Consider the following 112,907-nt stretch of genomic DNA (forward strand, 5'->3'; position numbering starts at 1 on the left):
CGGGCTGCTGCTGCGGGCCCCGGGCCGGCTGGCCGGGCTGCTGCTGCGGGCCACGCGGCGGCTGGCCGGGCTGTTGCTGCGGGCCACGCGGCGGCTGGCCACCCTGCGGCGGGCGGCCGTACTGCTGGCCGCCACCGCCGCCGCCGGCGCCGTAGACCGGGCCGCTGCGGTTGGGGTTTCCGCCGCCGGGGCCGTAGCCGGGCGGGGCCGGGCCGGAGCGGGCACCGCCGTAGACGCCGTTACGTTGCGGGACGCCGCCGACGCCGATCAACTCGGTCTCGGGGTCGCCGGGCTCCGGCGAATCGTCGCCGGCCCAGGCGGGCTGCGAAGCCACCCGCTTGCGGTGCCCGCGGATGCCGAAGATGCCGACCGCGACCAGGATCAGGCCGAGCACGCCGATGCCGCCGACCGCGTACGTGATCTGGTCGATGGTCAGGTCCGAATACCAGGCGTTGCCGGACCCGCCGGCGCCACCGCTCGACGCCTTCTTGATCGTCGCCACCGTGGTGGCCGGCGTGTATTTCAGGATGCTGTTGGCCGCCTCGGTGTCACCGCTCATGTCGGAGACGGTGTAGAAGAGGCTGCCGTCGGCGCTGTAGGTGATCGCCTCGCCGAGCGTCTCGTTCGGCAGGCCGGTGGTGCGCGGCTTGCCCTTCAGCAGCGCGGAAAGCACGTCGCCGCCGGTGACGTCCCACTCCAGGGCGTCGGTGTAGGTGCGGAGCACGACCTTCGAGCCGTCCGGCGAGATCGCACCGCCGTCGATGGTCTTGTTACCGATCCGGCCGTACGGGTTGGCCGCGGTCTCGGTCGCGTTGACCTTGAGCTCGCCGACCTTCTTCAGCGGGACGCCGACCTCGTTGTTGGTCTTCAGCGCCGCCGACGGCTGGTAGATCGAGGCCGCCTTACCGATCTCCTTGGTGATGATCAGCGGGATGTTGTCGCCGGTCAGCAGCAGCGCCTCGGCGTCGTGATTGTCACCGTCGGGATAGGACACCCGGTGGATCGCCGGCTTCTTCGACCCGTCGACCGGCATCGTCCACAGCGTGAGACTGGGGCGCCGGCTGTCCTTGTCGTAGTCGTTGTCGCCGATGTCGGCGATCCACAGCGTCTTCTTGTCCGACGAGAGGATCAGGTCTTCCGGGTCGCGCGGGCCCTTGCCGCTGTACGACTGCTCATCGACGACCTTGCACTTGGTGTCGAGGAAGAAGATCTTCTGATGGGTCGCAATGTTCGTGCTGTCGTTGATCACGATGAAGCCGGTGCTGGTGGCCACCATGCCGGACAGCTCGTCCAGCCTCGGGTCGGTGATCTTGCAGACCGACTTTCCCGCGGTCGCCTTCACGCTGACCGTGGGATCGGGATCATCCGCAAACGCACTGGACGGACCGACCATCACCAGCCCAATGGCTGCAACAGCCGGAAACACGAGACGCCGCATCCGATCAGTGTCGCATGCGGCGTCCCGTACCGGTGTTACGCGTGGATCAACCCAGGTCAGGGGTATCCACTCTCAGTTGCGGAACGACTCCAGCTCGGCAGCGAGGTGCTCGCTGACCCGGATCTGTAGCTCGGTGCCCTCATCCGTATAGCGGGTGTTGAGTACCTGACCGGTCCGATGAATCCGGGCGACCAGGTCACCCCGGTCATACGGAAGGAGGACCCGCAGGTCCACCGCCGGGCGTGGCAACCGCTCGGCGATCGCCACGTGCAACTCGGCGATGCCGGCCCCGCTGCGCGCCGACACGAAGATCGCGTCCGGCCAGGTGCGCTTGAGCCGGAGAACGGTCTCCTCGTCGGCGGCGTCCATCTTGTTGATGACCAGCAGCTCGGGGATCCGGTCGGCACCGACCTCGCCGAGCACCTCGCGGACGGCGCTGACCTGACCCTCGGGGTCGGGATGCGCGCCGTCGACCACGTGCACGACCAGATCGGATTCGGCCACCTCCTCCAGCGTCGAGCGGAACGCCTCGACGATCTGGTGCGGCAGATGCCGGACGAACCCCACGGTGTCGGACAGGGTGAACACCCGCCCGTCCTCGGCCGCGGTGCGCCGGGTGGTCGGGTCGAGCGTGGCGAACAGGGCATTTTCCACCAGCACCCCGGCCTGGGTCAGCCGGTTGAGCAGGCTGGACTTGCCGGCGTTGGTGTAGCCGGCGATCGCCACGGCGGGGACGCCACTCGCCTGGCGGCGGGACCGCTTGGTCTGGCGTACGGTCCGCATGCCCTTGATCTCGCGCTTGAGGCGCGAGATGCGGGTGTTGATCCGGCGCCGGTCGGTCTCGAGCTTGGTCTCACCGGGACCACGCGTGCCGACGCCGCCGCCTCCGGAACCGCCGGCGCCACCGCCCTGCCGGGACAGCGACTCACCCCAGCCGCGCAGTCGCGGCAGAAGGTATTGCAGCTGGGCCAGCTCGACCTGCGCCTTGCCCTCTTTGCTCTTCGCGTGCTGGGCGAAGATGTCGAGGATCAGCGCGGTCCGGTCGACGACCTTGACCTTGACCTGTGACTCCAGCTTGCGGAGCTGGGACGGGGACAGCTCGCCGTCGCAGATGACCGTGTCGGCGCCGGTGGACAGAACCACGTCCCGCAGCTCGTCGACCTTGCCCCGGCCGATGAAGGTGGCCGCGTCGGGCCGGCTTCGCCGCTGGATCAGGCCTTCGAGCACCTGCGAACCGGCCGTCTCGGCCAGCGCGGCGAGCTCGGTCAGTGAATTGTCGGCGTCCTCGACGCTGCCCTCGGTCCAGACGCCGACCAGCACGACCCGCTCGAGGCGGAGCTGCCTGTACTCGACCTCGGTGACATCGGTGAGCTCGGTGGACAGGCCGGCGACCCGGCGCAGCGAATGGCGCTCCTCAAGCTCGAGATCGCCCGTGGTCGGGTCGAGCTCGTCAAGGACGGGTGCCTGGTAGATGTCTCGCAAAAGTGACCTCCTCCGCCCGATCGTGGCACGTCGCCGCAGCGGGCGCATCTACATAAGCGGGCCAGCCGTTGACTGACGGTGTTCGGACCAGTAGTAACCACCGGATTGGAAACCACTATTCCGGACGCGCAAGAATGCGATGAAGCACTTGCCGACGTCGGAGGACACACCGTGGTGACCACCCGCCTGCCCAGCGCAGGTTTCTCGATCACGATTCGCATCGCCGTAACCGCGGACGCCTCGTCCATCGGACGGCTCACCACCTGCGTCGGCGAGGCCGGCGCGATCGTGACGGCCCTGGACGTCGTCGACTCCGATCCCACCCGGGTGCTGGTCGACCTGACCTGCGACACCGCCGACTCCAGCCACGCCGACCAGGTGGTGAAGCAGCTGGAGGAGCAGGATGGGGTGGATGTCCGGAAAGTGTCGGACCGTACCTTCCTGCTCCACCTGGGCGGCAAGATCGAGGTGAACTCGAAGGTCGCGCTGCGCAACCGCGACGAGCTGTCCCGGGCGTACACCCCGGGCGTGGCGCGGGTCTGCATGGCGATCGCCGAGAACCCGGCCGACGCCCGCCGCCTGACCATCAAGCGCAACACGGTGGCCGTGGTCAGCGACGGCTCGGCCGTGCTCGGCCTCGGCAACATCGGCCCGGCCGCGGCCATGCCGGTGATGGAGGGCAAGGCCGCCCTGTTCAAGCGCTTCGGCGGGGTCGACGCCTGGCCGGTGGTGCTCGACACCCAGGACACCGACGAGATCGTGCGGATCGTGAAGGCGATCGCGCCGGCCTACGGCGGCATCAACCTGGAGGACATCGCGGCGCCGCGCTGCTTCGAGATCGAGGCGCGGCTGCGCGAGCAGCTGGACATCCCGGTCTTCCACGACGACCAGCACGGCACCGCGATCTGCGTGCTGGCCGCGCTGACCAACGCGCTGCGGGTGGTCGGCAAGCGGCTGGAGGACGTGCGGGTGGTGGTCTCCGGGTCCGGCGCGGCCGGCACCGCGATCATGAAGCTGCTGCTGCGCCAGGGCGTCGGCGACATCATCGCCTCCGACCGCAAGGGCGCCCTCTACCGCGGCATGCCCGACCTGACGCCCACCTGGCAGTGGCTGGCCGACAACACCAACAAGGACAACTTCTCCGGCGATCTGGCCGGCGCGATCGTGGGCGCCGACGTCTTCATCGGGGTCAGCGCGCCCAACCTGCTGACCGGCGCCGACATCGCGAAGATGGCCGACAAGTCGATCGTCTTCGCGCTGGCCAACCCCGACCCCGAGGTCGACCCGCGGGAGGCCCGTCAGCACGCGGCGGTGGTGGCGACCGGTCGTTCCGACCAGCCCAACCAGATCAACAACGTGCTGGCCTTCCCCGGCGTCTTCCGCGGCATGCTCGACGCGGCCGCCGAGGAGTTCACCGAGGAGATGGCGCTGGCCGCGGCCCGGGCGATCGCCGACGTGGTGGGCGACGACAAGCTCAACCCGACGGTCATCGTGCCGAGCGTCTTCGACCCGAAGGTCACGCCGGCGGTGGCGGCGGCGATCCGAGCGGTCGTCCGCGGCGGTCACGCGCCGCACAACGCCGCCGCCATCCCGAGTGCGGAATTGGACGAAGCCCCAGAAGAAACCTTTTAACCCACAAACCCTATGAATACGGGGTTTGACCAACGAGAACCGCATCCAGGGACGGCCCAGGCGGTGGGCTGAGGCCGTCCCCGGCTTCCGGCCCGGCCCCGGTGGTCAGGCTGGGCCTGCGGCCCAGCCGGTCAGCTCGCCCAAGCGGTCGGTGATCAGGCCGGCGGCTCCGGCGGCGGCCAGGGCGGGCCACTGGGCGATGTCGTTGGCGGTCCACGGCATCACCTCGATGCCGTGAGCGGCCAGCTCGGCGACCCGCTCCGGGGCGGCCAGCACGTCGGCGACCGGCGGGTTGCAGCAGACCACGCCCAGCTCGCGGGCCAGCTCGACGGCGTCGGCCGGGAAACTCATCCGGAGCAGGCCGCGGCGGACGTCCGGGGCGGCCGACCGGACGAGGCCGACCACCTCCGGGTCGAAGCTCTGCACGAGCGTGCGGGCCGGCAGACCGCGCTCGGCGACCAGCTCGACGATCGCCTTGACCTGGTCGAGGGTGGCCGGCGGCTTGATCTCCAGCAGGAGCGCCGGGCCGGGCTCGGCGAGCAGGTCGAGCGTCTCGGCCAGGGTCGGCACCCGCACTCCGGTGTAGGCCGGCGAGAACCAGGCGCCGGCGTCGAGCGCGCGAACGTCGGCAGCGGCCGCGTCCCAGACGTGCCCGGTGCCGGACGTCGTGCGGTCGAGGGTGCGGTCGTGGATGACCACCGGCACCCCGTCGGCGGTGGTGCGCACGTCGAACTCGACGTGGGTCGCGCCGGCCCGGACCGCCGCCGCGAACGCGGGCAGCGTGTTCTCCGGCGCCACGGCCGAATAGCCGCGGTGGGCCACCCGGTGCATCAGGCGAGGGTCTCGCCGTCGGCGACCAGCACCGCCGGGCCGGCCAGCCACCAGCGGTCCTCGGCGTCGTGGGTCACGGTCAACCGGCCGCCGGGCAGGTCGACGGCGACCACCCCGGTGTCCAGGCCGGCCTCGCGCAGCGCCACCGCGCCGACCGCGAGCGCGCCCGAGCCGCAGGACAGCGTCTCGCCGGAGCCGCGCTCGTGGACGCGCATCGCCACGTGCAGGTCGGCGCCGTCGACCGGCGGGCCGGGCACCACGAACTCGACGTTCACCCCGGCGGTGAACAGGCCGCGGTCGAAGCCGGGCTCGACGGTGAGATCCAGCGACGGCAGTTCGACGCCGTCGTGCAGGACGCAGACCAGGTGCGGGTTGCCGCAGTCGACGGCCATGCCCGGGAACGTCAGGGCGCCGACCGTCGCGGTGCCGGCCGCGTACACCCGAGGGCTTCGCATGTGCACCCGGATGGAGTCGCCCTCGAGGACCGCGACCACCACACCGGATCGCGTCGCGATCGGCAGGCCCGCCGGGCCGGGCTCGGCGAGACCGCGGGTGACCAGGTAGCGGGTGAAGACCCGGACGCCGTTGCCGCACATCTCGGCGATCGTCCCGTCGGCGTTGCGGTAATCCATGAACCACTCGGCGTCGGCGGCCCAGGCCGCAGCGTCCGGATCCTTGGCGGCGCGCACCACCCGCAGCACGCCGTCGCCGCCGATCCCGAACCGCCGGTCGCACAGCGCGGCGACCTGCGCCGGGGTCAGCGTGCGAGCGCCGTCCGGGTCGGCGATGATGACGAAGTCGTTGCCGGTTCCGTGGCCCTTGGTAAACAGCACGGGGCAATCATCGCGCAAGCGCCAGCGCGTCCGCCACGAGGTTGTCCGCGGCCCCGTCCAGCCAGTGGATCGCCGGGTCGCGCTTGAACCAGGACCGCTGCCGGCGCACGAACCGCCGGGTGCCCTGGACCGTGTCCGCCTTCGCCTGCTCGGCCGGCACCTCGCCGTCGAGCTGGGCGAGCGCCTGCTGGTAGCCGAGCGCCTTGGACGCGGTCCGCCCGTCCCGCAGCCCCAGCGGAATCAACGCGCGCACCTCGTCGAGCAGGCCGGCCGCCCACATCAGGTCCACCCGCAGGGCGATCCGCTCGTCCAGCTCGCCGGTCTCCCGGTCGACGCCGATCTGCAGCGACTCGTAGTGCGGGGTGGGCTGCGGCAGGCTGGCGGTGAACGGCCGGCCGGTCAGCTCGATCACCTCGAGGGCCCGGACGATCCGCCGCCCGTTCGAGGGAAGGATCTTCTCCGCGGCCGGCGGATCCCACTCCCGGAGCCGCTCGAACAGCGGCTGCGGGCCGGCCAGCGCGAGCTCCTCCTCCAGCCGGGACCGGATCGCCGGGTCGGTGCCGGGGAACTCGAACTCCTCCAGGACCGCCCGCACATACAGCCCCGAGCCGCCGACCAGCAGCGGAACCCGGCCGCGGGCCAGGATGTCGTCGATCGCCCGGCGGGCCAGCGCCTGATACTCGGCGACCGCGGCCGGCACCGTCACGTCCCAGATGTCGAGCAGATGGTGCGGCACGCCGTCCCGCTCGGCCACGGTCAATTTGGCCGTGCCCAGGTCCATCCCCCGATAGAGCTGCATCGAGTCGGCGTTCACCACCTCACCACCCAGCGCGTGGGCGAGAGCAATGCTCAGGGCGGATTTTCCCGCGGCGGTCGGTCCCACGACGGTGATCACGCGCGGAACCACTCTTGACGGCACGGAGCAACGGTAGGACAAGGTTTGGCCACGGTCATCGGCGGGCGCTTCCCCACAACCGGGTTGGACCTGTGACAATGCGCGAGAAAGAATGCCGATGAGAAGCTTTGGCGTTCAACTGCGCTATGGCGGCGGTTGCCCCCAATTCACCGGGGGCGGACACCGGGAGACTGAGGACGGGTTATGAACGACTGGACGGCCTTCGGGCGCGTGGATGCCGACGGCACCGTGTACGTGAAGACCGCGGAGGGCGACCGCGTGGTCGGCTCCTGGCAGGCGGGCACGCCCGAGGAGGGCCTGGCCCACTTCGCCCGGCGCTTCGCCGACCTGGTCACCGAGGTCGACCTGGTCGAAGCCCGCCTCAAGTCCGGCGCGGCCGACGCGTCACATTCACTCGCCAGCGTGAAACGCCTGCGCACCGAGCTGGCCGAGGCGCACGTGGTGGGCGACATCGACGGGCTCACCGCCCGGCTCGAGCGCCTGGCCGGCGTCGCCGACGAGAAGGCCGGCGAGGCGCGGGCCGCCCGCGAGGTCGCCCGCACCGAGGCCCTGGCCCGCAAGACCACCCTGGTCGAGGAGGCGGAGGCGATCGCCGCCGACGCCACCGGCTGGAAGACGGCGGGCGACCGCCTCAAGGAAATCCTCGACGAGTGGAAGACGATCCGCGGCGTCGACAAGAAGACCGACGGCGAGCTGTGGAAGCGTTTCGCCGCCGCCCGGGACGGCTTCACCCGCCGCCGCGGCGCCCACTTCGCCACCCTCGACGGCCAGCGCAAGCAGGCTCAGGGCGCGAAGGAGGACCTGGTCAAGGAGGCCGAGGGCCTGGCCGAGTCGACCGAGTGGTCGACCGCCGCCAACCGGCTCAAGGAGCTCATGACCGAGTGGAAGGCCGCGCCGCGCGCCGCCAAGGAGGCCGAGCAGCGCCTCTGGGAGCGATTCCGGGCCGCGCAGGACGCCTTCTTCACCCGCCGCAGCGAGGTCTTCTCCGCCCGCGACGCGGAGTACAAGGGCAACCTCGACAAGAAGCAGGCCATCCTCACCGAGATCGAGGCCGTCGACGTCGACGCCGACCCGCGCGCCGCGCAGAACAAGCTGCGCGACGCCCAGGCCGCATGGCACGACGCCGGCCGGGTGCCGCGCGAGGCCTCGGCCTCGCTGGACCGTCGCTGGCGGGCCGCCGAGGAGCGGATCCGGGTCGCGATGGACTCGGCGTGGCGCAAGACCACCCCGCAGGACAACCCGCTGCTGCAGCAGATGCGCGAGCAGGTCGCCGAGGCCGAGCAGCGTCTCGCCCGGGCCCAGGCGGCCGGCGACAACCGCCGCATCAAGGAGGCCGAGCAGGCGCTGTCCTCCAAGAAGCAGTTCCTCGCCCTCGCCGAAGCGGCCGGCTGACCCCAGCTTCAGGTGGCCAAGTCGGCCAGCTCGGCCGGTGACGCGTTGCCGCCGGTGCACACGACCGCGATGGTGCGGCCCGCGAAGCGGTCCGGGTCGGTCAGGACGGCCGCGAGAGCGGCCGCGCCCGCACCCTCGGCCAGGGTGTGCGCGTCACGGGCCAGCACCCGCTGCGCCGCGGCGATCTGGTCGTCGGTCACCAGCCGGAAGTCGGCGAGATCCCGCAGGTGGTGCTGCGGCAGGGCGAACGCCCGGCCGGTCGCCAAGCCCTCGACGCGGGTGCGATTGGGGCGGGTCACCAGGGTTTTTTCGCGCCATGCGTCATGCGCGGCCGGGGACGCCGCCGACTGGACGCCGATGACTGCGCACCCGGGCGCCAGCACGGCCGCCACCACGGTGGCGGCCGCCGCGCCGGAGCCGCTGCCGATCGGCACCACGATCGCGTCCAGATCCGGCCGGGCCTCCAGGATCTCCTGGTAGACGGTGCCGACACCGGCCAGCAACTCCGGGGTGTCGCCCGGGCTGACCAGGCGGGCGCCGGTCTGCTCGGCCAGCTTCACCGCGTGCGCCTCGGCGGCGGCCAGATCGTCGCCGGTCAGCACCACCTCCGCGCCCCACGCCTCGATCGCGGCGACCTTGCCCGGGTTGGCGGCCGCCGGCATCACGACCGTGCAGGGTGCGCCGAAGACGCGGCTCGCGTAGGCCATCGACTGGGCGTGGTTGCCGGTCGAATAGGTGACCGTGCCGCGCTGCGGATCGGGCAGCGACGCCAGCAGGGTGAGACCGCCGCGCACCTTGAACGCACCGACCGGCTGGGTGTTCTCGTGCTTGACCAGGACCGTCGCGCCGGCCCGCCGGTCCAGCACCGGGTAGGACCACATCGGGGTGGGCGGCAGGTAGCGACGGACGACCTCGCGGGCCGCTTCGACGGCGGCGTAGCTGAACTCCATCCGTCGATCATTGGCCCATGCCGGCCATCGGTCCAACGCCCATTCCCGCGGCGGCGGCCGGCTCGGCCACGGCGTACCCATCAATTGATCTTGGGGTTTCGAAGGCCGGGGGCCGGGTGGCTATGCCGTCACCAGGCTGAGGGCGCCGATCGTCTTGGACTTCTTGGCCCGGTACATGGCCAGGTCGGCGCGGGTCAGCAGGTCGTCGGTGCTGTCCCCGGGCAGGGCGTGCGCGACACCCACGCTGACCCCGATCCGGACCTGCTCGCCCGCCGCCACCAGCTCGCGGGCGGCCAGGGCGCGGATGCGCTCGGACATCGCCTCGACCGCACCCGGGCCGCGGCAGATGACCACGAACTCGTCGCCGCCGAACCGGCTCACCAGGTCGCTCCCGCGCAGCCCGGCCCGCAGGTGCTCGGCCACCGCGATCAGCAGGTCGTCGCCGGCCGCGTGCCCGAGCCGATCGTTGACCGGCTTGAAGCCGTCCAGGTCGCAGAAGAGCACCGCCAGATCGAGGTCGCCGGTGCGCAGCTCCTGATCGATGCGGTCGACGCAGGCCGCCCGGTTCGGCAGGCCGGTCAACGGGTCCGAGGTGGCCAGCCGGTGCAGCGCCTGCTCGGCCTGGCGGCGGGCCGCCGACAGCCGGGCGATCCGCACCATGACCAGCGGGATCAGGCCAGCCGAGGAGAGCGCGATCAGCACGCCGTCGGTGGGCAGACCGATGATCGCCCGGCCGCCGCCGACCAGCGGAGCGAGGGCCAGCATGAAGCCGAGGAAGGTCAGCCGGCCGGTGCTCAGGTCGTCGACCGGCTTCGGGCCGCGGGTGGTCACCTCGGACACCGCCGGATGCAGCGCGGCGCAGCCCAGCGCGGCGTAGGCGGCCAGGTAGACCATGTTGGTCCAGTCGGCGCGCAGGCCGTTCGGGTCCAGCGCGATCGCGCCGGAGACGCTGCCCACCAGGCTGATCGCGATGCCCAGGGTGAGCAGGCGGACCGGCGCCAGCCGGCGGTCGGCGACCGCGGTGATCCGGATCATCGCGCCTAGCGACCCGGCCATCATGAACACGTTCAGGAACGTGCCGATCTGCTGGCTTGCCGGAATGTCGTGGGCGGTCATCGCGGGCAGCATGACGGTGTCCCAGAGCAGGCCGGAGAGCGCCACCGCGGTGATCACCGAGTCGATGATGCCGCCGGTGTCGCCCCGGCCGCGCTGCACGATCACCACCAGCGCCGCGGCCAGCGTGCCCACCCCGCCGAGGGTCATGAACACGTCCGCGAAGCTGCCGTCACCGCTGGTCCGGCCGCCCCAGGTGACCAGCCACAGCCAGATCAGATTGCCGACGGTGTAGGAGACCATTCCGGCCAGCAGCGCCCACCAGGCCTGCCGGGCACCTCGCGGCGCTCGGCGCAGCGCCGCCACCAGGGGCGGCAGGACGCTGAGGGTCACCAACAGGAACGGCCAGCCCCGCAGGTCGTAGGGCCACACCAGGTAGGTCGCCACGATGGCACCGGTGAGGGCGGCGTAGCCGCGCAGGAGAGGCACGGGCCGGCCAATCGGCCGCCCTGCACCCGAACTGAGACTTACGCGGCGACCCGCTTCGACCGCTTGGCCTGGTACATCGCCAGTTCGGCGCGGGTCAGCAGGTCGTCAGTGGTGTCGCCGGGCTTATCTCACAGGGCCCGTCTCACAGGGCCCGTCTCACAGGGCCCGTCTCACAGGGCCCGTCTCACAGGGCCCGTCTCACAGGGCACAGCCGCCGGTGGTCGCCGGCAGCGGGGCCGGGACACCGATCGTGGGCAGGCCCAGCGAGACGCCCTTGAGCTTCGGGGTGCGGCCGGCCTCGAACGCGTCGCCGGCCCGGGTCCGCCGGTACGACAACGGCTCGCCGTCGGCGTTGAGGTGGTGCGGCGCCGCGTAGGTGATCACCGTCTCGACGATGTCGCCCGGGCGGGGCGCGAGATCGCCGGTGGCGAAGTGGACCAGCCGCCCGTCGCGGGCCCGGCCGCTCATCCGGCCGGTGCGCTCGTCCTTGCGGCCCTCGCCGACCGCGACCAGCACCTCGACCTTCGTGCCGACCAGCTTTTTGTTCTCCGCCCAGGTGATCTCTTCGAGGAGGGCGATGAGCCGGTTGTAGCGGTCCTGGACGACCGCCTTCGGCACCTGCTCCTCCATCGTCGCGGCCGGGGTGCCGGGACGCTTCGAATATTGAAAAGTGAAAGCACTGGAGAACCGGGCCCGGCGGACCACCTCGAGGGTCTGCTCGAAGTCCTCCTCGGTCTCGCCGGGGAAGCCGACGATGATGTCGGTGGTGATCGCGGCGTCCGGCATCGCGGCCCGGACCTTCTCGATGATGCCCAGGTATTTCTCCTGGCGGTAGCTGCGGCGCATGGCCTTGAGCATCCGGTCGGAGCCGGACTGCAGCGGCATGTGCAGCGAGTGGCAGACGTTCGGCGTCTCGGCCATCGCGGCGATCACGTCGTCGGTGAAGTCCTTCGGGTGCGGGCTGGTGAAGCGGACCCGCTCCAGGCCCTCGACCTCGCCGGTGGCGCGCAGCAGCTTGCCGAAGGCGAGCCGGTCGCCGAACTCGGCGCCGTAGGAATTGACGTTCTGCCCGAGCAGGGTGACCTCGAGGACACCCTCCTTGGTCAGGGCCTCGACCTCGGCCAGGATCTCGCCGGGGCGACGGTCCTTCTCCTTGCCGCGCAGCGACGGCACGATGCAGAAGGTGCAGGTGTTGTTGCAGCCCACCGAGATCGACACCCAGCCGGCGTAGGTCGACTCACGCTTGGTCGGCAGGGTCGACGGGAACACCTCGAGCGACTCGAGGATCTCGACCTCGGCCTCCTCGTTGTGCCGGGCCCGTTCGAGCAGCGCCGGCAGCGAGCCGATGTTGTGGGTGCCGAAGACGACGTCGACCCAGGGCGCCTTCTTGACGATGTCGCCGCGGTCCTTCTGCGCCAGGCAGCCGCCCACGGCGATCTGCATGCCGGGGTGCTTGAGCTTGGTGGGGCGCAGGTGGCCCAGGTTGCCGTAGAGGCGGTTGTCGGCATTTTCCCGAACCGCGCAGGTATTGAAGACCACGACGTCGGCCGCGTCGGGGTTCGCGGCGCGCACGTAGCCCGCATCCTCCATCAGCCCGGAGATGCGCTCGCTGTCGTGCACGTTCATCTGGCAGCCGTAGGTGCGCACGTCGTACGTACGCTGGGTGCCTTGGATTTCGGTAGTCATGGCAATTGACCAGGGTACTGCTTACGCGGCCGCGGGCCTGTCCGGCGTCCGGTCACAATCGTCGCCGGTGCATGGCCGCAGCCCACGCCGCTCCGGCCCGTCGTCCGTCTCGATCTCGTCGACGTGCACCGGGCGCAGCGTGCCGTCCGGCTCGGCCAGGACGTACCGGGTGGGGTCGAGGCCCTCGTCGGGCAGCAGGACCGCGGCATCCAGCCGGACCGCGACGGCGCTCGCGGCCGTCGTCTCGGCGACCTCGGCGGGCGCCAGGTAGACATCGGCGAGTGTCGGAAAGTCGCCACCGACCGCATAGACGTCACACATGATCATCCCGTCGGCGCCCAGCGGGACCACCGATCGTTCCAGCGTTCCGGCGATCGCGCCACGTACGCGATCCTCGTCAATTCGTTTTCCGATCGCCCAGTTCCACAGGCCGGGTGTCGGATCCCCGTCAGCCATACCGAACATGGTGGACAATCCCCGGGCCTTCCATCAGTTAAGTTACCGCTCCGTGACCATTCTCGGTGTGAACCGATACAGGGGTCCAATTAGAGTGTGCCCATCCGGGTGATCCGCGACGAACGGACGGTGGTTCAACAGTGTCCGACGAGGCTCTCATCGTCCTCGAGAATGTCAACAAATGGTTTGGTCCGCTGCATGTGCTCAACGACGTCAGCCTCTCGGTCGCCCGTGGCGAGGTCGTCGTCGTGATCGGACCGTCCGGGTCCGGCAAGTCCACGCTGTGCCGCTCGATCAACCGCCTCGAGCCGATCAACTCGGGCACCATCACGTTCGACGGCAAGCCGCTGCCGGCCGAGGGCAAAGCCCTGGCCCGCCTGCGCAGCGAGGTCGGCATGGTGTTCCAGTCCTTCAATCTCTTCGCGCACAAGACGATCCTGCAGAACGTCATGCTGGGGCCGATCAAGGTGCGTAAGGAGAAGTCCGTCGAAGTTCGCGAGCGGGCCATGTCGCTGCTCGACCGGGTCGGCATCGGCAACCAGGCGGAGAAATATCCGGCCCAGCTTTCCGGTGGTCAGCAGCAGCGGGTGGCGATCGCCCGGGCCCTCGCCATGCAGCCCAAGGCGCTGCTCTTCGACGAACCGACGAGCGCCCTCGACCCCGAGATGGTCGGCGAGGTGCTCGACGTCATGACGTCACTCGCCCGGGAAGGGATGACCATGGTGGTCGTCACCCACGAGATGGGTTTCGCCCGCCACGCCGCCAACCGGGTGGTCTTCATGGCCGACGGCCAGCTTGTCGAGCAGGCCGCGCCTGCGGAGTTCTTCGCTAATCCGAAAAGCGATCGGGCGAAGGACTTCCTCTCCAAAATCCTTACGCATTGACATCACGGACCACAGTTCGTCCAAAGCGGAAGCAACGATTTCGAGGAGCGTAATCATGCGCATCACCCGATTGGCAGCGGCGTTCGGCGCAATGACCATGGCGCTTGCGGTGGCTGCCTGCGGCGGGGACGACTCCGGCACCGACAGCGGCAGCGGAAGCAGCGGCTCGGGCATCGTCGGCAAGGCCTCCAGCGACAAGAAGCTGACCATCGGCGTCAAGGCCGACCAGCCCGGCCTCGGCCTGCAGACCGGTAGCACCTACACCGGTTTCGACATCGAGATCGGCAAGATCATCGCCAAGGGTCTCGGCGTCGACGAGAGCGGCATCACCTGGAAGACGACGGTCTCGGCGAACCGCGAGCCGTACATCCAGCAGGGCCAGGTCGACATCGTGGTGGCCACCTACACGATCAACGACGAACGCAAGCAGAAGGTCAACTTCGGCGGCCCGTACTACATCGCCGGGCAGGACCTGCTGGTCCCGACCGCGTCGACGATCACCGGCCCCGACCAGCTGGCCGGCAAGAAGGTCTGCTCGGTTAGCGGTTCCACCCCGGCCAAGCGGATCCAGACCGACTACAAGGACGCCCAGCTGCAGCAGTTCGACTCGTACTCCAAGTGCGTGACGGCGTTGGCCGGCGGAACGGTCGACGCGGTCACCACCGATGACATCATCCTGGCCGGTTACGCCTCCCAGGAGCAGTACGCGGGCAAGTTCAAGGTCGTCGGCAAGCCGTTCAGCACCGAGCCGTACGGCATCGGCGTCAAGAAGGAAGACTCCGCGGGCTGCAACAAGATCAACGACATCCTGAAGGCCGCCGCGGCCGACGGATCGTACAAGAAGGCCTGGGACGACACCCTGGGCAAGAGCGGCAAGGCCGCGCCCGAGCTGGACACCTCCAAGCTGACCAACTGCTCCTGATCCTCTGAACAGGTCGGCGGGGCCGGGAAACCGGCCCCGCCGTCTCCTTTACCGGCCCGCCTTTCGCTGAAGGTGACGATGGACGTCTTTTCCGATTCGTACAACCTCGACGTGTACGTCACCGGGTTCCTCTGGATCCTGAAGCTGACCGCGTCCGCCACCGTCTGCGCGGTGGTGCTCGGCGTCCTGCTGGCGGCCATGCGGGTCTCCCCGGTGCCGGTGCTGCGCGGCTTCGGCACCGCCTGGGTGAACATCTTCCGGAACACCCCGCTCACCCTGATCATCTTCTTCTGCTACTTCGGCCTGTACTCCACGCTCGGCGTCACGCTCTCCGACGATCTCGAGCTCAACAACTACTGGCTCGGCGTGCTCGGCCTGTCGATCTACACGGCCGCGTTCGTCTGTGAGGCGATCCGCTCCGGCATCAACACGGTGCCGGCCGGCCAGGCCGAGGCGGCCCGGGCGATCGGCATGACGTTCCGGCAGACCCTGTCGCTGATCGTGCTCCCGCAGGCCGGCCGGGCCGTGGTCGCGCCGCTGGGCAGCATCCTGATCGCGCTCTGCAAGAACGCCACGATCGTCGGGACGATCGGCCTCATGGAGTCGTCGAACGCCATGAAAGAGCTGATCAACTCGAACGGCAACGCGGTCTTCACGATCTTCTTCGTCTTCGCCGGCACGTTCGCGGTCGTCCTCATCCCCACCGGCTACGGCTTCGGCTGGCTGGCCAACCGACTGGCGGTGAAGCGATGAGTACGGACGCCGTGCTGTACGACCACCCGGGCCCGCGCGCCCGCATCCGCAACCGGATCCTCACCGTCGTCTTCGGGCTGGCACTGGTCGGGTTGCTCTACTGGATCTACCACCGGTTCGACGAGAAGGGCCAGTGGGCCGGCAGCCTCTGGAAGCCGTTCACCCAGAGCAGCACCTGGACCGATTACATCCTGCCCGGCCTGCAGGGCACCCTTCAGGCCGCCGCCATCGCGATGGTGCTGTCGCTGGCCTTCGGCATTCTCTTCGCCGTCGGGCGGCTCTCCGACCACTGGTGGCTGCGCATCCCGGCCGGCATCGTCGTCGAGTTCTTCCGGGCCGTACCCCTGCTGCTGATGATGTTCTTCATCTTCTTCGGCATCCCGTTCGTCACCCAGAAGCCGATGTCCCCCCTCTGGGCGGTGGTCTTCGCGCTGACCCTCTACAACGGGTCGGTGCTGGCCGAGGCCTTCCGGGCCGGCGTGCACGCGGTGCCGAGCGGGCAGAGCGAGGCGGCGTACGCGATCGGCATGCGCAAGGGCCAGGTGATGGGGCAGATCCTCATCCCGCAGGCCGCCCGCGCCATGCTGCCGGTGATCGTCAGCCAGCTGGTGGTGCTGGTCAAGGACACCGCGCTCGGCTACATCATCAGCTACTCGGAGCTGCTGCAGCTGGGCGTCAACAACGTCGCCGCCAACTTCGGCAACGTCATCCAGGCCGCCATGGTGGCCGCCGCCATCTACATCGCGGTCAACGCGACACTGACCGCCGTGGCCGGCTGGCTCTCCCGCCGCACCCGGCGCAGCGGCAAGGCGCCACGCGCCGCCCGACCGGCCACCGCTCTCGCCGCTACCGCCGAACCGTAAGGCTTTACCGGGCCAGTTCCGTCACGCGGGACTCGCGGACCACCGTCACGCGGATCTGGCCCGGGTAGGTGAGTTCTTCCTCGATCTGCTTCGCGACGTCGCGGGCCAGCACGGCGGCACCGATGTCGTCGATGTCCTCGGGACGCACCATCACCCGGATCTCGCGGCCGGCCTGCATCGCGAAGACCTTCTCCACCCCGACCTTGCCGGCGGCGATCTCCTCGATCCGCTCGAGACGCTTGACGTACGCCTCCAGGCTCTCCCGCCGGGCCCCCGGGCGACCGCCCGAGCATGCGTCGGCAGCCTGCGTCAGGACCGCCTCGATGGTCTGCGGCGGCACCTCGTTGTGGTGCGCCTCGATCGCGTGGACCACATCCTCCGACTCACCGTACTTGCGGGCCAGGTCGGCGCCGATCAGCGCGTGGCTGCCCTCCACCTCGTGGGTGAGCGCCTTGCCGATGTCGTGCAGGAACGCGGCCCGCTTCATCGACGGCACGTCCAGGCCCAGCTCGGCCGCCATGATCCCGGCGATGTGCGCGGTCTCGACCAGGTGTTTCAGAACGTTCTGCCCGTAGCTCGTGCGGTAGCGCAACCGGCCCAGCAATCTTGCCAGCTCCGGGTGGATGTCGGTGATGCCGACGTCGACCAGCGCCTCCTCGGCGGCCCGGTCGCAGAGCCGGTCCACCTCGCTCTTGGCGCTCTCGAAGACCTCCTCGATGCGGTGCGGGTGGATGCGGCCGTCCAGCACCAGCTTCTCCAGGGTCACCCGGCCGACCTCCCGGCGCACCGGATCGAAGCAGGACAGCAGCACCGCCTCCGGGGTGTCGTCGATGATCAGGTTGACCCCGGTGACCGACTCGAACGCCCGGATGTTGCGGCCCTCGCGGCCGATGATCCGGCCCTTCATCTCGTCGCTCGGCAGATGCAGCACGCTGACCACGCTCTCCGAGGTCTGCTCGCTGGCGATGCGCTGGATCGCGTCGACGACGATGCGGCGGGCCCGGGTGTCGGCGGTGTTCTTGGCCTCACTCTCGATGTCCCGCACCAGGATCGCGGCTTCCCGCTTGGCCTGGGCCTCGATGTCCGACACCAACTCGGTGCGGGCGGCCTCGGCGGTCAGGCTGGCGATCCGCTCCAGCTCGCGGCGCTTCTGCTCCTCGACCTTGGCGAGTTCCGCCTCCTTGGCCGTGAGAGCGTTTTCCCGGACGCCGAGATCGACATCCTGGGTGGCCAGCCGGCGCTCCCGCTCGACCAGTCGCTCCACCTCGTCGGCGTGCAGCCGCTCCCGCTCGTCTATCCGGGCCGCGCGGCGCTCCACCTCGGCGGCCTGTTCCTTAGCGGTCGCGTTCACCAGGGCCACCTCCCGCTCGCCGGAGCGGCGGGCCGCCGAACGGACCTGCTCGGCGTCGGCCTCGGCCTGGCGGTGGGCGCGCTCGAGGATGACGTCGGCCTCGCTGTGCGCGTCCTCCAGGACCCGGCGGGCCTCGGCCCGGGCCGAGGTGGCCTCGGCCTTGGCGGCGGCGACCTCGGCGCGTACCGAAGCGGCCTTGGCGTTCGCGTCCGCGACCTTCGCCTGGGCGGCACCGACCGCCTGATCCTCGCGCTGCTGGGCATCGACGCGGTCGCTCTGCATCTGGCGCAGCGCCCGAGCGCCGAGCACCAGGCCGGCTACCACCAGGGCGCCGAGGACGACGATCGCCACCACGAGCACCCAGTCCAGGGCGGTCATCTCGCCGCGTCTCCCTTCGCCGCCCGGCGCGTTGTGCGCGCGCAGGCTGTCTGCGGGATGCCCGACCAAGGCTCGCTGCGCTGACCGCAGGCTGCGCCGGGCCGCGACGTGTGCTGGTGAGCACACGCCGGGCGCGACCGCCGGGTATGTCTGACCCGGGGCGGCGCGGTCTGCCGCCGTCCGGGCTTCAAGTTATCGGTTACCGGATCAGTGACCAGGGCGGTCACAAGTGATGCCGTAATGTAATGCGATCTATGTTGTGCGTGTTGCATGCGATGGTCGAACACACCTTGTGTAACGCGAGGCTAGGTCGCAAGTGCCACTTCGGTCAAGGATCCATGATTCGGCTGCGGATGGGACGTAGGGCACAGACCTGCTTACGCGCAGCTCACGATACCGGGGGGCATTTCAGGCGTACCGGGACCAGAGATCGCGCACCGGCTCCCAGTGCTCCCCGACCCCATCTTTCCAGTACGCCAGGAGATAGGCAGCAATGGGCGTTTGCGCATCGTCCCACCAGACCCCCGCCACCGTCCGAGTGACCCCGTCCTCGGTCAACTCGAACGAATACTCAACGTAATTGCCCGTTGTCCGCCCCGAGGGGGTCGGACGCTCGCCCGGCTCCCCCACACCGGGGGTCAGCGTGCGGGCATCCACGTTCTGGCCGAGGGTGACGACACGCGCCTTGTCCCGGTCCGCGATCGAGTTGTACTCGACGAACAGAGCGGACATTCCGTCCAGCGTGCAGCGGACCCTGGTCTTCTCCCCCGCGTCGAGGGTCGGCCCGCCCGGCTTGCCGCTGCGCCCGCAGGTCGACAGGTAGGGCAGCCAGCCCTGGGCTAAACCGGTCAAAGGGGTGCCGTCGAAGTCGGGCTGGTTGATCGCCGCCTGGCTCTGCTCGAAGACGCCCAGGGTGCTCTTCGGGGCCGCGGCGGTCGGGGTGGTGGTCGGCTTCGAGGGCTCGGGGGCTGTCGCCCGGCCGGCGAACCACCCGGTCGTGCCGAAGAGGAGGAGGCCTGCGACCAGGCCGGCCAGCAGGCCGGTCAACAGCCGGCTGCGTGGTGGGGGCGGGGAAGGTTCGATCCGCCTGCCCGTCAGCGCCGCCGGCGGGAGCCCGAAGGAGTCCGTCTCCGGGGTCGGCGGGGTGCTTGCGCCCGAGGTCTGGCCGGCCGGACTCCACCGGTCGGTGGTCCCGGTGTAGAAGGGCGCGTGCCCGTAGGCGCTGCCACTCGTGGGGGCGGCAGCGTAGGCGCTGCCACTCGTGGGGGCGGCAGCATAGGGGCTGCCGCTCACCGGGTCGGCACCCGAGTAGCCGTAGTAGGGGTCAGCGCTCGTGGGCGCGACGGGCGAGCCGCCGCTCACCGGGCTGCTGCTCACCGGGCTGCTGCTCGTCAGGCCGTCGTTCGCCGGAGGGGCAGACGCCGGGCCGCTGTCGGCCGGGGCCGCGCTCGCCGGATCGGCGTTGCTCGCGGGAACACCACTCGTCGGGTGGGCCCCGGCGGGTGGCGTCGCGTCGGGCCGGAAGAAAGTCGCGCCGCCGGCGAGATCCGAGCCGGGGCTGGAGCTCGGCGGCGGACTGCCGGACGCGAAGACGTCCGGCGGAAAGGCCGGATATGGCTCTTCGGGCGCCGGGACGGACGGCTGCGCCGGGTCGGAAGGTTGCGCATCGGCCGGCGCAGCGCCCGCTTTCGGCACGGCGATCTGCTTGGTCGGCTCGGCACCCTCGTCGAAGGGACCGGAGCCCCGCACACGGTTCTGCGAGTCCTCGGTCACGACGCAGCAGATTACCAGCCAGTTGCCAACGCCGATGTCCAGCAAAGATCATCGACCATGCCCGAGACCTGGGCATTGCCCTTCCACCCCGTCCGGCCCCGCCGACTTCGCCACATCCGTCCGGCCCGGCCGACCTCGCCACCCCCGTCCGGCCCGGCCGACCTCGCCACATCCGTCCGGCCCGGCCAGCGGCCCGTCCGCGCTCGCCGGTGAGCGTCAGGTCGGCTCGCCGGTCTCGTCGGCCAGGGCGTCGGCGTCTATCTGGTCGGCGAACTCGGCCGCCTCGGCGTCCCGGTCGGCCAAGGCGTCCTTGACCGCGCGGATGGCCACGCCGGCCGGGTAGCCCTTGCGGGCGAGCATGCCCACCAGCCGGCGGAAGACCGCGTCGGGCGGACCGGTCGCGGTGCGCAGCTTCCGGTCCACGAGGGCGCGCGCCGCCGCGGCCTCACCCTCATCGTCGATGCTGTCGAGTGCCTCGCCGGCCACCTCGGCGTCGACCCCTCGCTGGCGCAGCTCGTTGGCGAGCGCACGCCGAGCCAGACCACGCCCGTGGTGCCGGCTGGCCACCCAGGCCCGCGCGAACGCCGCGTCGTCGATGATGCCGACCTCGTCATAGCGGTCGAGGACCTCGGCGATCGCTTCCTCGGAGATCTCCTTGCGGGCGAGCACCTTTGCCAGCTCGGCTCGCGTCCGCGGCCGCAGCGCCAGCTGCCGCAGGCAGATCTCACGGGCCCGCTCGGACTCGCTCTGCTCCCCCGAGCCGCCGGACGACCCCGAACCATCGGGCGACCCGGAACCGCTCAGCGAGCGCGAACCGGCGCCTGGAGCGGCGCCCCAGCGGGAGCCGGGTGCGGTGGGATTCCCGCCCGGCGAGGATCGGCGGCGGCGCGCGGGAACGTTGCCGCGTTCCGTTTCGTCGCCGTCGAGCTCACCGGGCGGGCGATCATCGGTTGACCGGCGAGCGGCCGGGGGCGGAAGGGCATCCCAACCGCGCCCGGACCGTGCGCCGCGTCGTCCGGCCATCTGCTGCTACCTCGATCAGAAGTCGACCGGCGGAAGTTCGGGGCCGCCGGCGGCGTCGCCCGTGGTCTGGCCGACGCCGAGCTTCTCGAGGATCTTCTTCTCGATCTCGGCGGCGACGTCGGGGTTTTCCTTGAGGAACTCCCGCGCCTTCTCCTTGCCCTGGCCGAGCTGGTCGCCGTCATACGTGTACCAGGCGCCGGACTTGCGGATGATGTTCTGCTCGACGCCGACATCGATGAGCGAGCCCTCACGCGAGATGCCCTTGCCATACATGATGTCGAACTCGGCCTGCTTGAACGGCGCGGCCACCTTGTTCTTCACGACCTTGACGCGGGTGCGGTTGCCGACCACGTCGGTGCCGTCCTTCAAGCTCTCGATGCGGCGCACGTCGAGACGCACGGACGCGTAGAACTTCAGGGCGCGGCCACCGGTCGTCGTCTCGGGCGAGCCGAACATGACGCCGATCTTCTCGCGGAGCTGGTTGATGAAGATCGCGGTGGTGCCCGAGTTGTTGAGAATGCCGGTGATCTTGCGGAGTGCCTGGCTCATGAGCCGGGCCTGCAGACCGACGTGGCTGTCGCCCATCTCGCCCTCGATCTCGGCGCGCGGCACGAGCGCCGCCACCGAGTCGATCACGATGATGTCGAGCGCGCCGGAGCGGATCAGCATGTCGGCGATCTCGAGCGCCTGCTCGCCGGTGTCGGGCTGGGAGACCAGCAGGGCGTCGGTGTCGACACCGAGGGCCTTCGCATACTCCGGGTCGAGGGCGTGCTCGGCGTCGATGAACGCCGCGATGCCGCCGTTCTTCTGAGCGTTGGCCACCGCGTGCAGCGCGACCGTCGTCTTACCGCTGGACTCGGGGCCATAGATCTCGATGACCCGGCCGCGCGGCAGACCGCCGACGCCGAGCGCCACATCAAGCGCGATGGACCCGGTCGGGATGATGGCGGTCTGCACGACCGGCCGCTCTCCGAGCCGCATCACCGAGCCCTTGCCGAACTGCTTGTCGATCTGAGCCAGTGCCAGATCGAGAGCTTTATCTCGGTCGGGTCCTGCCACCATGTCCGCCACCCCTGTATTCGATTTCCCTGGCACCTTCGCTGAGCCTCTATTCATCACCACGGGCTACAAGGTAGGCGGTGGGTATGACAAAAATCCGCTGCCCTGCCCCGAGCTGTGGATGACCATGGTCGCTGTGGACAATAGCCGAACAGGTGTTCTAGATCGAAGCAACACGCCAGAACAAGCGTACGAAAATTTGGTCAGCGCAGGCGGGCAGGCACCCGATCGGGGTAGGCGGCCACTACGGCACGCCAGATGGTAGCGGTGTCGACACCTTCCGTAATTGCCTGATCGATCGTCCGATCGTCGAGGCCCGCGAAGGAATGATCAGCCGCGATGCTCCGCGCATAGGCGGCACCGAAGACCTGCTCGAGCCGCGTCCAGAATTCCGTCAAACGCACGCCCAGAGCCTACCCAGCGGCCTCGCCGGCAGCGTCCCACCGCCCATCGCCCATCGCCCGCCGGCCGCCGGTCCGCCGCCGTTCCGCAATGGACTCGCGGTCAGCGCACCGCCGCCGCGGCGACCTTGAGGTCGTCGACCAGGCCCCGGAAGGCGGTTTCCCGGTCGTCGGCACGCAGCACCGCGGACGGGTGGATCGTGGCGAGCGCCTGGATCTCCGCGACCGGGAAATCCTCCGGGTGCTGGGCCGAGACCGGCCACGGCATCAGACGGCCGCGCTGCTGGGTGACCCGGAACGACGGGCCGAGCAGCGCCTTGCCCGCGGTGGCGCCGAGCACGACCACCAGCTCCGGCTTGAGCAGCGCGAACTCGGCCACCACCCAGGGCCGGCAGGCGGCGATGTGCGCCGGCCCGGGCGTCTGGTGGATGCGACGCCGGCCACGCAGCTCGAACCGGAAGTGCTTCACGGCGTTCGTGATGTACAGCTGGGCCGGGTCGATGCCGGCGTCGTCGACCGCCTCGCGCAGGAGCCGGCCGGCCGGGCCGATGAACGGCAGGCCGTGCTGGTCCTCGACGTCGCCGGGCTGCTCGCCGACGAACACGATCTTCGCGTGCTCGGCACCCCGGCCGAAGACGGTCTGGGTCGCGTCCGCAAACAGCTCGCAGCCCTCGCAGCCGGCGGCGGCCGATTTGAGCTCCTCGATGCTCCGGGCGTGCGGTGGCACCCACTCCTGCGCGCCGACCGGCGCGTCGGTCCTTGGCATCCCATGGTTTTACCCGAAGCCGGCCGGCGCACGCACGGCGGCGTCATCGGGAGGGTGACGAGAGGTCCGCCAGGCTGGCCGCGGCGGCCACCGCCTCGGCCAGCGGCACGATGTCGGCATCCTCGAGCGGGCTGATCGTGATGCGGATGCCGGGCGGGCTGGCGATCCGGAACAGCGAGCCGGGTGCGACCGCATAGCCGGACTCGCGGAGCAGGCCGATCGTGCGGGTCTCGTCCGGAACGCGTACCCAGATGTTGATGCCGGTCGCACCCTCGGCCGCCAGCCCGCGCGCGGAGAGGGCGTCGCACAGGGCTCGCCGGCGCCGGGCGTAGCCGGCGGCCGCGCCGGAAACCGTGGCCGTCACGTCGTCGTCGAGCCAGAGATGCAGCAGCAGACGCTGCAGAACGGTGGAGACCCAGCCGGCGCCGAGCCGCATGCGGCCGACCACCCGGGCGATCGTGACCTCGTCGCCCGCCACCACCGCGATGCGCAGGTCGGGACCGAACGGTTTGGAGGCCGAGCGGATGAACGCCCACGACTCGGTCACCGGACCCAGGCAGTGCAGCGGTGCGCCGGCCAGCTCGGCGGCGTGATCGTCCTCGATGAGCAGGACGCCGTGGTGCTGGGCGAGCACTTCGCGCAACGCGGCCGCGCGGGACTCGGAGACGGCGGCCCCGGTCGGATTTTGCGCGCGCACGGTGATGACGGCGGCCCGGGCACCGGACCGCAGGGCGGCGGCCAGCGACTCCGGCTCGGGGCCTTCCTGGTCGATCGTGACCGGGATCGGGCGCAGGTCGAGGGCGGCCAGCAGGTCGATCAGGTTGGCCCAGCCGGGATCCTCCGTCGCGACCGCGTCGCCCGGGCGCAGATGGGCGTTGAGCAGGCGCTCGATCGCGTCGAGGGTGCCCGGGGTCGCGGTGATCGCGGCCTCCGCCATCGGCACGCCGTCGGCGGCCAGACGGGGGCGGGCGACGTCGATCAGCTCGGGCATCGCGACCGCCGAGGCGTAACCCTGCGGTGGACCGGTCATGTCGGCGACCGCGTGCAGGGCCGGGCCGAGTGGCGGCAGCCAGCGCAGGTCGGGCTCGCCGGAGGAGAGGTCGCGCACCCCCTCGGGAACGGGCAGGCGCAGGCCGGCCCGCCGGCTGGCGATCGGCGGCCGGGACCGGACCCGGGTGCCGCGCCGGCCGTCGGACTCCACGACGCCGCGATGACGAAGCTCCTGATAGGCCTTCGCCACGGTGGCCGGGCTGACGTGCAGGTCGCCGGCGAGGACCCGGATGGACGGCAGGGCGGCACCCCAGATGAAGTCGCCCTTCATGATGCCGGACTCGATGCTGGCCGAAATCGAGGCGGCGCTGTCGCCGCTGACCTGATACTGTGCTGACACAAGAAAGACTATGTACTAGTACAGCAGTGAAGGCAAGCATCACGGAGGCCCCCGATGCCCGAGCTCTACTCCTCGACGGAGCGCACCACTGCCACCCGCGACCGCAACCGGATGAGCTACGACGCCGTCCAGGCACACGCCATCCTCGACGAGGCGTATGACTGTTCCGTCGCGTTCGTGCTCGACGGCGAGCCCCGCGTGCTGCCCACCCTGCACGTCCGCGTCGGCGACACCCTTTATCTGCACGGCTCCAGCGGGGCCCGGCTCGGCCTCACGGCCCGCGCCGACGGGGTCCGGGTCTGCGTGAGCGTCACCCTTCTCGACGCGATTGTGTACGCGAGATCGCAGTTCAACCACAGCGCCAACTACCGATCCGTGGTCGCACACGGGGTCGCCCGCCCGGTGACCGACCCGGACGAGAAGCTCACCGCCATGCTCGCGCTGGCCGACAAGGTCGGTGCGGGCCGCGCTGCGGACAGCCGGCCGCCCAACGCCCGCGAGCTGGCACAGACCAGCCTGCTCGCCCTACCGCTCGTGGAGGTCTCGGCCCGGGCCCGCAGCGGCGGGGTCGGCGACGATCCGGATGATCTGGCGCTGCCGCACTGGGCCGGTGTTCTGCCGGTGACCAGGACGTTCGGGCCGCCGCAGACCGATCCGGGAGTGGCCGCCGCGCCACCGTCCTACCTGCCCGGTGGCGGTTCGCCGTGGGTGCAGCCGGTGCTCCTGGAGGGCCGGCACGTGCGGCTCGAGCCACTGACGCCCGGGCACGCCGCCGGGATGCTCGACGCGCTCGCCGACGAGGAGGTCTGGCGTTACCTTCCGACGGCGCAGCCGCGCACCGTCGAGGAAATGACCGCGCACCTCGGTGACCTGCTCCGCCGCCAATGGGCCGGCGTCCAGATGCCGTGGGCCCAGGTCGATCCGGCCACCGGCACGGTTGTCGGCCTGACCAGCTATCACGAAGTCGATCCGGTCAACCGCTCGCTCGCGATCGGGCACACCACGGTGGGCCGGCCGTGGTGGCGCACCGGGGTGAACACCGAGGCCAAGCTCATGCTGCTCGAGCACGCGTTCGAGGTGCTCGGCGCCGAGAAGGTCTTTTGGTATACGGACATCCACAACGAGCGCTCGCAGAACGCGATCGCCCGGCTCGGCGCCACCCGCGACGGCGTGCTCCGCCACCAGCGGCTGCGGCTCGACGGCAGCTGGCGTGACACCGTGGTGTTCGCCATGACCGCCGACGAGTGGCCGGCCGCCGCGAAACGACTGCGCGAGCGGCTGCATGCGGGCGGTTCCGCCGCCCTGACGAGCGCATAGGGTCGATGACGTGCTGGGTATCACCGATTTCTGGACGTACGTGCTGGGCTGCGCGGCGATCGTCCTGCTCCCGGGGCCAAACTCGATCTTCGTGCTGTCGGTCGGCGCGCGCCGCGGGGTGCGCGCCGGCTATCAGGCCACGGCCGGGGTGCTCGTCGGCGACGCGGTCCTGATGACGCTGTCGGCGGCCGGGGTGGCATCACTGCTGCGCAGCTACCCGCCGCTGTTCCTGGTCATCAAGTACGCGGGGGCGGCCTACCTGTTCTGGCTCGGCTTCGGCATCATCCGCGGCGCGCTGGGCCGCCGCCGAAAACCCATCGCCGCGCCCATCGACGCCGCCGACGCTGACGCCGGTCTTTCCGCGACCGAGCCGGCCGATCAACGCCATCCGTTCCGGCGAGCGGCGGTGATCAGCCTGCTCAACCCGAAGGGGATCCTGTTCTTCGTCTCGTTCTTCATCCAGTTCGTCGAGCCCGGCTACGCGCACCCGGTCGTGTCGTTCCTGCTGCTCGGCGCGGTGGTGCAGGTGTTCAGTTCGCTGTATCTGACCGCACTGATCTTCGGCGGCAAATTCCTGGCGGCCCAGTTCCGCCGCCGCCGTAAACTGGCGGCCGGAGTCGCCACCGGCGTGGGCGCTCTCTTCGTCGGCTTCGGGGTAAAGCTCGCGACAGCGAGCATCGGCTGATGCGAACCAAGACCGGGCCGGGCGCGCTGAGCGCGGCCCGACCCGGTGGTTGATGCTGCGGTGAACTAACCGCGGTGGCTACTCGTCGCCGCCGCCGTCATCGCCTTCGTCCTCGAATACCTCGTCGAATACCTCGCCCAGGACCATGCCGCCCACGACGCCGCCGGCCACACCCGCGGCCACCGCGCCCATCCCGGGTCCGCGGCGGTAGTGGCCATGGTGCCCGTGACCGCCGCCACCGTGGCCGCCCGCGCCGTAACCGCCGTGACCGCCGTAACCGCCGTGACCGCCTGCGCCGTGACCGCCATGACCGCCGAAGCCGCCCTGACCAGCGAAGCCCTGGCCCCCGAAGCCGGAGGCACCGCGCAGGCCCTGATAGCGGCCGGACGCATCGGACACCCAGGAACCGACCACCGCGTTCCAGTCGGTGGTGTCGGCCTCGGCGTGGGAGACGCGGAAACGGCCGTACGCGTCGTGGCCCGGCGCCAGGAAACCGCCCCGCTTGTCGAACTCCAGGATCACCTCTACGCCGTTCGGGTCGGCGACGAAGGTGACCTCCACCTCGTTGATGCCGCCGGACAGGTGCGGCGGCGGGTAGAACTCGATCTCCTGGTAGAAGGGCAGCTGCTGGTGCACGCCGTGGATGGCGCCGTGCTCCAGGTCGGCCTTCGCGAAGCGGAAGCCCTGGGCCGCGAACGCGTCGAGGATGCGTTCCTGGGCGGGCAGCGGGTGCACCGCCACCTCGTCCAGGTCGCCCTTGTCGACGGCCTTGGCCACGGCCAGCTCGGTGCGCAGGCCCATGGTCATGCCATGCAGGCGGTTGCCGTAGACGTGAGTGATCGGGGTCTCCCACGGCACCGGGAACGAGAACGGCAGGTCCCGCTGCTCGCCGGCGCGCAACTGGAACGCACCGGTGACGGGCAGGCGGTAGAACTCGGCGAGACCGTCGCCGTGTTCGTGCTCGACCCGGGTGACCAGGCCCAGGACGATCTGCTCGATGGTGGCGTCGTGGTCGCCGCCGAGGACCCGGACCTGGCCGTCGAGAGCCAGGCCGGGGCGGACGTTCGGGTTGGCCAGGACAGTGTCGACGGACGGGCCGCCGACGCCGAAGGCGCGCATCATCTTCTTGAAAACCACCGGGTCATTCCTCCTTGAACGGACGGGGTGGCGAACACAAAACTCAACAAAAGGGGTGGGACTAGAGGGCGACGGACACCGGATCGGTCTCGTCGTCGAACGGGCCGAGCACCTGCTCCAGCAGGTCCTCCAGGGCCACGAAGCCGACCACCGATCCGCCCTTGCGGACCACGGCCAGCTGGGCCCGGCCGGCCTGCATCGCGGCCACGGCGTCGACCACCCGCGACTCGGCGTCGAGGGTGAACGGCTCGTCCATCAGGTCGGCGGCCCGCACGTCCAGGCCGGCGGTGGTCGCCCGGACCACCTCGCGCACGTGCACGAAACCGGCGACCGAGCCGTCGGCGGCGGTGACCGCCAGCCGGGACCGGCCACTGCCCATCGACGCCAGCTCCACGTCGGCGACCGACGCCGACGACGGAACGGTGACCAGGCGGTCGACCGGGTGGGCGACCTCGCGGACGCGCAGCGAGCCGAGGCCGAGCACGTTGCTGAGCAACTCGGTCTTCTCGGCCTCGATCAGGCCCTCGGCCCGGGAGCGGTCCAGCAGCATCTGCATCTCGGCCGGGCCGTGGGACACCGCCAGCTGGCCCTCCGGCCGCACGCCGAACGGCTTGAGCACGGCGTTGGCCAGGGCGTTCAGCAGTCGCAGCACCGGTCCGACGATCCGGGCGAAGGCCCGGAACGGCAGCGCCAGCAGGACGGCCGAGCGCTCGGGGTCGGTGATCGCCCAGGACTTCGGCATCATCTCGCCGACGACCAGATGCAGGAACGTGACCACCCCGAGGGCGATCACGAACGCGATCGCGTGGCCGGCCAGGGTGGGCAGTCCCACGCCGTGCAGCAGCGGGGTCAGCCAATGGGCGAGCGCCGGTTCGGCCAGGGCACCCAGGCCCAGCGAGCACAGCGTGATGCCGAGCTGGGCGCCGGCGAGCATGAGCGGAAGGCTGCGACTGCCGGCCAGGGCGGCCGCCGCGGCCCGGCCACCGGTCGCGGCCGCCTGCTCCAGGCGGTGTCGCTTGCTGGCCACCAGGGCGAACTCGGCGGCCACGAAGAACGCGTTGCCGACGAGCAGCAACACGGCGAGTACGGCGATCATCGCGACAACCTCACCGTCTGCGGAACGTGGCGGTTGACGCTTTCCACGCGTACCGAAAGATCGTCCAGCGTCAGCGAGTCGCCTGCCTTGGCCACCCGGCCGAGACGCGCCATGACCAGGCCGGACACCGTGTCGTAGTCGTCCGAGAGGGGCAGGTCGACGCCGGTGGCGTCGCTGATCTCGTCGAGCCGCCAGCGGGCCGGCACCAGCCAGGACCCGTCGTCCTGGCGGACCGGGGCGGGCTCGGGCAGGTCGTCTTCGCCACGGATCGGGCCGACCAACTCCTCGGCGATGTCCTCGAAGGTGACGACGCCGGCGAAACCGCCGAACTCGTCGACCACGCACGCCATCTGGCGGCGGCCGGAGCGCAGGCGTTCCAGCACCGCGGGAAGGCGCAGCGAGGACGGCACCATCAGCGGCTCGCTCAGCAGGTCGGCGACGAGCACCGTGGAACGCTGCGCGGGCGGCACCGTGATGACGTCGGAGATCGACACCACACCGAGGATCTCGTCGGAACTGGATCCGCGAACCGGGAAGCGGGAGTGGCCGCTGTCCAGGAGCGCGACGACGTCGGCGGCCGAGGCGGACGCATCGACGAATCGGACGTCGACCCGCGGCACCATGACCGAGCCGGCGGTGAGGCTGCGGAAGTCCAGCCCGCGATCGAGCAGCGCGGACATCTCGCCGGACAGGACGCCGTCGGCCCGGGACGCGGCGATGATCCGGGACAGGTCCTCGGACGTCGCGCCCTCGGGCAACTCCTCGACCGGCTCGATCCCGATCCGCCGCAGGAGCCGCGCCGCGGCGGTGTCGAACAGCCGGATCACCGGCCCGAAGACGGTCAGATAGAGAAGCGTCGACTTGCTCAGCGCTTTCGCCACCGCCTCCGGCCGGGCAATGGCCAGATTCTTGGGAGCGAGCTCGCCGAACACCATTTGCACGATGGTGGCCAGGATCAGCGCGAGCGTCACCGAGATCGGCATGCTCACCGCGGCCGGAATGCCGGTCACGCCGAGAAGCGACGCCAATCCTTCACCCAGAAATGGCTCGGCGACATAACCGACGAGAAGTGCGGTGACGGTGATGCCCAACTGGGCGCCCGACAACACGAAAGAGAGCCGCTCGGTGACCCGGAGGGCGCGGGCCGCGGCCCGATCACCATCCGCGGCCTGCCGGCGCAGGCGGCCGCGATCCGCGGCGACATATCCGAATTCCTGGGCCACGAAATAGCCGGTGACGGCGGTGACGAGGAGCACCAGGAGCAGACCGACGAGGATCAGCATGGCTGGTGAGAACTGGGGACAGAGAGCCGGGCCGAGCCCGGCCGAATACTGCCGATCATGGGGGAAGACGTTAACAACGCCGGCTGAGTGGTTCCTGTGAGCTAGCTGGGCCGATCGGCATAGAACGTGCTCACGACCATGTTGATCTTGGCGAGGTCGGTGGTCCAGTCAATCTCCTGGGTGGCCCAGCTCAGCGCGTACCCCTTGCCGTTGCTCGCGAACCAGCGGGTCCGCGCGTGCAGCTTTCCGCCGTCGCCGGCCGCGAACGTGTACTCCCAATCGGCCGCTTTGATCAGCAATGGCTTGGACTCGATCGAGATCTCGGTATAGCCGGGAAGGGCGCCGGCCTTGACGAGCCGGCTCGCTTCGGCGCGGCAGGCCACCACCGGATCGGCGGACGGATTACGCCCGGTGTCGAGACTGAGCACCCGTTGTCCGCCCGGCTCCCGGAAGCAGTACAGATTGCCGACCTTGCGGAATGTCCAGCCGTCCGGCACGGCCAGGTGGAAACCGGAACCGTCGGAGAAATACGACCAGCCGGCCAGCAGATCCCAGCCGCTGACCCCGCGGGCCGCATTCTTCTGCGGCATCCGAACGGTGCTGGAAATGGCCGCGGAACAGAGGGCCGGCGAAAAGCCGGCGACGACGAAGGTGGGCGAGGTCGACGGGGCGGAGGGCGAGGCGATCGGGACCTCGGTCCGCTGCACCATGTAACTGGCCACGATCCCGCCACCACCGAGAAGCGCCACCAGGGCCAGTCCCGCCGCCATGAGCATCGACCGAGGTCGCACCTCGGAAGGCGCGCGCGGCAGGGACGGCGGGGCGGAAGCGGGCGGGGCCGCCGGCGTACGCGACAGGGCGGCCGTCCCCCGCGCCTTGCGCGGCTCCGGCACGCTGCCCCGGCCGGGCGCCGCCGCGACCACCATCCGCAGCCGCCGCTCCACCTCGCTCGCGGTCAGCCGGGTGGCCGGATCATGCCGCAGCAGCCCGAGCAGGACCGGCGCGAGCAGCCCGGCCCGCTCCGGCGCATCCGGCGGCTCGGTGGCCAGCGACATCAGCGTCGCCATCGCGGTCGAGCGCTGGTAGGGCGACCGTCCCTCGACCGCCGCGTAGAGCGTCGCCCCCAGCGACCACATGTCGGATTCCACGGTGGATGCACCATCGCGCGCACGTTCGGGTGACACGTACTGCGGCGAGCCGACCACCAGGCCGGGCCCGGTCACCGATCCGTCGTCCACGAACGTGGCCAGGCCGAAATCGGTCAGCACGACCCGGCCGTCGGTCCCGATCAGCACGTTGTGCGGCTTCACGTCGCGGTGCAGCACGCCGGCCCGGTGCGCCGCGGTCAACGCGTCCAGCACGGCCAGCCCGATCCGCGCCGCGGCCACCGGCGAATACGGGCCGTCCTCCTGAATCACCTGGTGGAGCGAGCGGGACGGGACGTACTCCATGACGATCCAGGGCAGGTCCTCGGCGTGCACGACGTCGTAGACCCGGACCACGTGCGGGTGGTTGAGCCGGCCGGCGCTGCGCGCCTCGCGCAGTGTCCGGTCGCGCAGCCGGGCCTGCTCGTCATCGGTCATCCAGTCCGGCGGGACGAATTCCTTGATCGCCACGTCCCGGTCGAGCATCTCGTCGCGGGCCAGCCAGACCCGGCCCATCCCGCCGGAGCCGACCGCCTCGAGCAGGCGGTATCGACCGGCGATGAGCATGCGTTCGACCGCCATCCCGCCCCCACCCGTCGAGTCAGCTTCAGAATAAGCAGGCCAGGACGGCCGGCGGAACGCCGATCACCCGGCCACCGCGTAGACCACGAGATTGTCCTTGTACGACCGCAATTTGTGGTCGAACACGCCACCGCAGGTGATCAGGCGGAGCTGACGGTCCGGCGTCGGACCGTACACCTGCCCGGTGGGGAATGCCCTTTTCGGGTACCACGCCGTGCCGGTGACGACGAACCGCAACACCTTCCCGCCCCGCACCACCTCGATCCTGTCACCGACCGCCAGTTCGCGCAGCCGGTAGAAAATCGCCGGTCCCTCCTTCGAGTCGACATGCCCGGCCAGCACCGCCGGCCCGACGTCGCCGGGGGCGGTGCCGTCCGCATACCACCCCGCTCGGTCGAAGCGTTTCGGTGCCTGCAGCACGCCCTTCGCGACATGCAGCGTCTCCAGCGGCGAGTCCAGCCCGATCGCGCCGACCCGCACCCGGGTCGGCGCGCCGCTCACGGCCTCGGTCACCGTCCCGAAAGGATCACCCGCGGGCCGTCCGGCATTGCCCGCACGCTGGCTCGCCGGAGGCAGGTCCACCGGCAAGGATGCGGCCCATCGGCCGACATCGGGATCGATCGACTCGGCCTGCCCGGTCAGCGCGAGGTAGGTGGTTCCGGCCACGAACGCGGCCATCGCGGCGACTCCGGCGGGCAACGCGGCGCGGCGCGCGATGCGCCGCAGGCTTCCCTTTTTCCGTACGGGATTTCCGGGTCGCACGCCGAACCTGGCACTTCCGCTGCGACGCTCTCCAGGGTCGTCGCCGGGGGCCGGCGGCCGGATCGACGGTGGTTCGACGACCGTCGGCGGCACCGCGCGCTCGAACAGCACCCCCGGCCGGGGCAGGACCGGCGGCCACACCACGCGCCGGCGCGGCACGGACAGGGCACCCGGCACGACCGCCACCCCGCGGGCCGGATGCTCCTCCGGCCCTTCGAGGTGGGCGATCCCACGGGCGATCTCCGTCGGCATCTCACCGTCGCGTTCCTCGACCGTCACGGCGTACCCCCGTCAGGTGGCCCGGAGCCGGCGGCGCAGCACCATGACCAGCCCACCGCCGAAGATCGCGGCGAGCCCCGCGAGCAGCAGGGCCATCGGCACCCGGGAGCCGGACTGGCTGCCCCCGCCGCCGGTGGCCACGCCGCCCAGCGGCACCGCACCCTGGCGTTCCGCGTCGACGTGCAGTTCCGGTTTGAGCCCGCCGTCCTTGTCGTCGAGCACGATCAGCGAGTAGACGCTGCCGGCGCCGAGCGTGCAGGGCAGCACGCTGGTCCGGCCGCCGCCGGTCGGCACCACCTGCACGCTCCACTTCCCGGGGTTGAGCTCGCGATAGTCGGTGGTGGTGGCGAAGGCGACGCCCTCGGCGATCTTGTTGCCGTTCTGCCCGGCCACGTCGAGCACCGGCGCCTTGACCGACGCCTGGATGATCCGGATCTTCGACTTGCCGGCGTCGGGCAGCCGCAGGTCGTCCTGGAGCACGCGCAGCCCCAGGTCGGCGAAGCGACCGACGCCGGCCACCGTGTAGGCACCGCCGTCCGCCACGTCGACGTCGGTGGTGAGCACCGGCTTGGTGCTGGCCGCCGCGCCCGCCTTGCGCATGGCGACCTGGTAGTTGCCGGTGGGCAGCCGCAGGTAGGCCGACATGGCGCCGTAGGCGACGCCCTTGAAGGTCTGCGGCTTGACCGCGCCGGTGGTGGATTTGAGGTAGACGTCCACGGCCGGAGTGTCCGGAGACAGGTGAGCCAGGCGGACATAACCGTCGCCGGCCGCGCGGGCGGGCGACGCGAGGAGGATGCCGGCAGCGACCACGGCGAGGGCCGCGGCGGCGCTGCCGAGGCGCCGATGTGATGCGCGGATGAACACGGTGCCTCCTGTCGGTGGGGGCCTCAGTTGGCGGTTCGTCGCATGACGCGTTGTGTATATGCCTTCGGCATGTGACGGCACCATGGTCCGCCGTGTCAGGAAACTCCGCTGGACGGATGTCCGTCCCGTACCCACCTGACCGATAGACGGGTGTCGCTCGCTCCGGTTTTTGTCGTACCCCCGAGAGAGGATGGTTCTCGTGGAAGAAGCGATGGCGCAGTTCGGCGTGGCCACCCGGGAGTGGTTCACCGCCGCCTTCGCCGCGCCCACCGCCGCCCAGGCCGGCGCCTGGAAGGCCATCGGGGCCCGGCGCAACGCGCTGGTGGTGGCCCCGACCGGTTCCGGCAAGACGCTCGCCGCGTTCCTCTGGTCGCTCGACCGGCTGGCCCACGAGCCCCTCCCGGAGGATCCGAAGCGCCGCTGCCGGGTCCTCTACGTGAGCCCGCTCAAGGCCCTCGCGGTCGATGTCGAGCGCAACCTGCGGGCCCCGCTCACCGGCATCCGGCAGGCGTCCGGCCGGCTCGGCATCCCGCCGCCCGACATCACCGTCGGCATGCGCACCGGCGACACCCCGGCCGAGGAAAGGCGCCTGTTCGCCCGTACCCCGCCGGACATCCTGATCACCACCCCCGAATCGCTCTACCTGTTGCTCACCTCGGCCGCCCGGGATTCGCTGCGCGGCATCGAGACGGTGATCGTCGACGAGGTGCACGCGGTCGCGGCCACCAAGCGGGGCGCGCACCTGGCCCTCTCGCTCGAACGGCTGGACGCGCTGCTGGGCCGGCCGGCCCAGCGCATCGGCCTGTCCGCGACGGTCCGCCCGATCGACGAGACGGCCCGCTTCCTCGGCGGCGCGCACGACGTGGCGATCGTCCAGCCACCCAGCTCCAAGACCATCGAGGTGTCGGTCGAGGTCCCGGTGGAGGACATGACCCGCCTCGACGAGGTCCCTGATGCGGGCCTCGACGACCCGGACGGCAGCCGGCACGCCCCGTCGATCTGGCCGGCGGTCGAGGAGCGGGTGCTCGACCTCATCCAGGAGCACCGCTCGACGATCGTCTTCACCAACTCGCGGCGCGGCGCCGAGCGGCTCTGCGCCCGCATCAACGAGCTCGCCGCCGAGCGGGCCGGTGTCCCGCTGGAGCCGGTGACGAAGATGCCGGCCCAGGTGATGGCCCAGGCCGGGCAGTCCGGCGGCGCGCCGCCGGTGGTGGCCCGCGCCCACCACGGCAGCGTCTCCCGCGAGGAGCGCAAGCAGATCGAGGAGGCGCTGAAGTCGGGGCAGCTCCCGGCCGTGGTCGCCACCTCCAGCCTGGAGCTCGGCATCGACATGGGCGCGGTCGACCTGGTCGTGCAGATCGAGGCGCCGCCGTCGGTGGCGGCCGGCCTGCAGCGCGTCGGCCGGGCCGGGCACCAGGTCGGCGCCGTCTCCCGCGGCGTGGTCTTCCCGAAGCACCGCGGCGACCTGGTGTCCTGCGCGGTGGTGGCGTCCCGGATGGCCGAGGGCGCGATCGAGGAGCTCCGCTATCCGCGTAACCCGCTCGACGTGCTGGCCCAGCAGATCGTGGCGATGGTGGCGCTCGACGCCTGGCCGGTCGACGAGCTGGCCGCGCTGGTCCGGCGGGCCGCGCCGTTCGCCGAGCTGCCCGACTCGGCCCTGCACGCGGTGCTCGACATGCTCTCCGGCCGCTACCCGTCGACCGCGTTCGCCGAGCTGCGCCCGCGCCTGGTGTGGGACCGCGCGACCGACCAGCTCACCGGCCGCCCCGGCGCCCAGCGACTGGCCGTGACCAGCGGCGGCACCATCCCCGACCGGGGCATGTTCGGGGTCTTCCTGGCCGGCTCCGAGCGCGCGTCCCGGGTCGGCGAGCTCGACGAGGAGATGGTCTACGAGTCGCGGGTCGGCGACGTCTTCCTGCTCGGCTCGACCTCATGGCGGATCGAGGACATCACCCCCGACCGGGTGCTGGTCTCCCCCGCGCCCGGGGCACCGGCCCGGATGCCGTTCTGGAAGGGCGACTCGCTGGGCCGCCCGATCGAGCTGGGCCGGGCGATCGGCGCCCAGCTGCGGTCGCTGGCCCGGGCCGGCGACGAGAAGGCCACCGAGAAGCTACGGGCGAACGGCCTCGACGAATGGGCCGCCGACAACCTGGTCGCCTACCTCCGCGAGCAGCGCGAGGCCACCCGCCACCTGCCGGACGACCGGACGATCCTGGTCGAGCGGTTCCGCGACGAGCTGGGCGACTGGCGGATGACCGTGCACTGTGTCCTCGGCGCCCGGGTCAACGCGCCCTGGGCGCTGGCGATCGCCCGCCGGCTGGCCGAGCGCTACGGGGTGGACGGCCAGGTCATGCCGTCCGACGACGGCATCGTGGTCCGCCTGCCGGACACCGCCGAGGAGCCGCCCGGCGCCGACCTGGTGGCGTTCGACCCCGAGGAGATCGCCCAGCTGGTGGAGGAGTCGGTCGGCACGTCGGCGCTGTTCGCGTCCCGGTTCCGGGAGTGCGCGGCCCGCTCGCTGCTGCTGCCCCGCCGCGACCCACGCCGCCGGCAGCCGCTCTGGCAGCAGCGGCAGCGCTCGGCCCAGCTGCTCGACGTGGCCCGCGAGTTCGCCGACTTCCCGGTCACCCTGGAGGCGGCCCGCGAGTGCCTGCAGGACGTCTTCGACGTGCCCGGCCTGACCGGGCTGATGCGCGAGCTGGCCGGTCGCAAGGTGCGGCTGGTCGAGGTGGAGACGCCCCGGCCGTCGCCGTTCGCCCGGTCGCTGCTGTTCGGCTACGTGGGCGCGTTCCTCTACGAGGGCGACGCGCCGCTGGCCGAGCGCCGGGCGGCCGCGCTCGCCCTCGACTCGACACTGCTGGGCGAGCTGCTCGGCCGGGTCGACCTGCGCGAGCTGCTCGACCCGGCGGTGGTCGCCGAGACCGAGGCCCAGCTGCAGTGGCTGACCAGCCGGCGGCAGCCACGCGACGCGGAGGACGTCGCCGAGCTGCTGCGCCTGCTGGGCGACCTGTCCCCGGCCGAGCTGGCGGTGCGCGGCGTCGAGGAGGCGTGGCCGCGGGAGCTCGAGGCGACCCGCCGGGCGATCCAGGTCCGGATCGCCGGCGAAGAGCGCTGGATCGGCATCGACGACGCCGGCCGCTACCGGGACGCGCTCGGCGTGGCCCTGCCGGTCGGCCTGCCGGAGGCCTACCTGGAGCCGGTCACCGACCCGCTCGGCGACCTGGTGGCCCGCTACGCCCGCACACACGGGCCGTTCGCGGCGGCGACCTGCGCGGCCCGGTTCGGCCTCGGCGTGTTCGTGGTCGAGCAGGCCCTCAAGCGGCTCAGCGCGACCGGGCGGGTCGGCTCGGGCGAGTTCACCCCGGGCGGCGCCGGCACCGAGTGGTGCGACTCCGAGGTGCTGCGCATGCTGCGGCGCCGCTCGCTGGCCGCGCTCCGCCGCGAGATCGAGCCGGTGCCCCCGCGGGTGCTGGCCACGTTCCTGCCGCGCTGGCACCAGATCGGCGGCAACGCCCGCGGGCTCGACGCCCTGGCCGCCTCGCTCGAGCAGTTGCAGGGCATCGCGGTGCCGGCCTCGGCGTGGGAGCGGCTGGTGCTGCCGGCCCGGGTCGCCGACTACGCCCCGCCGCAGCTCGACGAGCTGTGCGCGGGCGGCGACGTGCTCTGGGCCGGGTCCGGCTCGATCGGCGCGAACGACGGCTGGGTCACCCTGGCCTGGGCCGACAGCGCGCCGCTGCTGCTGCCGCCGCCCGACGACGAGCTGGCCCTCACCCCGCTGCACCAGCGCATCCTGGAGACGCTCGGCGACGGTCAGGCGCTGTTCTTCCGCTCGCTCTCCGACCGGCTGGGCGCCACCGACGACACCGAGCTGTCCGCCGCTGTCTGGGACCTGGTGTGGGCCGGTCACCTCACCAACGACACCCTGGCCCCGGTGCGCGCCCTGCTCGGCGGCAGCGGCGCGCACCGGGCCAAGGCCGCGCCGGCCCGCACCCGCTACCGCCGGCCGGGCCGGCCGGGGCGGGCGACGATGCCCGCGCGCGGCGGCCCGCCGAACATGGCCGGCCGATGGTCCCGCCTGCCCGACCGCGACCTCGACCAGACCCGCCGGGCCGCGGCCCTGGCCGACCTGCTGCTGGAGCGGCACGGCGTGGTGACCCGCGGCGCCGTCATGGCCGAGGGCGTGACCGGCGGTTTCGCCGCCGTCTACCCGGTGCTGGGCGCGCTGGAGGAGCGCGGCGCGGCCCGTCGCGGCTACTTCGTCGAGGGCCTCGGCGCCGCCCAGTTCGCGGTTCCCGGTGCCGTCGACCGGCTGCGCGCCCTGGCCGACCCGGACGAGACGCCGCGCCGCACGATCAGCGCCGTGGTGCTGGCCTCGACCGACCCGGCCAACCCCTACGGCGCCGCGCTCGGCTGGCCCGACCGGGTGATCGACACCGGTGACGGCGAATCCACCACCAGGGCGGGCCATCGCCCCGGCCGCAAGGCCGGTGCCCTGGTCGTCCTGGTCGGCGGCGACCTGGTGCTCTACGTCGAGCGCGGCGGCCGCACCCTGCTGTCCTTCACCGACGACCCGGAGACCCTGATCGCGGCCGGCCGGGCGCTGGCCGACGCGGTCCGCTCCGGCGCTCTCGGCGCCATGTCGGTGGAGCGGGCCGACGGCGAGGCCGTGCATGCCACCCCGCTCAGCGAGGCCCTCACCACGGCCGGCTTCCGCCCCACCCCACGCGGCCTCCGCCTGCGCGGCTAGGGCCGGCCCTAACCCTCGGAAAACCGGAAAGCGAGCATCATGACGGACGTCGAGATCAGCAGGGTCGGCACCGAGGTGGTCGATCGGCTGGAGCCGCTCTGGCTGGCCCTGCACGAGCACCACCAGAAGGTCGCGCCGCCGGCCGCCTACCAGCCCCGGGAGCAGTCGTGGGCGGCCCGGCGCACCGCCTACCTGAGCTGGATGACGTCGCCCGACTCGTTCATCCTGATCGCCGAGCGGGAGCAGGAGCTCATCGGCTACGCCATGGTCCACGTCGGCGACGGCCCGGACGACACCTGGGTCACCGGCGACAAGATCGCCGAGCTGGAGACCATCTCGGTGGCCCCGGCGATGCGCGGTCAGGGCATCGGCACGCTGCTGCTCGACCGGGTCGACGCCGAGCTGGCCGCCGCGGGCATCGACGACCTGTTCATCGCCGCGCTGCAGGGAAACGACGCCGCCATCCGCCTCTACCAGCGACGAGGCCTGCGCCCGGTGATGATCCACCTGGCCCGCTTCGGCGCCGACGGCAAAGGCTAGGAGGCGCGCAGGCTCGCATTCAGCTCGCGGTAGGCGGAGAGCACGAGCTGGGTGTGTTCGGCCAGGTCGGCGGCGGGATCGGCGGCGGGCAGCGCGGGGTCCTGGTGCGCACTCAGCGAACGCTCGGCGGCCTGGATCGCCTCGCGCAGCTCGCGCTCGCGGATGAAGGTGCGGCCGGCCTCCTCGGCCCGGCGCAGGCTCGCCTCGCGGGCCGCCAGGTCGATCTCGACCGCGGACAGCGCCTCCTTGGTCGCCCGGATGTGCGCCTGCAGCTTCTCGGCGGTGCCGTCGACCGGGGACAGCCCGGCGAAGTCGGGCCTGGTCAACCCGGCCAGCACCCCGGTGAGCTCCTCGCGGCGCGCGAGCACCCCGGAGATCTCCCACAGCGCCTCGGCCAGCAACGTCTCCGCCTCCGGCACGTCGACCAGGTCACCGAGGGCGGGCCAGGTCTCGCTGATCCGGTCGGCGGTGGCGACGGCTCGGTCGAACGCGGTGCGTTCCGGCGCCGCGGTCAGTGTGCGGGCACCGGCGACCGAGGACGCATGCACCCGGCGCGCCCGGCGCCGGCGCACCGGCGGAACCAGCGCCCACAGCACGAGAAAGAGCAGGCCGCCCGCGAAGATGCCGATCTCGACCCCGAGGAAACGCATGGCGAACAGCGCCACCAGCACCGGCGGCAGGCCGACCGCGACGACCGCCGGCACCGAGCGGTCGGCCGGGGCAGGCTGTTCGGGGACGCGGATCTCGACGAGGGCGCTCCACCGGCGGCGCACCGGCCGCCCGTCCGGCACCCGCAGATTGGTCCGCGAGATCACCGTCGTGGTCCGGTCCCGTGCGACGTAGATCCCCATGATCTCGAAGGATAGGACAACACCACCGGTTGATCGTTCGCCGTTCTCCACGAGTTACGGGCGAGGTCGGCTGCACTGGCCATAGTGAGCCGATGCACGAGAACGGCGACCCCTGCCTCGCCCATGCCCTGTCGTCCGCGGCGAACTGCGCCGACCTGCACCAACACGGCGACATCGCGCCGCGGGCCAGCCGCCGCGGCCTGTTCCGGGCGGCGGGCCTGCTCGGCGCCGGCGCTCTGGTGAGCGGCGCCACGACCGCAACTCCGGCGGTCGCCTCGGCCGGCCGGCACGACCCGGATGGCCCGCGCTTCACGCTGGTGGTGATGCCGGACACGCAGTACCTCTTCGACGAGGACCGCGGTGACTCCCGGCCGCTCGACGCGTCGCTGCGCTGGATCCTGGACCACTCCGGCGACGAGAACATCGTCTTCCTGTCGCACCTCGGTGACCTGACCCAGAACGGGCTGGCCACCGAGTTCGCGGCGATCGGCAAGGCGTTCACGGTGCTCGACCGGGCCGGCGCGGCGTACAGCGTGCTGGCCGGCAACCACGACATCGCGTCGAACACCACCGACCAGCGCGGCGACAGCCCGTACCTGCGGACGTTCGGGCCGGGCCGGTTCGCCCGGTCGAAGAGCTACGCCGGGGCCGGCCCGGACGGCTACAACAGCGCGCACATCTTCACCGGGGGTGGCCGGCCGTGGCTGGTGCTGGCCCTGGACTGGCGGCCCTCGGCGGCCGGTCTGGCCTGGGCCCAGTCGGTGATCGACAAGCACCCGGCGCTGCCGGTGATCGTGACGACGCACGAGCTGGCGTTCGCCGACGACGGCGGCCAGGCGCACCTGTCCGACTTCGGCCGGCAGCTGTGGGACGACTTCATCGCCCGCAACGACCAGGTCTTCCTCACCCTGAACGGGCATTTCTGGCCGCCCGGGCGAACCGTGCTGAAGAACGACGCCGGGCACGACGTCCACGTGCACATCACCAACTACCAGGACCGCTACTACGGCGGCGGGGCGATGATCCGGCTCTACCGGTTCGACCTGGCCCGGCGCTGTGTCGACGTGGAGACCATCTCGCCGTACTTCCAGGGTCTGCCCGCCGCGAAGCGCAACGAACTCGCCGAGCTGGAGGTGGAGCTCACCGGCGACGCCAACCGCTTCAGCCTGGACCTGGACTTCCCGGCGCGATTTGCCGGATTTGCGCCGGTGAAGCCCCGCGACCCGCGGCCGGCGAGCAAGGTTCTGATCCCGGGCACGCTCGCCTACTGGCGGCTCGATGACCCCGCGGCGGTAAAAGACCTCTCCGGCAACGGCAACGACCTGGTCACCGCGTCCCTGGCCGGCACGGCGCCGCTGACCCGCTCCGACGAGCACCACCCGGATCAGCCGGCGCACGCGAGCCTGCGATTCACCGGCGGTCGCAACAAGGGCAGCTATCTCAGCACCAAGGATGGCGCGCCGCTCAACAAGCTCACCCTGGACCGCGGCTACACGATCGAGGCGTTCCTCAAGCTGCCGGCCGACTTCACCGACGGGCACGCCTGGTGCGGGGTGGTGACCCGGGCCGACACCGGCGCCGACGCGGGCAAGACCGGGGACGACCCGGCCGAGCCGTCGGCGACGCTCAACCTGTCGTCCGGCGCCGAACTGCAGTGGGCGGTGTTCCCGCGCAACCAGAACCGGATCGCCACGAACTGGAGTCATCTGCTCCCGCTGGACCGGTGGTGGCACGTCGCGGTGGTCAACGACGGCACGCACACCGTGATGTACGTGGACGGCTGCCCGGTGCTGCGCAACCCGTCCACCCCGGCGGTCGGCCTGGCCAACGCCGGCAAGCCCTGGCTGCTCGGTGCCTACCAGTACGCGAACGTCGTCGAGCAGACCTTCTACGGCTGGCTGGGCGATGTCCGGATCGTCGGCCGCGCGCTCCGCCCCGACCAGTTCCTGACCAGCTGAGGACGACGATGCTTCCCGAGTGGGCCGACCCCGCCGTACCCGAAGAGAAGTTGGATCCGCAAGGCGTCTCGCGCCGCGGCCTGTTGCGCACGGCCGGCCTGTTCGGCGGCCTCGCGGTAGCGGGCAGCGTGGCGATGCCGAGCCCGGCCGCCGCGCACGACCGCGACGACGATCCGCAACTGGCCTGGCTGGTCGGTGACCACCACGTGCACTCGGTCTACAGCCACGACGCCAAGTACACGTTCGCCCAGCAGGCGCGACGAGCCGCCCAGTTCGGCCCGGACTGGATGGTGTTCACCGAACACAGCAACGTCGGGCACGCGAACGCCGGCGGCGCACTGGCCGAGCACGCCGAGGTGCTGACGGCGCGGGCCGAGAACCCGCGCCTGCTGATCTTCCAGGGCCTGGAGTGGTACATCCCGGCCGCCGAGCACGCCACCGTCTTCACCGCGCCCGGCGACAGCGAGGCCGAAATCCTTCGGCAATTCGAGCTCGCGTACGACGGAAAGCTCCTCAACCGCACCACGGACACCCCGGAGAACCAGCAACTGGCGGTGGACGCGATCAGGTGGCTGGCCGCCCGCAAGCGCGCCGGCGACGTGCCGGACGTGCTGGTGCTCGCCAACCACCCGTCCCGGCTCGGCATCGACTCCCCCGCCGAGGTGCGCGGCTGGCGGGACGCCGACCCGAGCATCGTGATCGGCATGGAGGGCGCACCCGGCGCCCAGGGTGCGGCACTGCCCGGCTGGCGCGGCGCCACGTCGATCCGCGGCGAGTACGAGAACAAGCCGTCCACCTCGTCGTGGACCGGCTTCCCGGCCGAGTCGTACGTGACGCACGGCGGCTTCGACTGGATGACCGCGACGGTCGGCGGCATGTGGGACGCGATGCTGGCCGAGGGCAAGCTGTTCTCGATCACCACGAACTCGGACAACCACCGGACCGTCCACGACACCTGGCGCAACGGCGACTGGCCGGCCGGGCAGAACTTCGACAACACCGGCAAGCTGCCCGACCCGGTCGACACCGGCACCCCGCAGCCGGGCAGCGACTTCTGGCCCGGCCAGTTCAGCCGCACCCACGTCGGCGTCACCGGCTACGGCTACCGGCAGCTGATGGCCGGCCTGCGGGCCGGGCGGGTCTGGGTCGACCACGGCCAGCTGCTCGACGGCATCGACGTGCGCCTGAACGGCGTGACGCTGGGCGGCCGCCTGACGGTACGCCGCGGGCAGCGCCTCACCCTCGAGGTCACCGTCACCACGGCATCGCGTCCGAACTACCACGGTGAGCTGCCGAAACTCGCGCACGTCGACGTGATCCGCGGAGCCGTCCGCGGCCCGGCGAGGGACCGGACCGACTGGCGCGCGCCGGCCACCCGGGTCGCCCGCAGCATCGACGTGCACGGTCGCACCGGCACCTACACGCTGCGCATCCCGATCGACCCGATCACCGAGCCGGCCTACCTGCGGCTGCGCGGCAGCGACGGCCGCCGCAACGGCCCCGGCCCGCTCGGCGCCCAGATCGACCCGCGCGGCCCGATCCCGCACGAGCCCGGCAACGGCGACCCGTGGCTGGACACCTGGTTCTACACCAACCCGATCTTCATCGACGTCCGGTGAGTCAGGGCGGGCGGCCACGGGCCGCCCGCCCCGCACATCACGCCAACTGGGCCGCAAGCTCCACGTGGTCCAGGTCGGACAGGTCGAGGACCTGCAGGAAGAGGCGGGTCGCGCCGGCCTCGGCGTACCGCTGAATGGTTGCCTTCGCCTCACTCAGCGTGCCCACCACGCCGCCGTTCTCGCGCATCTCGTCGGCCTCGCGGCCGATCGCCGCGGCCCGCCGGCGCACCTCGGCGTCGTCGCGGCCCACGCAGAGCACCGCGGCCGCGGAGAACGTCGGCAGCTCGGTGCGGCCGATCGCGGCGCTGGCCTGACGCACCCGCTCGTACGTCGGTGCGATGTCCTCGATCTTGGCGAACGGGACGTTGAACTCGTCGGCGAAGCGGGCCGCGAGGGCGGGGGTGCGCTTCTTGCCGTGCCCGCCGATGATCACCGGCGGCCGCGGCGACTGCACCGGCTTCGGCAGCGCCGGCGAGTCGGTCAGCTGGTAGTGCTTGCCCTGGAAGTCGAAGGACTTCCCGGCCGGGGTGGCCCACAGGCCGGTGACGATCTCCAGCTGCTCCTCGAGGCGGTCGAAGCGCTCGCCGACCGGCGGGAACGGGATGCCGTACGCGGTGTGCTCGCCCTCGAACCAGCCGCCACCCAGGCCGAACTCGACCCGGCCGCCGCTCATCTCGTCGACCTGCGCGACCGCGATGGCCAGCGGGCCGGGCAGCCGGAACGTGGCCGACGTCACCAGCGTGCCGAGCCGGATCCGGGACGTCTGCACGGCGAGGGCGCCGAGCGTCACCCAGGCGTCGGTCGGGCCCGGCTCGCCGGAACCACCCATCGCCAGGTAGTGGTCGGAGCGGAAGAACCCATCGAAACCGGCCGATTCGGCGGTTTGCGCGACCCGGAGCAGGTCGTTGTGGGCGGCCCCCTGCTGGGGCTCGGTGAAGATCACAAGACGCATGGGTCCAACCTGCCAGATGTCCGTCGGCGCGCCCTGTCGGGCTGGTCACACACGAAGAGTGGCGGGGCAGTAACGTTTTCCACCATGGCCGGATATGGATGGATCAGCCTCACCACCGATTACGGAACGTTCGACGGTTTCGTCGCGGCGTGCCACGGGACGATCGCGCGCCTCGCCCCCGACGTACGGGTCATCGACGTGACCCACCACGTGCCGCCGGCCGACGTGCCGCGCGGCGCCGCCGTCCTCGCCCAGACGGCGCCGTTCCTCCCGCCCTCGGTGCACGTGGCGGTGGTCGACCCGGGCGTCGGCACGGCCCGCCGCGCGGTGGTGCTCGGCACGCCGAACGGCCTGCTGGTCGGCCCGGACAACGGGGTGCTGATCTGGGCGGCCGAGGCGCTCGGCGGCATCGAGACGGCGTACGAGCTGGCCAACAAGGACTGGATGCTGGGCGAGGTGTCCCGCACCTTCCACGGCCGCGACGTGTTCGCCCCGGCCGGCGCCCACCTGGCGCTCGGCGCCCCGCCGTCCGAGGCGGGCCCGCGGGTCGACCCGGCCACCCTGGTCCGCCTGCCCGACCCGGTGGTGACGGTCGGCGACGGCTGGATCGAGTCCGAGGTCATCACGGTCGACCGGTTCGGCAACGTGCAGCTCGCCGCGGGCGGCGAGGTGCTGGCCGGGCTGAGCACCGAGCTGCTGGTCAACGGCGCGGTCCGGGCCCACCGGGGCAGCACGTTCGCCGAGGTCGGCCCGGGCGACCTGCTGGTCTACGAGGATTCGGCCGGCCACGTGGCGATCGCCGTCAACAACGGCCGGGCGGTGGTCGTCCTCTCGGTCCGCCCCGGCGACCTGATCAAGATCGCCCAGCGGGATTCCTGATCATGCTCTCGCGACGGGCCGGCACCGCCGCCAGTGCCGACGCCGGCGCCGCCCCGGCCGCGAGATGATGGACGTATGCCCGAAGGTGACACCGTCTGGAACACGGCCCGTGTCCTCGAGAAGGCCCTGACCGGCGACTTCCTCACCGGCAGCGACTTCCGGGTGCCCCGGCTGGCCACCGCCGACGTCAGCGGCTGGACGGTGGCCGAGTCGGCGAGCCGGGGCAAGCACCTGCTGCTGCGCCTGACCCGGGCCGGCCAGGAGCCGCTCACCCTGCACTCGCACCTGCGGATGGACGGCGCCTGGCGGGCGTATGCCCCGGGCGAGCGCTGGACCGGCCGGCCGGCCCACCTGATCCGGGTGGTGCTGCGTACGGCCCGCTCGGTGGCGGTCGGCTACCACCTGCACGACGTCGCGCTGCTGCCGACCGCCGCCGAGGAAACCCTGGTCGGCCATCTCGGCCCGGACCTGCTCGGCGACGACTGGGATCCGGCCGAGGCGGTCCGCCGGATCGCCGCGAAACCGGCCGCGAGCATCGCCGAGGCGCTGCTCGACCAGCGCAACCTCGCCGGGGTCGGCAACCTCTACAAGGCCGAGACGATGTTCCTTCGTGGACTGTGGCCGTGGACCCCGATCGAGAAGATCCCCGACCTGCGGGCCACCGTCGAGCTGGCGCAGAAGCTGGTCGCCTCCAACCGGGGCCGCTGGACGCAGACCACGACCGGTTCGCTGCGCCGTGGCGAGACGAACTACGTCTACGGCCGCCGGGCCCAGCCGTGCCGTCGCTGCGGCTCCGCGATCCGCAAGGCCGACCAGGACGAACGCGTCACCTACTGGTGCCCGCGCTGCCAGCCCCGCCCGGACGACCTCTAGGCGCTAGATCACCCGGGCGGCGGCGATCGGGCGGTCGGCGACGGTGTACGTCTTGGCCGCGCCGCTGTTGACGCTCCAGCGGTAGCGGGAGAACAGCCCGGTCGTGTCCGCGGCGTAGAACATCATGTGCCCGATGCCGGCCCCGGTGAAGTTGCCGGTTGCGCCGACCATCCGGGTGTCCGGATAGCCGGCATACGACGCAAGCCCCCACTGGCCGTGCGGGTCGGAGGTGCAGTCGAGGATCTCGACCGCGTACTGCGTCTCGCCGGCGAAACTCATCGACCCGGTGTAGAGAGCCCCTCCACCGGTTGACCGCGCCGCCCTGCCAGGTCGCCTGCCCGATCTGCAGGCTGCGGCCGGCGGCCCAGCCGGGCAGCGCCTCCTCGGCCCCCTCCAGCACGCCGTTCACGTAGAGCGCGATGGTGGCGCCGTCGCTGACCCCGGCGAGGTGCACCCAGGTGTCCAGCGCCGCGGCCGTGGTGCCGGCCGCACTCCGCTTCTGGCTCTCGTCGGCGCTGCGCACCTTGAAGGCCCAGCCGAGCGCCGGATCGAACTGCAACAGGAACCGGCTGGTGGTGGCCGAGTCCTGGCTCACCGCGGTGTACATGGTGGACAGTCCGGCGGCGGTGTCGAGCCGGACCCACGCCGACACGGTGAACGGCGCCGTGGTGTCGAGGACCGCGGCGGTGCTCGCGTAACCGCCGGTCAGGCTGAGCTCCCCACCGGCCCGCAGCGTCGTCCAGGCGGCGCTCCCGCCGAGGGTGACCGGGTGGCCGCCGCCGGAATGGTCGGCGCCGTCCCCGCCGAGCGGCCACAGCCCGGCCAGACCGTCGGTGAGCCGCCCGGCAGCCAGGAGTCGTTGGTACTGCACCATCTGCTCGGCCTCGAGCAGATGCGGCGCGCTGAGCGCGGTGAACGGCCGGTCCAGCGGCTGTGCCGCGTCGGCCGCGGTGGAATCGGTCAGGACACCGGCTCCGGCGGCGGCCGCGGCGCCGCCGAGCAGGCGTCGTCGAGTAAGGCGCATGATGTTCCCCCGTGTACGTCGATCGATGCGTCGCACGGGAGTCTGCCAAACCGGATCGACTCTAGGAGGTGGTCGCGGACGGCCGTTTCAGCTCGGCCAGGCCCTCGGCGAGGCCGCGCAGCCGGTCGGTGGCATCGACCAGCCCGTTGAACGCCGGGTGGGTGCCCTCGGTGACCGGGTGACCGTCCTCGGCCACGTAGCCGGCGGCCGCGGCGACGAGCCGCTCGTAGGCGTCGACGCCGGTGGTGAACTGCTCGGCCAGGCTCGCGTGCGACTGCTCGATCACGGCCTTCTTGTCGGCCGGGGTGAGCGGGATGGCCCGCTCGACGCTCGCCACCCGCTGGCCCAGGTCGCGCAGCCACTGCTCGGCCACCGCCGCCTCGAGGACGGCGGCCTCGCCGGGGCCGGTGAGCCGGCCGGCCAGCGAGACCAGGGTGGCCGACGCGCGGTCCAGCCGGTCCCAGCCGCGGGTGATCGCCGAGCCGCGCAACGCGTAGCGGTCCTTCTGCCGGCGCACCTCGTTGAGCACGCTGCGGCCGGCCGGGAACCGCTCGATCGCGGCGGCCAGCCGCTGACCGGCCAGCGCCGGGTCGGGCGCCGGCGGTGCCGGGAGGGCCGCCAGCGCACGGTGATCGCTCCACCGCCACCAGGCGAGGGCGACCGACGAACCGGCCGCACCCGCCCAGATCGCGTCGACCGCGCCGATGCCGGAATAGGGAACGAGGACGGCGGCGGCCGCGGTCAGGCCCCCACCCAGCACGCTCCACCGCCGCGCCGAACCGCGCAGCCGCTTGAGCCGCCGGAAATACCTGGTCCGCTCGTCCACCGTCGTCCTCCCCGTCCGCTATCGCAAGGCGTCAGCCTGCCGCGCTGGTGTCGCCCCGCTTCTGGTTCATGCTGGCCCGGATCTCGTCGAGCCGGGCGACGCTCGCCGGGTCGGAGGCCGGGGCCTGCTCGACGGCGGGCTGGGCCGGCGCGGCACCGAGCTTCTCGCCGGCCATGCTGGCCCGGATCTGCTCGAGCCGGGACGAGCCGGCCAGGTCGAGGCTCGACTTCTGCACCTCGAGCATGCGGCCCTCGACCGAGTTGGACGCGAGCTCGGCCCGGCCCATCGCATTGGCGTAGCGCTGCTCGATCTTGTCGCGGACCTCGTCGAGCGACGGCGTGTTGCCGGGCGCGGCGAGCGACGACATCGACTCGAGCGACTTGGCCACGGTCTCCTGCATCTTGGCCTGCTCGAGCTGGCTGAGCAGGCGGGAGCGCTCGGCGATGCGCTGCTGCAGCACCATCGCGTTGTTCTCCACCGCCTTGCGCGCCTGGCCGGCCGCACCGAGCGCCTGGTCGTGGAGGGTCTTCAGATCCTCCATCGACTGCTCGCCCGAGACCAGCTGGGTGGCGAGCGTCTGCGCGGTCGACTCGTACTTCTGCGCCTCGGACTCGTTGCCGTCGGAGCGGGCCTTGTCGGCGAGGACGAGAGCCTGGCGGGCCATGCCCTGCAGCTTCTCGACCTCGGACATCTGGCGGGACAGCTTCATCTCCAGCTGACGCTGGTTGCCGATCACCGCCGCCGCCTGTTGCACGAGTGCCTGATGCTGCCTCTGTGCGTCCTCGATGGCCTGCTGAATCTGCACCTTCGGATCGGCGTACTCGTCGATCTTCGCGCCGAAGAGCGCCATCATGTAACGCCAGCCCTTGACGAACGGGTTCGCCATCTCCCGGTATCCCCTCAATGTCGCTCAGTCTTCGGCGCCACCGACCCAGAACGAGGAGCTGTCCCACGATGGCGCGTGCATCCCATCGTGTCAGCTCGGCGCCACCGGCGTCACGTGACCTCGGGGGGATCTCAGGGTCTCCCCCACGCCACGAGGTTACGCCGCGCCGGACCTCAGGGTCGATCCCGCAATGACATGAGAAAAGGGGCCGGTCCGCCCGAACGGCGACCGGCCCCGCAGTTTCGATATAGGCGGCCTAAGCGGCGTACACAACCTCGCGCGGCTTCCGCGTGGCGTGCAGCGTCGCCTTGAGCGGCGAATCCTGGCGCACCGACACGGCAACGTCGCTCTCTCGGGCGACCTTGCGCAGCGCATCGTCAGCGGTCTTCTCGTCGACCGGCACCAGAACGCCGTCCATCTCCTCGGCGAGCGACAGCGTGTCGCTGACCTCACCCAGAAGCTCGGACAGGCGGGCGCCGAGCGCTTCGCAGATCGCGGCGAGGAGTTCGCTGGACGCTTCCTTCTGGCCGCGCTCGATCTCGGACAGATAGCCCAGGCTGACATTCGCGGCGGTGGACACCTCGCGCAGCGTGCGGTGCTGTCCCTGTCGGCGCGCCCGAAGTGCGTCGCCGATAACCCGGCGTAGCAGGACCATGGCACCTCCTCCTGCGGCGGGCCGCCGGCACACGCCGGAGGCTTCCCGCAACCGTACCCGTTGCCGGCGACGCCGACATCCCGCCCCGCCGAATTCCGGGACCCACCGGGGCAGGCCATCGGTCCAACAACCTAGATCATTACGACATTCCGCAGCTCAGGCCGCCTGCGACCGCTCTTGCAGTTTCTCTGAGAGCAGACTGAGGACGGCGGTCACACTTTTGGTTCGGATGACCGTGCGATTGCCGGCGAGTTTCAGTTCCCGCACGTCAGTGCCGTGCGGGCCGGCCACCGCCACATAGACCAGGCCGACCGGCTTGCCGTCCTGCGGGTCCGGACCGGCCACCCCGGTCGTGGCGATGCCCCAGTCGGCGCCGCAGCGCTCGCGCGCGCCGGTCGCCAGCGCCTTCGCCACGTCCGGATCGACCGGGCCGCGCTCGGCGAGCAGCGTCGCCGGCACCCCGGCCAGCACCGCCTTGAGCTCGGTCGCGTAGACCACCAGGCCGCCCCGGAAAACCGCGCTCACCCCGGGGATCTCGACGAGCGTGGCGGCCACCAGGCCGCCGGTCAGCGACTCGGCGGTGGCCAGGGTCTCCCGGCGCTCGATCAATCGGGCTACCGCATCGACGGCGGCGACACTCGGCTCCACGGGCCGAGCTTAGTTACCGCGGCGCAGGCGCAACGCCTGGAGCACGTAGTCGCCGCCGGTGACCACGGTCACCACCAGCGCGGCGCCCATCAGCCACGGTCCGACGACGTCGGCCGGGTGCGGCACCGGCCACAGATACCAGGCGATCGCGCCGATCTGCAGCACCGTCTTCAGCTTTCCACCGCGGCTGGCCGCGATCACGCCGAACCGGATGACCCAGAAGCGCAGCGCCGTCACACCCCACTCACGAGCCAGAATGACCACCGTGACCCACCACGGCAGCCGGTCGTAGGCGGAGAGCAGAACCAGGGCCGTACCGGTCAAGGCTTTGTCGGCGATCGGGTCGGCGATCTTGCCGAACGAGGTGACCATCGACCACTTGCGGGCGATCCAGCCGTCCACGTAGTCGGTCGCCGAGGCGACGCAGAACACCAGGCAGGCGGCGATCCGCTGGCCGGTGCCGGTCAGGCCGGACGCGACCGCGATCGCCACGAAAACCGGAACCAGGATGATCCGCACCACGGTGAGGATGTTCGCCGGGTTGTACAGCGACACCACCCGCGGTGTGACCACCGGAGCCGGCTCGTCAGCCACGCGATGACACCGGGGCCGCGTCGATCATCTCGACCGGCACCGCGATCAGGTCGACGCCCTCCGTGCCGGTCACCCGGGCCCGGACCAGGTCGCCGGGGCGCAGCGCGGGCAGGTCGACACCGTCGCCGGCGACCAGGGTGGTGGAGCCGTCGACCTCGGGCGCCTGGTGCTCGGCCCGGCCCTCGATCTCGCCGTCGGTGATCGAGTCGACCAGGACGTCGACCAGCGAGCCGAGCCGCTCCTCGGCGCGCTGCGTGCACAGCTCGTCGGCGAGCGACACCACCCGGTCGTACCGTCGCTTGATGGTGTCTTCCTTGACCTTGCCGGGCAGGCCGGCCGCCTCGGTGCCGTCCTCGTCGCTGTAGTCGAAGATGCCGATCGCGTCGAGCCGGGCCTCGCTGAGGAAGCGCACCAGCTCGTCGACGTCGGCCTTGGTCTCGCCGGGGAAGCCGACGATGAAGTTGCTCCGCGCACCGGCCGCCGGGGCCAGCGCCCGGGCCGAGTCGAGCAGCTCGAGGAAGCGCTCGGTGGAGCCGAAGCGCCGCATCCGGCGCAGCACCGGCTCGCTCGAGTGCTGGAAGGACAGGTCGTAGTAGGGGGCGACGCCGGGTGTATTGGCGATCACCTCGACCAGGCCGGGGCGGGTCTCGGCGGGCTGAAGGTAGCTGGCCCGCACCCGGACGATGCCGTCGACCGCGGCCAGCTGCGGCAGCAGCTTCTCCAGCAGGCGCGGGTCGCCCAGGTCCTTGCCGTACGACGTGCTGTTCTCACTGACCAGCACCAGCTCGCGCACGCCCGACTTGGCCAGCCACTCGGCCTCGGCCAGCAGTTCCTGCGGGTCGCGGGAGACGAACGCGCCGCGGAACGTCGGGATCGCGCAGAACGAGCAGCGCCGGTCGCAGCCGCTGGCCAGCTTGAGCGAGGCCACCGGACCGGAGTCGAGCCGGCGCCGTAGAACCGTCCGCAGGTGGGCTGGGGTGTGCTCGTCGACCGTCGCGTGCCCGGGGATGACCACCTTGGCCGCCTGGCGCTGCACCGGGGTGATCGGGAGCAGCTCGCGGCGGTCCCGCGGGGTGTGCGCGTCGAACCGCTCGCCGGCCAGCACCCCGTCGAGGCGGGCGGCGATGTCGGCGTAGTCGTCGAAGCCGAGCACGGCCTGCGCCTCGGGGAGGCTGTCGGCCAGCTCCTTGCCGTAACGCTCGGCCATGCAGCCGGCCGCGACCACCTTGGCACCGGTGTCGGCGGCGGCCAGCAGGGTCTCGATCGAGTCCTGCTTCGCCTTCTCGACGAAGCCACAAGTGTTGACCAGCACCACATCCGCACCGGAGGCGTCGGTGCTGACCTCCCAGCCACCGGCATCGAGGCGCGCGGCCAACTCCTCGGAATCGACCTCGTTACGGGCACAGCCGAGGGTGAGCAGAGCGACCCGGCGGCCAGAAGGATTAGGAGAAGGGGTTACCGACACTCCAGCAAGGTTACCGGTCATCCGTAGCGGGACTCCGTCCGTACTAACCCACGGTATGAACAGGACCGGGAAAATCGTCGCGCTGGTGGTGCTCGCCATCGGCGTCAGGCTGGTGGCATGGCCGGTGACCACGGGCGACATGCGCATCTTTGTCATGTGGTACCACCAGTTGGGGGACATCGGCGGGTGGCGGGCGATCGGCGCCGACGTGGGCAACTACAACGCCCCGTTCGTGTACCTTCTGGCCTTCCTGCACCTGGTGCCCGGGCCGCTCGTCGTCAAGATCAAGCTGGCCTTCGTGGTGTTCGACGCGGTGCTCGCTTTCTTCGCGTACAAAATCAGCGATTCTTTCAAGGTTTTCGCCGTGGTTCTGCTGCTGCCCACCGTGGTGATCAATGCCTCGCTGTGGGGGCAGATCGACGCGATGTGGGCCGCGCTCGGCCTCGGCGGCGTCTACTACCTGCTTCGAGACCGGCCCTGGCTCGGTGTTTCGCTCGTCGCGGCGTCGGTGGCGATCAAACCCCAGGGCATCTTCCTGGCCCCGCTGCTGCTGTTGCTCGCGCTGGGTGGGCGGCTTCCCTGGCGTACGCTCCTCGCCGCTCCGGCCGTTCTTCTCGCTCTTGATCTTCCGGCGCTGATCGCCGGCCGCGACCCGGTCGAGCTGTTCACCATCTACGACCTCGACCGGCAGTCGCACATCGTCGCGAGCCTGACCCAGCGCGCCCCGTCGGCGTATGCGTTCCTCCCGGCCGGCACCCCGGTCGAGACGGTCAAACTGGTCGGTTACATCGTCGCCGCGGCGGCCGTCCTGGCGGTCTGCGGTCTGCTGGCGCGCCACGACATCGACATCCTCGCGGCCGCCGCGCTGTTCTCGATCATGGTGCCGTTCCTGCTGCCCGGCATGCACGAGCGCTACTTCTTCCTGGCCGACGTCCTGACCGTCCTGCTGGCCTGGCGCAACCCGCGGCTCTGGCCGATCCCGGTGCTGGTCCAAGCGGCGTCGCTGATCAGCTACGCGCCCTACCTGCTCGGCGGCTACCTGATGCCGATGGCGGTGCCCGCGGCGCTGATGCTGGCGGCCCTGCTCGCGACCGCGGTGACGCTGCGGCCGGTCAGCCGTCCAGTCGCAGATCCGCCAGTGCTTCTTCCAGCCCGTCCGGCTTGACCAGCACGTCCCGGGCCTTGCTGCCCTCGGACGGCCCGACGATCTCCCGGTTCTCCATCAGGTCCATCAGCCGGCCGGCCTTCGCGAAGCCCACCCGCAGCTTGCGCTGCAGCATCGAGGTCGAGCCGAACTGGCTGGTCACAACCAGCTCGATGGCCTGGATCAGCAGCTGGAGGTCGTCGCCGATCTCCTCGTCGATCTGCTTCTTCTTGCTCGGCGGCGCGTCGACGACGCCCTCGCGGAACTCCGGCTCGCGCTGCTCCTTGCAGAACTTGACGACCGCCGCGATCTCCTTCTCGTCGACCCAGGCGCCCTGGATCCGGGTGGGCTTCGAGGCGCCCATCGGGAGGAAGAGACCGTCGCCCCGGCCGAGCAGTTTCTCGGCGCCGGGCTGGTCGAGGATGACCCGCGAGTCGGCCAGCGAGGATGTGGCGAACGCCAGCCGGGACGGCACGTTGGCCTTGATCAGGCCGGTGACCACGTCGACCGACGGGCGCTGGGTGGCCAGCACCAGGTGGATGCCGGCGGCCCGGGCGAGCTGGGTGATCCGGACGACCGAGTCCTCCACGTCGCGCGGCGCCACCATCATCAGGTCGGCCAGCTCGTCGACGATCACCAGCAGGTAGGGATACGGCTTCATCTCCCGCTCGCTGCCCGGCGGCGCGACGATCTCGCCGCTGCGGACCTTGCGGTTGAAGTCGTCGACGTGCCGGACGCCGTTGGCGGCCAGGTCGTCGTAGCGGGCATCCATCTCGCTGACGACCCACTCGAGCGCGTCGGCGGCCTTCTTCGGGTTGGTGACGATCGGCGTGACGAGGTGCGGGATCCCCTCGTACGCCGTCATCTCCACCCGCTTCGGGTCGACCAGCAGAAGGCGTACCTCATCGGGTGTTGCCCTGGTCAGCAGCGACACCAGGATGGAGTTGAGGCAGGAGCTCTTGCCGGCGCCGGTGGCGCCGGCGATCAGGATGTGCGGCATCTTGGCCAGGTTGGCCACGACGAAGCCGCCCTCGATGTCCTTGCCGAGCGCGACCACCATCGGGTGGTGATCGCCGGTGGCCGCCCGCGAGCGCAGCACGTCGCCGAGCGAGACGTTTTCCGGGTCGGTGTTGGGGATCTCCACGCCGACCGCGCTCTTGCCCGGGATCGGGCTGAGGATGCGCACGTCCGGCGACTTCACCGCGTACGCGATGTTGCGGGAGAGCTGGGTGATCCGCTCGACCTTGACGCCCGGGCCGACCTCGACCTCGTAACGGGTGACGGTCGGGCCGCGGGTGAAGCCGACCACCACGGCATCGACGTTGAACTGCTCGAACACCACGGTCAGGGCGGCCATGATCTCGTCGTTGGCGCGGCTGCGGGCCTTGGCCGGCGGGCCGGTGGCGAGAAGGCTGGGCGGCGGCAGCCGGTAGTCGCCGGCCACCGCGCTGATCTCCAGCTGCTCGGCCCGGGTCGGCGGGGCCGGCGAGTGCTCGGGCGGCTTTTTACGACTGGCCGGCACCTTGGGCACCGGGACGACATCGTGGACGACGAGGTCGTCCTCTTCTGCTTCGGGAGCGAGCCCTAGATCGGCCAGCGAGCCTTGCCGACGCCGCGCCGGGCGGCGGGTCTTCGGGGTCTCCTCCACCTCGTCGTCGTCGAGATCGAGGTCGTCGCCGTCCAGCGGCAGCAGCGGGGCCCGCTCGGTCGAGCGACCGGTCAGCACGTCGACCAGCAGCATCAGCCGCTCGGGGATCCGGTTGATCGGCGTCGCCGTGATCACCAGAAGACCGAAGACGAAGAGCAGGACCAGCAAGGGTACGGCCACCCAGGCGGTCACCGCGTTTTCCAGAAGCCCGCCGATGCCGTAGCCGAGCAGCCCGCCGGCCCGGTCCATGTCCAGGTCGTCGCTCGGCTGCTGGGCGATGTGCAGCAGGGCCGCGGTGGCCACGATCAGCGCGCTCCAGCCGACCACGCTGCGGCCGCGGTGCTCCGGGTCGGACGGCCGGCGCATCAGCCGGACCGCGCCGTAGAGCAGCAGCAACGGCAGCAGCACGGCGAGCCCGCCGAAGAACAGGCGCACCGCGTCGGCCAGCCGGTTGCCGACCGGCCCGGCACTGCCGGCCCAGACCGCGACCCCGATCAGGATCGCGAGGCCGAGCATCAGCAGTCCGGCACCGTCGCGGCGGTGCTCGGGATCGATCTCCTTGGCGGTGGCGGCCTGCTTGCCGACGCCGCGGGCCACCCAGCCGACGCTGTGCGCCACGCCCATCCAGAGCGCGCCCAGGCCACGACCGGCGGCGGTGGCGAGGGTGGCGCCCACCGAGGGGCGGGCGCGGGTGGCGGAGGCGCGGGACCGGGTGCGGGCGGCCGGCCGTGCGGCGGCCTTGCGGGCCGGTTGACGCGCCGGTTGCCGGGCACGACTGCTCGCGGAACCGCGCGGCGTGGCACGGCCCCGGCTCGCCGGAGGAGTTCGGCCCGCCATGGTCTACACCGTAGCGTCGATACGCACAGCCAACGCGAAGGCGCGCGGCGCCCTCTTTCCCGGACTCGACCGCCTACTCTTGGGCGCGTGCAGGCTTTGACCCAAGAAATGATCAAGTCGGTGCTGGATGCCCGCAGCTTCTCGTACATGATCGATGCCGACGATGACGTGGTCGGCAACTTCCAGGGCAATCTCGTCTATTTCTTCCAGATCGGCGACCACCGCGAGATGCTCCAGGTCCGCGCGATGGTGCAGCACATCTTCGGGATGGAGGACGTGACCCGGCTCTACGAGTTCTGCAACGCGTGGAACCACGACCGCCTCTGGCCGAAGGCCTACGTCCACATCCAGGACGACGGCACGGTCAACGTGATCGGTGAGGTGCTGGCCGACTGGGAGAAGGGCGTCACCGTCGAGCAGCTCGACCAGGTGATGCTGTGCGGGATCGCGACGGGCTGCCAGCTCGCCGACGCCGTCGCCGAGCTACGGCAAGACCGGCCCACGAACTGACCACCACCAGCGCGGCCACGATCTGCGCGGCCCGCTCGTGCCCGATGGGGTAGAAGACACCGGCCACGTGGTTGTCGAGGAAACCGCCGGTCTGCGCGGGCAGGCCGGCGCGGTCCCGTGCGCGGTCCTCGACCCAGGTGAGCGGGCAGGGCAGGCCGGCCGCCACCACGAGGACGAGCCAGGCGGCCGCGGCGATCTGGAACCAGATCAACCAATGCCACCGCCACGCGGCGAAGCCGCCGAATATGCCCAGGGCCAGGAACGCGAAATGCGCGGCCACTGCGACGTATGCGACGGCTTCCCACATAGACACAACGGTACGGCGGCTACCACCCCGGCAGGTGGGTGGTAGCCGCCGGAACCGTTACGGGGCGCTGAACCCCAGGGTGTACGAGCCGGCGCCGGAAGAGGCCACGACCACGTACCGGTAGGTGCCGGAGCGCGCGTTCACGCTCAGCGTCTTGGTGCCGTCGCCGGCCGACTTCGCCTGGGCGACGTTGCGGAAACCGTGGTTGGTGAGCCGCTGCAGGACCAGGTCGAAGTCGGACCCGTCCGGCGCGTCCAGGCAGGCGGTCTGCCGGCCGGCGTTGGCGCGGTAGGCGCCGCCGTTCGGCTGGGCCTGGGCGTTGCCGGACTTGAGGTTGCCGGTCCGCTGCACCTGCTGGTCGGCACAGGCACCGGCCGACTCGGTCGGGGCTGCGGTGGTCGGCTCGGTCGCCGGCGGCGCGGAAGCGTCACCAGCCCCGTCGCCGGCCTCGGTGATCAGGGTCAGGTCGTTGGTCGCCAGGATCTCGTTGACCGGCTGGAAGAAGGTCTCGCCGCCGACCGTGCAGTCGCCGGAGCCACCGGAGGTGACGCCCTGCGCCTGGTCGCCGGAGAGCCACGAGCCACCGGAGTCGCCGCCCTCGGCGCAGACGTTGGTCCGGGTGAGGCCGGTGACGGCACCCTCCGGGTAGACCACCGTCTGGTTCTTGGCGAGGATCGTGCCGCAGAACGTGCCGGTCGTCGAACCCGAACGGCACACCGCCGCGCCGACCGGCGCCTCGGTGCTGCCGGCCACCGGCAGCAGGTTGTTGTTGAAGTCGTTGACCACCGGCTGCGGCGTGAAGCCCGCGTCGACCTTGACGAAGCCCATGTCGGCATCGCCCGGGAAGACCGAGGCGGCCACCGTGCCCTGGGCGGTGCCCTCGGCGTCGGCGAACGTCTTGTCGCCGACCGCGCCGCAGTGGCCGGCGGTCACGAAGCCGCCCTCCACCGAGAAGCCGATCGAGCAGCGCGCCACGCCGCCGTCGACGGCGATGAAGTACGCGTCGCCGCCGCGGATGTCGGCCAGCGTCTTCGGCGAGGTCTTGCTGGTGGTGACCGTGACGGCGTCGCTCGCGACGCCGGCGTCCTTGGCGAAGGCCTTGGCGTCGGACGCCGCCCCCGGCTTGGCCACCACGACCAGCTTGTTGGTCGTCACATCGACGTACCAGCTGGTGATGTCGGTGGCCTCGGCGCGGGCCGCGTCGAGCTTCTCCTTCGCCGTCACCAGCGTCTGCTCGCTGCGCTTGACCAGCACGGGAACCGCCCCGGCCGAGCGAACGGCGGCCGCAGCGTCCGGGTCGGTCACCGCGATCTTCAGCGTGGTGCCGTCGGCCGCCAGCCAGGCGCCACCGAAGTCGGCGCCGGTCTCGGCCGCCAGACGCGCCGAGACCCCGCTCGCCCACAGCGAACGCTTGAGGCGGGCCGTCGCCTGGTCGCTGTCCAGACCGAGGTCACGGGCCATGGCCGCAAGGATCTGCGGAGCCACGCCGGACTTCGTGGACGCGGCCTTGCCGGCAGTCGGCGCGGTGCCGGCCATGGAGGGCAGGGTGAAAGCCACTGCCGCTCCGGCCGCCGCCACGACCGCCGCCGCCACGGCGATCCTGCTGCGCTGCATCTGAGGTACTCCCCTCGCCACGGGTGCCGTGGGGGCGGCACCGTGACCTGAGATACGGGCCTCAGACTCCTACGGTTGAAAGAGAATCCTGTGAATCAGACTTCTACGACAGTTGGCACGATCATGGGGCGACGGCGATAGGCGTCGTTGACCCAGCGGCCCACCGTCCGCCGCACCACCTGCTGGAGCTGGTGGGTGTCGGTGATGCCGTCCTCGGCCGAGCGGTGCAGTGCCGCGGTGAGCAGCGGAATCACCGGGTTGAACGCGTCCGGGTCCTCGCTGAAGCCCTTGGCCGAGATGCTCGGCTCGCCGACCACCTTGCCGGTGACCGAGTCGATCACCACGGTGGCCGAGATGAAGCCGCCGTCGCCGAGAATTCGCCGTTCGGTCAGCAGCGACTCGCTGACGTCGCCGACCGCGAGGCCGTCCACGTACACGTAGCGGTTCTCCACCCGGCCCACGTGCCGCGCGTGGCCCTCGACCAGGTCGACCACGTCGCCGTCCTCGCAGAGCACCACCCGGTCGGCCGCGACGCCCGACTCGATGCCGAGCTGGGCGTGCGCGCGCAGGTGCCGCCACTCGCCGTGCACCGGCATCAGGTTGCTCGGGCGCACCACGTTGAGCAGGAACAGCAGCTCACCGGCCGGCGCGTGGCCGGAGACGTGCACCTTGGCGGTCTCCTTGTGGATCACCGTGGCGCCGGCTCGGGAGAGCCGGTTGATCACCCGGTAGACCGAGGTCTCGTTGCCCGGCACCAGCGAGCTGGCCAGCACGACCGTGTCGCCGGTCTCGATCGTGATGTGCCGGTGGTCGCCGGTGGCCATCCGGCCGAGCGCGCTCATCGGCTCGCCCTGCGATCCGGTCGACATGAAGACGATCTCGTCGGCCGGCATGTTGGTGGCCTCGTCCAGGCCGACCAGCAGGCCATCCGGCACGTTGAGCAGGCCGAGGTCGCGGGCGATGCCCATGTTGCGGACCATCGATCGGCCGATCAGGGCGACCTTGCGGTCGTACTCCCAGGCGGCGTCGAAGACCTGCTGGACGCGGTGCACGTGGGAGGCGAAGCTGGCCACGATGATCCGGCCGCGGGCCTTGCCGAAGATCGAGCTGAGCACCGGGCCGATGTCCCGCTCGGGGGCCACGAAACCGGGCACCTCGGCGTTTGTCGAGTCGCTCAGCAGCAGGTCGACGCCCTCGGCGCCGAGCCGGGCGAAGCCGGCCAGGTCGGTGATCCGCCCGTCCAGCGGCACCTGGTCCATCTTGAAGTCGCCGGTGTGCAGCACCAGGCCGGCCGGGGTACGCACGGCGACCGCCAGCGCATCCGGGATGGAGTGGTTGACCGCGAAGAACTCGCACTCGAACGGCCCGAGCCGCTCGATGCCGCCCTCCCGGACGGTCAGCGTGTAGGGGTCCAGGCGCCGCTCGGCCAGCTTGGCCTCGACCAGCGCGAGGGTGAACTCGGAGCCCACCAGCGGGATGTCCGCCTTGTGGGCGAGAAGGTAGGGCACGGCGCCGATGTGGTCCTCGTGGCCGTGGGTCAGCACGATCGCCTGGATGTCGTCCAGGCGGCTGAGGATGGGTGTGAAGTCGGGCAGGATCAGGTCGACGCCCGGCTGCTCGACGTCGGGGAAGAGGACCCCGCAGTCGATGACCAGCAGCTTGCCGTCAAACTCCAGCACGGTCATGTTGCGGCCGATGGCGCCGAGCCCACCGAGCGGAGTGACGCGCAGTGCGCCCTCCGGCAGCGGCGGCGGCGGATCCAGCTCCTGGTGCGCTTGGCTCATTCGCGTCTTTCTCTTATCAGAGGACAATTCCGGCTTCAGCGGCGTCCTCGCGCAATTGGTGCAATTCTTCGTCGCTCGCATCGACCAGCGGCAACCGGACCGGGCCCGCGGGCAGCCCCTTCGCACGCAGGCCGGCCTTGACCAGCATGGTGCCGGGCGACCGGAAGATGCCGGTGAACAGCGGCATCGCCGTCCGGTGCAGGCTCAGCGCGGTGGCGGTGTCGCCCCGCTCGTACGCCTCGATCATGTCCTTGGCGATCGGGCCGGTGAAGTGGGTCGAGGTGCCGACCAGGCCGACCCCGCCGATGGACAACAGCGGCAGCGTGGCCGCGTCGTCACCGGAGTAATAGGCCAGGTCGGTGCGGGCGGTCACCTGCGAAGAGGCGATCAGGTCGCCCTTCGCGTCCTTGACCGCCACGATCCGGTCGTGCTCGGCGATCCGGCACATGGTCTCGGTGGCGATCGCCGTGCCGGCCCGGTGCGGAATGTCGTAGACGATGATCGGCAGCCCGACCGCGTCGGCGACGGTCAGGAAGTGCCGCGCCACCCCCTCCTGCGGGGGCTTGTTGTAGTAAGGCGTCACCACCAGCAGGCCGTGCGCGCCCGCCTTCTCCGCGGCGTGCGCCAGCTCCACCGTGTGAGCTGTGTTGTTGGTGCCGACGCCGGCCACCACCCGGGCCCGGTCGCCGACCGCCTCGACCACGGCGCGCAGGAGGGTGTCCTTCTCCGCGTCGGAGGTCGTGGGCGACTCGCCGGTCGTGCCGCTGATCACGAGCGCGTCGTTGCGCTGCTCGTCGACGAGATAGGTAGCCAGTTTCGCCGCGCCCTCGACGTCGAGGGAGCCGTCCGGGGCGAACGGGGTGACCATGGCGGTCAGCAGCCGTCCGAAGGGTCGCGGGTCGTGCGTCATACCCACAACCTATCGGACGCTCCGGTCAGACGTAGAAAGCGGTGAACGGGGCCCACGGCAGGTTACGCAGGACGCTCCAGACGCCCCAAACCGCCACAAATGCAATCATCACGCCCGGACTGACGGTGAGCTGCGGGAGCTTCCAGTTGAACAACCGGCGGCCGGCCCACGCCACATACATATAGAGGAGGAAGGGCACCGCGAACGTGAAGATCAGGTGGTGCCGGGCGGCGGCCGGGATGTCGCCGTGCAACAGATACCACGCCGCTCGGGTGCCGCCGCAGCCCGGACAGACGAACCCGGTGGTGTATTTCAGCAGGCAGGTGGGGGCGTCCCCGGCCCCGGCGCCGGCCGGATGGGTGGCCAGCGTGTAGCCGACCGCACCGGTCATGCAGACCAGCATCGCGGCCGGGGCGGCCCAGATCGGCGACTTCGTCCAGACCCGCTGCACGAAGCGGGTGACCGGGTCGGGGCGGGCCGGCGCATACCACTCCGGGGGCAGTGCCGGGCCCTGCACCGGTTCGTGGGCGAGGTCCATGGCCGTCACGCTACACCGGCGAGGGCACTGGCCAGCGGGCCCGCGAAGTCGCCCTTGGCAGGGGCCTCCACGGCGGAAAGACCCAGCCAGCCGGCCAGCCGGTGCAGCTCGACCGCGAGCGCCGCGGCCGTCTCGTCCTGCTCGGCGGCGGGCTCCAGCCAGGCCGCCGGGATGCGCAGGACGCCGGCCTTGCGGTCGGCCTTGAGGTCGACCCGGGCCGCGAACCGGTCACCGAGCAGGAACGGCAGAACGTAGTAGCCGTAGAGCCGCTGCGGCGCCGGCACGTAGATCTCGATCCGGTAGTTGAGGTCGAACAGCCGCTCGGTGCGCTGCCGGAACCAGATCAGCGGGTCGAACGGGCTGACCAGGGTGGCGGCCCGGACCCAGCGCGGCATCTTGGCCTCGTGGTGCAGGTAGGTCGGTTGTTTCCAGCCCGGCACGGTCACCGGGGTGAGCACCCTGTCCTCCATCAGCTCGGCGACCGCCTGCTTGAAGCCCTCGACCGGCAGCCGGAAGTAGTCGCGCAGGTCGGGCTCGGCGGCCACGCCCAGGGCCCGCGCGGACAGCTCGACCAGGGCGCGGATCGCATCCGGGTAGGCCGGGGTCGGCGCGTTGAGCACGGCGGCCGGCAGCACCCGCTCGGGCAGGTCGTAGCGGCGGGCGAACGACGTCGAGCGCTCGGCCGCGGTCACCTGGCCGCTGAAGAACAGCCACTCCATCGCCTGCTTGACCACCGACCAGTTCCACCCCCAGTTGTCCTTGCTGCGGGGTGCGTCGTGCTCGATCTCGGCGGCGGTGATCGGCCCGCGGCCGCGCACCTCGTCGAGCACCCAGGACACCAGCTCGGGCTGCTCGCGCACGATGCGCACCATGCCGCCCCAGGCGAAGTCGGCGGCCCGCTCCATCCGCCATCGGAACAGCGGCTGCAGGTCGGTGGTGATCAGCGAGGCCTCGTGCCCCCAGAACTCGAACAGCTCGCGGGGTTTGCGGTAGGCCGCCCGCTCCAGCAGGTCGACCGGATAGGGGCCGAGCCGGCTGTAGAGCGGCATGAAGTGGGCGCGCTGCAGCACATTCACCGAATCCATCTGGATCAGGTGCAGCCGGCGCAGCACACGGCGCAGGTGGCGCATGTCGGTGGCGCCACCCGGCTTGGGGTCGGCGAAACCCTGGGCCGCCAGCGCGACGCGGCGGGCCTGGGCCAGGGAAAGCTGTTCGGGTGCCATCGACGTGCACGCTAGAGCAGGGGTACGACAAAATTCACCGATGACTCTCCTCCGTCCGATCGTCGAGGCCGACTACACCGCCGTCGGCGAGGTGCACGTGCGCTCCTGGCAGGTGGGATACGCCGGGATCGTCCCGGCCGACCACCTCGCCGCCCTCGATCCGGCGGTGGCCGCCGAGCGCCGCCGCACCGAGCCGCGGCCGGACGGCGCGCAGACCCTGGTGGCCGAGGAGGAGGACGGGCGCATCGTCGGGTTCGCCAGCTTCGGCCCCTACCGCCAGGACGGTGTAATCGACCGGAACGCGGGCGAGCTCTACGCCATCTACGTGACTCCGGAGCAATGGGGACGAGGCGTCGGCCGGCAATTGCTGACCGCGGCGCGGAATTCCCTCAAGGCAAGCGGTTACCCGGAAATGCGGCTCTGGGTCCTTGTCGAAAATGTGCGCGGCCGACAATTCTACGAACGGATGGACCTCGCGCCGGACGGTGCGGTCCAGACGTACACCCCGCGTGGGAGTACGGCAGAGCTGCCCGAGTTGCGGTACGCCACCCCTCTGTAGGCTGCGCGTCATGGCTCTCGGCTTTGTCCGCCCCGCGCGCCCCGACGACTCCGGCGACATCGCCCGCATCCAGCTCTCGACCTGGCGCACGGCATATCGTCGGATGTTCCCCGCACATATCCTGGCCAACCTGGACGAGGCCTACCTGGCCCGCGGCTGGGACGAGGCGATCCAGTCCGCACCATCAGCGCAGCACCGCGTGCTGATCGCGGTGGAGCAGGGCGAGTCCTCCTCCGAGGTGGTCGGTTTCGCCGCCTCCGGCCCCGCCGACGAGCAGGCGCTGGCCCCCGAGGAGCCACCGTTGCCGGTCGGCTACGCGGCGGTCACCGACATCCTGATCGAGCCGCGCTGGGGTCGCCGGGGGCACGGGAGTCGCCTGCTGGCGGCCGCGGTCGACCTGTGGCGGGAGGACGGCTTCGGCTACGCCGTCGCCTGGGCCTACGAGCAGGACCAGGCGATGCAGAAGTTCCTGACGACGGCCGGCTGGGAGCCGGACGGCGCCGGCCGCGCGCTCGACGTGGACGACATGCTCGTCCCCCAGCTGCGCTACCACGTGAACCTCAGCATCGAGGAAAGCGCAGAATAGAAGCGTGACCCCGACCTTCGTCTACGACGGCGACTGCGCTTTCTGCACCACCTGCGCCGAGTTCATCGAACGCCGCATCCCCACCCGCGCCCGGGTGATCCCGTGGCAGTTCGCCGACCTCGACACCCTGGGCCTCTCCCAGGAGGAGTGCGAAGAGGCGGTCCAGTGGGTCGCGGATGGCGTCCACACCTCGGGCCCGGACGCCATCGCCCTGCTCCTGCACGACGCGGGCCGGGCATGGCAACTGGCCGGCGGCGCTCTCCAGTTGGGCCCGGTCCGGCTGGCCGCCTGGCCGGCCTACCGCTGGATCGCCGACCACCGCCACCTGCTCCCCGGCGGCACGGCGGCCTGCTCACTGCCGCAGGCTCAGCGGGACCTGCTCTTCGGAAAAACCGATTAACCCCTTTTGAGTACGCCGAGGACAAGTCCCGGCGTTCTCGGTCCCGCCGAGGTGCAGCTCACCCTCCCTGCGCCACCGCCGGGCGGTCCTGCATGGCCGGGCTCTCCGAAGGCGCGCGGCCCAGCAGGCGACGGGTCCAGACGATCGGGCGGACCCGCTCCAGCGGCAGGAAGCTGGTCATCGCGACCAGGTGCGGGGCGAACGAGATGGTGATGGTCGCGAACGTCATCACGTGGAACGAGTAGAAGAACGCCACGACCGCGCCGCGCCACCGCTGCGGCACCACGAAGATCAGCGGGCTGAGCAGCTCGAACGCCATGATCCCGAACTGCCCGGCGAGCAGCAGGCCGGGCACCACCGCGATCTGGTCGGCCAGCCAGGTGCCGCGCCGGACGATCGCCTGGGCCAGCACCGCGCTGGTCGGCCAGTCCGGCCCGCCGAACCGCAGCTTGGCCCACGCCGCCAGGAAGTACGTGCAGATCACCGCGATCTGGGTGACCCGCAGCGCCCAGCCACCGCCCTCGCTGAGCGTCCTGTCACCGTGCCGGGCACGCCCGATCGTCGGCAGGACCGCGAGCGCCACCAGCAGCCCGACCCGGTCGTGATCGACCTTGCCGTAGCTCATCGCGATGATCATCCACTCGAAGTAGAGCCCGAAGACCAGCCAGCCGAGCAGCCGCGACGCGCGCCCGGTGGCGGCGGCCAGGGCGACGGCGATCAGCACCCAGAACACGGTGTGCACGATCAGGGCGGTCGGCGTCGGCAGGTGCAGCAGCCGCCCGACCCGCAGGGGTTGATAGAGCTCGGCCGGGGTGTTCGCGTGCGACCGCACCCACGGCGTGAAGACGACCAGGTCAAGAGCGACGAAGAGGTAGACCAGCGTGCGGAACGCGGCGATCCGGCCCAGCGGCACCGGTGCGAAGAGCCACCTCATGGCCGGGTCCATTCGGCGATGACCTCGTCGCGGGACGTGCCGGTCGGCCGGGCGTGCTTGATGCCGACCCAGCGCACCACGATCCGGACCGACTTCAGCGGTTCGGCGCCCGGCGAATGCTCGGCGTACGCGGCGGCGACCTCGGACAGGCGGGCCGGGGTCGCGACGTACGCCTTCTCCTGTCCTTCGATCTCGGCGCGGCGGATGCCGCTGTTGCCCTCGGTGATCTGCACCGTGCGTCCCTGGACGTCGGTGCCCTCCACCCGGGTGTCCTTGGCGTCGCCGTTCGGGTCGGGCGCGGTGGAATACATCCGGAACGGCCCGAACGGAAAGTCGTCATCCACCCCGAACAGCGTGCCGCCGAGCAGCAGCACCCCGCAGATCACGGTGGCCGCGACCCGGATCGACCGGCCGCGCACGCTCAACTCGTTCATCGCAGGACAACCTACCGGGCAGCATCAAACCCAGGTCAGCCCCGCTCTGCGCCCTCGTTCGCGTCGCGCACGAAGTAACGCTGGAAGACCACGAAGATGATCGCGACCGGAATGGTGGCGAGCAGCGCGGCGCCCAGCTTGAGCGGATATTGGGTGCCCGCCCCGAGCGAGCCGCTGACCAGGTCGGCCAGGCCGCGCGGCAGGGTGAACAGGGCGGGGTCCTGGACCGCGACCAGGGTGTGCGGGAACTCGTTCCACGAGCCCTGGAAGGCCAGGATGGTCAGGGTGATCAGGGCGGGCCGGGCGGTCGGCAGCACCACCGACCAGAACGTCCGGAACACGCCGGCGCCGTCGATCCGGGCCGCCTCCTCGACGCTGACCGGCACCGAGTCGAAGAACTGCTTCATGATGAAGATCCCGGCGGCGTCGGCGAGCAGCGGCACGATCAGGGCCGGATAGCTGTTGTACATCCCCAGCTGGTTGAGGACCAGGAACTTCGGGATCAGCAGCACCACCGGCGGCACCGCCATGACGCCGAGCACCGCCGCGAAGAGCACCCGCCGGCCGCGGAACCGCAGCCGGGACAGGGCGTAGCCGGCCATCGAGTCGATCAGCACCCGGCCGATCGTGACGACCACGGTGACCAGCACCGAGTTGGCCAGCCAGGTGGGAAACGCGGTGCCCGCGAAGATCCGTTCCATGGCGTCGGTGGTGAACGGATGGGCGATCGCCGACAGCGGGTTGGCCGCGGCGTCCGCCTCGGTCTTGAACGAGTTCGCGATCTGGATGACGAACGGGTACAGGAAGACCAGGGCGACGAAGATCAGGATCGAAAAACCGAGGAAACGGCTGATCAGCGTACGCATCAGGGGTTCCGCTCCCTCGTCGCCCAGCGCTGCCCGAGGGTGAGCAGCACGATGATCAGGAAGAGGACGAACGAGATCGCCGCCCCGGAGCCGTAGTCGAAGTCGCGGAACGCCGTCCGGTAGGACAGGTAGGCCGGGGTGAGCGTGGTCTTGGCCGGATTGCCCTGGCTCATCACGTAGATCTGGTCGAAGACCTGCCAGGACCCGATCAGCCCGAGCGTGACCACCAGGAACATGGTCGGCCGCAGCTGCGGCAGGGTGATCCGGCGAAACCGCTGCCAGCGGTTCGCGCCGTCGATCATGCCGGCCTCGTCGAGCTGCCGCGGCAGGTTCTGCAGGGCGGCCAGGAACATCAGCATGAACGTGCCGGACGTGGTCCAGACGACCAGCGCGATGATCGCGCACATCGCCACGCTCGGCCCGGAGATCCAGTCCCACCAGCTCAGCCCGAGCACCGAGTGGTCGGCCAGGGCGGCCGGCGCCGAGTCGCCGAGCAGCAGGTGGAAGACGCCGCGCGGGTCGGAGAACCACTGCGGGCCGTGCACCCCGAGGGCGGACAGGATGGCGTTGATCGCGCCGCCGTTGGCGAACATGAACAGGAACACCACGCTGATCGCCACCGAGCTGGTCACCGACGGGAAGTAGAACGCGGTCCGGAAGAACCCGCGCCGCTTGTTGACGATCAGCGCCAGGCCGAGCGCCAGCGCGGTCTGCAGCGGCACCACGAAGAGCACGTAGTAGCCGTTGTTGCGGATGCTGGTCATGAAGTTGGTGCGGGACAGCCCGTCGTCGGCGATCAGACCGGTGTAGTTGTCCAGGCCGGCGAAGGGCACACCGGCGGTGAACGGGCTGCCCTGCCCGTTCCACCTGGTCAGGCTCACCCACAGCGCCATCAGGATCGGCAGCACCAGGAAGAGCCCGAGGAGGAGCAGGGCGGGGGCGACGAACAGCCACCCCGCGCTCCGCTCGTTGCCGCGGATGCCGCCGGCCATCTCAGCCCCCGAGCGCCGTCTTGGCGTTCTTGTCGAAGCGCTGCAGGATCGCCTTGGGGTCGCCGGTCGCGAGGCCCTGCAGCGCGGCGTCCAGGTCGGCGAGGACGCTGTCCATCTTGGGGGCGTTGACCGGCCCCTGGGCGTACTGCGCGCCGGCGATGAAGGCCGCGTCGTCCGGGTACTGCTGCTGGTAGGTGGCCTGCGCATCGGTGCGGGACGGCATCACGCCGAACCCCTTGGCGAACGCCATCTGCTGGTCGGCGGTGGTCATCGCGGTGACGAACGCGGCCGCCTGCTCCTTGAACTTGCTCTTGGCGGCGATCCCCCAGCACTGGGTGAAGGAGAGGGTTCCCTTGCCCTTGGGACCGGCGGGCAGCTCTTTCACGACGTACTTGACAGTCGGGAAGTCAGAGCTGAGCGCGCCCTTGATCCAGTTGCCCTCGATGGTCATCGCGGCCTTGCCCTTGCCGAAGGCCTCGCCCGCCCAGCCGGCGTCGAGCGCCTTGGGATATTTCGCCAGCCCGTCCCTGAGCAGCGACTGGAGGTAGGTGAGGGCCTGCTCGTTCGGCGGAGTGTCGGCGGTGGCCTGCTTGCCGTCGGCGCTGACCCACCAGCCGCCGGCCTGCACGAGGAACGCGCCGATCCGGTCCCGGGTGTCACCGATTGCGAGCGGGGTCACGCCGGACGCCTTGAGCTTGCGGGCCACCGCGGTGAGCTGGTCCCAGCTGGTCGGATAGTCGGCGTCGGTGAGCCCGGCCTTCGTCCACAGGTCGGTGTTGATCTCCAGAGCGAGGGTGGAGGCGTCCTTGGGAACGCAGTAGAGCTTGCCCTGGTAGGTGAACGACTCATTCAGCCGGGGAAGAAAGGCATCACCCTTGGCGTACGCGTCGAGCGCGCCCACGCTCGCGTAGTCGGCGAACCGCGCGGCGTCCACGTAGAACACGTCTGGCGGGGTGCTGCCGGCGAGCGCCTGCCCGAGCTGCTGCACGATGTCCTGCGCCGGGGTGACGGTGGCGGTGTTGCCGCTCGACGTCGCCCAGCCGGCGGCCGCGTCCTTGGCCGCCTTGGTCTCGGCGTCGCCGGACGACGCGATCATGATCTGCAGGCTGGCCGGCCCACTGCTCTGCTGGGTCTTCGAGCCGTTGTCGTCGAAGCCGCTGCCGCAACCGGCGGCGACGAGGGATGCCGAGGCGATGGCGGCGAGGGCCGCCTTACGCAGGGGGGTCATGCCTATCTCCTTCGGGGAGGGCGCACCACCAAGGACGGGGGGAGCAACAGCTGGGTGGGGGTGGCCGGCGCGCGGCCGTCGAGCAACTCGGTGAGCATGTCCATGCATCGGGCCGCGGCCTCGGTGAGCGGCTGGCTCACGCTGGTGAGGCCGATCGCGGCGGCGACCGCGGTGTCGTCGAAGCCGATCACCGCGCAGTCGGGGCGGGCGCGCAGGGCGCCGAGCGCGAGCGAGTCGCTCGCACAGACCACCGCGGTGATCGCCGAATCGAAGCGAGCGGCGGCGTCCGCGCCGGCGTCGACTCCGTCGACGGCCGCCACCGCGGAGAGGGTCAGGCCGGCGTCGGTCATTGTCGATTCCCAGCCGGTACGCCGGGAATCGCCCACGCCCGAGCCGGCCGGCCAGCCGAGGAAGCCGATCCGCCGGTGCCCGGCCTCGATCAGGTGCCGGGTGGCGGCCGCGGTGCCGGCCGCGTTGTCCACATCGACCCACGAATGGGTGTCCGGGGCGCCCCACGGCCGGCCGAAGGTGACAAACGGGACGTCACGGGCGGCCAGCCAGCTGGTGCGCGGGTCGCCGTGATGGGTGCTGGTCAGCACGAACCCGTCGAGGTCGTGCGCGGTGAGCAGGTCGTCGTAGGTGGCGATCTCGTGGTCGTCGTCGGCCGCCGTGTAGAGCATCACCCGATAGCCGGCGAGGGTGGCCGCGTCGGTGAGCCCGTGCAGGAAGCGGTCGAGGACCGAGCCGTTGATGCCGTCGCTGCCCGGCTCGATGCGCACCGCGATGAGCCGGGACCGGCCGGTGCGCATCTGCCGGGCGGCCTGGTTGACCCGGTAGCCGAGGGAGGTGATGGCCTCGCGGACGCGCTCGCGGGTCTCGGCGCGCACCACCTCGGGGGTGTTGATCACGTTGGACACGGTCTGGCGGGACACACCGGCCCGCTCGGCGACCGTGGCGATCGTGACCTTTTCCACCGATATCTCCCTTATCTGACTCTTGAACGATCAAATTCTGGTCTGGCACTATTGGATCGATCAAGTTTCGGATTTGTTTCGACCCTTGCACCGCCCCGGACCCCTGTCAAGCGCTGCTTTCGTACGACCGAGGAGATCGCGTGAGGCCTCTTCAGCCCCTGCTGCACGACCTGGTCCCGACCATCGCGGCGCCGACCGTGGCGCTCTCCGGGGCCGACGGCCAGATCAGACCGGCCGGCGTGCAGGGCGTCTTCCACGCCGACGGCCGGGTGCTGTCCGCGGCCGTGCTGCGCCTCGACGACCGGGAGCCGGAGCCGATCGGCTACGCCGAGGCCGGCCCGGGTGCGACCCGGTTCGTCGCGGTGGCCCGCTGGCTCGGCGACCAGATCGCCGACCCGACGATCCGGGTGATCCGCACCCGCCGGGTCCGACCGGGCGCGGTCGATGAGGAGATCGAGATCGCCTCCACCGCCACCGTGCCGGTGACCACCACGGTCACCATCGAGACGGCGAGCGACCTGGCTCCGCTCGAGGTGGTCCGCTCGGGTCGCACCTCCGACGCGCGGCTCGACGTCACCGTCCGCATCGACCCGGGTCGCACCTGGCAGGTCACCCTCGCCCCCGGCCAGTCGGCGACCCTGCACTGGTCGCTGTCGGTCGACGATCCGCGGGCGGTGATGTTCCCCGGCCCGCGCGGCGAGTGGTCCCGGCCGTCGGTTCGCGCCCGCGACCGGCGCCTCGACCGGCTCGTCGGCCGATCCCTCGACGACCTGGCCGCGCTGCGCCTGACCACCGCGATCGACGACGGCGACACGTTCCTGGGCGCGGGAGTGCCGTGGTATCTGACGCTCTTCGGCCGGGACAGCCTGTGGGCGGCGCGGATGATGCTGCCGCTCGGCACCGACCTGGCGATCGGCACGCTGCGGGTGCTCAGCCGCCGGCAGGGCACCCGCCTCGACCCGGCCACCGGCGAGGCCCCCGGCAAGATCATGCACGAGCTGCGCCGGACCGACGTGGACGCGTCGCTGCCGGCCGTCTACTACGGCACCATCGACGCCACCCTGCTGTGGGTGAGCCTGCTGCACGACACCTGGCGCTGGGGGCACCCGGTCGCCGACATCGCGGCCCTGATGCCGCAGCTCGAAGCGGCCCTCGGCTGGCTGGCCGAGCATGCCGACCCGGACGGCGACGGCTTCCTCGAATACCTCGACGAGACCGGCATCGGCCTGGCCAACCAGGGCTGGAAGGACTCCGGCGACGCGGTCCGCTTCCACGACGGCCACCGGGCCGAGCCGCCGATCGCGCTGGCCGAGGTGCAGGGGTACGCCTACCGGGCCGCCCTGGACGGCGCCGCCCTGCTCGACGCGTTCGGCCGGCCGGGCGGTGACCGCTGGCGGTCGTGGGCGGCCGAGATGGCCGGCCGGTTCCGCAAGGCCTTCTGGGTGAACGGCTACCCGGCCCTCGCCCTCGACCGCGACAAGCGCCCGGTCGACGCCCTGACCAGCAACATCGGCCATCTTCTCGGCACCGGCCTGCTGACCGGCGAGGAGGAGGCGACGGTGGCCGCCGCGCTGGCCGGCGACGACATGTCCGGCGGCTACGGCCTGCGCACGATGTCGTCGAACGATCGAGGCTTCGCGCCGCTCTCCTACCACTGCGGCTCGGTCTGGGCCCACGACACCGCGATCGTCGCCGCCGGCCTGGCCCGGGGCGGCTTCGCGACCGAGGCCCTGGCCCTCGTCGACGGCCTGCTCACCGCGGCCGAGACCTTCGACTTCCGGCTGCCGGAGCTGCACGGCGGGGACGCCCGCACCGAACTGAGCCGCCCGGTGCCCTACCCCGCCGCCTGCCACCCGCAGGCCTGGTCGGCCGCCGCCGCCGTCCTGCTCCTGCAAGCCTGGATCGGTCTCGTCCCCGACGTGCCGGCCGGCGTGATCCACCTGCGCCCGCTGCCGGACGCACCGTCGGTGACCGGCCTGCGGATCGCCGGCCACGAGGTCGGCTTCGACGGCACCACCCTGACCGGGCTGCCGGCGGGCCTGTCAGTCGAGCAGTGAGTCGATGCCGATCGTCAGGCCCGGGAGCCTGCCCACGTTACGGACGCTGAGCAGCACACCCGGCATGAAGGAGACCCGGTCGAGCGAGTCGTGCCGGATGGTGAGGATCTCGCCGTCGGTGCCGAACAGCACCTCCTGGTGGGCGAGCAGGCCGGCCGACCGCACCGCGTGCACCCGCACCCCGTCGATGTTCGCCCCGCGGGCGCCCTCGACCTCTTCCTTCGTCGCATCCGGCATCGGGCCGAGACCCGCCTCGGCCCGGGCCGCCGCGATCACCTGGGCGGTACGGGTGGCGGTGCCGCTGGGCGCGTCGAACTTGCGCGGGTGGTGCTGCTCGATGATCTCGGCCGACTCGAAATACCGTGCCGCCTTGGCCGCGAACTGCATCATCAGCACCGCGGCGATCCCGAAGTTGGGCGCGATCAGCACGCCGACCCCGGGCTTGGCCGCCAGCCACCCGCGCACCTGGTCGAGGCGCTGCTCGGTGAAGCCGGTGGTGCCGACCACCACGTTGATGCCGTGCTCGATGGCCCAGCGCAGGTTGTCCATCACCACGTCGGGCGAGGTGAAGTCGACGAGGACCTGGGCGTGCCCTTCCTCGGCGCTGAACAGCACGTCGCCCTGGTCGATCATCGCGACCAGCTCGAGATCGGGGGCTCCGTCGACCGCTTTGCACACCTCGAGGCCCATCCGCCCCCGGGCACCCAGCACTCCGACACGGATCGGTTCAGCCGACTCAGTCACGAGGACAACCTACCTTTGCGGGCCGCCCACCAGCGCTCGGCCCACCCGACTCCGAGGAAGACGCCACCGACATAGAGCCAGCCGACCAGCACGTCGGCGACGTAGTGCTCGCCGGTGTAGACCAGCGTGAAGGTCATCGCGAGCGGGTAGGCCAGCAGCAGCGGCCACCAGCGCTTGCGGATCATCGGCAGGAAGAAGGCAACAGCCATCATGGCGTACGCCGTGTGCAGTGACGGCATCGCGGCAACCGGGTTGGACTGATCGGCCTGCAGCGCGTTCAGCGTGTTGCCGGCGCTGTGCAGCCCGATCGCGGTGAAGCCGTTCGACGAGATCCGCTGCACCTGCTCGGTGAGCGCGCCGTGCTCCCACGCCCACCACGGCGGCGCCGCCGGGTAGAGGAAGTAGGTGACCAGGCCGGCCAGGCTGAGCGCGATCCACCGGCGCATGAACCGGTAGGACATCTCCCGGTTGCGCAGCCACAGCACCACCGCCACGGTCGGCACGGTCAGGAAGTGCGAGACGTAGACCAGCGTGACCACGATCTCCCACCACTGCACGTGGCCGGGCTGATAGAGGTGCTGCTGCAGCCAGATGGTCGGGATGCGGCCGCCGGTGAGCCAGCCGAACACGTCCTGATCGAAATGGATCATGAAGTGGACGTGCGGGGCGAAGAGCTTGTCGGCCGAGCCCCGGGACACGTTGTAGAAGACCAGCAGCAGGATGACCGGCAGCCAGTCCCGCACGAACAGCAGGTGGTCCCGCCACGGCAGGTAGTTGCGCCACGCGATGGTGGCCAGCCACAGCCAGGCGAAGGCGGTGAGCGGATCGCTGGTCGGCACCCCGACGATCACCACGAACAGGGCGAAGGCCACCGCCCAGACCGTCATCCCGAGGATCCGGCGCTTGCGCAGGTCGGGTGGAACAACGGTCTCGGGCGGTGTCTCCAGCATGGTCACGGGGTCCAAGGTTAGCCGGGTCGCACTCGTCTATCGCTGGGGGAACTGGGCCTCGTCGAACGGACCCACCATGGCCAGCGACATCGGCTGAGCGAGGATCTCCGCGGCGATCGCGTCGACCTCGGCGGCGGTGACCGCGTCGACCCGGACGAGCATCTCGTCGACGCTCATCCAGTCGCCGTAGAGCAGCTCCGACTTGGCCAGCCGGCTCATCCGGGAACCCGAGTCCTCGAGCCCCAGCACGTACGCTCCCTTGACCATGCCCTTGCCCCGGGCGATCTCCTCGGCCGTCAGGCCGTCGTTCGCCACCCGCTCCAGCTCGGCGCGGGTCAGGTCGAGGACCTCCTCGACCTTGCCGGGCGCGCAGCCGGCGTAGACGCCGAACAGGCCGGCGTCGGCGTACTGGCTGGCGTAGGAGTAGACCGAGTAGGCGAGCCCGCGCTTCTCCCGGATCTCCTGGAAGAGGCGGCTGGACATGCCGCCGCCGAGCACGTTGTTGAGCACGCCCAGGGCGAACCGGCGCTCGTCGTTACGACCGATGCCGACGCCGCCGAGCACCACGTGCGCCTGCTCGCTGTCCCGGTTGCGGACGACCGTGTGCGGCTTCTGGTGCCGGACCCGCTTGTTGCCGACCCGCGGGGCGGCCGGCGCGGCCGGGGCACTGTCCAGCGCACTGCCGGCCAGCGCCCTACGCACCAGCCGGACCACCGTCGCGTGGTCCAGGTTGCCCGCCGCCGCGATCACGATCTGCGGCGCCGTGTAGCGGCGCCGGTAGAAGCCGTTGATCTGGTTGCGGGTCATCGGGGTGATCGACTCCTCGGTCCCCGAGATGAGCCGGCCCAGCGGGTGGTCACCGAAGATCGCCTCGGTGAAGATGTCGTGCACCTCGTCGCCGGGCTCGTCCTCGTGCATGGCGATCTCTTCGAGGATCACGCCGCGCTCGGTCTCCACGTCGGCCGGTTCGAGGATCGAGTCGGCCACCGCGTCACAGAGCACGTCCACCGCGAGCGGCAGGTCCTCGTCCAGCACCCGCGCGTAGTAGCAGGTGTATTCCTTCGTGGTGAAGGCGTTGGTCTCGCCGCCGACGGCCTCGATCTCGGCCGAGATCTGCAGCGCGGTGCGCTTGTGAGTGCCCTTGAAGAGCAGGTGCTCGAGGAAGTGCGAGGCACCGGACATGGCCGACGTCTCGTCCCGGGAGCCGATCCCGACCCAGACGCCGAGCGAGGCGCTCCGGGTGCTCGGGATCGCCTCGGTGACGATGCGCAGGCCGCTGGGCAGAACGGTGCGCTTGACGCCGTCCTGCAGGGTCTTGGTCACGACGCGGGCCGGCCTCTCGGCCGGCCCGCTCGAACTCGCTGTCACGTGTTTTTACTCGCGGGGGGCGCTGCCGCGGTCATTGCTGGACCGCTGGCGACGACGGCGCGGCTCGCCGCCGGCGTCACCCTCCCGGCGCGGGCCACGGTCCTCGCGCGGCGCGCGCGCCTCCCGGGGAGCACCACCCTCGGCCGGAGCCGGGGCCTCCTCGCCCTCCGGGCGGACCTTGTCGAGGTAGATCTTGCCGCGGGCATCGATGTCCGCGATCTGCACCTCGACCTTGTCGCCGACGTTCAGGAAGTCCTCGACCTTGTCGACCCGCTTGCCGTCGCCCACCTTGGAGATGTGCAGCAGGCCGTCGCGGCCCGGCAGCAGCGAGATGAACGCGCCGAACGCGGCCGTCTTCACCACGGTGCCGAGGAACTTGTCGCCGGCCTTCGGCATCGTCGGGTTGGCGATGGCGTTGATCCGCTCGACCGCGGCCTCGGCCGACGGGCCGTTGGTCGCGCCGACGTAGATCGTGCCGTCGTCCTCGATGGAGATGTCGGCGCCGGTCTCGTCCTGGATCGCGTTGATGGTCTGGCCCTTCGGGCCGATCACCATGCCGATCTTGTCGACCGGGATCTTCACCGTGGTGACGCGCGGGGCGTACTCGCTCATCTCGGCCGGCGCGTTGATCGCCGCCTCCATGACCCCGAGGATCGTGGCGCGGGCCTCGTGCGCCTGCTGCAGAGCACCGGCCAGCACGTCCGACGGGATGCCGTCGAGCTTGGTGTCCAGCTGCAGGGCGGTGACGAACTCGCTGGTGCCGGCGACCTTGAAGTCCATGTCACCGAACGCGTCCTCGGCGCCGAGGATGTCGGTCAGCGCGACGTACTGCGTCTTGCCGTCGACCTCGTCGGAGATGAGGCCCATCGCGATGCCGGCGACCGGCGCCTTCAGCGGCACACCGGCGGAGAGCAGGGCCAGCGTCGAGGCACAGACCGAGCCCATCGACGTCGAGCCGTTCGAGCTCAGCGCCTCGGAGACCTGCCGGATCGCGTACGGGAACTCCTCGCGCGACGGCAGCACCGGCACGAGCGCCCGCTCGGCGAGCGCGCCGTGGCCGATCTCGCGGCGCTTCGGCGAGCCGACCCGGCCGGTCTCACCGGTCGAGTACGGCGGGAAGTTGTAGTTGTGCATGTAGCGCTTGGACTTCTCCGGCGCCAGGGTGTCCAGCGACTGCTCCAGGCGCAGCATGTTCAGCGTGGTGACACCCAGGATCTGGGTCTCGCCGCGCTCGAACAGCGCCGAGCCGTGCACCCGCGGCAGCACGCCGACCTGGGCGGACAGCGGGCGGATGTCGCGCGGGCCGCGGCCGTCGATGCGGATCTGCTCGCGCAGGACGCGGTTGCGGACCTCGGACTTGGTCAGCGACCGGAACGCGGCGCTGATCTCCTTCTCGCGACCCTCGAACTGGGCGTCGAGCGTCTCGTGCGCCTTGGCCTTGATGCGGTCGAGGGCTTCCTCGCGCTCGGCCTTGCCGGAGATGGTCAGCGCCTCGGCGGTCTCCCCGCGGACGAGGTCGGCCACGGCGGTGAAGGCGTCGTCTTGGTAGTCCAGGAAGACCGGGTAGTCGGCGACCGGCTTGGCGGCGATCTCGGCCAGCTCGCTCTGCGCGCGGCACAGCTCGCGGATGGCCGGCTTGGCGGCCTCGAGGCCGCTGGCGACGACCTCCTCGGTCGGCGCGACCGCGCCGGCCTGGATCAGCTTGATCGCGTGCGGGGTGGCCTCGGCCTCGACCATCATGATCGCGACGTCGCCGTCGGCGAGGACGCGACCGGCGACCACCATGTCGAAGGTGGCCCGCTCGAGCTCCTCAAGGGTCGGGAACGCGACCCACTGGCCCTCGACGTGGGCAACCCGGGTCGAGCCGACCGGGCCGCTGAACGGCAGGCCGGAAAGCTTGGTCGACATCGAGGCGCCGTTCATGGCGACCACGTCGTACGGGTGCTGCGGGTCGAGCGCGAGGACGGTCTCGACGACCTGGACCTCGTTGCGCAGGCCCTTGGTGAACGACGGGCGCAGCGGCCGGTCGATCAGGCGGCAGGTGAGGATGGCGTCCTCGCTGGGGCGGCCCTCGCGGCGGAAGAACGAGCCGGGGATGCGGCCGGCCGCGTACATCCGCTCCTCGACGTCGACCGTCAGCGGGAAGAAGTCGAAGTGCTCCTTCGGCGCCTTGCTGGCGGTGGTCGCGGAGAGGACAACGGTCTCGCCCAGCTGGACGATGACCGAGCCGGCGGCCTGCTTGGCCAGGCGGCCGGTGGAGAAGGTGATCTCGCGAGTGCCGAACGCGCCGTTGTCGATAACGGCGGTACGCGAGTCGGTGCCGAGAGCGTTTTGCTCTGTCATGTTGGTGCGGTACTCCTTCGTCGAGGACCCGGCGGTCTTCACAGCGCGGTGTTCAGGCTGGCCGGTCTTCGATCGAAGTGCCCAGGATGTAGAGCCTGGGAACCACTACCGAGGACCGGTGTCTGTCTTGGCCTGCGAACCGCGCGGGTCCGTGGGTAAAGCTAGGGGGAGCGGCCCGGTGGCCACTCCCCCTCAGGCTTATCGGCGCAGGCCGAGACGCTCGATGAGCGTCCGGTAGCGCGCGATGTCCTTCTTCTGCACGTAGTTGAGCAGTCGGCGGCGGCGGCCGACCAGCAGCAGCAGGCCACGCCGGCTGTGGTGGTCGTGCTTGTGCACCTTCAGGTGCTCGGTGAGGTCTGCGATCCGCTTGGTCAGCATCGCGACCTGCACCTCGGGCGATCCGGTGTCGCCGTCCTGCGCCTTGTACTCGTCGATGATCTTGTTCTTGGTCTCTTGATCGAGCGCCATATTCTCCGAACTTCTGTGTTGCCGGTAATCAACGGTAGTCCGCACCCGCGGCGTCGGGCAGGCACGCGGAACCGGTCGTTGGGAAAGCCAACGTCGTGTCAACCCTACCAGGGGGTCATTGGACCAGCGCGCGGGTCTCTTCCACGTCCTGGCGGATCTGCGCCACCAGCGGTTCGATGCCGTCGTAGACCCGCTGTTCGCGCAGGTGGGCGACGAAATCGAGGCTGACCCGCTCGCCGTAGAGATCGCCCTCGAAGTCCAGCACGTAGGCCTCGACCCGGCGTTCGCGGCCGGAGAAGGTGGGATTGGTGCCGATCGACACGCTGGCCGGGTGCCGGCCCGCGTGCTCGCCGCCGCGGATCAGCCAGGCCGCGTAGACCCCGTCGGCCGGCACCGCCGCGTAGCGGTGCGTCATCAGGTTGGCGGTCGGGAAGCCGATCTCCCGGCCGCGCTGGTCACCGCGGACCACCACGCCGGCCAGGCGGTGCGGCCGGCCGAGTGCGGCGGCGGCGGCGCGCACGTCCCCGGCGTCGACACAACTGCGGATGTACGTCGAGGAGAAGACCAGCCCGTCCGCCGAGACCAGGGCCGCGTCCTCGACCGTGAAGCCGAAGGACCGCCCGAGCCGCTCCAGCAGCCCGATGTCGCCGGCCGCCCGGTGCCCGAACCGGAAGTTGTCGCCGACCACCACGACCGCCGCGTGCAGCGCCTCGACCAGCACGTCGTGCACGAACGCCTCGGGCGACAGGTGCGAGAAGGCCGGGGTGAACGGCACCACGCAGAGCGCATCGACGCCGAGCTGTTCCATCAGCTCGGCCTTGCGCACCGGCTCGGTGAGCACCGCCGGGTGCGAGCCCGGGCGCACCACCTCGGCCGGGTGCGGGTCGAAGGTCATCACCACCGACTGCAGGCCGAGGTCGCGGGCCCGTTTCACGGTGTGCCCGATGATCGACTGGTGGCCGCGGTGCACGCCGTCGAAGACGCCGATCGTGACCACCGATCGGCCCCACCCGCCGGGCACCGACTCGTAGCCCCGCCACCGCTGCATGTCGCTTCCGTCCGGCCGTCGTTCCGGCACCTTTTCCGGCGCCTTTTCCGGGGCACAGCGTATCGGTCTTACCAAGCGCCCGAAACGCTACGATTAGCAGCGATATGCGCGTTGAGTGGAGTGTGCTGGTCCTGCTCGCGGCGGAATTCACCTTCACGGTGCTTTTCCTTCGCGCTCTGGGCGGCTACCTCCTGCGCCGGGACTCCCTGCAGGGCAACGTCACGCTGGTCTTCCTGCCCTGCACGGTGTTCTTCGGGGTGGACATCGCCCGCCGGATCAACGGCGGCACTTTGCCGATGTACATCGGCATCGCCACCACCACGATCCTGCTCGCCCAGCCCTACCTCACCGTCCGGCTGGCGGCCCGGCTGCGCGGGGTGCCGCGCTGGCTCGACCGGCTGGTGCTCTGCGCGTACGTCGGCCTGGCCGTTCCGCTGCTGCTGGCGCCGCGCCCGCTGAGCCCGAGCGCGCTGATCGCGATGACGGTCGGCTTCAGCCTGAGCGAGGTGGTCGCGGCCGCCCTGCTCTGGGGCAAGGCCCGCACCCGGTCCGGCGCCAACCGGGCCCGGCTGACCATCGCCGCCGCCGCCACCCTCACCTTCGCCGGCATGATCGTCCTGGTCGCCCTCGGTGCCCTGCACGGCGCCCAGCTGACCGCCGCGAGCCGGCTCCTCGCCCTGCTCAGCGGCCTCGGCTACCTGGTCGCCTTCATGCCCTCGCGCTGGGTGCGGCGGATGTTCTCGACCAGCGCGGCCTGGCACGTCTCCGAGCGACTGCTGCACGCCCCCGTGCAGTCACCCGCCCAGGCCTGGCAGACGTACGCCGAGATCATGCGCGAGCAGACCGGTGCCGACGCGGTCGCCGTGCTCCTGCCCCGCCCGGACGGCCAGCTCGCGCAGAGCGCCTACGCCGGCCCGCCGCTGCCCGACGTCATCCAGGTCGACGCGGCCGACGTCACCGCGCTGGTCCGGGCCGGCCGCCCGGCCCGGCTGCGCGAGGGCGCACCGGCCCTGGTCGCGCACTACGGCGACCACCTGCGCGACGACTTCGTCACGGTGCTGGCGATGCCGGTCCCGCCGGACGTCGACGGCGCCGTGCTCCTGTTCAACCGGCACCGCACCCTGTTCCGCGACGACGACCTGCGGCTGCTGGCCGAGCTCGGCGGCCAGGCCGGCGTCCTCGCCGAGCGGCAGGCCGTGATGGACGCGCAGCACCGCCTCACCACCGAGCTGAGCGCGTCGGTCGAGGCGCTGACCGCGGCCAACCAGGCGAAGAGCGCGTTCCTCGCGAACATGAGCCACGAGCTGCGCACCCCGCTGAACGCGATCATCGGGTTCAGCGACCTGATGCGGGTCGAGGAACCGGAGGGCGACCGCCGCCGGGTCCCCGCCGAATGGGTAGACCACATCCACACCAGCGGCCGGCATCTCCTCGGCCTGATCAACGACATCCTCGACCTCGCCAAGATCGAAGCCGGCCGGCTGGAGCTGCGCCTCATCCCGCTGCGGGTCGACACCGCCATCACCGAGCTGCTCACCGGCCTGTCCCCGCTCTTCACCACCAAGAACATCACCGTGCACACCGACCTGCCGGACGTGACCGCGCTCGCCGACCGGGTGCGCTTCCGCCAGATCGTGGAGAACCTGCTCTCCAACGCCATCAAATTCACCGAGCCCGGCGGTTCGGTCACGGTCTCGGCCAGGCAGGCCGGCGAGCAGGTGTACGTCTCGGTGGCCGATACCGGGGTGGGCATCGCCGTGGCGGACCAGAATCGGGTCTTCGAGGAGTTCCAGCAGGTCGGCGACCCCGATCGGCAGCGGGCCGGCACCGGTCTCGGGCTGGCCCTCACCAAACGCCTCGCCGAGGCCCACGACGGCGAGATCACCCTCGACTCGGAGCTCGACGTCGGCAGCACCTTCACCGTCCGGCTGCCCGCCGAGACCGTCCTGCCCGCATCGCACCCGACGACCCGCGAATCTGCGACCCGCGAAACAGTGACCGGAAGGAACCGACCATGAGCACGATCCTGCTGGTCGAGGATGAGGAACTGAACCGGACCCTGGTCAAGGCGGTGCTGTCCCGGGCCGGCGTCGAGGCCGTGCGCGCGGCCTCGGTGCTGGACGCGACGAGCCTGTCGGCCGCCCGCGACCGCCTGCGCACCGACGACGTGGACCTGATCCTGCTGGACATGAACCTGCCCGACGGCAACGGCCTCAACCTGGCCCGCGAGCTGGCCGCCGGCCTGCTCCCGCCGGACCGCCGCCGCCCGACCGTGGTCGCGGTGACCGCCAGCGTCCTGCCGCAGGACCGGGCCGCCGCGATCGAGGCCGGCTGCGACGACTTCCTGGACAAGCCCTACGCGGCGGCCGACCTGGTCGCCACGGTCGCCCGGCACCTCTCCTAGCGACTCAGGCGGGGGCCAGGACGATCTCGGCGCGGGCGCGGCCGTCGCGCTCCGACACGATGGCCAGGACGTCGCCGTCCGGGCCGTACACCGCGTACGGGCCGTCGATGCCGACCGGGGTGAGCGGGCCGCCGTGGCTGAGCACCCGGGCCTCCTCGTCGGTCGCCACGCGCTCCGGGAACGCCTGCCGGGCCGCCTCGGTCATGGACAGGCCGACCACGTCGGGGGCCCGCTCCTCCAGCTGTTCGAGGGTCAGCGCCTCGGCCAGCGACATGCGGCCCACCGCGGTCCGGCGCAGCGCGGTCAGGTGGCCGCCCACGCCGAGCGCCGTGCCCAGGTCCCGGGCGATCGCCCGGATGTAGGTGCCGGACGAGCAGTCGACGTCGATGTCCACGTCGACCAGGTCGCCGTCCCGGCGGATCGCGAGGACGTCCAGGCGTGAGATCGTCACCCGGCGGGCCGGGATGTCGACGGTCTCCCCGTCGCGTACCCGCTTGTAAGCCCTCTCGCCGTTGATCTTGATCGCACTCACCGCGCTCGGCACCTGGTCGATCTCGCCCCGCTGGGCCGCCAGCCCGGCGTGGATCGCGTCGTCGCCGACGCCGGCCGCCGGCACGGTCGCGGTGACGTCGCCCTCGGCGTCGTCGGTGATCGTGGTCTGCCCGAGCCGGATCGTCGCGGCGTAGCTCTTGCCCGCCCCGATCACGTAGGTGAGCAGCCGGGTGGCCCGGTTGACCCCGATGATCAGCACCCCGGTGGCCATCGGGTCGAGCGTGCCACCGTGCCCGACCCGCCGGGTCTTGGCCAGCCGCCGAATCCTCGCCACGACGTCGTGCGACGTCATGCCTGCCGGTTTGTCCACCACGATCAGCCCGTCCGCACTCACCCGCCCACCTTAGGGCCGACCGATCAACCGCCCGGGACTCACCCCGCCGCCCGGCCGGCCCGCGGAGCCGGCCCGCGGAGCCGGCCCGCCGAGCCTGCCCGCGGAGTCGACGCGGTCAGCGGGTGGCGCCGAGCACCGCCCAACCGCCGGAGCGCCACCGCCACACCGTGGTCACGAAGCGGACCAGGATGAACAGGCCGAGGCCGGCCCACACGCCGCCCAGGCCGAGGTCGAGCCAGTAGGCCAGCCAGATCGCCGGCAGGAAACCGAGCAGCGCCGACCCGAGCGTGAGGTTGCGCAGGTAGCGGATGTCCCCGGCGCCGATCAGCACACCGTCGAGGGCGTAGACGACCCCGGCGAACGGCATCAGGCCGACGAACCACGGCCACACGATCGCGGCCTGCTCGTGCACGGACGTGTCCGGCGTGAACCAGCCCGGCACCACCCCGGCGCCCGCCACCGCCAGCACCGCGAACCCGATCCCGGCGATGCCACCGGCGATCGTCACCCGGCGCGCGACGTCCCGGGCGCCCGCCGCGTCGCCGCCGCCCAGCGCCGCCCCGACCAGCGACTGCGCCGCGATCGCCACCGCGTCCAGCGCCAGCGCGCTGAAGAACCACAGCTGCAGGGCGATCTGGTGGGCACCGACCGCGGCCACCCCGAAGCGGGCCGCGACCGCGGTGGCGGAGAGGAAGCACGCCTGGAACGCGGCCCCGCGGATCAGCAGGTCCCGCCCGAGGGTCAGCTGCTGAAGGATGATCTGCGGCCGCGGCCGCAGCGCCCGGGTCTCCCGAATCAGCGCGGCCAGGAAGCAGCCGCCGGAGACCGTCTGCGCGATCACGTTGGCGACCGCGGAGCCGGTCAGCCCCCACCCGACCGGGTAGACCAGCACCGGGCAGAGGATCGCGGAGAGCACGTTGGCGCCCAGCACGAAGAACAGCGGCCGCCGGGTGTCCTGCACCCCGCGCATCCAGCCGTTGCCGGCGGCGGCGAGGAGGAGACCGGGCGCGCCGAGCGAGGCGACCCGCAGCCAGCCGGCCGCGGCGTCGGCGATGGCCGGATCACCGGCGAGGAGCGACGAGAGCGGCTCGGCGCCGGCCTGGGCCAGCACGATCAGGAGTACGCCCATGGACAGCGCGAGCCAGGATGCCTGAACACCCTCGGCGACGGCCGCACCGCGTTCGCCGGCCCCGAAGCGCCGGGCCGCACGACCGGTCGTGCCGTAGGCCATGAGGTTGCCGAACCAGGCCGCCAGCGACATGACCGTCCCGCTGACCGCGACGGCGGCGAGCGGGATCCGGCCGAGGTGGCCGACGACGGCGGTGTCGACGAGAACGTAGAGCGGCTCGGCCGCCAGCACCACGAGGGCGGGCGCGGCGAGCCGGGCGATCCCGCGAGCCCCGACGCGGGTGGGCTCAGGACGTGCTGCGGGCTGGGCAGGCGGGCTCATGGACAACCATGATGCCCGCCCGGCCGTAAGGCATGCAATGCAGTTGAGTGCTTACCAACTGCTGCCGACCTGTTATTGGCGCGTGTCCAGCGAGGTCTGCAGGGCGCGGCGGGCCTGCTCGCGGGCCTCGTCGGTGGGCTGGGGCTTCGGCTTGGCAGCCATGATCGTGGTTCCTCCACGGTGGGTGGGGCGCGGCACGGCGGCACGCGCCCAGAGCGGTCGAGCGGGGCGTCACGTGGCCGGTCCGGGGTCGCCGGACGCTTGGCGTGAGATGACGCAGCCCGAGTCGGTGGACTCGGGTGGCTCGAGGCTTCGCTGCGGGCGGTGGTGTCACGGCCGCCGCAAAACCAAATCACCGTTAAGGACCAAACTATCGTTCAGGTCCGGGGGTTGGAGCGTGCTTCCCAACCATCGGGACGAAGGTTGGTTGATCCGACGAAAACCGCCCCGCAGCTCGTCGAGCGCGGGGCGGCCGGGTCAACCGAAAGAGGTCAGATCAGGTGGGCGTCCAGCAGGGCCTTCACCGTCGCGGCCACCTCGGCCGGCGTGCCGTGCCCGGTGAACCCGGCGGCCAGGCGATGACCACCGCCGCCCAGCGCCACCGCCACCTGGCTCACGTCCACCGCGCCCTTGCTGCGCAGCGAGACCGCCCAGGAGCCGTCCGGCGCTTCCTTGATGACCACGGCCACGTCGGCCTCGGCGACGCTGCGGATCGGGTCGATCAGGGTGTCCAGAACGTACGGGCGCTGGTGGTGGCGGGCCAGGTCGGCCTGGGTGGCGTAGGTCCAGACCATGCCCTTGCCGGCCGCCGCCTCCGGGTCGAGCTGCGCCCGCTCCAGCACGTCGCCGGACAGCTTCATCGCGTCGAAGGGGCGGGTGTCGAAGATCCGCCGGGAGATGTCGCCCGGACTGAGGCCGGTGGCGATCAGCCGGGCCGCCAGCTCGTGAACCTGGGGCGTGGTCATGTCGAACTTGAACGAACCGGTGTCGGTGGCCAGCGCCACGTAGAGGCACTCGGCGATCGCGGCGTCCAGCGGGACGTCCAGGCGGGACAGCAGGGCCTCGACCACGACCGACGTCGCCGCCGCCCGCGGGGCCACCAGGTTGACCTGGCCGAACCGGGTGTTCGAGGCATGGTGGTCCAGCACGACCACGCACGGCGCCCGCAGCAGCGCGGCCAGGTCGCCCAGCCGGGACTCGGCGGCCACGTCGAACGTCATCACCAGCTGCGGGGCGCGGTAGGCGCCTTCCTCCGGCACGAGCAGGTCGGTGCCGGGCAGATCCTGATAGGGGGTGGGCAGCTCGAAATCGCCGGGGAAGGTCGCCCGCAACCGGGTGATGCCCAGTGTGCGCAGGGCCAGGGCGAAGCCCAGCATGCTGCCCAGCGCGTCCCCGTCCGGGTTCACGTGGCAGATCAGCTGGACTTCGTCACCATCCGGGCCGGGAGTGAGCCCGCGGACCGCCTCGACGGCCGCGGACCACTCCGCTTCGGTCACTCCCCCGGGCGCACCCGAGGTTGTGGTCACCCGAGATCCTCGCGGGCGCCGACCCGCTCGGTGTCGTCCTCGTCGTCCTCCGACTTGTACGGGTCGGGGTCGCCGGCGTACTGCTTGCCGGAGGCCAGCCGCTGGACCTCCTCATCGCGCAGGCGCGCCTCGGCGAGCAGGTCGTCGATCTCCTTCACGTTGTCGAGCACGTTGTCCAGCACGAAGGCCAGGCTCGGCGAGTGCCGCAGGCCCAGTGCGTGCCCGACCCTCGTGCGCAGCATGCCCTTCGCGCTCTCCAGCGCTGCCTGCGTGCCGGCCTGCTCGGTCGGGTCGCCGAGCACCGTGTAGTAGACGGTGGCCTCACGCAGGTCGCCGGTGATCCGGGCGTCCGTGATCGTCACCATGCCGAGCCGGGGGTCCTTGATCTCACGTACCAGCGACGCCACCAGTTCCTTGACGCGCTCCGCGTGTCGACGCGTCTTGGCCGGGTCCGACATATCGCCCACCTCCGACATTATTTATCGCGGGGTTCATCCTGCTCCCCGCCCAACTGCGCAAGCCTACCCACGACGTGTTGCCGCCGAACGTCCCGGCAGCGCTGGTCAATCGTCCTCACCGTGGACGCGGCGTTTCACCGAGAGGAGCTCGATCTCGGGGCGGCCGGCCATCTGGTTCTCACAGGTGTCGATCACGGCCCGGGCCTGGGCCGGCTCGGCCGCCACCACGGCGACCCCGATCCGGGCCCGCCCGTAGAGGTCGTGGTAGCCCACCTCGGCCACGCTGACCTCGAATTTCTTGAGCATCGCGATGATCGGGCGAAGATATGCACGCTTTTGCTTGAGCGTGCGCGAGTCGCCCGGCAGGAGCAGGTCGAACGCTGCGGTTTCGGTAAACATCAGCGAGCAGGTTACTGCCCCCGGGTGACGTTTTCAGCCGGGTTTCCGGGCCACCACGACGTCACGCTCGATGCCCTGGTCGACGCGGTGGTCGAGCGGCTCGTACTCGACGATCTCCAGGCCGTTGGCGATCAGGATGTCCTCGGCCAGCTCGCGCTTGGCGACCTTGAGGTTCCAGGACAGACCGAGCGCGGCGCCGGGGCGCAGCAGCGGCAGCCAGTGGGGGATGGCGCGTTCGAGCAGGTCGAGCGGGCTGCGGGTGATGCCGCCCTGGTCGTCGTAGCTGCCGTGGGCCACGCCGTAGGGCAGGTCGGCCACCAGGACGTCGGCCACGCCGCCGCGCAGCAGGCCGTCCAGCTGGGTGGTGTCGGCCTGCAGGACGGTAATCTTCTGCACCGCGCCGGCCTTGTGGTCGTCCTTGCTGGCGGCCATCGTCACCTCGAGCCGGCGGGCGGCCCGCCGGCCCTGGCGGCGCACCGGCACGAGGTCGGCGGTGTGCTTGAGCCGCTTGCGTTTGAGCCAGGTCTGCAGGAACAGCTTGTACGCCTCGACGTCCTTGCCGTCGAGCTCCACCCCGATGCCGTCGTAGCCGTACATCAGCGCCTGGTTGAGCGTGGTGCCGCGGCCGCACAGCGGGTCGAGGACGGTGAGGTGCCCGTCGAGGATCCGGTCGGCGGACGCCGAGGCGAGCAGCGTGAGGTTGAGGACGAGCTTGGTGAACTGCTCGTTGGTCTTGCCCGCGTACTTCGGAATGGTGATCAGGTCGCTGTCGTAGCGGGCCAGCGGGGTGAGCTCGAGCGGCCGCAGCAGGTCCTCGTCCGCCCGCTCGAAGAGCGCGTAGGCGGCCGACAGGTTCGACAGGTAGGCGATGTCCCGCGGGGTCAGCTCGCCGGTGAAGCCGAGGTACTCGACCCCACCCAGCCTCTCCACCCCGAGGTCGGAGATCGCGGACGAGAGCGCGGGGCGGAAGGCGGCGAGTTCGGCGAGGGACAACCGCGCCGCCTGATCGGCGTAGACACGATTGGCGTACGGGGCGAGGAGCAGGGCGTACCGGGACATGGGTGCCATTTTGCAGGGACGGCCCCGGCGCCGAAGCGCCGGGGCCGTCCCGTTCAGCCGTACCTACGCGATCAGGCGCGCGGCTTCTCGCGCATCTCGAAGGTCTCGATCACGTCGCCGACCTGCGGGCTGCCGAAACCGGTCATCGTCAGACCACACTCGAAGCCCTCGCGGACCTCGGTGGCGTCGTCCTTGAACCGGCGCAGCGAGCTGATCGTGACGTTCTCGGCCACCACGACGCCCTCCCGCAGGATGCGGGCCTTGGCGTTGCGGCGGAGAAGACCGCTGCGGACCATACAGCCGGCGATGAGGCCGATCTTGGACGAGCGGAAGACCTCGCGGATCTCCGCGGTGCCCTGCTCGACCTCCTCGTACTCCGGCTTGAGCAGGCCCTTGAGCGCTGCCTCGATCTCCTCGATGGCCTGGTAGATGACGCTGTAGTAGCGAATCTCCACGTTGGCCCGGTCGGCCATGTCCTTGACCTTGTTCGAGGCGCGGACGTTGAACCCGATGATCGTGGCGGTAGCGTCCGAGGACGCCGACGCCAGGTTCACGTCGCTCTCGGTGATCGCACCGACGCCGCGGTGGATGACCTTGAGCTGGATCTCGTCCGGGATCTCGATCTTGAACAGCGCGTCCTCGAGGGCCTCGACCGAACCGGACGAGTCGCCCTTGATGACCAGGGTGAGCGAGGTCTTCTCGCCCTCCTTGAGCTGCTCCATGAGCGTCTCGAGAGTGGCCCGGCTCCGCGAGTTGGCGAAGCTCGCCGCACGACGGCGTGCCTGCCGCTGCTCGGCGATCTGACGCACCGTGCGGTCGTCCTCGGCCGCCAGGAACGTGTCGCCGGCACCCGGAACCGAGGTGAGACCCAGGACCAGGACCGGACGAGCCGGCTCGGCCTCGGCCACGACCTTGCCGTTCTCGTCGAGCATGGCGCGGACGCGACCGTGCGCGCCACCCGCCACGATCGAGTCGCCGGCCCGGAGCGTGCCCTTCTGCACCAGCACCGTCGCCAGGGCACCACGGCCCTTGTCGAGGTGCGACTCGACGACGACACCCTGCGCCGGCCCGTCGGTCGGAGCGGTCAGCTCCAGCGACGCGTCGGCGGTCAGCAGGACCGCCTCGAGCAGCTCGTCGATGCCGGTACCCGGCTTGGCCGCGACGTTGACGAACATCGTGTCGCCGCCGTACTCCTCGGCGAGCAGGCCGTAGTCGGTGAGCTGCTGGCGCACCTTGTCCGGGTTGGCGTCCGGCTTGTCGACCTTGTTGACCGCGACCACGATCGGCACCTCGGCGGCCTTGGCGTGGTTCAACGCCTCCACCGTCTGGGGCATGACGCCGTCGTCCGCCGCGACCACCAGGATCACGATGTCGGTCACCTGGGCACCACGGGCACGCATGGCGGTGAACGCCTCGTGGCCCGGGGTGTCGAGGAAGGTGATCGCCCGCTCTTCGCCCTGGTGCGGGACGACGACCTGGTAGGCACCGATGTGCTGGGTGATGCCACCCGCCTCGCCGGCGACCACGTTGGTCTTGCGGATCGCGTCGAGCAGCTTCGTCTTACCGTGGTCGACGTGACCCATGACGGTCACGACCGGCGGACGAGTGACCAGACGGTCCTCGGCCACCTCGGCGTCGAGGTCGATGTTGAACTGCGCGAGCAGCGCGCGGTCCTCGTCCTCGGGGCTGACGATCTGCACGTCGAAGCCCAGGTGCTCGCCGAGCAGCAGCAACGTGTCGTCGGAACACGACTGCGTCGCCGTCACCATCTCGCCCAGGTTGAACATCTCCTGGACCAGCGAGCCGGGGTTCGCGTTGATCTTGTCGGCGAAGTCGGAGAGCGACGCGCCACGGGACAGCCGGATCTCTTGACCCTGGCCCCGGGGAGCGCCCGAGCTCATCTGCGGCGCCGACAGGTTGTCGAACTCTTGACGCCGCTGCTTCTTCGACTTCCGGCCACGGGTCGGCCGGCCACCCGGACGCCCGAAGGCACCCGCGGCACCGCCGCCACGACCACGACCGCCACCACCGGGACGACCCGGAGCACCGGCACCGGCCGGAGCACCGCCGCCACCACCGGGGCCACCGCGGTAGCCACCGCCACCGCCGGCACCGCCACCGGGACCGCCGCGGTAACCACCGCCGCCGCCGGCACCGCCGCCGCCGCCGGGACGGAAACCGCCACCGGCACCGGCACCGCCACCGCCGCCACCGGGACGGAAACCGCCACCGCCACCGCCGGGACCGCCACGACCGCCACCGGGACCGCCGGGACGACCTGCGCCGCCACCGCCGGGACCGCCGGCCGGGCGACCGGGACGCTGCGAAGGCATGGACGCGGGGCTGGGCCGCGGCGGCATCGACGCCGGGCTCGGCCGCGGCGGCATGCCGGGCTGGTTGGGACGCGGCATCGCGGACGGCGTGGGCCGTCCAGCCGCACCGCCGGAGACACCGAACGGGTTGTTACCCGGACCGCGCGCAGGCGGACGCGGGCTGCCACCGGCGGGGCCGGGACGCGGACCACCGGGCGCACCCGGAGTGGCCGTGCGTGCCGGACCGGCGGCCGGTGAGCCCGGACGCGGCGGAACCGCGCCGGGACCCGGGCGCGGGCCCGGACCGGTCGGCCGGCTGTCGACCGGCGGCTGCTGCGCGCGACGCTCGGCGTCGCGGGTGCGGGCCTCCTGCGCGGCCTTGACCGCGGCCTCCTGCTCGGCCTTCAGCGCCGAGGCGCGCGCCTCGGCGGCCGCCACCTCGATGTCGTGGGCACTCGCCGGCTTGGCGACCGGACCGGGCGTGGGGCCCGGACGGCCGGCGACCACCGGCGGCTTGGGACGCACGAACGGGCCCGGCGCCGGGGCCGGGGACGTCGGTGCGTTGGAAATGGAAGGCGCACTGGGCGCGTCCGTCGCGGGTGCGGCGGGCCGGCGCGGCGGCTGCGGCCGCGCGCTGGTGGGTGGGCCCGGTCGAACGGAGGCGGAGGCGCCGGGTGCGGACGGGGCGGAGGCCGCCGGAGCGGAACCTGCCTCGAGGGCACCACGCAACCGCCGGGCCACCGGGGCCTCGACCGTGCTGGAAGCGGATTTGACGAACTCGCCCATCTCTTTGAGCTTGGCGAGAACGGTCTTGCTGTCGACCCCGAGCTCCTTTGCGAGCTCGTGTACGCGGGCCTTGCCTGGCACTGCACTCCTCACTTCGAGGTCGTGCGAGCGCACCCGCAACGACCTCACTCGTGCACTAGAAGCCTGTTCATTTCAGGGACTTCATCGTGTGCTCATCTGGGTCGTCCTACCTTGCTGGGTCGTGATCCGGCACTGGGGCCGGATCATCGGTCGTTCCGCGCGGCATGGAGACCGAACGGATGTGCTCGGCAAGCGGACCGGTGTCAGCAACTCCGGTGAATCGCAGCGCCCGCCCGAAGGCCCGGCGCCGCTCCGCCAGCGCGAAGCAAGCCGGATCAGGATGCAGATGCGCTCCCCGACCCGGCAGTCGGCGGCTCGGATCGGGCTGGAAGCGGAGGTCAACCCCGTCACCGGCCAGAACGAACCGAACTAACTTGGTGGCCGGCACGCGCTCACGGCAACCGACACAGGTGCGCGTCGGGCCGACCACCGAAAAGTCTACCCCTCGCGGATGGCGGCCGCGTATCCGGTCAGCTTCCCGCCTCGGCCGCATCACGATCCGCCTGTGCCGGACGCTCCGCGGGAGCGGCCGGTTCGTTGTCCGGGCGGATGTCGATCCGCCAGCCGGTCAGCCGGGCCGCCAGCCGGGCGTTCTGCCCTTCCCGCCCGATCGCCAGCGACAGCTGGAAGTCGGGCACGGTCACCCTGGCCGTCCGGGTGGCAGCGTCCACCACCTCGACACGCAGGGCTTTTGCCGGGGAGAGCGCGTTGCCGACGAACTGGGCCGGATCCTCCGACCAGTCGATGATGTCGATCTTCTCGCCGTGCAGCTCGCTCATCACGGCCCGGACGCGCTGACCCATCGGGCCGATGCAGGCGCCCTTCGCATTGACGCCCTGCACTTTCGTGTGCACCGCGATCTTGGTGCGGTGACCTGCCTCACGCGCGATCGCGGCGATCTCCACCGTGCCGTCGGCGATCTCCGGGACCTCGAGGGCGAACAGCTTCTTCACCAGGGCCGGGTGCGAGCGGGACAGGGTGACCTGCGGGCCACGGAAGCCCTTGGCCACGTGCACGACGATCGCCCGGATGCGCGAGCCGTGGTCGTAGGACTCGCCCGGGACCTGCTCGGACTGCGGGAGCACCGCCTCGATCTTGCCGAGGTCGACGATCACGATGCCCTTCTCGGCCCGCGCGGCGTCGGCCTGCACGATGCCGGTGATCAGGTCACCGTCGCGCCCGGCGTACTCGCCGAAGTGCTGCTCGTCGGTCGCCTCCCGGAGGCGCTGCAGGATCACCTGCTTGGCAGTCATGGCGGCGATCCGGCCGAAGTCGTGCGGGGTGTCGTCCCACTCCCGCACGATCGTGCCGTCCGCGTCCAGCTCCTGTGCGAGCACCGACGCGACGCCGGTCTTGCGGTCGATCTCCACCCGGGCGTGGCTCTGCGCGCCCTCGGTGTGCCGATAGGCGGTCAGCAGCGCGGTCTCGATGGCCGCGAGGATCGTGTCGAACGGGATCTCCCGCTCGCGCTCCAGCGCACGCAGCGCCGCGAGATCGATATTCACTCCTCGCCCTCCCCATCCTCTTCGTCGTCTACGTCTTCGTCGCCGAAATCGGCCTCGTCGAGTCGCTTGAACTCGATCTGGACCTTGCCCGGCCCGAGCTCGGTGAAGGTCAGCGACCGGGGCTTGCCGTCGACGTCGAGAACGATGCCCGCGTCGTCCACCTCGGTCACGCGCCCGGTCAGTCCGTTGACCGCGACCAGCCGGCCACGGTTGCGCCGCCAGTGCCGCGGCAGGGTCAGCGGCCGGTCCACGCCCGGCGAGCCGACCTCCAGCTGGTATTCCCCGGCGAGCACCTCGCCACCGGCCGCCTCGGCCTCGTCGAGGGCGGTGGAGATCTCGCGCGAGACGACGGCCACGTCGTCGAGGTTGATGCCGCCGTCGGTGTCGATCAGGACCCGCACCACGTGCCGGCGACCGGCCCGCGACAGGTGCACGTCTTCCAGGTCGAATCCGGCGATCTCCACCACCGGCTCGATCACCGCTCGGACCCGGGCCTTCGCGGCCACGAGATCGATCCGCGGGGCGGCGGGGGTCCGCTGCTCCGCTTCGTCGTCCCGGGCTCGGCGGGCGCCGGGACGGCTCCCAGGCCGGGCGCCGGCGCGACCACGCTGCGTCATCGGGCTCGACCTTTCACTAGTTTTCCAAGGAAAGCACTATTTGCCGCCGGGCGAAAAGCCCCGCGGCTGACGCAGAGCGTAACGCGCGGGGCGATAGAGGCGTCCCCCGGCGCACCGATTCCGCGCCATGCGCAGGTCATCACGAGTACCCGATGGTGTTGACTGGGCGCCGTGCGGAACAGCGATACGGGACATACCCGGCGGCGGGTGCTGAGCGGGGGTGCGGCCGGGCTGGCGACCGCGGGCCTGGCCGGCTGCGGGTTGTTCGGCGACGGCGATCCGGAGCTGCCGCCCGCGCCCGATCCGCTGCAGCCGCTGGCCGACGAGGCGCTCGCGCTGGCCGCCGCCTACGACCGGGCGGCCGCCGCCGACCCGGCGCTGGCCACCCGGTTCACCCCGCTGGCCGCCGACCATCGCGAGCACGCCGCCGAGCTGGCCGCGGTGATCGGGCGAACCGCCGCGGCGAGCGCGTCCGCGGCCGCGCCGACCGGGGACGGCACCCTGGCCGGCTTCCGGGCCGCCGAGAAGACGGCGATGACCAACGCGGTGAGCGCGTGCAAGGCGACCACCACCGAGCGGGCCGGGCTGGTCGGTTCGATCGCCGCCTGCCGGGCCACCCACATCGAGGCGTTGCGATGAGCGACCAGGTCGCGAGCGCGCTGGCCGCCGAGGAGGCGGCCATCTACGCGTACGGGGTGATCGGCGTGAAGCTGTCGGCCAAGGCCGAGGTGGCCGAGGCCCGCGGCGCCGAACAGGAACACCGGGAACGGCGGGACTGGCTGATCGGCAAGCTGGCCGAGAGCAGCGCGACCCCGGGGCCGGCGCCGGCCGGCTACGAGCTGCCGTTCGCGGTGGCCGACCGGGCGACCGCGCTGGAGCTGGCCATCCACATCGAGGACGGGGTCGCCCAGTCGTGGCGGCCGGTGCTCGGGGCGACCCGGGACGCCGACCGGAGCACCGCGCTGGCCGCCCTGACCGACTCGGCGGTGCGCGCCGTCCGGTGGCGCCGGCTGGCCGCGGTGACGCCGCTGACAATGGCGTTCCCCGGGAGGGCAAGCTAAACCCGATTCGTCCGTTTCCGTGCTCCGCGTCGGTCACCTTCCGTAGAAACATGGAGGGCAGAGAATGACGGTGTGCTCGAGGAGATCGACGTTTCACCGCGGGGGCACCTGGCGGTGCGCCTGCGTGACGTGATCGAACGGCGATGGTCGGCCGAGGTCCAGGCGATCGGGGTGCACGGGTCGCTCGCGCACGGCGACGACCGCGACGGCAGCGACGTGAACGTGCTGGTCGTGACGTACCGCGCGGGGGCCGGGCCGAAGCCGGCGCTGCGCAAGGTCGACGGCACGCTGGTCGACCTCGAGGTGGTCACCGGGGACGAGGGGCTGCGGCGGGCGCGGGAGCTGACCTCCCGCTGGCCGCTCGACGCCGACCGCTACGTGACCACCCGGCCGCTGCACGATCCGCGCGGATGGTTCGCCCGGCTGCGCGACACCCACCTGACCCGGCTGGCCGAGGCCCGGCCGCCCGAGTTCAGCACGCTGGCCCGGCACAACTGGGCGCTCGCCTCGGCGGCGCACACCCGCGCGGTGCGGCTCGCCGAGTGGTATGAGACGGACGCCGCGCTCGTGATGATCGCCGAGGCCCGGCTGCACATCGCGCTGGTCACCGGCCTGCTGACCCGGACCTATTTCCGCAACGCGGCCGACGCGGTGAAGCGCACCGGGGTGGCCGGCGCCGACATGCAGGAGCTCAGCACGATCCTGAAGGAGCACGCCGAGGAGCTGGCGGCCCGGGGCCGGCCGGTGGACGGAAACCTGGGCGCGCTGTTCGAGTAAGAGCAGCAGCGCAACCGGGCAAGCCCACCGCAGGCACGACGGACGCGGGAGGCGGGGACGGCCACGAATCGGCGGTGACGCTGAGACCGCGTACTCAAGAAATGCCGACGCCGATCCACGTGCCGATGCCATAGGTGATCGCGGCGGCGAAGCCGCCCAGGGCGAGTTGGCGCAGGCCGCTGGACCACCACCGGTTGGCCGTGAAGCGGGCGACGACGGCGCCGGCGCCGAAGAGACCGAGGCCGCCGATGCCGAGTGCGAGCCACAGGCTGTCGCTGCCGAGAAGGTAGCTGAGCAGCGGAATCAGGGCACCGATCGAGAAACAGACGAACGACGAACCGGCCGCGGTCCACGGGCTGGGCAGTTCGTCCGGGACCACGCCCAGCTCCTCCTGCGCGTGCACCCGCAACGCCAGCTCGGGGTTGTCGCGCAGCACATCGGCGACCATCTGGGCCAGGTGCACCGGCAGGCCGCGGGCGGTCCAGGCGGCGACCAGCTCGGCCGCCTCGCCCTCCGGATTGACCTCGAGCTCGTGCCGTTCCTTGGCCAGCTCGGCGGCGACCTGGTCGTTCTGGGTGCGGACGCTGGTGTATTCGCCCAGGCCCATCGAGATCGCGCCGGCCACCAGCCCGGCCACCCCGGTCAGCACCAGCGTGCGATGCGCGACCCCGCCGCCGCCCACGCCGGCGATCAACGCGATGTTGGTGACCAGGCCGTCCATCGCGCCGAACGTCGCCGCCCGCAGCCAGCCGCCGGAGACGTCGGCATGGTGCTCCGCAACGGCAGTCACGGGAGGGTCAGGATCTCGGCGCCATCCTCGGTCACCACCAGGGTGTGCTCGAACTGGGCGGTCCACCGGCGGTCCTTGGTGACCACCGTCCAGCCGTCGCCCCACAGGTCGTACTCGTGGGTGCCGAGGGTGATCATCGGCTCGATGGTGAAGGTCATCCCCTCCTCGATCACCGTGTCGAGGCGCGGGTTGTCGTAGTGCGGGATGTAGAGACCGGAGTGGAACGTCTCGCCGATGCCGTGGCCGGTGAAGTCGCGGACGACGCCGTAGCCGAAGCGGCGCGCGTACGCCTCGATGACCCGGCCGATCACGTTGATCGGGCGGCCGGGGGCGACCGCGCGGATGCCGCGCATCATCGCCTCGTGGGTGCGCTCGACCAGCAGGCGCGCCTCCTCGCCGACCTCGCCCACGCAGAACGTGGCGTCGGTGTCGCCGTGCACCCCGTCGAGGTAGGCGGTGACGTCGACGTTGATGATGTCGCCGTCCTCGAGCACGGTCGAGTCGGGGATGCCGTGGCAGATCACCTCATTGAGCGACGTGCAGCACGACTTCGGGAAACCCTTGTAGCCCAGCGTCGACGGGTAGGCGCCGTGGTCGAGGATGAACTCGTGCACCACCCGGTCGATCTCGTCGGTGGTGACGCCCGGCTTGCAGTGCTCCCCGGCGAGCTGGGTCGCCTGCGCCGCTATCCGCCCGGCGATCCGCATCTTCTCGATGGTCTCGGGGGTCTGCACGTGCGAGCCGCGCCATTCCTTCGGGCGCTTCTTGCCGACGTACTCGGGACGGACTATCTGCGCCGGGACCGCCCGCCAGGGCGACTGCTTTCCCGGCACCAGTGGGGCGCGCACGGTCATTCACCCAGCCTATCGTCGGCGACGGCCGGGCCGGTTCTTGCTGCTCCCCGGGAGGCTGTGAAATCGTATGTTCGTGGATCAAGACGGTCCGGACCCCAACTTCTCGGCCACCACCGCCGTGGCCGACGGCATCGCCACGGTGACCGTGACGGGCGAGGTCGACATGTCGACCGCCGACGCGATGGTTCGTGCCGCCACCAAGGACGCCGCGCCCGCCGCGACCCTCGACCTGCGACAGGTCACGTTCTTCGACTCGGCCGCCATCCACGCGGTGCTCCAGCTGGCCGAGCAGCTCGGCAGCGGGCTGACCGTGCTGCCGTCGACCCAGGTCCGCCGGGTGCTGGAGATCTCGGGCTTGGCCGGCCAGCCCTGGCTCAGCGACTGATCGGACGGCGCAGGGTCACCGCGGTGCCGCTGTCGCGGCGGGCCACCGAGAGTTCGGTCAACGCGCCGATCATGGCCAGGCCACGCCCGCGGAAGCCGCCCGCCGACGCCGGTCGCCACCGCCCCGAGTCGCGCACGGTGACCACCACCGCGTCGTCGTCGACCGAGGCCTCGACCGTGATCAGCGGCTCGGCCGGCTCGACCGGGTGCTCGATCGCGTTGGCGGCGGCCTCGGAGACCGCCACCGTCAGGTCGAACACGTCGGCCTCCGGCACGCCGTAACCGGTGAGGAAGTCCTCCAGCCGGCGGCGCAGTGCACTGAGCCGGGTCGGGTCGGCCGGCAGCCGCATCACGAACTCGCGGGGCTCGGTGGCCTGCAGCGCGAGCAGGGCGATGTCGTCGCGCCGCGGGCGCTGGGCCGCGTTGGCCAGCAGTGCGTCGAGCAGCTCCTCGACGTGGTCGGCCGGCTTCGCGGCGGCGGTCAGCAACTCGGCGAGGCCGGTGTCGATGCCGATCCGGCGGTCCTCGACCAGGCCGTCGGTGAACAGCAACAGCCGGCTGCCGGGGCGCAGCTCGGCCTCGACGGTGGGGTATTCGGCGACGGCGAGCGCGCCGATCGGCGGGCCCAGCGCGGTGCGGTAGAGGAACTCGCCCGGCTGCCCGGGGCGGACCACCACCGGCGGCGGGTGCCCGGCCGAGGAGTAGTGCAGCTGGCCGATCGCCGGGTCGAAGCGCACGCAGACGACCGTGGCGAACTGCCGCCGGCCCAGGTTGTCGACCAGCCGGTTGAGCCTGGTCAGCGCCTCACCGCAGTCGAAGCCCTCGAGGATGTACGCCCGCAGTGCGTTCCGCAGCTGTCCCATCCCGGCCGCCGCCTGTACGCCCTTGCCGACCACGTCGCCGATCACCAGGAACAGCCGGTCCTGGTGATCGGCGATCACGTCGTACCAGTCGCCGCCGACCTCGGCCTCGCTACTGCCGGGCAGGTAGCGGCTGGCCACGATGGCGCCGGGCACCCGGGGCAGCGACGGCGGCAGCAGGCTGTGCTGCAGGGTGGTGGCGATCCGGTGCTCGGCCTCGTAGAGCCGGGCGTTCGCCAGCCGCAGGCCGATCAGCCGGGCCAGCTGGGTGAGCAGGGCGGGCTCGGGTGGACCGTCCGAGGAGGACCAGACCCGCAGCTCGCCGACCGCCGTGCCGGAGGTGTCCGGCAGGGCCAGCCGCACGTCCGGGCCGGCCAGCGGGTCGCCGCCACCGTCCGCCTCGGCCCGCGCACCGGCCGCGGTCACCACCACCCGGCCGGCGCCGGTCATCGCCTGCACGTGCCGGGCGGCCACGTCGAGCACCTCGGCGGTGGTGCGCACGGTGCTGACCGCGGTGGCCGTGTCGACCAGGCCGCGCAGCCGGCTGATCACCTGCCGGCGGGCCTGCCCGAGGTCGAGGTTGGCCCGCACCCGGGCGGTCAGGTCCCGCGCCGTGAACGGCTTCACCAGGTAGTCGTCGGCGCCGGCGGCCAGGCCCTCGCCGGACGCCTCCTCGCCGGCCCGGGCGGAGAGCACCACGATCGGCACGTTGCGGGTGCGGTCGTCGGCGCGCAGCGCGGCGATCAGGCCGAAGCCGTCCAGCCGGGGCATCATCACGTCGGTCAGCACCAGGTCGAACGACTCGCGCTCGACCAGCTCGAGGGCGTCCCGGCCGTCGACCGCGGTGGTCACGTGCCAGTGCGGGCGCAGCAGCCGGGCCACGTGGTCGCGCAGGTCGACGTTGTCGTCGACGAGCAGGATGCGGCCGGGCCGGTCGGTCACCGTCGCCTCGGCCGGCTCGTCGTCGCGCAGCCAGGACGAGGCCTCCTCCTGGAACAGCCGGGGCGCGACGTCGGTGACCACCAGCGCTCCCGCCGAGCCGAGCCGGTCCTCGGGGAGGTGCGCCGTCCCCAGTGGAATGCGGACGGTGAAGACGCTCCCCCGGCCCAGCTCACTCTCCGCACTCACCGAGCCGCCGTGTAGCTCGGCCAACTCGCGCACCAGGGCGAGTCCGATGCCGGTGCCCTCGTGGGTGCGCGACCAGACCCCGGTCACCCGGTGGAACCGGTCGAACAGCAGCGGCTGCTCCTCCGGCGGCACGCCGGCCCCGGTGTCCCGCACGGTCAGCACGGCCTGACCGCCGTCGGCGTGCATGCCGACCGCGATCCGGCCGGACCGGGTGAACTTGACCGCGTTGGAGAGCAGGTTGAGAACGATCTTCTCCCACATCTCCCGGTCGACGTGCACCGGTTCCGGCAGCGCCGGGGTGTCCACCACCAGCTCCAGTTCGGCCCGCTCGACCGCCGACCGGAACGTGCTCGCCAGTCGCGCCGTGTAGTCGGCCAGATCCGTCGGACGGTAGCGAGCCCGCATCCGGCCCGACTCCAGCTGGGAGAAGTCCAGCACCGTGTTGACCAGCTTCAGCAGGCGCAGGCCGTTGCGCTGCATCGGCAACAGCCGGGCCCGCTCGGCGGCCGGCAGCGACGGGTCGTCGAGCAGGTCCTCCAGCGGTCCGAGGATCAGGGTCAGCGGGGTGCGGAACTCGTGACTCACGTTGGAGAAGAAGTTGGTCTTGAGCTGGTCGATGGCGGCCAGCTCGGCGGCCCGGGCCCGTTCCTGCTCGTAGGCGCGCACGTTCGCCACCGCCCGGGAGATCTGCGCGGCCGTCAGTTCCAGGAAGTCCCGGTAGCCGCGGTCCAGCGCGATGAACCGGCTCACCCCGACGATCAGCGCCCCGTACCTCGAGGCCCCGATGCCGACCGGAAGCACCAGCGCGTCGTCGGCCGCGGTCGGCGGCGGGTCGGTGATCTCCCGCAGCGGGATCCGGCCGTCGGCCGGGACCGCCGGGATCTCGGCCGGGTCGAGCACCAGCCGGGCGAACGGGAGATCCGCCGGATTGTCGCGGAACACGTCGGCCAGGTCGGCGACCAGGGCGGCCTCGTCCAGCGAGTCGGCCAGCCGGGACCCGAGGGCGCTCAGCGTGCGGGTGCGGCGCTCACCGAGCACCCGGAACGTGGTGTCGGTGACGATGCAGAACAGCCCGCGGACCTCGCCGTCGGCCCTCCGGATCGGATCGTAGGAGACGTCGAAGTACGACTCCTCGAGGAAGCCGTGCCGCTCCAGCCAGAACGGATGGTCCGGCGCGAAGAACGCGGTGTCCTGCGCGAACACCCCGTCGAACAGCTCCTCCAGCACCGCCCACGTCTCGCTCCACATCTTCCGGCACGGCTGGCCCACGTTGCCGGGATGCTTGGTGCCGAGCGCCGGGATGTAGGCGTCGTTGTAGAGAGCGCAATACTCCGGCCCGAAGAAGATGATGATCTGGGTCCGCGACGCGAGCATCGTCGCGACCGACGTGACCAACTCGTCGGGCCAGGTCTCCGGCGGTCCGAGCGGGCTGGTCGACCAGTCCAGCTCCAGCATCCGCCGGCCCATCTGGCCGCCACGCTCGAACGCGGTCCGCAACTGCGGCGGCATCTCCCGGCCATCCGTCACGGTTCTGCACCGTAACACCGTCCACAACACCGGAACCTCTTTCGGGGTACGCGTCGGGACGTCCCCCACCGCAGCCATGGCCGAACCCGGCCCCAGCGGCCGGGCCGTCGCTGGTCACGGCCGTCCCGGGCCACCGGCCGGGCGAATGGTTCAGCGGCGCGCGAACTCGCGCCGGGCGAGGCCCGAGCGCTCCGCGGCGGCCTCCGCCAGCGCGGTGAAGACCCGCAGGTCGGCGGTCCGCTCGGGGTGCCACTGCACGCCGAGGGCGAACGTGTGGTTCGCGCTCTCGATGATCTCCACGATCCGGTCGTCCGGGCACCAGCCGACCGGGGTGAACTTGCCCGGGTCGTCGACCGCCTGATGGTGGAAGGAGTTGACCACCAGGCGCGGGCCGAGCAGGTCGTGCGCCCGCGAACCGGGCTCGATCACCACGTCGTGCCGGCCGTACGCGGCGGCGTCGGCGGCGAGCGGGTCGGTGCCGGCCGCGGCCTGGTGCAGCTCGTTGCCGGTCAGGTCGGGCAGGTGCTGATGCAGGGTGCCGCCGCCGGCCACCGCCATCACCTGCATGCCGCGGCACACCCCGAGGATCGGCAGGTCGCGGTCGAGCGCGGCCTTCATCAGCATCATCTCGGAGGCGTCGCGCGCCGCGTCGGTGTCGGTCGCCGGGTGCCGCTCGGCTCCCCAGTGCGCCGGGTCGACGTCGCCGCCGCCGGAGAAGACGATCCCGTCCAGCGAATCCAGCACGTCGATGTCCGGGTCGTCCGGGGTGATCAGCACGGCCCGTCCGCCGGTGGCATGCACGGCCCGGACATAGGTCATCGGGAGCATTCCCGCCATCAGGTCGTTGTTGCTGTACTGCACCTGCTGGGCGTACGCGGTCATGCCGATCAGTGGCCTACGCATTCGCTGGGTTCCTCCTCGTCCCGTTCTTCGGCAAAGGTGGTGTATCGCTTAGCCGGCCGCCTCCACGAGCGCGCCGAACAGTCGCTGGTCCCGGGTGACCTCAGGGTGCCACTGCACGCCAAGCACGAACCGCCGGTCCGGGGCCTCGACCGCCTCGGCCAGCCCGTCCTCGGTGCGGCCGGTGACCCGCAGCGTGCCCGGGTCGGCCACGCCCTGGTGGTGGTAGCAGTGGATGCCGAGGTCGTCGCCCATCAGCTTGGCGATCAGGCTGCCGCCCTCGAACCGGGCCTCGTGCTCGCCGTAGACGCCGGGCGCCGGGCGGTGCTGCTCGTGGCCGAGCACATCGGGCAGATGCTGGTGCAGGGTGCCGCCGGTCGCGACCGCCAGCACCTGCATGCCCCGGCAGACGCCGAGGACCGGCAGGTCCAGCTCCAAGGCCTTGCGGACCAGCAGGAACTCACCCGCATCCCGCTCGGGGCGGGACTCGGTGAGCGGGGCCGGCTCGGCGCCGTAGCGGCCGGGCTCGATGTCGGGGCCGCCCGCCAGCAGCAGGCCGTCGAGCACCCGGAGCACGTCGGCATCCCGCTCGTCGGGCGGGAGGATCACCGCGCGGCCGCCGGCCAGCTCGACCGCGGCCACGTAGTCGTTCGGGATCAGCGCCGTGGACACCTCGTGCCAGACGCCCCACGTGGCGGGCACCACGTACGAGGTTATGCCGATGATCGGGCGCATCGCTCCACCGTAGTCAGATCATGTTTCAGCGTGGACTCAATTAGCGCGGCGGGCGCGTCGCCGGAGTCCGGCGGCCTGAGATGGGTGCGCGGCGTCACCTCGGACTGAGGTGGCGCCGCGCCCGGGTCCGTCTGACCCACCTACACAGGGATCCGTGCCTGCGCCGGCGGGGATTCGACCCCTGCGTCCGGATCAATCGGACGTAACACAGGTCGTTCCCCGGGTAATGGCGGGTTGAAACATCACAGCGGCGTTACGTACGCACCCGTGATGCCGCCGTCGACGACGAACTGCGATGCGGTCATGAACGAAGCGTCGTCGCTGGCCAGGAACGCCACCGCGGCCGCGATCTCATCGGGCTCGGCGAACCGGCCCATCGGGACGTGCACGAGCCGGCGGGCGGCCCGCTCCGGATCCTTCGCGAAAAGCTCCATGAGCAGCGGCGTAGCCACCGGTCCGGGGCAGAGCGCGTTGATCCGGATGCCTTCGCGGGCGAACTGCACGCCCAGCTCCCGGGTCATCGCGAGCACCCCGCCCTTGCTCGCCGTGTAGGCGATCTGCGAGGTGGCCGCGCCGAGCAGGGCCACGAACGATGCGGTGTTGATGATCGAGCCCTTGCCCTGCCGCTGCATGTGCGGGATCGCGTACTTGCAGCAGAAGAAGACGCTCGTCGTGTTGACCCTGAGCACCCGCTCCCACGCGTCGATGCCGGTGACCAGGATCGAGTCGTCGTCGGGCGGCGAGATGCCGGCGTTGTTGAAGGCGATGTCGACCCGGCCGTACCGCTCGGCGACCCCGTCGAACAACGCCTTGACCTGCTCCTCGTCGCTGACGTCGCAGGCCACGAACTCGCCGCCGGTCTCGTCGGCGGCGGCCTTGCCGGCGTCGGCCGAGATGTCCACGGCGATGACCTTGGCGCCCTCGGCCGCGAACCGCCGGGCGGTGGCCAGCCCGATCCCACTGCCGGCGCCGGTGATCACGGCGACCCGGTCCTGCAAACGCTCCACGTAGCGGCCCTTCTAGGAATCTGTCGAGAGGAAGACGTTCTTCACGTCGGTGAAGCCGAGCAACGCGTCCGGGCCGAGCTCGCGGCCGAGGCCGGACTGCTTCATGCCGCCGAACGGCGTCCAGTAGCGCACCGACGAGTGACTGTTGACGCTGAGCGCGCCGGTCTCCACGGCCCGGGAGACGCGCAGCGCCCGGCCCAGGTCGCGGGTCCAGATCGAGCCGGACAGGCCGTACTCGGTGTCGTTGGCGAGGCGGACCGCGTCCTCCTCGTCCTTGAACGGCAGCACCGACAGCACCGGGCCGAAGACCTCCTCGCGCCAGTGCCGGTCGGCGGCGCCGTGGGCCAGCAGCACGGTCGGCGGGAACCACCAGCCGTCGCCCTCGGGCGCGCTCCCCCGGAAGGCCACGTCGGCGCCGTCCACATAGGAGGCGACGGTGTCCCGGTGCCCCGCGGAGATCAGCGGGCCCATCTCGGCGGTCGCGTCGGCCGGGTCGAACACCCGGAAGGACTTGACCGCCGGTTCGAGCAGGGCCAGAAACCTGTCGTAGACCGACTCCTGGACCAGCAGCCGGGAACGGGCGCAGCAGTCCTGGCCGGCGTTGTCGAAGACCGACGAGGGCGCGGACGCCGCCGCCTTCTCCAGGTCGGCGTCGGCGAAGACGACGTTGGCGCTCTTGCCGCCCAGCTCCAGGGTCACCCGCTTCACCTGGTCGGCACAGCCCGCCATGATCGACTTGCCGACGTCGGTGGAGCCGGTGAAGCAGACCTTGCGCACCGCCGGGTGGGTGACGAACCGCTGGCCGACGATCGAGCCCTTGCCCGGGACGATCTGGAAGACGCCCTCCGGCAAGCCCGCTTCGAGGGCCAGCTCGCCGAGCCGGATCGCGGTGAGCGGGGTCAGCTCGGCCGGTTTGAGCACGACCACGTTGCCGGCCGCGAGCGCCGGGGCGAACCCCCAACCGGCGATCGGCATCGGGAAGTTCCACGGCACGATGATGCCGACCACGCCGAGCGGCTCGTGGAAGGTGACGTCGAGCCCGCCCGCGACCGGGATCTGCTTGCCGATCAGCCGCTCCGGCGCGCCGGCGTAGTAGTTGAGGACGTCCCGGACGTTGCCCGCCTCCCAGCGCGCATTGCCGATGGTGTGTCCCGCGTTGCGTACCTCAAGATTCGCAAGTTCGTCGATGTGCTCGTCCACCACCGCCGCGAAGCGGCGCAGCAGCCGGGCCCGCTCGCCGGGCGCGACCGCACGCCAGCCCGGAAACGCGCGTCGAGCACGCTCGATGGCCGCATCGGTTTCCGCCAGGCCCAGCGAAGGGACGCTGGTCAATACGGTTCCGGTGGACGGGTTGATCACGTCAGTTGTCACGCATACCTCCCTGGCGCGATCCTTACACAAGAACCTTTCACATCCGCTCGAACCCGCGACGGAGCTCCCAATCCGTCACCGCGGCGTCGAAGGCCGCGAGCTCGACGTGGGCCATGTTGGCGTAGTGGCCGACCACGTCGGCGCCGAACGCCGCGCGGGCGATGTCGCTACCGACCCAGAGCTCCTGAGCCTCGCGCAGGGTGGCCGGCACCCGGCCGGCGTCCGCGTCGTCGTAGGCGTTGCCGACGAACTCGGGCTCCAGCTCCAGCTCGTTCTCGATGCCGTGCACCGCCCCGGCCACCAGCGCGGCGATCGCCAGGTAGGGGTTCACGTCGCCGCCCGGCACCCGGTTCTCGATCCGCATGCCCTGGCCGTGCCCGGCCATCCGCAGCGCGCACGTCCGGTTGTCGACGCCCCAGCGCAGCGCGGTCGGCGCGAACGAGCCCGGCTGGTAGCGCTTGTACGAGTTGATGTTGGGCGCGAACAGCAGGCAGAACTCGCGCAGCGTGGCGAGCAGCCCGGCGATCGCCCGCTCCCCGATCACGCTGAGGTGGGCCGGCCCGTCACCGAGCATCGCCGACCGGTCGTCCTCGCCGCGCAGCGAGAAGTGGATGTGGCAGGAGTTGCCCTCGCGGGCGTTCGGCTTGGCCATGAAGGTGAGCGCCATGCCCTCCTGGGCCGCGATCTCCTTGGCGCCGTTCTTGTAGATCACGTGGTTGTCGGCGGCCTTCAGCGCGTCGGCGTAGCGGAACGCGATCTCGTGCTGGCCGAAGTTGCACTCGCCCTTGGCGCTCTCCGGGGTGAGGCCGGCCCCGTACATGTCGTTGCGGATGCGGCGCAGCAGCGGCTCGACCCGGGCGGTCCCGAGCAGCGAATAGTCCACATTGTATTGATTTGCCGGGACAAGGTCGCGGTAGTTCTTCTCGAACGCCTGCTCGTAGCTGTCCTTGTAGAGGACGAACTCCAGCTCGGTGCCGGCGAACGCGGTCAGGCCGTGCGCGGCCAGCCGCTCCAACTGCCGGGCCAGGATCTGCCGGGGCGAGGCGTAGACCGGGTCGCCGCCGGTGGTGAACAGGTCGGCCAGCACCATCGCGGTGCCCGGCTGCCACGGCACCTTACGCAGGGTGCTGAAGTCGGGCCGCATCACGAAGTCGCCGTAGCCGCTCGACCAGGACGACATCTCGTAGCCGTCGACCGTGTTCATGTCGACGTCGACCGCGAGCAGGTAGTTGCACCCCTCGCTGCCGCCGCTGACCACCTCGTCCATGAAATACCGGCCGTGCAGGCGTTTGCCCTGCAAGCGGCCCTGCATGTCGGTCAGGGCCAGCAGCACGGTGTCGATGCTGCCGTTGTCGACGGCGACGTCGAGCTCCTCGAGGTCCATGGCAGAAGTCCTAACGCAGTGTTGGTCGGGGGACGGGCTGAAGGCCCGTCCCCCACGGATCAACTAGATCACTCGGTGGGCATGGTCTGCTCGCCGTGCGCTGCTTTTTCGATCAGGTTCTGCTTGGGGCCGGTGAACCAGTTCTTGGCGCTCGCGAACCACCAGATCGTCGCGGCGCCGACCACGACCGCCACGGCGACGATCGTGTAGTTGAAGTTGGTCGCCGTGATCGGCCCGGCCGTCGGCAGGACGAACAGCACACAGATCACGAGTACCCAGACGATCGCGATCCAGCCGATCGGCGCGCTCCATTTGCCGAGGCTCCACGGGCCGGGCTGGAACTCCGGGTTGCGCCGGCGGAGGAACACCGGGCCGACGTACGCGATGTAGAGGCCGATCACCGCGATCGAGGTGGCCGCCAGGTAGGCGGTCGTGTTCCAGAGCGACGGCAGCACCAGGATGACCGAGAGGGTCACGCACAGCCAGATCGAGTTGGTCGGCGTGCCGGTGCGCGGGTTGACCTGCTTCCAGATCCGCGAGCCGGGCAGCGCGCCGTCCCGGGCGAAGGCGTACGACATCCGCGAGTTGGCGGTGACCGAGGCCATGCCGCAGAACCACTGCGCGACCATGCAGATGAACAGCAGGAACGTGCCGGTGTTGTGGCCGACCGCGTCGATGAAGATCTGCGCGGGCGGCAGGCCGAGCGACGTGGTCCGTTCCGCCTCGTAGTCCTGGATGGACCAGGTGATCGCGAAGAGCAGCACGAAGCCGGCGATCACCGAGACGACCACCGACAGCACGATGCCGCGCGGGGCGGCCCGGGACGCGTCGTGGGTCTCCTCGGCCACGTGCGCCGAGGCGTCGTAGCCGGTGTAGGTGTACTGCGCCATGAGCAGGCCGATCAGCACCGCGTAGACCCCGGCCCCGGCGAAGGTGAAGCCGGTGGCGTTGTGCACCTCGGTGAAGACCTCGGAGATCGGCTTGTGCTGGTCCGGGATCACCGCCAGCAGCACCACGATCACGCCCACGCCGACCAGGTGCCACCAGGCGCTGACGTCGGAGAGGAGCCGGACCAGGCTGACGCCGAACGTGTTGAGCAGGCCGTGCACGATGATGATGACCAGGAAGATCAGGAACGTCTTCCCGGGCGTGACCTCCATGTCGAAGGTCAAGCTGAGGAAGGCGGCGGTGGTGATCGCCGCGCCGAAGTCGATGGCCGCGGTGACCGCCACCTCGCCGAGGAAGTTGAACCACCCCACGAACCAGGCCCACGCGGCCTTGTTGTTCTTGGCCAGCGCCGCCGCCCACCAGTAGAGGGCGCCCGCCGTCGGGTAGGCCGAGCAGACCTCGGCCATGGCCAGGGCCACCACGGTGACCATGATGCCGACGAAGAGCCAGCCGAGCGTGATGGCGATCGGTCCGCCGGCGGTCATGGCAATGCCGTACGACGTGATCGCGCCGGCGAGGATGGAAATGATCGAGAAGGAGACCGCGAAGTTCGAGAAGCCGGAGAGTCGGCGGTGCAATTCCTGCTGGTAGCCGAGCTGGGCGAGACGTTCTTCGTCGGTGCTGGGTGTGGGGTTGACGCTCATTGCGACTCCCTTGACCGAGGGGGCGCTGTGACCTGGGCCACCGCGTTCCGTGATGATCTCGCCGGGTTGTTACATGCGTCAATGATCAAAGTTAATTGCGTTGCTCATGGGGTCGCCGGACCGCCACACTCATAGACACAACGGGCACCACGCGAGCCCTCGGCAGGCATCGCGGAACCCGCAGGGGCTGTCCAGTCGCCCCTGCCCCGCGGCGGTGCGGGGCGCGGTCACCTCTCTCAGACGCGGCTCTGCCGCGCCCGGCGCCCGCCCCGCACCGCCGCCCCGTTCCCGCTCACCGCCATCGATCCCCTCGGGACGGTCTGACGTTTTGTCCGAAAAATCTACAGCCGCGATACTAGAAATCGGCGCGTGTCGGGCATAGTCTTCCTGTGTCGGCCACGCACAGCCGGCAGAGAACTGGCACTGAACCTGAGTTGGCTAAGGAGGACGAGATACCGCAGCAACGCGAAATCGCAACGTCCCCGACCCGACAAGAGGTGATCGCAGCCGATGCTTATCACTCAGGCCGTCCGTTAGCGGCACGCAGACGGACGACCGCATGCGCCGACGACGGTCGGCACCAGAATTGAAAAGCCAGGGCCCCGGTTACCCGCCGGGGCCCTGGACTGTCCCCCCACCGGACACGACCCCCTCGGAAGGGAAATGAGCACGTCCTTCGACGACGCCGACTACCCGGCGTACACGATGGGCCGCGCCGCCGACATGATCGGTGTGACCGCGGCCTTCCTGCGCAGCCTCGGCGCCGCGGGCCTGATCGAGCCCGAGCGCTCCCTCGGCGGCCACCGCCGCTACTCACGCCACCAGCTTCAACTCGCCGTTCGCGTCCGGCAGCTGCTGGACGAGGGCCTTCTGCTCGCCGCCGCCTGCCGGATCGTCACGCTCGAGGACCGGCTCGCCGCGGCCCACCGCCACATCCTCGAACTCGGCGGCGTCATCGCCCCCGGAGACGACGCCTCGCGCCCCACCACGACGTCCCGCCGCGAACCGGCGGCATAAAAGCCTGAGAAGTCAGCCGACCCGCCGGACGATCGCCTTCAACGACTCCTCGACGTCCTCGATCGGCCGTTCCGGCTGGAACACCAGCCAGTCCACCGCCACGACCAGGCCGACCCCGAACAGCGCCGCCGAGGCGACCCGCACGTCCAGGTCGTCCGGCAGGTCGCCGGAGTCGACGCCGGCCTGCACCGTCTCGGCGATCACCCCGATCGCCTGCTCGCGCAGCAGGATCAGGGTCTGGTGCCACTCCCGGTTGGTCCGCCACATCTCGGACAGCAGCAGCTGGGCGAACGCCCGGTAGCGGCGGATGTATTCGAGCTGAGTGCGGATCAGCGCGCCGACCGCCTCGCGCGGCGGCAACCCCTCGACCGCCTCCCGGAAACCGGCGGTGAGCAGCTCGACGCCGTGCCGCAGCAGCTCCTCGAACAGCTCGTTCTTCGACTTGAAGTTGTAGTAGACGGTGCCCTTGGCGACGTTGGCCCGCAGCGCGATGTCGTCCACGGTGGTGGCCGAGAAGCCCTGCTCGGCGATCAGCTCGACGGCGGCCTCGTAGAGCCGCTGCTTGGTGTCCGCCCGCCGCCGGGTCCGGCCGTCCATCAGTCGCTTCCTCTCAGATCACAAGCTCCGGGTGCAACCCCGACGGCGTGAGCCGCCGCGAGCGGTCCGCCACGAGCACGGTCACCAGCAACGATCCCAGGCCGTACGCGAGCAGCGCCACCACCCCGGCCCGCACCGGCCAGTCGGTGCCGCCGTCGATCGCGTGCCGCACCGCCTGCACGACGTACGTCATCGGCAGCAGGGGGTGGATCGCCTGGAAGAAGTCCGGCGTGGTCTGCACCGGATAGGTGCCGCCGGAGGAGGTCAGCTGCAGCATCAGCAGGGCGAGCGCCACGATCCGGCCGGGCGCGCCGAACGCGGCCCCGACCATCTGCATGACCGACGCGAACACGCCCGCGGTGAGCAGCAGCAGCCCGTAGGTCAGCCACGGATGCACCGGGTTCAGGCCGAGCCCGAACCGGACCACCGCGAACAGCAGCGAGGCCTGGGCCAGCCCGATCGCCACGGCCGGCAGCAGCCCGGCGAACGCCACCCGCAACGGCGGTGCGCCGGACATCAGGTACCGCCGGTTCAGCGGCCGCAACACCATGAAGGTGATCATCGCGCCGACCCAGAGGGCCAGGGCCAGGAAGTAGGGCGCGAAGCCGACGCCGTAGGTCCCGGCCGGGTTGCGCACGCTGCGATTCAGGCCGACCGGGTCGGCGAGCACATCGGCGCGGTCCGACGGGTCATCGCCGTAGCCCGGGATCTGCGAGGCGCCGTCGGCCAGGCCGGACGCGAGCTTCGTCGCCCCGCTCTGCAACTGGCCGAGCCCGTCGGCCAGCTGGTGGCCGCCGGTCGACAGCTCGCCGAGGCCGTCGTCGAGCTGCTGCGCCCCGGTGGACAGCTGATAGATCCCGCCCCGGATCGCCGACGCGCCGTCGTGCAGCTGCGCGCTGCCGGTCTGCAGCTGCTTGGCGCCGGTGGCGAGCTGGGACAGCCCGGCGGCGAGCTGGTCGACCTTGGTGCGCGCGGCCTGGACGTCGTCGGCCATGTGCGGGGCGGCCGCGGCGATCTGACGGGCGGTGGCGGCGACCTGCTTGAGCTCGGTACGCAACCCGGCCAGGTCGGCCTGGTCGACGGTCTGCTGCACCTTCTCGGCCGCGGTCACCAGCTGGGCGGCGAGGGCCTTCGCGTCGGCCAGGCCGGGCGTGTCGGCGGGCAGCCCGTCGAGGTAGTCCTGGAGCTGGTTCGCGTTCTTGACGGCCTGGCCGGCGGCGGTGTCGATGGCGCCGATGTTGGCGGCCAGGGTGTCCGCGCCGGTCGCCACCAGGTTCGCGGCCTGCTCGATGGTCGCGGCGTTGGCCCGCAGGACCGGCACGATCTGGTCGGCCGCGCCGTCCACCACGGTGGCCAGCTGCTTGCCGCCGTCGGCGGCCTGGGCGGTGCCGGTGGCCAGCTGCGTCGCCCCGGCGTTGAGCGTGGCCAGGCCCTTGGTCAGGGTGTCCATGCCGGACGCGGCGGTGCCGAGTCCGTCGTCGAGCTTCCCGGCGCCGGTGTGCGCCTTGTCGATGCCGCCGGCCAGCGTGTCCGAGCCGCTCTTGGCGTCGTTCGTGCCGTTCTCGACCTTGGCGGCGCCGTCGGCGGCCTCCTGGGTCTGCGCCTTCAGGTCGGTGAAGCCGATCAGCATCTTGTCGTAGTAGCCGGCCGAGACGCTCGCCGCGGCGGCCGCCCGGACCTCGTCGAATGCGGTCCGGGCGAACACCCCGGACAGATAGTTGGTGGAGTCGTCGCTGACCGCGGTGAGCTGCGCGGTGCGCGCGGTCACCTTGTCGTCCGGGCCGGTGACCAGGTCGGCCGAGAAGTCCGCCGGAATCCGCAGGATGATCTGGTATTTCCCGCTCTTCAGGCCCTTCTGGGCGGCATTCTCGTTCACCACGTGCCAGTCGAAGATCTTCCGGTCGATCAGCTCGGTGGCCAGATCCTGGCCGGCGTGCACCTTGGTGCCGTCGGTCGCGGTGGCCGTTTTGTCCTCGATCACCAGAGCCGCCGGGATGTGATTCAACCGGCCATAGGGATCCCAGAAGGCATAGAGGTACAAGGCCCCGTACAGCAACGGAACCACCGCAAGCACCGCAAGAGCCGCCGCCGTCAGACGGCCGCGAAAAAATCGCCGCAGCTCCATCCAGGCCAGCGACACGGTCGAGAACTTCACCGCTCCCCCTCATCTTCGCCGCCGGCTGAGCGGTCTGCCGCGGCTTCTTCCGTGCGTACGCCGTCAGCACCGTCCACCACCGCAGAAGATTCGTCCCCGACGCCTACGTCCCCGTCGGCCGAGCCGTCGATTTCCTCGTCGCCGGACTCGTTGACCTCGGGCTCGGGCTCCTCCGCCGGCAGGTGGATGGCGTGGTCGGCGCCGAGGCGGATCACCGTCGTCACCGCGGCCGGGTCGATCTCGCGGGCGGTGAACAGCACGGCGGTGCCGGTCGCCGCGATCTCGGTCAGCTCCCGCAGCAGGGCGGCCCGCTCGCCGTCGTCGAGACCCTCGTCGAGGCCGTCGACGGCGATCACCGCGGGACTCTCCAGCCGGGCGAGCACCAGACCGAGGACCTGCTTCTCGTACGGCGAGAGGTCGCGGCCGAACTTGTCCGGGTCGAGCCCGCGCAGGTCCACGCCGGTCGCCTCACGATGGCGCCGGCCGAAGAGGGCCAGTTGCTCGTGGACGTGCTCGGTGACGGTGAACACCGGTTCCGGCTCGGTCACCGTGGGCACGTGCCCGAGGGCGGCCCGCCCGTCGATCGTGACGTGCCCGGCCGCGAGCTTGAACCGCCGGGCCAGGGTGAGCAGCAACGTGGTCCGGCCGCTGCCGGGCGGGCCGAGAACCGCGACCACCTCGCCCGCCTCGACCGAGACGTCGAGGTCGCGGAAGAGCCAGCGGCGTCGTTGACGGACGCCAGCACCGCGGGCGGTGAGCACCGGCATCAGGACTCCCTTTTTGAACTGACTGGTCAGTGCAAAAAGATACCCGCCGCTATGGCCAATGCCACCTCCCGGTGGTGGACCTCACTGGCCGGGGCAGGCAGGATCAAGCGCATGTCGATGCGATGGGGCATGACCGTGCCGCTGGGTGGAGTTCCGCTGTCCGGCCACCAGGCCGTCTACCAGGCGCTGGAGGACGCCGGCTTCACCGACCTCTGGTCGTCCGAGGTGAACGGCACCGACGCGTTCACGCCGTTGACGCTGGCCGCGGCCTGGGCACCACGGCTGCGACTGGGCACCGCGATCGCCCCGGTCTTCACCCGCGGCCCCGGCCTGCTGGCGATGACCGCCGCCGCCCTGGCCGAGGCCGCACCGGGCCGTTTCCAGCTGGGCATCGGCGCGTCGTCCCCGGTGGTGGTCGGCGACTGGAACGCCGCCGACTTCACCGAGCCGTTCCTGCGCAGCCGCGACACGCTCCGCTTCCTGAAGGCGGCGCTGGCCGGCGAGGTGGTCGACCACGACTACGGCACGTTCGCGCTGCGCCGCTTCCGGCTGGAGCGGCCCCCGGCCACCCCGCCGCAGATCCTGCTGGCCGCGCTGCGCCCCGGCATGCTCCGGCTGGCCGCCGCCGAGGCCGACGGCACCATCCTCAACTGGCTCTCCCCCGCCGACGTGTCGACCGCGCTGGCCGAGACGAAGGCGGCCGGCCCCGGCTTCGAGGTGGCCGCCCGGATCTTCGTCTGCCCGACCGACGACGCGGCACACGCCCGCGCGGTGGGCCGCCGCATGATCGCCGCCTACCTGACCGTCCCGGCCTACGCGGCTTTCCACCGCTGGCTGGGCCGCACCGAGACGCTGACCCCGATGTGGCAGGCATGGTCGGCCGGCGACCGCAAGGGCGCCCTGGCCGCGATCCCGGATTCCCTGGTGGACGAGCTGATCGTGCACGGCTCCCCGGAGGAGTGCCGCGCCAAGGTCGAGTCCTACGCCGAGGCCGGCATCACCGTCCCGGTGATGGCCCTGCTGCCCACCCCGGCCCTGGACTCCGGCGACCTGCCCACCCTGCTGAAGATCCTGACCGACCTGGGCGCCCGCGGCTGACCCCACCTTTTCACCCCGCTCGGCCGGAAGGCCGCGACGGCCTTTCGTGGCAGCCGGCCGGGCGCTGCCGCGGGTTCGGTCATCGTGCGGTCGGGGACGGTTCGGCGCGTACCCATCAAAGGCTGGGCGCCAAGAAGGCGCACTCCGGAGAGTGCGCCTTCTGATGGTTTTTCTGATTACTCGCTGTCGGCGAGGATCGCGTAGAGCTTGCGCTTCGTCTCGTTGAGCACCTCCAGCGCCTTCTGGCGCTGCTCGGGGGTGCCGTTGAAACCGACCTGGCGCAGGGCGCCCATGATGCCGACCGCCGCGTCGCGGAAGTCCTGCACCTGCGACATCGTGTCGTCGCCGATGCTGGCCCACGGCGGGTTCTGCGCGGCCGTCTCGGCCTCGGGGCGACCGGCGTCGGTCAGGTGGTAGCTCTTGCGGCCGCCGGACGCCTCGGGCTCGATGAGGCCCTCGTCCTCCAGGAGCTGGAGGGTGGGGTAGATCGAGCCGGGGCTCGGGCGCCAGATGCCGTTGGTGCGGGCGTCCAGCTCCTGGATCATCTCGTAGCCGTGCATCGGGCG

The 112,907-nt window shown here is 71.2% G+C and carries 101 protein-coding genes and 1 pseudogene (2 of these 102 running past the window's edge); 28 read left to right on the forward strand and 74 right to left on the reverse strand.

The window, feature by feature from the left end; translation table 11 throughout:
* A protein-coding gene (locus tag Adu01nite_RS00630; RefSeq protein WP_239132042.1) for a hypothetical protein crosses the window boundary here: on the reverse strand, window positions 1-1,342 show its 5' portion. The gene continues 317 nt to the left of window position 1, outside the view; 1,342 of the gene's 1,659 nt are visible here — the first part of the coding sequence; it begins with the start codon at window positions 1,340-1,342; its stop codon lies off the left edge, out of view.
* Between the two features lie 168 nt (window positions 1,343-1,510).
* Window positions 1,511-2,920 carry a GTPase HflX gene (gene hflX, locus Adu01nite_RS00635; RefSeq protein WP_203724197.1) on the reverse strand — a complete coding sequence of 470 codons (1,410 nt, stop codon included), beginning with the start codon at window positions 2,918-2,920 and terminating at the stop codon, window positions 1,511-1,513.
* 171 nt (window positions 2,921-3,091) lie between these two features.
* Between hflX and Adu01nite_RS00640 the strand changes: the two genes are divergently transcribed.
* A complete protein-coding gene (locus tag Adu01nite_RS00640; RefSeq protein WP_203724198.1) occupies window positions 3,092-4,552 on the forward strand; it encodes an NAD-dependent malic enzyme in 1,461 nt (486 codons plus the stop codon).
* Window positions 4,553-4,657: 105 nt separating this feature from the next.
* Here Adu01nite_RS00640 and Adu01nite_RS00645 read toward each other — a convergent pair whose 3' ends face one another.
* The 3 genes from Adu01nite_RS00645 to miaA are packed head-to-tail and all read right to left on the reverse strand — an operon-like array spanning window position 4,658 to window position 7,111.
* Window positions 4,658-5,383: a glycerophosphodiester phosphodiesterase gene (locus Adu01nite_RS00645; protein ID WP_203724199.1), complete on the reverse strand. Its 726-nt coding sequence runs from the start codon at window positions 5,381-5,383 to the stop codon at window positions 4,658-4,660.
* The gene (gene dapF, locus Adu01nite_RS00650) at window positions 5,383-6,216 is read right to left on the reverse strand and encodes a diaminopimelate epimerase (RefSeq protein WP_203724200.1); all 834 of its coding nucleotides are present in this window, start codon (window positions 6,214-6,216) and stop codon (window positions 5,383-5,385) included. The genes Adu01nite_RS00645 and dapF overlap by 1 nt, the downstream gene beginning before the upstream one ends.
* Window positions 6,217-6,223: 7 nt before the next feature.
* Window positions 6,224-7,111 carry a tRNA (adenosine(37)-N6)-dimethylallyltransferase MiaA gene (gene miaA, locus Adu01nite_RS00655; protein ID WP_239132020.1) on the reverse strand — a complete coding sequence of 296 codons (888 nt, stop codon included), beginning with the start codon at window positions 7,109-7,111 and terminating at the stop codon, window positions 6,224-6,226.
* Window positions 7,112-7,315: 204 nt separating this feature from the next.
* Here miaA and Adu01nite_RS00660 point away from each other — a divergent pair, with 204 nt between their 5' ends.
* Window positions 7,316-8,524 (forward strand): DUF349 domain-containing protein, encoded by a 1,209-nt coding sequence (locus Adu01nite_RS00660; protein WP_203724202.1) that lies wholly within the window; start codon window positions 7,316-7,318, stop codon window positions 8,522-8,524.
* 8 nt (window positions 8,525-8,532) lie between these two features.
* Here the strand turns inward: Adu01nite_RS00660 and Adu01nite_RS00665 are convergent, their stop codons facing one another.
* From Adu01nite_RS00665 to Adu01nite_RS00680, 4 genes are all read right to left on the reverse strand, one after another.
* Complete coding sequence (locus tag Adu01nite_RS00665) at window positions 8,533-9,474, reverse strand: threonine ammonia-lyase (RefSeq protein ID WP_203724203.1); 942 nt, start codon at window positions 9,472-9,474, stop codon at window positions 8,533-8,535.
* A gap of 120 nt (window positions 9,475-9,594) precedes the next feature.
* Window positions 9,595-11,016, reverse strand: coding sequence for a GGDEF domain-containing protein (locus Adu01nite_RS00670; RefSeq protein WP_203724204.1), 1,422 nt, complete (start codon window positions 11,014-11,016; stop codon window positions 9,595-9,597).
* Between the two features lie 198 nt (window positions 11,017-11,214).
* Window positions 11,215-12,702, reverse strand: coding sequence for a tRNA (N6-isopentenyl adenosine(37)-C2)-methylthiotransferase MiaB (miaB, locus tag Adu01nite_RS00675; RefSeq protein ID WP_203724205.1), 1,488 nt, complete (start codon window positions 12,700-12,702; stop codon window positions 11,215-11,217).
* A gap of 21 nt (window positions 12,703-12,723) precedes the next feature.
* Window positions 12,724-13,158 (reverse strand): hypothetical protein, encoded by a 435-nt coding sequence (locus tag Adu01nite_RS00680; protein ID WP_239132021.1) that lies wholly within the window; start codon window positions 13,156-13,158, stop codon window positions 12,724-12,726.
* A 140-nt stretch (window positions 13,159-13,298) separates the two neighbouring features.
* Between Adu01nite_RS00680 and Adu01nite_RS00685 the strand changes: the two genes are divergently transcribed.
* The 4 genes from Adu01nite_RS00685 (at window position 13,299) to Adu01nite_RS00700 (ending at window position 16,580) form a co-directional block, all read left to right on the forward strand.
* Window positions 13,299-14,042, forward strand: a complete 744-nt coding sequence (locus tag Adu01nite_RS00685) for an amino acid ABC transporter ATP-binding protein (protein WP_203724207.1) — start codon at window positions 13,299-13,301, stop codon at window positions 14,040-14,042.
* Between the two features lie 55 nt (window positions 14,043-14,097).
* Window positions 14,098-14,964: a glutamate ABC transporter substrate-binding protein gene (locus Adu01nite_RS00690; RefSeq protein ID WP_203724208.1), complete on the forward strand. Its 867-nt coding sequence runs from the start codon at window positions 14,098-14,100 to the stop codon at window positions 14,962-14,964.
* Between the two features lie 78 nt (window positions 14,965-15,042).
* Complete coding sequence (locus Adu01nite_RS00695; RefSeq protein ID WP_203724209.1) at window positions 15,043-15,717, forward strand: amino acid ABC transporter permease; 675 nt, start codon at window positions 15,043-15,045, stop codon at window positions 15,715-15,717.
* The gene (locus Adu01nite_RS00700) at window positions 15,714-16,580 is read left to right on the forward strand and encodes an amino acid ABC transporter permease (protein WP_203724210.1); all 867 of its coding nucleotides are present in this window, start codon (window positions 15,714-15,716) and stop codon (window positions 16,578-16,580) included. The genes Adu01nite_RS00695 and Adu01nite_RS00700 overlap by 4 nt, the downstream gene beginning before the upstream one ends.
* A 4-nt stretch (window positions 16,581-16,584) precedes the next feature.
* Here Adu01nite_RS00700 and rny read toward each other — a convergent pair whose 3' ends face one another.
* The 7 genes from rny to Adu01nite_RS00735 all read right to left on the reverse strand — a co-directional run bounded on the left by rny (window position 16,585) and on the right by Adu01nite_RS00735 (window position 24,721).
* On the reverse strand, window positions 16,585-18,309 hold the full coding sequence (rny, locus tag Adu01nite_RS00705) for a ribonuclease Y (protein ID WP_203724211.1): 1,725 nt from the start codon (window positions 18,307-18,309) through the stop codon (window positions 16,585-16,587).
* 408 nt (window positions 18,310-18,717) lie between these two features.
* Entirely contained in the window at window positions 18,718-20,082 is a 1,365-nt protein-coding gene (locus Adu01nite_RS00710; protein WP_203724212.1) for a hypothetical protein, read from the reverse strand.
* A 216-nt stretch (window positions 20,083-20,298) separates the two neighbouring features.
* Window positions 20,299-21,105 (reverse strand): regulatory protein RecX, encoded by an 807-nt coding sequence (locus Adu01nite_RS00715; RefSeq protein ID WP_239132022.1) that lies wholly within the window; start codon window positions 21,103-21,105, stop codon window positions 20,299-20,301.
* 15 nt (window positions 21,106-21,120) lie between these two features.
* On the reverse strand, window positions 21,121-22,167 hold the full coding sequence (gene recA, locus Adu01nite_RS00720; protein ID WP_203724213.1) for a recombinase RecA: 1,047 nt from the start codon (window positions 22,165-22,167) through the stop codon (window positions 21,121-21,123).
* A 200-nt stretch (window positions 22,168-22,367) separates the two neighbouring features.
* On the reverse strand, window positions 22,368-22,568 hold the full coding sequence (locus Adu01nite_RS00725) for a DUF3046 domain-containing protein (protein ID WP_203724214.1): 201 nt from the start codon (window positions 22,566-22,568) through the stop codon (window positions 22,368-22,370).
* Between the two features lie 100 nt (window positions 22,569-22,668).
* Window positions 22,669-23,331: a UdgX family uracil-DNA binding protein gene (locus Adu01nite_RS00730; protein WP_203724215.1), complete on the reverse strand. Its 663-nt coding sequence runs from the start codon at window positions 23,329-23,331 to the stop codon at window positions 22,669-22,671.
* Window positions 23,332-23,374: 43 nt separating this feature from the next.
* On the reverse strand, window positions 23,375-24,721 hold the full coding sequence (locus Adu01nite_RS00735) for an aminotransferase class I/II-fold pyridoxal phosphate-dependent enzyme (protein ID WP_203724216.1): 1,347 nt from the start codon (window positions 24,719-24,721) through the stop codon (window positions 23,375-23,377).
* Between the two features lie 54 nt (window positions 24,722-24,775).
* Between Adu01nite_RS00735 and Adu01nite_RS00740 the strand changes: the two genes are divergently transcribed.
* Window positions 24,776-26,038: a bifunctional pyridoxamine 5'-phosphate oxidase family protein/GNAT family N-acetyltransferase gene (locus tag Adu01nite_RS00740; protein WP_203724217.1), complete on the forward strand. Its 1,263-nt coding sequence runs from the start codon at window positions 24,776-24,778 to the stop codon at window positions 26,036-26,038.
* Window positions 26,039-26,048: 10 nt separating this feature from the next.
* The gene (gene leuE, locus Adu01nite_RS00745; RefSeq protein ID WP_203724218.1) at window positions 26,049-26,723 is read left to right on the forward strand and encodes a leucine efflux protein LeuE; all 675 of its coding nucleotides are present in this window, start codon (window positions 26,049-26,051) and stop codon (window positions 26,721-26,723) included.
* A 78-nt stretch (window positions 26,724-26,801) separates the two neighbouring features.
* Here the strand turns inward: leuE and Adu01nite_RS00750 are convergent, their stop codons facing one another.
* From Adu01nite_RS00750 to Adu01nite_RS00775, 6 genes are all read right to left on the reverse strand, one after another.
* On the reverse strand, window positions 26,802-27,860 hold the full coding sequence (locus Adu01nite_RS00750) for a sporulation protein (RefSeq protein ID WP_203724219.1): 1,059 nt from the start codon (window positions 27,858-27,860) through the stop codon (window positions 26,802-26,804).
* 61 nt (window positions 27,861-27,921) lie between these two features.
* Complete coding sequence (locus Adu01nite_RS00755; protein ID WP_203724220.1) at window positions 27,922-28,956, reverse strand: hemolysin family protein; 1,035 nt, start codon at window positions 28,954-28,956, stop codon at window positions 27,922-27,924.
* Window positions 28,953-30,239 carry a hemolysin family protein gene (locus Adu01nite_RS00760; protein WP_203724221.1) on the reverse strand — a complete coding sequence of 429 codons (1,287 nt, stop codon included), beginning with the start codon at window positions 30,237-30,239 and terminating at the stop codon, window positions 28,953-28,955. Before Adu01nite_RS00760 ends, Adu01nite_RS00755 begins: the two co-directional genes overlap by 4 nt.
* 101 nt (window positions 30,240-30,340) lie before the next feature.
* On the reverse strand, window positions 30,341-31,966 hold the full coding sequence (locus Adu01nite_RS00765) for a protein kinase domain-containing protein (protein WP_203724222.1): 1,626 nt from the start codon (window positions 31,964-31,966) through the stop codon (window positions 30,341-30,343).
* Between the two features lie 63 nt (window positions 31,967-32,029).
* The gene (locus tag Adu01nite_RS47485) at window positions 32,030-33,007 is read right to left on the reverse strand and encodes a sortase domain-containing protein (protein WP_239132023.1); all 978 of its coding nucleotides are present in this window, start codon (window positions 33,005-33,007) and stop codon (window positions 32,030-32,032) included.
* Window positions 33,008-33,019: 12 nt separating this feature from the next.
* A complete protein-coding gene (locus Adu01nite_RS00775; RefSeq protein ID WP_203724223.1) occupies window positions 33,020-33,871 on the reverse strand; it encodes a DUF4397 domain-containing protein in 852 nt (283 codons plus the stop codon).
* Window positions 33,872-34,082: 211 nt separating this feature from the next.
* Here Adu01nite_RS00775 and Adu01nite_RS00780 point away from each other — a divergent pair, with 211 nt between their 5' ends.
* Both Adu01nite_RS00780 and Adu01nite_RS00785 read left to right on the forward strand, forming a co-directional pair.
* Complete coding sequence (locus Adu01nite_RS00780; protein WP_438871059.1) at window positions 34,083-38,618, forward strand: ATP-dependent helicase; 4,536 nt, start codon at window positions 34,083-34,085, stop codon at window positions 38,616-38,618.
* A 39-nt stretch (window positions 38,619-38,657) separates the two neighbouring features.
* A complete protein-coding gene (locus Adu01nite_RS00785; protein ID WP_203724225.1) occupies window positions 38,658-39,158 on the forward strand; it encodes a GNAT family N-acetyltransferase in 501 nt (166 codons plus the stop codon).
* Here the strand turns inward: Adu01nite_RS00785 and Adu01nite_RS00790 are convergent.
* Window positions 39,155-40,009, reverse strand: a complete 855-nt coding sequence (locus Adu01nite_RS00790) for a hypothetical protein (RefSeq protein WP_203724226.1) — start codon at window positions 40,007-40,009, stop codon at window positions 39,155-39,157. The genes Adu01nite_RS00785 and Adu01nite_RS00790 overlap by 4 nt on opposite strands.
* 92 nt (window positions 40,010-40,101) lie before the next feature.
* Here Adu01nite_RS00790 and Adu01nite_RS00795 point away from each other — a divergent pair, with 92 nt between their 5' ends.
* Together Adu01nite_RS00795 and Adu01nite_RS00800 are read left to right on the forward strand one after the other, a co-directional pair.
* The gene (locus tag Adu01nite_RS00795) at window positions 40,102-41,967 is read left to right on the forward strand and encodes a LamG-like jellyroll fold domain-containing protein (protein WP_203724227.1); all 1,866 of its coding nucleotides are present in this window, start codon (window positions 40,102-40,104) and stop codon (window positions 41,965-41,967) included.
* A gap of 8 nt (window positions 41,968-41,975) precedes the next feature.
* Window positions 41,976-43,586 (forward strand): PHP domain-containing protein, encoded by a 1,611-nt coding sequence (locus Adu01nite_RS00800; protein WP_203724228.1) that lies wholly within the window; start codon window positions 41,976-41,978, stop codon window positions 43,584-43,586.
* A 37-nt stretch (window positions 43,587-43,623) separates the two neighbouring features.
* Here the strand turns inward: Adu01nite_RS00800 and Adu01nite_RS00805 are convergent, their stop codons facing one another.
* A complete protein-coding gene (locus tag Adu01nite_RS00805) occupies window positions 43,624-44,538 on the reverse strand; it encodes an LLM class F420-dependent oxidoreductase (protein WP_203724229.1) in 915 nt (304 codons plus the stop codon).
* 84 nt (window positions 44,539-44,622) lie between these two features.
* On the opposite strand from Adu01nite_RS00805, the gene Adu01nite_RS00810 reads away from it, so the two are divergent.
* Entirely contained in the window at window positions 44,623-45,417 is a 795-nt protein-coding gene (locus Adu01nite_RS00810) for an SAM hydrolase/SAM-dependent halogenase family protein (protein WP_203724230.1), read from the forward strand.
* A 75-nt stretch (window positions 45,418-45,492) separates the two neighbouring features.
* The gene (locus Adu01nite_RS00815; protein WP_203724231.1) at window positions 45,493-46,290 is read left to right on the forward strand and encodes a DNA-formamidopyrimidine glycosylase family protein; all 798 of its coding nucleotides are present in this window, start codon (window positions 45,493-45,495) and stop codon (window positions 46,288-46,290) included.
* 3 nt (window positions 46,291-46,293) lie between these two features.
* Here Adu01nite_RS00815 and Adu01nite_RS47490 read toward each other — a convergent pair whose 3' ends face one another.
* The 8 genes and pseudogenes from Adu01nite_RS47490 to rimO all read right to left on the reverse strand — a co-directional run bounded on the left by Adu01nite_RS47490 (window position 46,294) and on the right by rimO (window position 52,388).
* A complete protein-coding gene (locus Adu01nite_RS47490; protein ID WP_239132024.1) occupies window positions 46,294-46,569 on the reverse strand; it encodes a hypothetical protein in 276 nt (91 codons plus the stop codon).
* Window positions 46,570-46,627: 58 nt separating this feature from the next.
* A pseudogene (locus Adu01nite_RS48790) lies at window positions 46,628-47,314 on the reverse strand (LamG domain-containing protein); the annotation flags it as partial.
* Between the two features lie 61 nt (window positions 47,315-47,375).
* Window positions 47,376-48,140 carry a phage shock envelope stress response protein PspM gene (gene pspM / locus Adu01nite_RS00825; RefSeq protein WP_203724233.1) on the reverse strand — a complete coding sequence of 255 codons (765 nt, stop codon included), beginning with the start codon at window positions 48,138-48,140 and terminating at the stop codon, window positions 47,376-47,378.
* 31 nt (window positions 48,141-48,171) lie between these two features.
* Complete coding sequence (locus Adu01nite_RS00830) at window positions 48,172-49,026, reverse strand: PspA/IM30 family protein (protein ID WP_203724234.1); 855 nt, start codon at window positions 49,024-49,026, stop codon at window positions 48,172-48,174.
* A 256-nt stretch (window positions 49,027-49,282) separates the two neighbouring features.
* Entirely contained in the window at window positions 49,283-49,681 is a 399-nt protein-coding gene (locus Adu01nite_RS00835; protein WP_203724235.1) for a helix-turn-helix domain-containing protein, read from the reverse strand.
* 156 nt (window positions 49,682-49,837) lie between these two features.
* Complete coding sequence (locus Adu01nite_RS00840) at window positions 49,838-50,329, reverse strand: CinA family protein (RefSeq protein ID WP_203724236.1); 492 nt, start codon at window positions 50,327-50,329, stop codon at window positions 49,838-49,840.
* A gap of 9 nt (window positions 50,330-50,338) precedes the next feature.
* Window positions 50,339-50,923: a CDP-diacylglycerol--glycerol-3-phosphate 3-phosphatidyltransferase gene (pgsA, locus tag Adu01nite_RS00845; protein ID WP_203724237.1), complete on the reverse strand. Its 585-nt coding sequence runs from the start codon at window positions 50,921-50,923 to the stop codon at window positions 50,339-50,341.
* Complete coding sequence (gene rimO / locus Adu01nite_RS00850) at window positions 50,916-52,388, reverse strand: 30S ribosomal protein S12 methylthiotransferase RimO (RefSeq protein WP_239132026.1); 1,473 nt, start codon at window positions 52,386-52,388, stop codon at window positions 50,916-50,918. Before rimO ends, pgsA begins: the two co-directional genes overlap by 8 nt.
* A gap of 55 nt (window positions 52,389-52,443) precedes the next feature.
* On the opposite strand from rimO, the gene Adu01nite_RS00855 reads away from it, so the two are divergent.
* A complete protein-coding gene (locus Adu01nite_RS00855) occupies window positions 52,444-53,553 on the forward strand; it encodes a putative hexosyltransferase (RefSeq protein WP_203724239.1) in 1,110 nt (369 codons plus the stop codon).
* On the opposite strand, the gene Adu01nite_RS00860 is transcribed toward Adu01nite_RS00855, so the two are convergent.
* Window positions 53,501-56,017 (reverse strand): DNA translocase FtsK, encoded by a 2,517-nt coding sequence (locus Adu01nite_RS00860; RefSeq protein WP_203724240.1) that lies wholly within the window; start codon window positions 56,015-56,017, stop codon window positions 53,501-53,503. The genes Adu01nite_RS00855 and Adu01nite_RS00860 overlap by 53 nt on opposite strands.
* 87 nt (window positions 56,018-56,104) lie before the next feature.
* Between Adu01nite_RS00860 and Adu01nite_RS00865 the strand changes: the two genes are divergently transcribed.
* Window positions 56,105-56,527 carry a YbjN domain-containing protein gene (locus Adu01nite_RS00865; protein WP_239132027.1) on the forward strand — a complete coding sequence of 141 codons (423 nt, stop codon included), beginning with the start codon at window positions 56,105-56,107 and terminating at the stop codon, window positions 56,525-56,527.
* On the opposite strand, the gene Adu01nite_RS48795 is transcribed toward Adu01nite_RS00865, so the two are convergent.
* The 6 genes from Adu01nite_RS48795 to Adu01nite_RS00895 all read right to left on the reverse strand — a co-directional run bounded on the left by Adu01nite_RS48795 (window position 56,424) and on the right by Adu01nite_RS00895 (window position 62,903).
* Entirely contained in the window at window positions 56,424-56,834 is a 411-nt protein-coding gene (locus Adu01nite_RS48795) for a DUF2784 domain-containing protein (RefSeq protein WP_203724241.1), read from the reverse strand. The two genes, Adu01nite_RS00865 and Adu01nite_RS48795, sit on opposite strands and share 104 nt — an antisense overlap.
* Window positions 56,835-56,891: 57 nt before the next feature.
* Window positions 56,892-58,448, reverse strand: a complete 1,557-nt coding sequence (locus Adu01nite_RS00875) for a S1 family peptidase (protein WP_203724242.1) — start codon at window positions 58,446-58,448, stop codon at window positions 56,892-56,894.
* Between the two features lie 95 nt (window positions 58,449-58,543).
* On the reverse strand, window positions 58,544-60,232 hold the full coding sequence (locus Adu01nite_RS00880) for a ribonuclease J (protein WP_203724243.1): 1,689 nt from the start codon (window positions 60,230-60,232) through the stop codon (window positions 58,544-58,546).
* 16 nt (window positions 60,233-60,248) lie between these two features.
* On the reverse strand, window positions 60,249-61,142 hold the full coding sequence (gene dapA / locus Adu01nite_RS00885; RefSeq protein ID WP_203724244.1) for a 4-hydroxy-tetrahydrodipicolinate synthase: 894 nt from the start codon (window positions 61,140-61,142) through the stop codon (window positions 60,249-60,251).
* Between the two features lie 25 nt (window positions 61,143-61,167).
* The gene (locus Adu01nite_RS00890; protein ID WP_203724245.1) at window positions 61,168-61,680 is read right to left on the reverse strand and encodes a DUF2752 domain-containing protein; all 513 of its coding nucleotides are present in this window, start codon (window positions 61,678-61,680) and stop codon (window positions 61,168-61,170) included.
* Between the two features lie 5 nt (window positions 61,681-61,685).
* Window positions 61,686-62,903, reverse strand: a complete 1,218-nt coding sequence (locus Adu01nite_RS00895; RefSeq protein ID WP_203724246.1) for a winged helix-turn-helix domain-containing protein — start codon at window positions 62,901-62,903, stop codon at window positions 61,686-61,688.
* Window positions 62,904-62,943: 40 nt separating this feature from the next.
* On the opposite strand from Adu01nite_RS00895, the gene Adu01nite_RS00900 reads away from it, so the two are divergent.
* From Adu01nite_RS00900 to Adu01nite_RS00910, 3 genes are read left to right on the forward strand one after another with little or no spacing between them, the layout of a single operon-like run.
* On the forward strand, window positions 62,944-63,462 hold the full coding sequence (locus tag Adu01nite_RS00900) for a GNAT family N-acetyltransferase (RefSeq protein WP_203724247.1): 519 nt from the start codon (window positions 62,944-62,946) through the stop codon (window positions 63,460-63,462).
* A 10-nt stretch (window positions 63,463-63,472) separates the two neighbouring features.
* Complete coding sequence (locus tag Adu01nite_RS00905) at window positions 63,473-64,048, forward strand: GNAT family N-acetyltransferase (protein WP_203724248.1); 576 nt, start codon at window positions 63,473-63,475, stop codon at window positions 64,046-64,048.
* Between the two features lie 4 nt (window positions 64,049-64,052).
* On the forward strand, window positions 64,053-64,448 hold the full coding sequence (locus Adu01nite_RS00910) for a thiol-disulfide oxidoreductase DCC family protein (protein WP_203724249.1): 396 nt from the start codon (window positions 64,053-64,055) through the stop codon (window positions 64,446-64,448).
* Between the two features lie 58 nt (window positions 64,449-64,506).
* On the opposite strand, the gene Adu01nite_RS00915 is transcribed toward Adu01nite_RS00910, so the two are convergent.
* Genes Adu01nite_RS00915 through Adu01nite_RS00940 form a run of 6 tightly spaced genes read right to left on the reverse strand, consistent with a single transcriptional unit; the run spans window position 64,507 to window position 69,876 of the window.
* A complete protein-coding gene (locus Adu01nite_RS00915) occupies window positions 64,507-65,382 on the reverse strand; it encodes an MFS transporter permease (protein WP_239132028.1) in 876 nt (291 codons plus the stop codon).
* Window positions 65,379-65,816: a hypothetical protein gene (locus tag Adu01nite_RS00920; RefSeq protein WP_203724251.1), complete on the reverse strand. Its 438-nt coding sequence runs from the start codon at window positions 65,814-65,816 to the stop codon at window positions 65,379-65,381. The genes Adu01nite_RS00915 and Adu01nite_RS00920 overlap by 4 nt, the downstream gene beginning before the upstream one ends.
* Before the next feature lie 35 nt (window positions 65,817-65,851).
* Complete coding sequence (locus Adu01nite_RS00925) at window positions 65,852-66,682, reverse strand: carbohydrate ABC transporter permease (protein WP_203724252.1); 831 nt, start codon at window positions 66,680-66,682, stop codon at window positions 65,852-65,854.
* On the reverse strand, window positions 66,682-67,674 hold the full coding sequence (locus Adu01nite_RS00930; RefSeq protein WP_203724253.1) for a carbohydrate ABC transporter permease: 993 nt from the start codon (window positions 67,672-67,674) through the stop codon (window positions 66,682-66,684). Before Adu01nite_RS00930 ends, Adu01nite_RS00925 begins: the two co-directional genes overlap by 1 nt.
* Before the next feature lies 1 nt (window position 67,675).
* Window positions 67,676-68,902 (reverse strand): sugar ABC transporter substrate-binding protein, encoded by a 1,227-nt coding sequence (locus tag Adu01nite_RS00935; protein WP_203724254.1) that lies wholly within the window; start codon window positions 68,900-68,902, stop codon window positions 67,676-67,678.
* 2 nt (window positions 68,903-68,904) lie between these two features.
* The gene (locus Adu01nite_RS00940; RefSeq protein ID WP_203724255.1) at window positions 68,905-69,876 is read right to left on the reverse strand and encodes a LacI family DNA-binding transcriptional regulator; all 972 of its coding nucleotides are present in this window, start codon (window positions 69,874-69,876) and stop codon (window positions 68,905-68,907) included.
* Window positions 69,877-70,016: 140 nt separating this feature from the next.
* On the opposite strand from Adu01nite_RS00940, the gene Adu01nite_RS00945 reads away from it, so the two are divergent.
* On the forward strand, window positions 70,017-71,933 hold the full coding sequence (locus Adu01nite_RS00945) for a glycogen debranching N-terminal domain-containing protein (protein WP_203724256.1): 1,917 nt from the start codon (window positions 70,017-70,019) through the stop codon (window positions 71,931-71,933).
* Here the strand turns inward: Adu01nite_RS00945 and dapB are convergent.
* From dapB to Adu01nite_RS00975, 6 genes are all read right to left on the reverse strand, one after another.
* A complete protein-coding gene (gene dapB, locus Adu01nite_RS00950; RefSeq protein ID WP_203724257.1) occupies window positions 71,919-72,677 on the reverse strand; it encodes a 4-hydroxy-tetrahydrodipicolinate reductase in 759 nt (252 codons plus the stop codon). The genes Adu01nite_RS00945 and dapB overlap by 15 nt on opposite strands.
* On the reverse strand, window positions 72,674-73,627 hold the full coding sequence (locus Adu01nite_RS00955) for a phosphatase PAP2 family protein (protein ID WP_203724321.1): 954 nt from the start codon (window positions 73,625-73,627) through the stop codon (window positions 72,674-72,676). The genes dapB and Adu01nite_RS00955 overlap by 4 nt, the downstream gene beginning before the upstream one ends.
* A 36-nt stretch (window positions 73,628-73,663) precedes the next feature.
* Window positions 73,664-74,995 carry a M16 family metallopeptidase gene (locus Adu01nite_RS00960; protein ID WP_203724258.1) on the reverse strand — a complete coding sequence of 444 codons (1,332 nt, stop codon included), beginning with the start codon at window positions 74,993-74,995 and terminating at the stop codon, window positions 73,664-73,666.
* Window positions 74,996-75,001: 6 nt separating this feature from the next.
* Window positions 75,002-77,338 carry a polyribonucleotide nucleotidyltransferase gene (locus Adu01nite_RS00965; RefSeq protein WP_203724259.1) on the reverse strand — a complete coding sequence of 779 codons (2,337 nt, stop codon included), beginning with the start codon at window positions 77,336-77,338 and terminating at the stop codon, window positions 75,002-75,004.
* Between the two features lie 198 nt (window positions 77,339-77,536).
* Window positions 77,537-77,806, reverse strand: a complete 270-nt coding sequence (gene rpsO, locus Adu01nite_RS00970) for a 30S ribosomal protein S15 (RefSeq protein WP_203724260.1) — start codon at window positions 77,804-77,806, stop codon at window positions 77,537-77,539.
* Window positions 77,807-77,921: 115 nt separating this feature from the next.
* Entirely contained in the window at window positions 77,922-78,854 is a 933-nt protein-coding gene (locus Adu01nite_RS00975) for a bifunctional riboflavin kinase/FAD synthetase (protein WP_203724261.1), read from the reverse strand.
* A 104-nt stretch (window positions 78,855-78,958) separates the two neighbouring features.
* Here Adu01nite_RS00975 and Adu01nite_RS00980 point away from each other — a divergent pair, with 104 nt between their 5' ends.
* Together Adu01nite_RS00980 and Adu01nite_RS00985 are read left to right on the forward strand one after the other, a co-directional pair.
* A complete protein-coding gene (locus Adu01nite_RS00980; RefSeq protein WP_203724262.1) occupies window positions 78,959-80,872 on the forward strand; it encodes a sensor histidine kinase in 1,914 nt (637 codons plus the stop codon).
* On the forward strand, window positions 80,869-81,258 hold the full coding sequence (locus Adu01nite_RS00985; protein WP_203724263.1) for a response regulator: 390 nt from the start codon (window positions 80,869-80,871) through the stop codon (window positions 81,256-81,258). Before Adu01nite_RS00980 ends, Adu01nite_RS00985 begins: the two co-directional genes overlap by 4 nt.
* 4 nt (window positions 81,259-81,262) lie before the next feature.
* Here the strand turns inward: Adu01nite_RS00985 and truB are convergent, their stop codons facing one another.
* The 10 genes from truB to rimP form a co-directional block, all read right to left on the reverse strand.
* Entirely contained in the window at window positions 81,263-82,144 is an 882-nt protein-coding gene (gene truB / locus Adu01nite_RS00990) for a tRNA pseudouridine(55) synthase TruB (RefSeq protein WP_203724264.1), read from the reverse strand.
* Window positions 82,145-82,259: 115 nt separating this feature from the next.
* On the reverse strand, window positions 82,260-83,594 hold the full coding sequence (locus tag Adu01nite_RS00995) for an MATE family efflux transporter (RefSeq protein ID WP_203724265.1): 1,335 nt from the start codon (window positions 83,592-83,594) through the stop codon (window positions 82,260-82,262).
* Window positions 83,595-84,085: 491 nt separating this feature from the next.
* Window positions 84,086-85,120 carry a DHH family phosphoesterase gene (locus Adu01nite_RS01000; RefSeq protein WP_239132029.1) on the reverse strand — a complete coding sequence of 345 codons (1,035 nt, stop codon included), beginning with the start codon at window positions 85,118-85,120 and terminating at the stop codon, window positions 84,086-84,088.
* Window positions 85,117-85,578 (reverse strand): 30S ribosome-binding factor RbfA, encoded by a 462-nt coding sequence (gene rbfA, locus Adu01nite_RS01005; protein ID WP_203724266.1) that lies wholly within the window; start codon window positions 85,576-85,578, stop codon window positions 85,117-85,119. The genes Adu01nite_RS01000 and rbfA overlap by 4 nt, the downstream gene beginning before the upstream one ends.
* Before the next feature lie 105 nt (window positions 85,579-85,683).
* On the reverse strand, window positions 85,684-85,977 hold the full coding sequence (locus Adu01nite_RS01010; RefSeq protein WP_203724267.1) for a DUF503 domain-containing protein: 294 nt from the start codon (window positions 85,975-85,977) through the stop codon (window positions 85,684-85,686).
* A 33-nt stretch (window positions 85,978-86,010) separates the two neighbouring features.
* Window positions 86,011-87,036, reverse strand: coding sequence for a TRM11 family SAM-dependent methyltransferase (locus tag Adu01nite_RS01015; protein WP_203724268.1), 1,026 nt, complete (start codon window positions 87,034-87,036; stop codon window positions 86,011-86,013).
* Window positions 87,037-87,107: 71 nt separating this feature from the next.
* Window positions 87,108-90,215: a translation initiation factor IF-2 gene (infB, locus tag Adu01nite_RS01020; protein WP_203724269.1), complete on the reverse strand. Its 3,108-nt coding sequence runs from the start codon at window positions 90,213-90,215 to the stop codon at window positions 87,108-87,110.
* A 106-nt stretch (window positions 90,216-90,321) separates the two neighbouring features.
* Window positions 90,322-90,708 carry a YlxR family protein gene (locus tag Adu01nite_RS01025; RefSeq protein ID WP_203724323.1) on the reverse strand — a complete coding sequence of 129 codons (387 nt, stop codon included), beginning with the start codon at window positions 90,706-90,708 and terminating at the stop codon, window positions 90,322-90,324.
* Entirely contained in the window at window positions 90,686-91,720 is a 1,035-nt protein-coding gene (nusA, locus tag Adu01nite_RS01030; RefSeq protein ID WP_203724270.1) for a transcription termination factor NusA, read from the reverse strand. The genes Adu01nite_RS01025 and nusA overlap by 23 nt, the downstream gene beginning before the upstream one ends.
* Window positions 91,717-92,337 (reverse strand): ribosome maturation factor RimP, encoded by a 621-nt coding sequence (gene rimP / locus Adu01nite_RS01035; RefSeq protein ID WP_203724271.1) that lies wholly within the window; start codon window positions 92,335-92,337, stop codon window positions 91,717-91,719. The genes nusA and rimP overlap by 4 nt, the downstream gene beginning before the upstream one ends.
* 171 nt (window positions 92,338-92,508) lie before the next feature.
* Here rimP and Adu01nite_RS01040 point away from each other — a divergent pair, with 171 nt between their 5' ends.
* The 3 genes from Adu01nite_RS01040 to Adu01nite_RS01050 all read left to right on the forward strand — a co-directional run bounded on the left by Adu01nite_RS01040 (window position 92,509) and on the right by Adu01nite_RS01050 (window position 94,175).
* Window positions 92,509-92,976 carry a hypothetical protein gene (locus Adu01nite_RS01040; RefSeq protein ID WP_239132030.1) on the forward strand — a complete coding sequence of 156 codons (468 nt, stop codon included), beginning with the start codon at window positions 92,509-92,511 and terminating at the stop codon, window positions 92,974-92,976.
* On the forward strand, window positions 92,973-93,398 hold the full coding sequence (locus Adu01nite_RS01045) for a ferritin-like domain-containing protein (protein ID WP_203724272.1): 426 nt from the start codon (window positions 92,973-92,975) through the stop codon (window positions 93,396-93,398). Before Adu01nite_RS01040 ends, Adu01nite_RS01045 begins: the two co-directional genes overlap by 4 nt.
* A 72-nt stretch (window positions 93,399-93,470) precedes the next feature.
* Complete coding sequence (locus tag Adu01nite_RS01050; protein ID WP_203724273.1) at window positions 93,471-94,175, forward strand: nucleotidyltransferase domain-containing protein; 705 nt, start codon at window positions 93,471-93,473, stop codon at window positions 94,173-94,175.
* Window positions 94,176-94,269: 94 nt separating this feature from the next.
* On the opposite strand, the gene Adu01nite_RS01055 is transcribed toward Adu01nite_RS01050, so the two are convergent.
* Entirely contained in the window at window positions 94,270-94,965 is a 696-nt protein-coding gene (locus Adu01nite_RS01055; RefSeq protein ID WP_203724274.1) for a VIT1/CCC1 transporter family protein, read from the reverse strand.
* Complete coding sequence (gene map / locus Adu01nite_RS01060) at window positions 94,962-95,819, reverse strand: type I methionyl aminopeptidase (RefSeq protein WP_203724275.1); 858 nt, start codon at window positions 95,817-95,819, stop codon at window positions 94,962-94,964. The genes Adu01nite_RS01055 and map overlap by 4 nt, the downstream gene beginning before the upstream one ends.
* Before the next feature lie 67 nt (window positions 95,820-95,886).
* Between map and Adu01nite_RS01065 the strand changes: the two genes are divergently transcribed.
* On the forward strand, window positions 95,887-96,204 hold the full coding sequence (locus Adu01nite_RS01065; RefSeq protein WP_203724276.1) for an STAS domain-containing protein: 318 nt from the start codon (window positions 95,887-95,889) through the stop codon (window positions 96,202-96,204).
* Here the strand turns inward: Adu01nite_RS01065 and Adu01nite_RS01070 are convergent.
* From Adu01nite_RS01070 to Adu01nite_RS01100, 7 genes are all read right to left on the reverse strand, one after another.
* Window positions 96,194-99,700, reverse strand: a complete 3,507-nt coding sequence (locus Adu01nite_RS01070; protein ID WP_239132041.1) for a SpoIIE family protein phosphatase — start codon at window positions 99,698-99,700, stop codon at window positions 96,194-96,196. The genes Adu01nite_RS01065 and Adu01nite_RS01070 overlap by 11 nt on opposite strands.
* A 168-nt stretch (window positions 99,701-99,868) precedes the next feature.
* Window positions 99,869-100,621: a gamma-glutamyl-gamma-aminobutyrate hydrolase family protein gene (locus Adu01nite_RS01075; protein ID WP_203724277.1), complete on the reverse strand. Its 753-nt coding sequence runs from the start codon at window positions 100,619-100,621 to the stop codon at window positions 99,869-99,871.
* Window positions 100,622-100,669: 48 nt separating this feature from the next.
* Complete coding sequence (locus Adu01nite_RS01080) at window positions 100,670-101,353, reverse strand: gamma-glutamyl-gamma-aminobutyrate hydrolase family protein (RefSeq protein ID WP_203724278.1); 684 nt, start codon at window positions 101,351-101,353, stop codon at window positions 100,670-100,672.
* Window positions 101,354-101,595: 242 nt separating this feature from the next.
* Entirely contained in the window at window positions 101,596-102,360 is a 765-nt protein-coding gene (locus tag Adu01nite_RS01085) for a 3-oxoacyl-ACP reductase (RefSeq protein ID WP_203724279.1), read from the reverse strand.
* A 12-nt stretch (window positions 102,361-102,372) separates the two neighbouring features.
* Window positions 102,373-103,731 (reverse strand): aldehyde dehydrogenase family protein, encoded by a 1,359-nt coding sequence (locus Adu01nite_RS01090; RefSeq protein ID WP_203724280.1) that lies wholly within the window; start codon window positions 103,729-103,731, stop codon window positions 102,373-102,375.
* A gap of 37 nt (window positions 103,732-103,768) precedes the next feature.
* The gene (locus Adu01nite_RS01095) at window positions 103,769-105,115 is read right to left on the reverse strand and encodes a glutamine synthetase family protein (RefSeq protein ID WP_203724281.1); all 1,347 of its coding nucleotides are present in this window, start codon (window positions 105,113-105,115) and stop codon (window positions 103,769-103,771) included.
* Between the two features lie 68 nt (window positions 105,116-105,183).
* Window positions 105,184-106,707, reverse strand: coding sequence for an amino acid permease (locus Adu01nite_RS01100; protein ID WP_203724282.1), 1,524 nt, complete (start codon window positions 106,705-106,707; stop codon window positions 105,184-105,186).
* A gap of 663 nt (window positions 106,708-107,370) precedes the next feature.
* Between Adu01nite_RS01100 and Adu01nite_RS01105 the strand changes: the two genes are divergently transcribed.
* Window positions 107,371-107,724, forward strand: a complete 354-nt coding sequence (locus Adu01nite_RS01105; RefSeq protein ID WP_203724283.1) for a MerR family transcriptional regulator — start codon at window positions 107,371-107,373, stop codon at window positions 107,722-107,724.
* Window positions 107,725-107,736: 12 nt separating this feature from the next.
* On the opposite strand, the gene Adu01nite_RS01110 is transcribed toward Adu01nite_RS01105, so the two are convergent.
* Genes Adu01nite_RS01110 through Adu01nite_RS01120 form a run of 3 tightly spaced genes read right to left on the reverse strand, consistent with a single transcriptional unit; the run spans window position 107,737 to window position 111,243 of the window.
* The gene (locus Adu01nite_RS01110) at window positions 107,737-108,321 is read right to left on the reverse strand and encodes a TetR/AcrR family transcriptional regulator (protein WP_203724284.1); all 585 of its coding nucleotides are present in this window, start codon (window positions 108,319-108,321) and stop codon (window positions 107,737-107,739) included.
* Between the two features lie 13 nt (window positions 108,322-108,334).
* The gene (locus tag Adu01nite_RS01115; protein WP_239132031.1) at window positions 108,335-110,476 is read right to left on the reverse strand and encodes a YhgE/Pip domain-containing protein; all 2,142 of its coding nucleotides are present in this window, start codon (window positions 110,474-110,476) and stop codon (window positions 108,335-108,337) included.
* A complete protein-coding gene (locus Adu01nite_RS01120) occupies window positions 110,473-111,243 on the reverse strand; it encodes an ABC transporter ATP-binding protein (protein ID WP_203724285.1) in 771 nt (256 codons plus the stop codon). Before Adu01nite_RS01120 ends, Adu01nite_RS01115 begins: the two co-directional genes overlap by 4 nt.
* A 129-nt stretch (window positions 111,244-111,372) precedes the next feature.
* Here Adu01nite_RS01120 and Adu01nite_RS01125 point away from each other — a divergent pair, with 129 nt between their 5' ends.
* Window positions 111,373-112,341: an LLM class F420-dependent oxidoreductase gene (locus tag Adu01nite_RS01125; RefSeq protein ID WP_203724327.1), complete on the forward strand. Its 969-nt coding sequence runs from the start codon at window positions 111,373-111,375 to the stop codon at window positions 112,339-112,341.
* Window positions 112,342-112,517: 176 nt separating this feature from the next.
* Here the strand turns inward: Adu01nite_RS01125 and Adu01nite_RS01130 are convergent, their stop codons facing one another.
* Window positions 112,518-112,907 carry the 3' portion of a PadR family transcriptional regulator gene (locus tag Adu01nite_RS01130; protein ID WP_203724286.1) on the reverse strand. The gene runs 222 nt beyond the window's last position, so the window shows 390 of its 612 coding nt (coding positions 223-612); its start codon lies off the right edge, out of view; its stop codon occupies window positions 112,518-112,520.

The sequence above is a fragment of the Paractinoplanes durhamensis genome (assembly GCF_016862175.1).
GTDB lineage: Bacteria > Actinomycetota > Actinomycetes > Mycobacteriales > Micromonosporaceae > Actinoplanes > Actinoplanes durhamensis.

What these genes read in the sequence shown, in the direction of transcription:
- Adu01nite_RS00645 (WP_203724199.1), bottom strand. Translation starts at nt 5,383, where the DNA reads ATGCACCGGGTGGCCCACCGCGGCTATTCGGCCGTGGCGCCGGAGAAC.
- Adu01nite_RS00660 (WP_203724202.1), top strand. Translation starts at nt 7,316, where the DNA reads ATGAACGACTGGACGGCCTTCGGGCGCGTGGATGCCGACGGCACCGTG.
- Adu01nite_RS00665 (WP_203724203.1), bottom strand. Translation starts at nt 9,474, where the DNA reads ATGGAGTTCAGCTACGCCGCCGTCGAAGCGGCCCGCGAGGTCGTCCGT.
- miaB (WP_203724205.1), bottom strand. Translation starts at nt 12,702, where the DNA reads ATGACTACCGAAATCCAAGGCACCCAGCGTACGTACGACGTGCGCACC.
- Adu01nite_RS00680 (WP_239132021.1), bottom strand. Translation starts at nt 13,158, where the DNA reads ATGGCTGACGGGGATCCGACACCCGGCCTGTGGAACTGGGCGATCGGA.
- Adu01nite_RS00690 (WP_203724208.1), top strand. Translation starts at nt 14,098, where the DNA reads ATGCGCATCACCCGATTGGCAGCGGCGTTCGGCGCAATGACCATGGCG.
- Adu01nite_RS00695 (WP_203724209.1), top strand. Translation starts at nt 15,043, where the DNA reads ATGGACGTCTTTTCCGATTCGTACAACCTCGACGTGTACGTCACCGGG.
- Adu01nite_RS00700 (WP_203724210.1), top strand. Translation starts at nt 15,714, where the DNA reads ATGAGTACGGACGCCGTGCTGTACGACCACCCGGGCCCGCGCGCCCGC.
- rny (WP_203724211.1), bottom strand. Translation starts at nt 18,309, where the DNA reads ATGACCGCCCTGGACTGGGTGCTCGTGGTGGCGATCGTCGTCCTCGGC.
- Adu01nite_RS00715 (WP_239132022.1), bottom strand. Translation starts at nt 21,105, where the DNA reads ATGGCCGGACGACGCGGCGCACGGTCCGGGCGCGGTTGGGATGCCCTT.
- recA (WP_203724213.1), bottom strand. Translation starts at nt 22,167, where the DNA reads ATGGTGGCAGGACCCGACCGAGATAAAGCTCTCGATCTGGCACTGGCT.
- Adu01nite_RS00730 (WP_203724215.1), bottom strand. Translation starts at nt 23,331, where the DNA reads ATGCCAAGGACCGACGCGCCGGTCGGCGCGCAGGAGTGGGTGCCACCG.
- Adu01nite_RS00740 (WP_203724217.1), top strand. Translation starts at nt 24,776, where the DNA reads ATGCCCGAGCTCTACTCCTCGACGGAGCGCACCACTGCCACCCGCGAC.
- Adu01nite_RS00755 (WP_203724220.1), bottom strand. Translation starts at nt 28,956, where the DNA reads ATGATCGCCGTACTCGCCGTGTTGCTGCTCGTCGGCAACGCGTTCTTC.
- Adu01nite_RS00760 (WP_203724221.1), bottom strand. Translation starts at nt 30,239, where the DNA reads ATGCTGATCCTCGTCGGTCTGCTCCTGGTGCTCCTCGTCACCGCCGTC.
- Adu01nite_RS00765 (WP_203724222.1), bottom strand. Translation starts at nt 31,966, where the DNA reads ATGGCGGTCGAACGCATGCTCATCGCCGGTCGATACCGCCTGCTCGAG.
- Adu01nite_RS00780 (WP_438871059.1), top strand. Translation starts at nt 34,083, where the DNA reads ATGGCGCAGTTCGGCGTGGCCACCCGGGAGTGGTTCACCGCCGCCTTC.
- Adu01nite_RS00785 (WP_203724225.1), top strand. Translation starts at nt 38,658, where the DNA reads ATGACGGACGTCGAGATCAGCAGGGTCGGCACCGAGGTGGTCGATCGG.
- Adu01nite_RS00790 (WP_203724226.1), bottom strand. Translation starts at nt 40,009, where the DNA reads ATGGGGATCTACGTCGCACGGGACCGGACCACGACGGTGATCTCGCGG.
- Adu01nite_RS00795 (WP_203724227.1), top strand. Translation starts at nt 40,102, where the DNA reads ATGCACGAGAACGGCGACCCCTGCCTCGCCCATGCCCTGTCGTCCGCG.
- Adu01nite_RS00800 (WP_203724228.1), top strand. Translation starts at nt 41,976, where the DNA reads ATGCTTCCCGAGTGGGCCGACCCCGCCGTACCCGAAGAGAAGTTGGAT.
- Adu01nite_RS00805 (WP_203724229.1), bottom strand. Translation starts at nt 44,538, where the DNA reads ATGCGTCTTGTGATCTTCACCGAGCCCCAGCAGGGGGCCGCCCACAAC.
- Adu01nite_RS00810 (WP_203724230.1), top strand. Translation starts at nt 44,623, where the DNA reads ATGGCCGGATATGGATGGATCAGCCTCACCACCGATTACGGAACGTTC.
- Adu01nite_RS00815 (WP_203724231.1), top strand. Translation starts at nt 45,493, where the DNA reads ATGCCCGAAGGTGACACCGTCTGGAACACGGCCCGTGTCCTCGAGAAG.
- Adu01nite_RS47490 (WP_239132024.1), bottom strand. Translation starts at nt 46,569, where the DNA reads ATGAGTTTCGCCGGCGAGACGCAGTACGCGGTCGAGATCCTCGACTGC.
- Adu01nite_RS00830 (WP_203724234.1), bottom strand. Translation starts at nt 49,026, where the DNA reads ATGGCGAACCCGTTCGTCAAGGGCTGGCGTTACATGATGGCGCTCTTC.
- Adu01nite_RS00835 (WP_203724235.1), bottom strand. Translation starts at nt 49,681, where the DNA reads ATGGTCCTGCTACGCCGGGTTATCGGCGACGCACTTCGGGCGCGCCGA.
- Adu01nite_RS00855 (WP_203724239.1), top strand. Translation starts at nt 52,444, where the DNA reads ATGAACAGGACCGGGAAAATCGTCGCGCTGGTGGTGCTCGCCATCGGC.
- Adu01nite_RS00860 (WP_203724240.1), bottom strand. Translation starts at nt 56,017, where the DNA reads ATGGCGGGCCGAACTCCTCCGGCGAGCCGGGGCCGTGCCACGCCGCGC.
- Adu01nite_RS48795 (WP_203724241.1), bottom strand. Translation starts at nt 56,834, where the DNA reads ATGTGGGAAGCCGTCGCATACGTCGCAGTGGCCGCGCATTTCGCGTTC.
- Adu01nite_RS00875 (WP_203724242.1), bottom strand. Translation starts at nt 58,448, where the DNA reads ATGCAGCGCAGCAGGATCGCCGTGGCGGCGGCGGTCGTGGCGGCGGCC.
- Adu01nite_RS00880 (WP_203724243.1), bottom strand. Translation starts at nt 60,232, where the DNA reads ATGAGCCAAGCGCACCAGGAGCTGGATCCGCCGCCGCCGCTGCCGGAG.
- dapA (WP_203724244.1), bottom strand. Translation starts at nt 61,142, where the DNA reads ATGACGCACGACCCGCGACCCTTCGGACGGCTGCTGACCGCCATGGTC.
- Adu01nite_RS00890 (WP_203724245.1), bottom strand. Translation starts at nt 61,680, where the DNA reads ATGGACCTCGCCCACGAACCGGTGCAGGGCCCGGCACTGCCCCCGGAG.
- Adu01nite_RS00895 (WP_203724246.1), bottom strand. Translation starts at nt 62,903, where the DNA reads ATGGCACCCGAACAGCTTTCCCTGGCCCAGGCCCGCCGCGTCGCGCTG.
- Adu01nite_RS00900 (WP_203724247.1), top strand. Translation starts at nt 62,944, where the DNA reads ATGACTCTCCTCCGTCCGATCGTCGAGGCCGACTACACCGCCGTCGGC.
- Adu01nite_RS00905 (WP_203724248.1), top strand. Translation starts at nt 63,473, where the DNA reads ATGGCTCTCGGCTTTGTCCGCCCCGCGCGCCCCGACGACTCCGGCGAC.
- Adu01nite_RS00915 (WP_239132028.1), bottom strand. Translation starts at nt 65,382, where the DNA reads ATGAGGTGGCTCTTCGCACCGGTGCCGCTGGGCCGGATCGCCGCGTTC.
- Adu01nite_RS00920 (WP_203724251.1), bottom strand. Translation starts at nt 65,816, where the DNA reads ATGAACGAGTTGAGCGTGCGCGGCCGGTCGATCCGGGTCGCGGCCACC.
- Adu01nite_RS00925 (WP_203724252.1), bottom strand. Translation starts at nt 66,682, where the DNA reads ATGCGTACGCTGATCAGCCGTTTCCTCGGTTTTTCGATCCTGATCTTC.
- Adu01nite_RS00930 (WP_203724253.1), bottom strand. Translation starts at nt 67,674, where the DNA reads ATGGCCGGCGGCATCCGCGGCAACGAGCGGAGCGCGGGGTGGCTGTTC.
- Adu01nite_RS00935 (WP_203724254.1), bottom strand. Translation starts at nt 68,902, where the DNA reads ATGACCCCCCTGCGTAAGGCGGCCCTCGCCGCCATCGCCTCGGCATCC.
- Adu01nite_RS00955 (WP_203724321.1), bottom strand. Translation starts at nt 73,627, where the DNA reads ATGCTGGAGACACCGCCCGAGACCGTTGTTCCACCCGACCTGCGCAAG.
- Adu01nite_RS00965 (WP_203724259.1), bottom strand. Translation starts at nt 77,338, where the DNA reads ATGACAGAGCAAAACGCTCTCGGCACCGACTCGCGTACCGCCGTTATC.
- rpsO (WP_203724260.1), bottom strand. Translation starts at nt 77,806, where the DNA reads ATGGCGCTCGATCAAGAGACCAAGAACAAGATCATCGACGAGTACAAG.
- Adu01nite_RS00975 (WP_203724261.1), bottom strand. Translation starts at nt 78,854, where the DNA reads ATGCAGCGGTGGCGGGGCTACGAGTCGGTGCCCGGCGGGTGGGGCCGA.
- Adu01nite_RS00980 (WP_203724262.1), top strand. Translation starts at nt 78,959, where the DNA reads ATGCGCGTTGAGTGGAGTGTGCTGGTCCTGCTCGCGGCGGAATTCACC.
- Adu01nite_RS00985 (WP_203724263.1), top strand. Translation starts at nt 80,869, where the DNA reads ATGAGCACGATCCTGCTGGTCGAGGATGAGGAACTGAACCGGACCCTG.
- Adu01nite_RS00995 (WP_203724265.1), bottom strand. Translation starts at nt 83,594, where the DNA reads ATGAGCCCGCCTGCCCAGCCCGCAGCACGTCCTGAGCCCACCCGCGTC.
- rbfA (WP_203724266.1), bottom strand. Translation starts at nt 85,578, where the DNA reads ATGTCGGACCCGGCCAAGACGCGTCGACACGCGGAGCGCGTCAAGGAA.
- Adu01nite_RS01010 (WP_203724267.1), bottom strand. Translation starts at nt 85,977, where the DNA reads ATGTTTACCGAAACCGCAGCGTTCGACCTGCTCCTGCCGGGCGACTCG.
- Adu01nite_RS01015 (WP_203724268.1), bottom strand. Translation starts at nt 87,036, where the DNA reads ATGTCCCGGTACGCCCTGCTCCTCGCCCCGTACGCCAATCGTGTCTAC.
- Adu01nite_RS01025 (WP_203724323.1), bottom strand. Translation starts at nt 90,708, where the DNA reads ATGCGGCCGAGGCGGGAAGCTGACCGGATACGCGGCCGCCATCCGCGA.
- rimP (WP_203724271.1), bottom strand. Translation starts at nt 92,337, where the DNA reads ATGACGCAGCGTGGTCGCGCCGGCGCCCGGCCTGGGAGCCGTCCCGGC.
- Adu01nite_RS01045 (WP_203724272.1), top strand. Translation starts at nt 92,973, where the DNA reads ATGAGCGACCAGGTCGCGAGCGCGCTGGCCGCCGAGGAGGCGGCCATC.
- map (WP_203724275.1), bottom strand. Translation starts at nt 95,819, where the DNA reads ATGACCGTGCGCGCCCCACTGGTGCCGGGAAAGCAGTCGCCCTGGCGG.
- Adu01nite_RS01065 (WP_203724276.1), top strand. Translation starts at nt 95,887, where the DNA reads ATGTTCGTGGATCAAGACGGTCCGGACCCCAACTTCTCGGCCACCACC.
- Adu01nite_RS01070 (WP_239132041.1), bottom strand. Translation starts at nt 99,700, where the DNA reads ATGCCGCCGCAGTTGCGGACCGCGTTCGAGCGTGGCGGCCAGATGGGC.
- Adu01nite_RS01075 (WP_203724277.1), bottom strand. Translation starts at nt 100,621, where the DNA reads ATGCGTAGGCCACTGATCGGCATGACCGCGTACGCCCAGCAGGTGCAG.
- Adu01nite_RS01080 (WP_203724278.1), bottom strand. Translation starts at nt 101,353, where the DNA reads ATGCGCCCGATCATCGGCATAACCTCGTACGTGGTGCCCGCCACGTGG.
- Adu01nite_RS01095 (WP_203724281.1), bottom strand. Translation starts at nt 105,115, where the DNA reads ATGGACCTCGAGGAGCTCGACGTCGCCGTCGACAACGGCAGCATCGAC.
- Adu01nite_RS01100 (WP_203724282.1), bottom strand. Translation starts at nt 106,707, where the DNA reads ATGAGCGTCAACCCCACACCCAGCACCGACGAAGAACGTCTCGCCCAG.
- Adu01nite_RS01105 (WP_203724283.1), top strand. Translation starts at nt 107,371, where the DNA reads ATGAGCACGTCCTTCGACGACGCCGACTACCCGGCGTACACGATGGGC.
- Adu01nite_RS01110 (WP_203724284.1), bottom strand. Translation starts at nt 108,321, where the DNA reads ATGGACGGCCGGACCCGGCGGCGGGCGGACACCAAGCAGCGGCTCTAC.
- Adu01nite_RS01120 (WP_203724285.1), bottom strand. Translation starts at nt 111,243, where the DNA reads ATGCCGGTGCTCACCGCCCGCGGTGCTGGCGTCCGTCAACGACGCCGC.
- Adu01nite_RS01125 (WP_203724327.1), top strand. Translation starts at nt 111,373, where the DNA reads ATGACCGTGCCGCTGGGTGGAGTTCCGCTGTCCGGCCACCAGGCCGTC.